The 111,871-nt window shown below is 69.2% G+C and carries 104 protein-coding genes, 5 pseudogenes and 1 riboswitch (1 of these 110 running past the window's edge); of the genes and pseudogenes, 55 read left to right on the forward strand and 54 right to left on the reverse strand.

Features of this window, described 5'->3' with window-relative positions; all coding sequences use genetic code 11:
* Nucleotides 1–7 precede the first annotated feature (7 nt).
* A pseudogene (locus ACWFR4_RS08180) lies at nt 8–115 on the forward strand (tetratricopeptide repeat protein); the annotation flags it as partial.
* Between the two features lie 85 nt (nt 116–200).
* A complete protein-coding gene (locus ACWFR4_RS08185) occupies nt 201–437 on the forward strand; it encodes a hypothetical protein (RefSeq protein WP_453651856.1) in 237 nt (78 codons plus the stop codon).
* A gap of 1,473 nt (nt 438–1,910) precedes the next feature.
* Here ACWFR4_RS08185 and ACWFR4_RS08190 read toward each other — a convergent pair.
* Nucleotides 1,911–2,450 carry a DUF6932 family protein gene (locus ACWFR4_RS08190; RefSeq protein ID WP_453651544.1) on the reverse strand — a complete coding sequence of 180 codons (540 nt, stop codon included), beginning with the start codon at nt 2,448–2,450 and terminating at the stop codon, nt 1,911–1,913.
* 223 nt (nt 2,451–2,673) lie between these two features.
* Here ACWFR4_RS08190 and ACWFR4_RS08195 point away from each other — a divergent pair, with 223 nt between their 5' ends.
* Entirely contained in the window at nt 2,674–3,750 is a 1,077-nt protein-coding gene (locus ACWFR4_RS08195; protein WP_453651546.1) for an HNH endonuclease, read from the forward strand.
* Nucleotides 3,747–4,079 carry a hypothetical protein gene (locus tag ACWFR4_RS08200; RefSeq protein ID WP_453651548.1) on the forward strand — a complete coding sequence of 111 codons (333 nt, stop codon included), beginning with the start codon at nt 3,747–3,749 and terminating at the stop codon, nt 4,077–4,079. Before ACWFR4_RS08195 ends, ACWFR4_RS08200 begins: the two co-directional genes overlap by 4 nt.
* Before the next feature lie 836 nt (nt 4,080–4,915).
* Here ACWFR4_RS08200 and ACWFR4_RS08205 read toward each other — a convergent pair.
* The 4 genes from ACWFR4_RS08205 to ACWFR4_RS08220 all read right to left on the reverse strand — a co-directional run bounded on the left by ACWFR4_RS08205 (nt 4,916) and on the right by ACWFR4_RS08220 (nt 9,622).
* A complete protein-coding gene (locus tag ACWFR4_RS08205; RefSeq protein WP_453651550.1) occupies nt 4,916–5,560 on the reverse strand; it encodes a DUF6308 family protein in 645 nt (214 codons plus the stop codon).
* A gap of 144 nt (nt 5,561–5,704) precedes the next feature.
* The gene (locus ACWFR4_RS08210; protein WP_453651552.1) at nt 5,705–6,613 is read right to left on the reverse strand and encodes a DUF3883 domain-containing protein; all 909 of its coding nucleotides are present in this window, start codon (nt 6,611–6,613) and stop codon (nt 5,705–5,707) included.
* Nucleotides 6,594–8,423, reverse strand: a complete 1,830-nt coding sequence (locus tag ACWFR4_RS08215; RefSeq protein ID WP_453651554.1) for a DEAD/DEAH box helicase — start codon at nt 8,421–8,423, stop codon at nt 6,594–6,596. The genes ACWFR4_RS08210 and ACWFR4_RS08215 overlap by 20 nt, the downstream gene beginning before the upstream one ends.
* Entirely contained in the window at nt 8,420–9,622 is a 1,203-nt protein-coding gene (locus tag ACWFR4_RS08220) for a hypothetical protein (protein WP_453651556.1), read from the reverse strand. Before ACWFR4_RS08220 ends, ACWFR4_RS08215 begins: the two co-directional genes overlap by 4 nt.
* A 2,564-nt stretch (nt 9,623–12,186) precedes the next feature.
* On the opposite strand from ACWFR4_RS08220, the gene ACWFR4_RS08225 reads away from it, so the two are divergent.
* Complete coding sequence (locus ACWFR4_RS08225; protein ID WP_453651558.1) at nt 12,187–12,825, forward strand: hypothetical protein; 639 nt, start codon at nt 12,187–12,189, stop codon at nt 12,823–12,825.
* 7 nt (nt 12,826–12,832) lie between these two features.
* On the opposite strand, the gene ACWFR4_RS08230 is transcribed toward ACWFR4_RS08225, so the two are convergent.
* Nucleotides 12,833–13,249 carry a hypothetical protein gene (locus ACWFR4_RS08230; RefSeq protein WP_453651560.1) on the reverse strand — a complete coding sequence of 139 codons (417 nt, stop codon included), beginning with the start codon at nt 13,247–13,249 and terminating at the stop codon, nt 12,833–12,835.
* Nucleotides 13,250–13,362: 113 nt separating this feature from the next.
* Nucleotides 13,363–13,857 (reverse strand): annotated as a pseudogene (locus tag ACWFR4_RS08235) (tyrosine-type recombinase/integrase); the annotation flags it as partial.
* Nucleotides 13,858–14,112: 255 nt separating this feature from the next.
* Between ACWFR4_RS08235 and ACWFR4_RS08240 the strand changes: the two are divergent.
* Both ACWFR4_RS08240 and ACWFR4_RS08245 read left to right on the forward strand, forming a co-directional pair.
* Nucleotides 14,113–15,192, forward strand: a complete 1,080-nt coding sequence (locus ACWFR4_RS08240; RefSeq protein ID WP_453651562.1) for a beta strand repeat-containing protein — start codon at nt 14,113–14,115, stop codon at nt 15,190–15,192.
* Between the two features lie 227 nt (nt 15,193–15,419).
* Nucleotides 15,420–16,507, forward strand: a pseudogene (locus tag ACWFR4_RS08245) (IS1380 family transposase); the annotation flags it as partial.
* A gap of 202 nt (nt 16,508–16,709) precedes the next feature.
* Here ACWFR4_RS08245 and ACWFR4_RS08250 read toward each other — a convergent pair.
* Entirely contained in the window at nt 16,710–16,874 is a 165-nt protein-coding gene (locus tag ACWFR4_RS08250; protein ID WP_453455390.1) for a GntR family transcriptional regulator, read from the reverse strand.
* Between the two features lie 265 nt (nt 16,875–17,139).
* On the opposite strand from ACWFR4_RS08250, the gene ACWFR4_RS08255 reads away from it, so the two are divergent.
* Nucleotides 17,140–17,922, forward strand: a complete 783-nt coding sequence (locus ACWFR4_RS08255) for an AfsR/SARP family transcriptional regulator (RefSeq protein WP_453651564.1) — start codon at nt 17,140–17,142, stop codon at nt 17,920–17,922.
* Nucleotides 17,923–18,024: 102 nt separating this feature from the next.
* Here ACWFR4_RS08255 and ACWFR4_RS08260 read toward each other — a convergent pair whose 3' ends face one another.
* From ACWFR4_RS08260 to ACWFR4_RS08270, 3 genes are read right to left on the reverse strand one after another with little or no spacing between them, the layout of a single operon-like run.
* Entirely contained in the window at nt 18,025–18,150 is a 126-nt protein-coding gene (locus ACWFR4_RS08260) for a hypothetical protein (RefSeq protein ID WP_453651566.1), read from the reverse strand.
* A gap of 55 nt (nt 18,151–18,205) precedes the next feature.
* Nucleotides 18,206–19,408 carry a damage-control phosphatase ARMT1 family protein gene (locus tag ACWFR4_RS08265; protein ID WP_453651568.1) on the reverse strand — a complete coding sequence of 401 codons (1,203 nt, stop codon included), beginning with the start codon at nt 19,406–19,408 and terminating at the stop codon, nt 18,206–18,208.
* Complete coding sequence (locus ACWFR4_RS08270; protein WP_453651570.1) at nt 19,395–20,015, reverse strand: TetR/AcrR family transcriptional regulator; 621 nt, start codon at nt 20,013–20,015, stop codon at nt 19,395–19,397. Before ACWFR4_RS08270 ends, ACWFR4_RS08265 begins: the two co-directional genes overlap by 14 nt.
* 201 nt (nt 20,016–20,216) lie before the next feature.
* On the opposite strand from ACWFR4_RS08270, the gene ACWFR4_RS08275 reads away from it, so the two are divergent.
* Together ACWFR4_RS08275 and ACWFR4_RS08280 are read left to right on the forward strand one after the other, a co-directional pair.
* Entirely contained in the window at nt 20,217–21,146 is a 930-nt protein-coding gene (locus tag ACWFR4_RS08275) for a class I SAM-dependent methyltransferase (RefSeq protein WP_453651572.1), read from the forward strand.
* Between the two features lie 42 nt (nt 21,147–21,188).
* Nucleotides 21,189–21,554, forward strand: coding sequence for a PH domain-containing protein (locus ACWFR4_RS08280; RefSeq protein ID WP_116509971.1), 366 nt, complete (start codon nt 21,189–21,191; stop codon nt 21,552–21,554).
* Between the two features lie 88 nt (nt 21,555–21,642).
* On the opposite strand, the gene ku is transcribed toward ACWFR4_RS08280, so the two are convergent.
* Nucleotides 21,643–22,782, reverse strand: coding sequence for a non-homologous end joining protein Ku (gene ku / locus ACWFR4_RS08285; RefSeq protein ID WP_453651574.1), 1,140 nt, complete (start codon nt 22,780–22,782; stop codon nt 21,643–21,645).
* A gap of 201 nt (nt 22,783–22,983) precedes the next feature.
* Here ku and ligD point away from each other — a divergent pair, with 201 nt between their 5' ends.
* The 3 genes from ligD (at nt 22,984) to ACWFR4_RS08300 (ending at nt 25,605) form a co-directional block, all read left to right on the forward strand.
* On the forward strand, nt 22,984–23,868 hold the full coding sequence (ligD, locus tag ACWFR4_RS08290; protein ID WP_453651576.1) for a non-homologous end-joining DNA ligase: 885 nt from the start codon (nt 22,984–22,986) through the stop codon (nt 23,866–23,868).
* Between the two features lie 90 nt (nt 23,869–23,958).
* On the forward strand, nt 23,959–24,861 hold the full coding sequence (locus tag ACWFR4_RS08295; RefSeq protein ID WP_453455370.1) for an ATP-dependent DNA ligase: 903 nt from the start codon (nt 23,959–23,961) through the stop codon (nt 24,859–24,861).
* Nucleotides 24,862–24,918: 57 nt separating this feature from the next.
* Nucleotides 24,919–25,605 (forward strand): DNA alkylation repair protein, encoded by a 687-nt coding sequence (locus ACWFR4_RS08300; protein WP_453455368.1) that lies wholly within the window; start codon nt 24,919–24,921, stop codon nt 25,603–25,605.
* A gap of 13 nt (nt 25,606–25,618) precedes the next feature.
* On the opposite strand, the gene ACWFR4_RS08305 is transcribed toward ACWFR4_RS08300, so the two are convergent.
* Nucleotides 25,619–26,422, reverse strand: a complete 804-nt coding sequence (locus tag ACWFR4_RS08305; RefSeq protein WP_453455365.1) for a nuclease-related domain-containing protein — start codon at nt 26,420–26,422, stop codon at nt 25,619–25,621.
* Between the two features lie 211 nt (nt 26,423–26,633).
* Here ACWFR4_RS08305 and ACWFR4_RS08310 point away from each other — a divergent pair, with 211 nt between their 5' ends.
* The 6 genes from ACWFR4_RS08310 to ACWFR4_RS08335 all read left to right on the forward strand — a co-directional run bounded on the left by ACWFR4_RS08310 (nt 26,634) and on the right by ACWFR4_RS08335 (nt 33,110).
* Complete coding sequence (locus ACWFR4_RS08310; protein ID WP_453651578.1) at nt 26,634–26,900, forward strand: hypothetical protein; 267 nt, start codon at nt 26,634–26,636, stop codon at nt 26,898–26,900.
* 102 nt (nt 26,901–27,002) lie between these two features.
* Nucleotides 27,003–27,788 (forward strand): hypothetical protein, encoded by a 786-nt coding sequence (locus ACWFR4_RS08315; RefSeq protein ID WP_453651580.1) that lies wholly within the window; start codon nt 27,003–27,005, stop codon nt 27,786–27,788.
* A 376-nt stretch (nt 27,789–28,164) separates the two neighbouring features.
* The gene (locus tag ACWFR4_RS08320) at nt 28,165–29,457 is read left to right on the forward strand and encodes an ATP-binding protein (RefSeq protein ID WP_453651582.1); all 1,293 of its coding nucleotides are present in this window, start codon (nt 28,165–28,167) and stop codon (nt 29,455–29,457) included.
* Between the two features lie 159 nt (nt 29,458–29,616).
* The gene (locus ACWFR4_RS08325; RefSeq protein ID WP_453455356.1) at nt 29,617–31,020 is read left to right on the forward strand and encodes an FtsW/RodA/SpoVE family cell cycle protein; all 1,404 of its coding nucleotides are present in this window, start codon (nt 29,617–29,619) and stop codon (nt 31,018–31,020) included.
* Entirely contained in the window at nt 31,017–32,483 is a 1,467-nt protein-coding gene (locus ACWFR4_RS08330) for a peptidoglycan D,D-transpeptidase FtsI family protein (protein ID WP_453651584.1), read from the forward strand. Before ACWFR4_RS08325 ends, ACWFR4_RS08330 begins: the two co-directional genes overlap by 4 nt.
* An 84-nt stretch (nt 32,484–32,567) precedes the next feature.
* Complete coding sequence (locus ACWFR4_RS08335) at nt 32,568–33,110, forward strand: DUF3291 domain-containing protein (RefSeq protein WP_453651586.1); 543 nt, start codon at nt 32,568–32,570, stop codon at nt 33,108–33,110.
* On the opposite strand, the gene ACWFR4_RS08340 is transcribed toward ACWFR4_RS08335, so the two are convergent.
* Both ACWFR4_RS08340 and ACWFR4_RS08345 read right to left on the reverse strand, forming a co-directional pair.
* Complete coding sequence (locus ACWFR4_RS08340; RefSeq protein ID WP_453651588.1) at nt 33,091–33,963, reverse strand: hypothetical protein; 873 nt, start codon at nt 33,961–33,963, stop codon at nt 33,091–33,093. The genes ACWFR4_RS08335 and ACWFR4_RS08340 overlap by 20 nt on opposite strands.
* Before the next feature lie 69 nt (nt 33,964–34,032).
* Complete coding sequence (locus ACWFR4_RS08345) at nt 34,033–35,142, reverse strand: ferritin-like domain-containing protein (RefSeq protein WP_453455345.1); 1,110 nt, start codon at nt 35,140–35,142, stop codon at nt 34,033–34,035.
* Between the two features lie 149 nt (nt 35,143–35,291).
* Here ACWFR4_RS08345 and ACWFR4_RS08350 point away from each other — a divergent pair, with 149 nt between their 5' ends.
* From ACWFR4_RS08350 to ACWFR4_RS08365, 4 genes are all read left to right on the forward strand, one after another.
* The gene (locus ACWFR4_RS08350; protein WP_453455343.1) at nt 35,292–36,230 is read left to right on the forward strand and encodes an AurF N-oxygenase family protein; all 939 of its coding nucleotides are present in this window, start codon (nt 35,292–35,294) and stop codon (nt 36,228–36,230) included.
* 72 nt (nt 36,231–36,302) lie between these two features.
* A complete protein-coding gene (locus ACWFR4_RS08355; protein WP_453455340.1) occupies nt 36,303–37,028 on the forward strand; it encodes a TetR/AcrR family transcriptional regulator in 726 nt (241 codons plus the stop codon).
* Between the two features lie 10 nt (nt 37,029–37,038).
* Complete coding sequence (locus ACWFR4_RS08360; RefSeq protein WP_453455339.1) at nt 37,039–37,305, forward strand: hypothetical protein; 267 nt, start codon at nt 37,039–37,041, stop codon at nt 37,303–37,305.
* A 148-nt stretch (nt 37,306–37,453) separates the two neighbouring features.
* Complete coding sequence (locus ACWFR4_RS08365; RefSeq protein ID WP_453651590.1) at nt 37,454–38,605, forward strand: NlpC/P60 family protein; 1,152 nt, start codon at nt 37,454–37,456, stop codon at nt 38,603–38,605.
* A gap of 159 nt (nt 38,606–38,764) precedes the next feature.
* Here the strand turns inward: ACWFR4_RS08365 and ACWFR4_RS08370 are convergent.
* A pseudogene (locus ACWFR4_RS08370) lies at nt 38,765–39,039 on the reverse strand (tyrosine-type recombinase/integrase); the annotation flags it as partial.
* Nucleotides 39,040–39,914: 875 nt separating this feature from the next.
* On the opposite strand from ACWFR4_RS08370, the gene ACWFR4_RS08375 reads away from it, so the two are divergent.
* A complete protein-coding gene (locus ACWFR4_RS08375; protein WP_453651592.1) occupies nt 39,915–40,499 on the forward strand; it encodes a hypothetical protein in 585 nt (194 codons plus the stop codon).
* A 249-nt stretch (nt 40,500–40,748) separates the two neighbouring features.
* On the opposite strand, the gene ACWFR4_RS08380 is transcribed toward ACWFR4_RS08375, so the two are convergent.
* The 5 genes from ACWFR4_RS08380 to ACWFR4_RS08400 form a co-directional block, all read right to left on the reverse strand.
* Complete coding sequence (locus ACWFR4_RS08380) at nt 40,749–42,002, reverse strand: styrene monooxygenase/indole monooxygenase family protein (RefSeq protein ID WP_453455330.1); 1,254 nt, start codon at nt 42,000–42,002, stop codon at nt 40,749–40,751.
* Nucleotides 42,003–42,035: 33 nt separating this feature from the next.
* Nucleotides 42,036–42,635, reverse strand: coding sequence for a GTP-binding protein (locus tag ACWFR4_RS08385; protein WP_453455427.1), 600 nt, complete (start codon nt 42,633–42,635; stop codon nt 42,036–42,038).
* 64 nt (nt 42,636–42,699) lie between these two features.
* The gene (locus ACWFR4_RS08390; RefSeq protein WP_240654277.1) at nt 42,700–43,125 is read right to left on the reverse strand and encodes a DUF742 domain-containing protein; all 426 of its coding nucleotides are present in this window, start codon (nt 43,123–43,125) and stop codon (nt 42,700–42,702) included.
* Nucleotides 43,122–43,625, reverse strand: coding sequence for a roadblock/LC7 domain-containing protein (locus ACWFR4_RS08395; protein ID WP_116510014.1), 504 nt, complete (start codon nt 43,623–43,625; stop codon nt 43,122–43,124). Before ACWFR4_RS08395 ends, ACWFR4_RS08390 begins: the two co-directional genes overlap by 4 nt.
* Entirely contained in the window at nt 43,622–46,480 is a 2,859-nt protein-coding gene (locus tag ACWFR4_RS08400) for a nitrate- and nitrite sensing domain-containing protein (protein ID WP_453651593.1), read from the reverse strand. Before ACWFR4_RS08400 ends, ACWFR4_RS08395 begins: the two co-directional genes overlap by 4 nt.
* A 365-nt stretch (nt 46,481–46,845) precedes the next feature.
* On the opposite strand from ACWFR4_RS08400, the gene ACWFR4_RS08405 reads away from it, so the two are divergent.
* Nucleotides 46,846–47,634: a protein phosphatase 2C domain-containing protein gene (locus ACWFR4_RS08405; protein WP_453651595.1), complete on the forward strand. Its 789-nt coding sequence runs from the start codon at nt 46,846–46,848 to the stop codon at nt 47,632–47,634.
* Nucleotides 47,635–47,837: 203 nt separating this feature from the next.
* Here ACWFR4_RS08405 and ACWFR4_RS08410 read toward each other — a convergent pair whose 3' ends face one another.
* Nucleotides 47,838–48,341: a MarR family winged helix-turn-helix transcriptional regulator gene (locus ACWFR4_RS08410; RefSeq protein WP_453455322.1), complete on the reverse strand. Its 504-nt coding sequence runs from the start codon at nt 48,339–48,341 to the stop codon at nt 47,838–47,840.
* A gap of 218 nt (nt 48,342–48,559) precedes the next feature.
* Here ACWFR4_RS08410 and ACWFR4_RS08415 point away from each other — a divergent pair, with 218 nt between their 5' ends.
* Nucleotides 48,560–49,393: a lysozyme gene (locus ACWFR4_RS08415; protein ID WP_453455319.1), complete on the forward strand. Its 834-nt coding sequence runs from the start codon at nt 48,560–48,562 to the stop codon at nt 49,391–49,393.
* Nucleotides 49,394–49,520: 127 nt separating this feature from the next.
* On the opposite strand, the gene ACWFR4_RS08420 is transcribed toward ACWFR4_RS08415, so the two are convergent.
* The 3 genes from ACWFR4_RS08420 to ACWFR4_RS08430 all read right to left on the reverse strand — a co-directional run bounded on the left by ACWFR4_RS08420 (nt 49,521) and on the right by ACWFR4_RS08430 (nt 53,289).
* Entirely contained in the window at nt 49,521–49,793 is a 273-nt protein-coding gene (locus tag ACWFR4_RS08420) for a hypothetical protein (protein WP_453455317.1), read from the reverse strand.
* A 37-nt stretch (nt 49,794–49,830) separates the two neighbouring features.
* Nucleotides 49,831–52,254: an endopeptidase La gene (gene lon, locus ACWFR4_RS08425; RefSeq protein ID WP_453455314.1), complete on the reverse strand. Its 2,424-nt coding sequence runs from the start codon at nt 52,252–52,254 to the stop codon at nt 49,831–49,833.
* 174 nt (nt 52,255–52,428) lie between these two features.
* Nucleotides 52,429–53,289, reverse strand: coding sequence for a rhomboid-like protein (locus ACWFR4_RS08430; protein WP_453651597.1), 861 nt, complete (start codon nt 53,287–53,289; stop codon nt 52,429–52,431).
* A gap of 149 nt (nt 53,290–53,438) precedes the next feature.
* On the opposite strand from ACWFR4_RS08430, the gene ACWFR4_RS08435 reads away from it, so the two are divergent.
* From ACWFR4_RS08435 to ACWFR4_RS08455, 5 genes and pseudogenes are all read left to right on the forward strand, one after another.
* Nucleotides 53,439–54,140: a spermidine synthase gene (locus ACWFR4_RS08435; RefSeq protein ID WP_453455309.1), complete on the forward strand. Its 702-nt coding sequence runs from the start codon at nt 53,439–53,441 to the stop codon at nt 54,138–54,140.
* A gap of 93 nt (nt 54,141–54,233) precedes the next feature.
* Nucleotides 54,234–54,971 (forward strand): response regulator transcription factor, encoded by a 738-nt coding sequence (locus ACWFR4_RS08440; protein ID WP_116510033.1) that lies wholly within the window; start codon nt 54,234–54,236, stop codon nt 54,969–54,971.
* Nucleotides 54,972–54,987: 16 nt separating this feature from the next.
* Nucleotides 54,988–56,158 (forward strand): annotated as a pseudogene (locus ACWFR4_RS08445) (HAMP domain-containing sensor histidine kinase).
* A 261-nt stretch (nt 56,159–56,419) separates the two neighbouring features.
* Nucleotides 56,420–60,232, forward strand: a complete 3,813-nt coding sequence (locus ACWFR4_RS08450; protein ID WP_453651599.1) for a multifunctional oxoglutarate decarboxylase/oxoglutarate dehydrogenase thiamine pyrophosphate-binding subunit/dihydrolipoyllysine-residue succinyltransferase subunit — start codon at nt 56,420–56,422, stop codon at nt 60,230–60,232.
* 85 nt (nt 60,233–60,317) lie between these two features.
* Nucleotides 60,318–60,500: a DUF6104 family protein gene (locus ACWFR4_RS08455; RefSeq protein ID WP_453455304.1), complete on the forward strand. Its 183-nt coding sequence runs from the start codon at nt 60,318–60,320 to the stop codon at nt 60,498–60,500.
* 24 nt (nt 60,501–60,524) lie between these two features.
* On the opposite strand, the gene ACWFR4_RS08460 is transcribed toward ACWFR4_RS08455, so the two are convergent.
* The gene (locus ACWFR4_RS08460; protein ID WP_453455302.1) at nt 60,525–61,373 is read right to left on the reverse strand and encodes a hypothetical protein; all 849 of its coding nucleotides are present in this window, start codon (nt 61,371–61,373) and stop codon (nt 60,525–60,527) included.
* Between the two features lie 178 nt (nt 61,374–61,551).
* Between ACWFR4_RS08460 and ACWFR4_RS08465 the strand changes: the two genes are divergently transcribed.
* Nucleotides 61,552–62,445 carry a DUF4097 family beta strand repeat-containing protein gene (locus tag ACWFR4_RS08465; protein WP_453455300.1) on the forward strand — a complete coding sequence of 298 codons (894 nt, stop codon included), beginning with the start codon at nt 61,552–61,554 and terminating at the stop codon, nt 62,443–62,445.
* Between the two features lies 1 nt (nt 62,446).
* Complete coding sequence (locus ACWFR4_RS08470; RefSeq protein WP_453455297.1) at nt 62,447–63,487, forward strand: helix-turn-helix transcriptional regulator; 1,041 nt, start codon at nt 62,447–62,449, stop codon at nt 63,485–63,487.
* Nucleotides 63,488–63,576: 89 nt separating this feature from the next.
* Here the strand turns inward: ACWFR4_RS08470 and ACWFR4_RS08475 are convergent, their stop codons facing one another.
* Together ACWFR4_RS08475 and ACWFR4_RS08480 are read right to left on the reverse strand one after the other, a co-directional pair.
* Nucleotides 63,577–64,539, reverse strand: a complete 963-nt coding sequence (locus ACWFR4_RS08475) for a zinc-binding dehydrogenase (RefSeq protein WP_100595910.1) — start codon at nt 64,537–64,539, stop codon at nt 63,577–63,579.
* 123 nt (nt 64,540–64,662) lie between these two features.
* Nucleotides 64,663–65,907, reverse strand: coding sequence for an NAD(P)-dependent malic enzyme (locus ACWFR4_RS08480; RefSeq protein WP_453455295.1), 1,245 nt, complete (start codon nt 65,905–65,907; stop codon nt 64,663–64,665).
* A gap of 581 nt (nt 65,908–66,488) precedes the next feature.
* Here ACWFR4_RS08480 and ACWFR4_RS08485 point away from each other — a divergent pair.
* From ACWFR4_RS08485 to ACWFR4_RS08495, 3 genes are read left to right on the forward strand one after another with little or no spacing between them, the layout of a single operon-like run.
* Entirely contained in the window at nt 66,489–67,451 is a 963-nt protein-coding gene (locus ACWFR4_RS08485; protein WP_453455293.1) for an ABC transporter substrate-binding protein, read from the forward strand.
* A gap of 42 nt (nt 67,452–67,493) precedes the next feature.
* Nucleotides 67,494–68,441 carry an amino acid ABC transporter permease gene (locus tag ACWFR4_RS08490; RefSeq protein WP_382998299.1) on the forward strand — a complete coding sequence of 316 codons (948 nt, stop codon included), beginning with the start codon at nt 67,494–67,496 and terminating at the stop codon, nt 68,439–68,441.
* Nucleotides 68,438–69,199: an amino acid ABC transporter ATP-binding protein gene (locus tag ACWFR4_RS08495; RefSeq protein WP_453455290.1), complete on the forward strand. Its 762-nt coding sequence runs from the start codon at nt 68,438–68,440 to the stop codon at nt 69,197–69,199. The genes ACWFR4_RS08490 and ACWFR4_RS08495 overlap by 4 nt, the downstream gene beginning before the upstream one ends.
* A gap of 78 nt (nt 69,200–69,277) precedes the next feature.
* Here the strand turns inward: ACWFR4_RS08495 and ACWFR4_RS08500 are convergent, their stop codons facing one another.
* Entirely contained in the window at nt 69,278–70,051 is a 774-nt protein-coding gene (locus ACWFR4_RS08500) for a class I SAM-dependent methyltransferase (protein WP_116510054.1), read from the reverse strand.
* A 91-nt stretch (nt 70,052–70,142) separates the two neighbouring features.
* Here ACWFR4_RS08500 and ACWFR4_RS08505 point away from each other — a divergent pair, with 91 nt between their 5' ends.
* Nucleotides 70,143–70,772: a CGNR zinc finger domain-containing protein gene (locus tag ACWFR4_RS08505; protein WP_372565308.1), complete on the forward strand. Its 630-nt coding sequence runs from the start codon at nt 70,143–70,145 to the stop codon at nt 70,770–70,772.
* Here the strand turns inward: ACWFR4_RS08505 and sodX are convergent.
* Nucleotides 70,676–71,119, reverse strand: coding sequence for a nickel-type superoxide dismutase maturation protease (sodX, locus tag ACWFR4_RS08510; RefSeq protein WP_453455288.1), 444 nt, complete (start codon nt 71,117–71,119; stop codon nt 70,676–70,678). The genes ACWFR4_RS08505 and sodX overlap by 97 nt on opposite strands.
* 165 nt (nt 71,120–71,284) lie before the next feature.
* Here sodX and sodN point away from each other — a divergent pair, with 165 nt between their 5' ends.
* Nucleotides 71,285–71,680 (forward strand): superoxide dismutase, Ni, encoded by a 396-nt coding sequence (gene sodN, locus ACWFR4_RS08515; RefSeq protein WP_453455285.1) that lies wholly within the window; start codon nt 71,285–71,287, stop codon nt 71,678–71,680.
* Between the two features lie 91 nt (nt 71,681–71,771).
* Nucleotides 71,772–72,608, forward strand: a complete 837-nt coding sequence (locus ACWFR4_RS08520; RefSeq protein WP_453455283.1) for a hypothetical protein — start codon at nt 71,772–71,774, stop codon at nt 72,606–72,608.
* Here the strand turns inward: ACWFR4_RS08520 and ACWFR4_RS08525 are convergent.
* The 8 genes from ACWFR4_RS08525 to ACWFR4_RS08560 form a co-directional block, all read right to left on the reverse strand.
* Entirely contained in the window at nt 72,588–73,073 is a 486-nt protein-coding gene (locus ACWFR4_RS08525; protein ID WP_453455280.1) for an N-acetyltransferase family protein, read from the reverse strand. The genes ACWFR4_RS08520 and ACWFR4_RS08525 overlap by 21 nt on opposite strands.
* Complete coding sequence (locus tag ACWFR4_RS08530; RefSeq protein ID WP_453651601.1) at nt 73,070–73,609, reverse strand: hypothetical protein; 540 nt, start codon at nt 73,607–73,609, stop codon at nt 73,070–73,072. Before ACWFR4_RS08530 ends, ACWFR4_RS08525 begins: the two co-directional genes overlap by 4 nt.
* Nucleotides 73,610–73,634: 25 nt before the next feature.
* On the reverse strand, nt 73,635–75,080 hold the full coding sequence (locus ACWFR4_RS08535; RefSeq protein WP_453651603.1) for an MFS transporter: 1,446 nt from the start codon (nt 75,078–75,080) through the stop codon (nt 73,635–73,637).
* 85 nt (nt 75,081–75,165) lie between these two features.
* On the reverse strand, nt 75,166–76,080 hold the full coding sequence (locus tag ACWFR4_RS08540) for a hypothetical protein (protein ID WP_453651605.1): 915 nt from the start codon (nt 76,078–76,080) through the stop codon (nt 75,166–75,168).
* Between the two features lie 126 nt (nt 76,081–76,206).
* Entirely contained in the window at nt 76,207–76,545 is a 339-nt protein-coding gene (locus tag ACWFR4_RS08545; RefSeq protein ID WP_453455270.1) for a DUF952 domain-containing protein, read from the reverse strand.
* Nucleotides 76,546–76,606: 61 nt separating this feature from the next.
* Complete coding sequence (locus tag ACWFR4_RS08550) at nt 76,607–77,833, reverse strand: RNA polymerase sigma factor (RefSeq protein WP_453455267.1); 1,227 nt, start codon at nt 77,831–77,833, stop codon at nt 76,607–76,609.
* Nucleotides 77,827–78,243 carry a YciI family protein gene (locus tag ACWFR4_RS08555; RefSeq protein ID WP_453455265.1) on the reverse strand — a complete coding sequence of 139 codons (417 nt, stop codon included), beginning with the start codon at nt 78,241–78,243 and terminating at the stop codon, nt 77,827–77,829. The genes ACWFR4_RS08550 and ACWFR4_RS08555 overlap by 7 nt, the downstream gene beginning before the upstream one ends.
* A gap of 101 nt (nt 78,244–78,344) precedes the next feature.
* A complete protein-coding gene (locus ACWFR4_RS08560; protein ID WP_453455263.1) occupies nt 78,345–78,944 on the reverse strand; it encodes a dihydrofolate reductase family protein in 600 nt (199 codons plus the stop codon).
* Between the two features lie 233 nt (nt 78,945–79,177).
* On the opposite strand from ACWFR4_RS08560, the gene ACWFR4_RS08565 reads away from it, so the two are divergent.
* Complete coding sequence (locus tag ACWFR4_RS08565; RefSeq protein ID WP_453651607.1) at nt 79,178–79,768, forward strand: TetR/AcrR family transcriptional regulator; 591 nt, start codon at nt 79,178–79,180, stop codon at nt 79,766–79,768.
* A gap of 28 nt (nt 79,769–79,796) precedes the next feature.
* Here ACWFR4_RS08565 and ACWFR4_RS08570 read toward each other — a convergent pair whose 3' ends face one another.
* The 3 genes from ACWFR4_RS08570 to ACWFR4_RS08580 all read right to left on the reverse strand — a co-directional run bounded on the left by ACWFR4_RS08570 (nt 79,797) and on the right by ACWFR4_RS08580 (nt 83,118).
* Nucleotides 79,797–80,408 carry a GNAT family N-acetyltransferase gene (locus ACWFR4_RS08570; protein WP_453651609.1) on the reverse strand — a complete coding sequence of 204 codons (612 nt, stop codon included), beginning with the start codon at nt 80,406–80,408 and terminating at the stop codon, nt 79,797–79,799.
* Between the two features lie 188 nt (nt 80,409–80,596).
* Nucleotides 80,597–81,685: a family 2 encapsulin nanocompartment cargo protein polyprenyl transferase gene (locus ACWFR4_RS08575; protein WP_453651858.1), complete on the reverse strand. Its 1,089-nt coding sequence runs from the start codon at nt 81,683–81,685 to the stop codon at nt 80,597–80,599.
* A gap of 26 nt (nt 81,686–81,711) precedes the next feature.
* Nucleotides 81,712–83,118 (reverse strand): family 2B encapsulin nanocompartment shell protein, encoded by a 1,407-nt coding sequence (locus tag ACWFR4_RS08580; RefSeq protein ID WP_453455254.1) that lies wholly within the window; start codon nt 83,116–83,118, stop codon nt 81,712–81,714.
* A gap of 211 nt (nt 83,119–83,329) precedes the next feature.
* Between ACWFR4_RS08580 and ACWFR4_RS08585 the strand changes: the two genes are divergently transcribed.
* From ACWFR4_RS08585 to ACWFR4_RS08595, 3 genes are all read left to right on the forward strand, one after another.
* Nucleotides 83,330–83,563 (forward strand): hypothetical protein, encoded by a 234-nt coding sequence (locus ACWFR4_RS08585; protein ID WP_453455251.1) that lies wholly within the window; start codon nt 83,330–83,332, stop codon nt 83,561–83,563.
* 200 nt (nt 83,564–83,763) lie between these two features.
* Nucleotides 83,764–84,354 carry an N-acetylmuramoyl-L-alanine amidase gene (locus ACWFR4_RS08590; protein WP_453651611.1) on the forward strand — a complete coding sequence of 197 codons (591 nt, stop codon included), beginning with the start codon at nt 83,764–83,766 and terminating at the stop codon, nt 84,352–84,354.
* Between the two features lie 55 nt (nt 84,355–84,409).
* Nucleotides 84,410–85,336: a 1-aminocyclopropane-1-carboxylate deaminase/D-cysteine desulfhydrase gene (locus ACWFR4_RS08595; RefSeq protein WP_453651613.1), complete on the forward strand. Its 927-nt coding sequence runs from the start codon at nt 84,410–84,412 to the stop codon at nt 85,334–85,336.
* 7 nt (nt 85,337–85,343) lie between these two features.
* Here ACWFR4_RS08595 and ACWFR4_RS08600 read toward each other — a convergent pair whose 3' ends face one another.
* Complete coding sequence (locus ACWFR4_RS08600) at nt 85,344–86,942, reverse strand: Na+/H+ antiporter (protein WP_453455245.1); 1,599 nt, start codon at nt 86,940–86,942, stop codon at nt 85,344–85,346.
* Nucleotides 86,943–86,995: 53 nt separating this feature from the next.
* Between ACWFR4_RS08600 and ACWFR4_RS08605 the strand changes: the two genes are divergently transcribed.
* The 3 genes from ACWFR4_RS08605 to ACWFR4_RS08615 all read left to right on the forward strand — a co-directional run bounded on the left by ACWFR4_RS08605 (nt 86,996) and on the right by ACWFR4_RS08615 (nt 88,969).
* The gene (locus tag ACWFR4_RS08605; RefSeq protein ID WP_453455242.1) at nt 86,996–87,256 is read left to right on the forward strand and encodes a UBP-type zinc finger domain-containing protein; all 261 of its coding nucleotides are present in this window, start codon (nt 86,996–86,998) and stop codon (nt 87,254–87,256) included.
* Between the two features lie 256 nt (nt 87,257–87,512).
* Nucleotides 87,513–87,926, forward strand: coding sequence for an ATP-binding protein (locus ACWFR4_RS08610; RefSeq protein WP_100595936.1), 414 nt, complete (start codon nt 87,513–87,515; stop codon nt 87,924–87,926).
* Nucleotides 87,923–88,969 (forward strand): RNA polymerase sigma factor SigF, encoded by a 1,047-nt coding sequence (locus tag ACWFR4_RS08615; RefSeq protein WP_453455240.1) that lies wholly within the window; start codon nt 87,923–87,925, stop codon nt 88,967–88,969. Before ACWFR4_RS08610 ends, ACWFR4_RS08615 begins: the two co-directional genes overlap by 4 nt.
* Before the next feature lie 35 nt (nt 88,970–89,004).
* Here ACWFR4_RS08615 and ACWFR4_RS08620 read toward each other — a convergent pair whose 3' ends face one another.
* On the reverse strand, nt 89,005–89,472 hold the full coding sequence (locus tag ACWFR4_RS08620; RefSeq protein WP_453651615.1) for a hypothetical protein: 468 nt from the start codon (nt 89,470–89,472) through the stop codon (nt 89,005–89,007).
* 126 nt (nt 89,473–89,598) lie between these two features.
* On the opposite strand from ACWFR4_RS08620, the gene ACWFR4_RS08625 reads away from it, so the two are divergent.
* The gene (locus ACWFR4_RS08625) at nt 89,599–90,567 is read left to right on the forward strand and encodes a diacylglycerol/lipid kinase family protein (RefSeq protein ID WP_453455235.1); all 969 of its coding nucleotides are present in this window, start codon (nt 89,599–89,601) and stop codon (nt 90,565–90,567) included.
* 319 nt (nt 90,568–90,886) lie between these two features.
* On the forward strand, nt 90,887–91,144 hold the full coding sequence (locus ACWFR4_RS08630) for a WhiB family transcriptional regulator (RefSeq protein ID WP_016639615.1): 258 nt from the start codon (nt 90,887–90,889) through the stop codon (nt 91,142–91,144).
* A gap of 222 nt (nt 91,145–91,366) precedes the next feature.
* Here the strand turns inward: ACWFR4_RS08630 and ACWFR4_RS08635 are convergent, their stop codons facing one another.
* From ACWFR4_RS08635 to ACWFR4_RS08645, 3 genes are all read right to left on the reverse strand, one after another.
* Nucleotides 91,367–92,833, reverse strand: a complete 1,467-nt coding sequence (locus ACWFR4_RS08635; protein WP_453467872.1) for a sensor histidine kinase — start codon at nt 92,831–92,833, stop codon at nt 91,367–91,369.
* 254 nt (nt 92,834–93,087) lie between these two features.
* Entirely contained in the window at nt 93,088–93,729 is a 642-nt protein-coding gene (locus ACWFR4_RS08640; protein ID WP_453651617.1) for a TetR/AcrR family transcriptional regulator, read from the reverse strand.
* A 74-nt stretch (nt 93,730–93,803) separates the two neighbouring features.
* The gene (locus tag ACWFR4_RS08645) at nt 93,804–94,874 is read right to left on the reverse strand and encodes an SIS domain-containing protein (RefSeq protein ID WP_453467868.1); all 1,071 of its coding nucleotides are present in this window, start codon (nt 94,872–94,874) and stop codon (nt 93,804–93,806) included.
* A gap of 273 nt (nt 94,875–95,147) precedes the next feature.
* On the opposite strand from ACWFR4_RS08645, the gene nagB reads away from it, so the two are divergent.
* A complete protein-coding gene (gene nagB, locus ACWFR4_RS08650; protein WP_382603228.1) occupies nt 95,148–95,933 on the forward strand; it encodes a glucosamine-6-phosphate deaminase in 786 nt (261 codons plus the stop codon).
* 97 nt (nt 95,934–96,030) lie between these two features.
* Here nagB and ACWFR4_RS08655 read toward each other — a convergent pair whose 3' ends face one another.
* The 4 genes from ACWFR4_RS08655 to ACWFR4_RS08670 form a co-directional block, all read right to left on the reverse strand.
* A complete protein-coding gene (locus ACWFR4_RS08655) occupies nt 96,031–97,524 on the reverse strand; it encodes a glycoside hydrolase family 3 protein (protein WP_453651618.1) in 1,494 nt (497 codons plus the stop codon).
* A 9-nt stretch (nt 97,525–97,533) separates the two neighbouring features.
* Nucleotides 97,534–98,373, reverse strand: a complete 840-nt coding sequence (locus ACWFR4_RS08660) for a carbohydrate ABC transporter permease (RefSeq protein ID WP_405478625.1) — start codon at nt 98,371–98,373, stop codon at nt 97,534–97,536.
* Entirely contained in the window at nt 98,370–99,356 is a 987-nt protein-coding gene (locus ACWFR4_RS08665) for a carbohydrate ABC transporter permease (protein WP_453467864.1), read from the reverse strand. The genes ACWFR4_RS08660 and ACWFR4_RS08665 overlap by 4 nt, the downstream gene beginning before the upstream one ends.
* A gap of 99 nt (nt 99,357–99,455) precedes the next feature.
* On the reverse strand, nt 99,456–100,736 hold the full coding sequence (locus ACWFR4_RS08670; protein ID WP_266560274.1) for an extracellular solute-binding protein: 1,281 nt from the start codon (nt 100,734–100,736) through the stop codon (nt 99,456–99,458).
* A 303-nt stretch (nt 100,737–101,039) separates the two neighbouring features.
* Between ACWFR4_RS08670 and ACWFR4_RS08675 the strand changes: the two genes are divergently transcribed.
* The 3 genes from ACWFR4_RS08675 (at nt 101,040) to mctP (ending at nt 103,884) form a co-directional block, all read left to right on the forward strand.
* On the forward strand, nt 101,040–101,828 hold the full coding sequence (locus ACWFR4_RS08675; RefSeq protein WP_116510148.1) for a GntR family transcriptional regulator: 789 nt from the start codon (nt 101,040–101,042) through the stop codon (nt 101,826–101,828).
* Nucleotides 101,829–102,001: 173 nt separating this feature from the next.
* Entirely contained in the window at nt 102,002–102,256 is a 255-nt protein-coding gene (locus ACWFR4_RS08680) for a DUF3311 domain-containing protein (protein WP_116510150.1), read from the forward strand.
* Entirely contained in the window at nt 102,253–103,884 is a 1,632-nt protein-coding gene (gene mctP, locus ACWFR4_RS08685) for a monocarboxylate uptake permease MctP (protein ID WP_453467860.1), read from the forward strand. The genes ACWFR4_RS08680 and mctP overlap by 4 nt, the downstream gene beginning before the upstream one ends.
* A 68-nt stretch (nt 103,885–103,952) precedes the next feature.
* Here the strand turns inward: mctP and ACWFR4_RS08690 are convergent, their stop codons facing one another.
* Nucleotides 103,953–104,696: a hypothetical protein gene (locus tag ACWFR4_RS08690; protein ID WP_453651621.1), complete on the reverse strand. Its 744-nt coding sequence runs from the start codon at nt 104,694–104,696 to the stop codon at nt 103,953–103,955.
* A gap of 89 nt (nt 104,697–104,785) precedes the next feature.
* Nucleotides 104,786–104,902: riboswitch (cobalamin riboswitch) on the forward strand.
* Between the two features lie 117 nt (nt 104,903–105,019).
* Here ACWFR4_RS08690 and ACWFR4_RS08695 point away from each other — a divergent pair.
* Both ACWFR4_RS08695 and ACWFR4_RS08700 read left to right on the forward strand, forming a co-directional pair.
* Nucleotides 105,020–107,416 carry a ribonucleoside-diphosphate reductase subunit alpha gene (locus tag ACWFR4_RS08695; RefSeq protein ID WP_453463197.1) on the forward strand — a complete coding sequence of 799 codons (2,397 nt, stop codon included), beginning with the start codon at nt 105,020–105,022 and terminating at the stop codon, nt 107,414–107,416.
* Nucleotides 107,416–108,429, forward strand: a complete 1,014-nt coding sequence (locus ACWFR4_RS08700; protein WP_453463194.1) for a ribonucleotide-diphosphate reductase subunit beta — start codon at nt 107,416–107,418, stop codon at nt 108,427–108,429. The genes ACWFR4_RS08695 and ACWFR4_RS08700 overlap by 1 nt, the downstream gene beginning before the upstream one ends.
* 86 nt (nt 108,430–108,515) lie before the next feature.
* Here the strand turns inward: ACWFR4_RS08700 and ACWFR4_RS08705 are convergent, their stop codons facing one another.
* Nucleotides 108,516–108,692 carry a hypothetical protein gene (locus tag ACWFR4_RS08705; protein WP_453463191.1) on the reverse strand — a complete coding sequence of 59 codons (177 nt, stop codon included), beginning with the start codon at nt 108,690–108,692 and terminating at the stop codon, nt 108,516–108,518.
* 94 nt (nt 108,693–108,786) lie between these two features.
* Between ACWFR4_RS08705 and ACWFR4_RS08710 the strand changes: the two genes are divergently transcribed.
* A complete protein-coding gene (locus ACWFR4_RS08710) occupies nt 108,787–109,749 on the forward strand; it encodes a GlxA family transcriptional regulator (protein WP_453463188.1) in 963 nt (320 codons plus the stop codon).
* 42 nt (nt 109,750–109,791) lie between these two features.
* On the opposite strand, the gene ACWFR4_RS08715 is transcribed toward ACWFR4_RS08710, so the two are convergent.
* Nucleotides 109,792–111,171, reverse strand: a complete 1,380-nt coding sequence (locus ACWFR4_RS08715) for a bifunctional albaflavenone monooxygenase/terpene synthase (protein WP_453463186.1) — start codon at nt 111,169–111,171, stop codon at nt 109,792–109,794.
* Nucleotides 111,168–111,871, reverse strand: the 3' portion of a protein-coding gene (locus tag ACWFR4_RS08720; RefSeq protein WP_453651623.1) for a terpene synthase family protein. Its footprint extends 397 nt past the window's final position; the window shows 704 of its 1,101 coding nt (coding positions 398–1,101); its start codon lies beyond the right edge, outside the window; the stop codon is at nt 111,168–111,170. The genes ACWFR4_RS08715 and ACWFR4_RS08720 overlap by 4 nt, the downstream gene beginning before the upstream one ends.

The following is a 111,871-nucleotide window of genomic DNA, read 5'->3' on the forward strand; positions in this document are numbered from 1 at the left end:
CGACACCCTGACCACCGCCAGCAACCTGGCGGTGGATCTGGCTGCACTGGGGGAGACGGAGCAGGCCTGCACCCTGGGTGAGGAAACCCTGGCCCGGCGCCGGCGGGTGCTGGGCCAGGACCACCCCGACACCCTGACCACCGCCAGCAACCTGGCGGTGGATCTGGCTGCGCTACGGGGAGACGGAGCAGGCCCGCGCCCTGGGCGAGGACACCCTGGCCCGGCGCCGGCGGGTGCTGGGCCAGGACCACCCCCACACCCTGAGCACCGCCAACAACCTCGCTCACCTACCCCAACACAGCCCAGCAACCGCAGCGACCGCCCCGATTTCCCCCACCCCCAGACCCACCTACATGACCGCCCTTGCCCTTCCGCATAGAGATAGGGATCAGAAGGTGGCCGTGGCACTCTCGCGCCAGAGCGAGAGAACCCCATAGGGACTCAACACCAATCCCGGCGCTCTCGCTCGAGAGGCCACGGTCTCAGTAGTGGTCTCAATTGCCGCTCAGTCCGCGGCCGTCCGCAGACATCCGTTGAAGTCGGGCAAGCCCTCTGACCAGGCCTCCAACTCATCCGGCGGACACCAGCGGACGCCACCGGACCAAGATCCGACAACTTGTAATGCGTCCCGGTACTCGCGCGATAGAACTTTCCCTACTTCATCAAGCACCCGGCTGCGCTCCGCTCCGTCGGGCGGGCTTCCCGGCTCCGCTCGGGGCTGCCGCTCCTGCCTTCGGCCCGCTCCGCCCCGCTGCGCCGACGCCCGCCCACACATGGATAGGGCCGAGGCCAATCGGCGATCACCGCATGAAGCGGACCCAGGCCAGGGCATGCCTCCGGCGGGGGCGCTCAGACTCTGGGATGGAGGGGGCGCCGTACGCGAGCGCCGGCACATCGTGGCTGGCGCAGGGGGCTCCCCTACTCGCCTGCACCCTCCTGGAGGTGCAGATCAAGCAAGGCGTAGCTGCGGTGCTCCCGCCCACCTGGTGAGCGAGCTGTGAGAACGTGCACGTCGGCCACTACCTGGCGCTCTGCGTACGTTGCCAGGAGCGCAGTGACATCCTCCTTTGGGGTCCGGATGACCACCACGCCGCTCCCGCCTACTTCAATCTCAACTACTCCCCGCACCTTGCTGCCGCCGACCACCGTTCCCTCGAGACGGGTATCGGCGTCTTCCACCTGTGCAGCCCGTAGCGCCTTGCGGCAGCGTTCAGCGCTCTCCGAGCTGAAAGAAGTCCGCCGTGCAGTGGCCTTCGTCTCCCAGCTAAGAGTGACATCCGTCCCCGAGGAAGCAAGCACATCCGACAATTCGGATAGATGCTTTATCACCCGACGCCCCAATGGCAGCGCAGCATCCAGGACCGCCTCTTCCGCGCCAACCCCAGAACTTGCTCGGTCAGCCACATCAAAGATTCTGTTGATCGCCCTGTCCAGGAGTGCGTCGGTCCCGATGCCTGGAAGCTCGGCTTGCCCCGCATCTGCAGCCCCCTCAAGGACCATGCCATAAGACGATGCGAAGACAGGCCCAGAAAAGAGCTTGGTTACTCGCTGAATCTCCCTGGGCACGGGCCCTGCGTCTCGCGTGGGACGCAAGTCATCGATCGCGTTGGCAACGGACTGGACAGCGGTTTGCAAGGCGCGTAGCCAGTCACCCAAGACAGCCGACTCAACTCGGTTGGCACGCACGGTCTCGCCATCCAAGGCAAAACGGAGGACGGGGCGGCCAGGACGGTCAATCGCTTCCGTGCCGGCCTCGGTATGAAGCGACCGCGCAAGCCGCCTGAGCTGGGCCGATCGCAGCTCAGGCATTGTGCGAGGTACTGGCTTCTCCAACGACTCCGAGCGTCTGGCCGCCAGCCAAGCGCGCATGGCCTTCTTGTCCGTAGCGTCAGGCAAGCTGTGAGGAGTGCTCATAGTGCTACCTCCACGTAGCCCCTACGCTGGCCGTGACCAGCGCGGCAACGCTGCCAGATTTCGTCGTAGAGACCAAGCGTCTGGAAGACTTCACTGTCTCCCGCCGCCATGGCACCAACCGTACCCAGGTCCCGGAAGTCAACAGTGGCAGGCAGACTCAGCAAGTAGGCGTCGATGCGCATGCCGTGCTTCACACACCACTCCCGATCGCTGAGGTTGGCAAGGTCTGCAATGTCGTCAGGCTCGGTGACTCCCCCGTAGGCGTCCGCGTCAATCAGGTAAGCCAGATCGATGTCGCTAGGGTCCAGTTTGCCGCTTACAAAGCTTCCTGCGAGCCAAATACGTGTCACGGAACCAACCAGGCACTCAACCATTGCCCTGTGTGACTGAAGCTCGTCCCAGAGACCTGGTCGAGTGCTCGACGCCTCCAAGGCTGCTGCCCTCACCAGCGAGTACTCAACCTCCTCCCAGGTCATGGGGTAACGGCCAGGAGGCGGACACTGCGTGTCCGAGGCAAACGGCGGTAGGGGCGGCATACGGCTCCAAGGACCAAGCGGAGTAGTCCCGACACTCTATGTGACCCTAGCCTCACGCACGGACTGATCCAATTGTTCGCGGGCCGACACCCAACGCCGACGGGCCACAGCGCAGCTAGCCCTGTCACTTCGGAGCTGCAGACCTTGAACTCCACGGTGGATCCAGCCACTTGGCGCCTGGAAGCCTTGCGCTGCTGTCAGTGGTCCGTCATAGCCTTCGGCCATGAATCAAGGGGCGATCTCGCGAGACTCCGTGCTGAGGGCCATCGCTGAGCACGATGAGCTGGGCAGGGATGCTTTCCTGGGGCGCTACGGCTTCGGCAAGGCGCAGTCTTACGTGCTCGTGCACGAGGGGCGAGAGTATGACTCCAAGGCGATTGTCGGCGTAGCTCACAAGTGGCACCAGGGGGAGCCACTCGCAGCGAACCAGTTCAGCGGAGGCAAGGACCACGCAGCCGCGTGGTTGAAGCGCCTAGGTTTTCACGTCAAGGCAGTCAAGAACCCTGACTGGGCTCGGGACGAGGTCATCCTTGCCTGTCACCTCGTGATGGCAAACGGCTGGCGAGGGCTTGATGCCAACGACAGGCAGGTTGTGGAGCTGTCCGACTTGCTCCAGCTGTTGCCCCTTCATGCCGAGGCGGACCGCAACGAGAAGTTTCGCAATCCTAACGGCGTGGCACGTAAGACATTCGATATCGCTACCCGACACCCTGACTACCAGGGGAAGGCAACGAAGGGCGGCGCCACTGACGTCCTGGTCCTGTACGAGTTCCTTGCGCGCCCCGAAGCAATGACCAAGACAGCACAGCTCATCCGGCTCGGCATCGCTAGCGGTGAGCTGCAAACCCCGCCGCCCTCGGACGGCGATGAGGACGATGACGAATATGGCGCCCCCGAGGGTCGTCTACTCATGCGTCGGCACAGGGCCAGGGAACGCAACAAGGGCCTCCGCAAGAGGAAGATCGAGTCCGTGTTGCGACGAGGTCACAGCCTGGCATGCGAGGCATGCGGGTTCGACTTTGAGGCGGTATACGGGGACCGCGGTGCCGGATACATCGAGTGCCACCACGTCATTCCGCTGCACATGGCCGGCGAAGGAAGGACCAGGCTTAGCGACTTGGCCCTCATCTGCGCCAACTGCCACCGAATGATCCATCGTCGGGCCCCGTGGCCGACCCCAGATGAATTGAAGGCTGCGATCGACCGTCGCCAATCCACTCAAGGCCACACCCCCGCTGCCATTGTTCAACAGCGCCGCGAGAGCACAGAGCATGCCGCCGCCACGGAGACACAGCAATGACAGCACCGGTAGACCCTGTGCTGCTCTTCGACGAGAGCGGGCGCATGTTCATTCTTCATGATCCGGCCCTTGCCAATGCTTTGATCGAGTCCGAGGAGGAGTTCCTCGAAGGTTACGACGGGCAGGGGCGCCCGGTCCGCGCGTGCGGAGAGCCAGGAAATGTGAGTCTGGCTCTGATCGCGGCGGGACCTCAGGGCGACAAGGTTCGAGCACGCGTTGAGCGCTACTACGCAGTCTTCGCCACTCGGCACCCCACACGTGTCCCTCCCCGGGAGGCCGATCTGGTGGCCTTCATCCTCGCTGTGGCAGAAGACTGGGTTGAGGAGTAGATGCTCGGGCTGGCCCTCTTCAGCAGGGCCGGGGCCCTGCATAACCACCGTGGTCGCGGACGGAGAGACCGTGCCATACGCGTGCCAGATCCTGCCGGGAACCACGGGGAACAGCAAGGACTGACCATAGGTGCGCGCCGGGTTCCGACACCGCGCCACCGCAGTCCAGTGCAGCAACTGCTGCCCAAAGAAACCCAATCTCCCCGAGCTGAGAGGCTAGGCGCGGGTTGGACGCTCAACTCCTGCGCAAGCAATCACCGAACGTCGATCTAGCGACATCCACACCGCGAAGACCCACGGCACATCGTCGACTTGAGCCGCGAGCACTAAAGCGTTGCCCCGGCTCTCAAGGTGGTCCACCGCCTCGTCTAGACCAGGTGTGCGTTGTCCGATCTTGCGCGTCAGCCTCAAGCGCCGCCGGAAGGTATGAGGAGAGGGGTGCCGCAGAGCATGCACTGCCACTCACCCAGTATGGGGCGCCTGCCTCGACCGCGAGCCGGCAAGCTCGCACCGCCTCCGAGTCGCCAGTGAGAAGCTGAACAAGGTCGTCGCGCATCACGGCTTCCCCTCTGGCCCGCTGCAGTACAGCAGCGAAGTACAGCAGCCCCATCGGCCACCTAAGGATCTAGGGAGCCCTGAACGGCTACGGACGCGCTGGTTCGGACGCTGGTGGCCATGCTGCGTAGAGCTACGGATCAGAAGATGACTGATATCCGCGGCTGAAATCAGCGGTGGTGGACCCCAGAGGCCTCGAGCGTCCGGCGGTGGTGGTGAGGACGTGGGGTGGGGAGCACCAAAACCAGCCCAAGCGAACTTACAAGGCAGTGACCTTCTGCTCACCCCGCCAAAGTCTTGCCATGGAGCCACGCGGCTACGTCTAGAACTCGCAGCACGCTGATGTCCTCGCCGATCTCTGCCAAGTCCCGAACATCTTCGAGATAGGACACCAGTGCCCCTTGGTCGCTGCGCAGCTCGGTGCGCACGTCAGACCAGAACGTCAAGTCCTTCGTTGGGCGTTCGAACACCTTCTTGACCACTGAGTCGTAGACAGGCAGGAGATGCGGGCGCTTGCGGGCGAGCAACTTGCCAGCACCGACTGCGCCGATTCCGTCGACCTCGCGCAGGCGTATCCATAGCGTCCATGCCGGGCTATCTTCAGCCACGTGTGCCGCCGCCGCATTGGCCAACTCGGTATCCGAGGGGATTTCTGACAACAAGCCGTTGAAGTAGCGGGGCTTAACCGGCTCGAGGACATGCAAGATTGCTCGCGCAGGAACGTCAACACTGAGCGTGGCAACTGCAACGAAGTCCTCAGCCGTGAACGCGTTGACCACCTCTTGACGGTCCCCGCCGCCTCCGAGTCTCTCGAACCTTGCGCCCGTGTACGCCGGCGTTCCTTCAGGAAGAGTGGCCCAGTAGCGCCGCAGCAGGTCAGCGACGTACTCACGCTCCCGGAGAGCAGCCGGTACCTTCAGGTTCATGGGCTCTCCCAAGGCGAACTGCCACTCCCCTACTGAGACATGGCGCGACATTAATCGTGGCACGTAGGAGCGATGACCCGGCGAAACGTCGAGAGAGGGCCGACTACCAAGCGGACGTGAGCCGCCGCCCCTTGCGCAGTCGAGTCATAGCGCAGAGTTGAGCCACTGGGGCGTACCCGAGCCTTCGGTACCCACGTCTAGCACTCCGCCGGTTGCGCACGGTCGCAGCCAACGCCCTATGCCCACAATGCCGGGTGACACCGCTGCGCTCGGCACTTCAAGGCGCGTGGACTCCCACCGGCCATGCACGCTGCCATCGACAGGGACAGAACCAGTTATCCACTCCCGATTGACAGTCCCCACACCTGCGATTCGACCTGCAGCGTCCAACAAGACTGCCACGAGCTGCCACGCATGGTCCGTGCACATAACCTCGTACTCATTGCGCGACAGATAAATGGCAAGCCGCCCGCGCCTGTTGGTGCTCTTCACCTCTATATGCAGGGCGCTTCCCCCGCCCTGCACGGAGATGTCGTAACCGAAGCCGTCCGACGCCTCTGACACCTGCAGCACACGCGCATCTAGCGCGTCGACCAGCAACTCAACGAGTCGTTGCTCTCCGGCTGCGCCAAGTTCCGCGCGTGCATGGGTGTCGACTTTCCCCCATACAGCCTTGATCACTCGTACTGCGTCGAGCGCACTCACCCCCAGGGCCTCCGCTGTGGAAGCAACGTCTAGAGGTAGGTCCTGCGGCGCACGAATAGTCCGGTCTGCATCACGCAGCCACGCCGGTTCCACACTTGCTACCGCAGCCCGCAGGACGGCGAGGCCAGCGAGCCTGTCAGACATGGGCACTGGCTTGCTCTCAGCGCCGAGCAGGATGCTTTCCCTCCGCAGCCAGTCCAGCGCGGCCCCGTACTGGGTAGGGGTCAGGTCGCGTAGCCCAGGATGCGAGAGAAACATGCGCCAGACCTGCTCCACGGACGACCTCTGCAAGTGGACGAGCCAGCGAAGGGCGCCGACGAGAAGTGGCTTAGGAGGCAGGGAAGCCATGCAAGTGGCCCATCAGCGCCTGCAAATCCTTCTGGTCCAATGTCTCCCCAATGCTGGGCTCTTCTTCCAGGTCAGCAAGTTCACGGACTGCAGGGTCGTCTAGAACCAATCCCATGAACTGCAGCTTGGCAGCGAGACGGCCATCGACGGCCTCGTCGATGGTTCCCTCAGACACAAGGACGGTGATATTCGTTTCGGTATCCCGACCAAGCCCCAAACGGTGAATGCGATCCAGGCTCTGGAGATATCTGCCTGCCGCAAAATCGCGGTCAACGTAAACAGCATCATGACAAGTCTGGTGGAGACTGACACCTTCACCAAGCGTAGCCGGATTGGACAGGAGAACATGACAGTCCGGATCGCTTCGGAACTTCTCAATTTGCTGCACCCTATCCCGGGTACCTCCGTGGACTACCGCCGGCGAGTACCTCTGGAGAAGGGCCTCCATAGTAGTCAGATTTCGAACGAATGTAGACCAAACGAGAGTCTTACGCCCCTGAGCCGCATTATTGTCTACGATTTTTAGCACTTCTTGAAACTTCGGGGACATCTCATAGCTTGGAAGATCTCTCATAAGCTCAGTGAGCGCCGCACGTTCCGGGATCTCCAACGGGGGCACACGGTAGACGAGAGGGTCGTACTTGGTCGTCCCTACCGCCAGGAGAGCGGGACTCGTGGCAGCCATCAGTAGGTACATGAGAACCCTGCCAAGCCCCTCAAGGTCGTCACGCGACGCCTCAGCCCGAGCAGACATCTGGCCAATGAGAGCGGAGTAGATTTCCCCGTGGAGATCTGGCATCTTCAGTCGGCGCACGCGGGAAGTAACGGGTGGCAGGCCAAGTTCCTTCTTAGTTGTGCGAGTGAAGAGCGGTCGAAGGACCCGACTCGCCTTAGCCAGATCGCCTCCTCCTACCTCCCTTCGGACGATCTGCCGACCGTGTCCAGGCCAAACGAAGCCAAGCAAGTTTTCCAAGTCACGGGCACCGTTGGGGGCTGGAGTGCCTGTCAGAATCATCCTGCGGCGAGCATGGGGACCCAGCACCATGCAAGCAGCCCCGTACGCACCGGCAGACCCCAGTTTCATTCGATGAGCTTCATCGAGAACTAGAACGGCCGACTGGCTATCGAGCCATTCGACGAGCAGGTTCGCCATTCCGGGCAGTCTCTCGTAGTTGATCAGAATCGCGTCAGCGACCGGATCTACGTGACCATCATCAGCCACGACCATACGAAGGGCTTCATTCCCGTATGCAGCGGAGTTCTCGAACTGCCAGCTCTCGTAGGCACTCTTGGGACAAACCACCAAAAGCCTCTGGGCTCGCCCTCCATGGCGTTCCGCTTGGAAAACAGCCAGCGCTACCCGCGTCTTACCTGCTCCCGGAACGCTGAAGTTTGCCCCATGGCGTAGGGTCAACAACCTGCCGACATCACGTGCCTGAAATGACGTCAGGTCAGCTCGCCATGCAAGCCCCAATCGATCCAGGACTTCATCTCGGCTGAGAGACTCTGTGGCACCGTGCTCCAGCTCCGCCTGGGCGAAAGCGATATCCTGGCTCACCTCGCTGACCATTGCGGCGAGTGAGGCGCCCCAACAGACGTCGGGCGCAGTCCATCTGGCCAGGACAGCGATATTGAGAAGCAGGTCGTCCAACGCGACCTCTACAACCAACTCACTCTTCACCCGCGCACTGGGAAACCACGCAGCGGCGGCCTGCAAGTCGCTACCATGCTGCTGCGAGGCTTTCATAACCACGGTAGATCCACGACGAAGGTCTAGTTGAAGACTCGGGGAACCAGCAGCATCACTCATGCCTGGACAGCCTTAATCAACCACTTGAGCCCATCCCCGACTTCGCAATCTCCGCGGCGAGCATGCTGTGCAAGCTTCTCCAACTCCGCACGCAGTCTCAGGAGATTTTCATCCAACGCGTCACTATCAAACCCCCCAGTGGAACGTGCAGCAGTCAACGCCGCAACAGACCGCTCGATTGCATCAGTTGCTTCGCTTACCTGGTCGGCAGGGGCGAGCTCTAGCGCATTCTTCTTAGCACTTCCCTCAGCTATCTTGATGCTGTCTCGCATAAGGATTCCGGCCGTCTTGACAAGCTCACCGGCCTTTGCAACTTCTTCGCGAGTGAAGTGGTCCGGAGCAGCTGTAACCGTACGCGCCTTGAGGACCTTGTCAGCAAATTCCCGCGCTTCGGTGGCTGCAGGTGCCGCCCCCGGGACAACTACTCCGCTGAGGCCAGGGATGCTCACGGAAGCGGACACAGCCGACGCCGGCTTGATCGACTCCGGGAGTCTGGGCGCTAGGTAAGCCTTGTAGAAACCTCCTCCTTCTCCGGAGATGTTGCGCATCTGAACCTTGTTGAGGTCGAGGAGCAGGCCTACGAGACGGGCTTCACGAAGCTGTGCCGCTCCGTCAGGGTCATTCTTATCAAGCTGAGTGAAGTGGCGCCACAGTTCTTCCAATTGCCCCTGATCACGCTCAAAGTCCACTAGCTTCATGCCGACAGCTGTACCGTCGGGAGTAGATACCTCGCTACGCTTGATCGCTTCCTTGACAAAGGCGAGAATCCATCGAGACCTTCTGTATGTGGGATCCTCTTTAATGCGGAATGACTTGCAAATATCCTCAACATTCTTCCCTCGTGCGACCTGTTCATCGACCGCCAGGAGGAAATTAATGAACGAATAGTCGCGTTTATGCTCCTTTCGCAACTGCAGAGCCAGCTCTAGGGAGCCGACGTCGTCCCAGCTCCAGTCATCGGGGAGCACTCCCACGCGAATGTGCTCTTTCCTGAGCTTGCTCATGGCTGCTCTGCGGGTGTTGCCGTTGACCAGAATTCCCGTTGGCGTAATCAGCCCGGGCTCATTCTGTCCGTGTTCCTTGATGTCGTCAGCGAGGGCGCGGAACGCAGGGTCCTCCTTCAGGGGGGCGAAAGGGTCACCCATAAGGAGCTGTTCCAGGTAGTCCTGACTCGCTTCAGACCAGGGGTCGTTGTCCAACCCCTTACTCCTGGACGGATCGACCGTGCGCTGCGCTCTGATGCGATGGGTCTCGGGATTGTAGTAAAGCTGTTTAACTGGCATTTGGATGACATCGAAACTACGTGGCTTCCCCCGCCACTCAACCGTGACCGAATCTCGCGATGACTCTTTGCGCACCTCGGCAAGGCGGGCTCGGATCATCTCACGGTTGGCATCAGAAAAAGGGGGTGTCGCGAAAGCCACTTATTCCTCCGTCTTCTTGCATGAATTGCGCCTACATAAAGGATCCACCTAGGGGTTTGCACCTCAACCATCGAGGGGCCCCTCAAGAAATCAAAAACCTCAACCCAGAGCCCGACAGGAAGTTTCGGTAATCAACCCAAATCCTGTCCGTAACGCGCGCGCCTTCCTTTTTTCTTAGCGCGACGCCATGTGGACCCTGGTACCGAACCTCTCGGGACCATTCCACGCCCGTATCTCACCGTCACCCCCTCCGTGCCGGGTCATAGGATCGCCGATCCTGCGTGATCAACACAGGCATGAGTACACCCCTTGAAGAACGCCAACTCACCTAGTTGCGCGATCGGTTCGAGTCCGTGACACAGCGTACCCAGGCGTCAACGCCCTCCGCGAGGCTCTCGACGCGATCGCATTCTGGCCAAAGCTGCCCAGGCCTCGGCTGCTGCATCAATACATGGCAGACCACGAGGACGATGGCGCCTGGAGCGAGCACGGATTCAGCCAGGCCAGCACGCCCCGGGACGAGTCCCTGTCCCTCCGACCGGCGTTGGAAGCTCGTCACCTGGGCATACGCCAAGACCCTAGGGTCCGTTAGTGGCTGGAGCAGAGCTTCCCGAAGCCGGAGCCGCTTCGCGCAAGACGTGGCCTATTCGTGGACTGGCGTGGCTAGTTACTCGGCATCTAGGCTCCTGAGCTGCTGAAACGTGTGAGACGCACGCGCCCTCGGGAGCCATGTGCAAGCCAAGCTGCGCCGCTACTGCTGTGACCAGGAAGGTTTGCCGGGTTGCTCTTGCTGGTTGGACACGGATTTCCAACCAACGGTCGGGGGTGGCAGCACCGGTCAAGGTCCGCGGGCTGACTGAGGTGGAGGGGCAAGAGCTGCAGCAGATCGTGCGGCAGGGCAGTACGAGATCAGGTCGCAGAGCCCGGACCGGCTCCGCACTCGGCCGGCCGACGAGCACCGATTCCGGAACCCGCGCGGTGCTAGAGCAGCGGGGGTAACTCCCGTATTTTGCGGGCCACACGGGCAGGGGGGCACATGCCAAAGTGCACAGGCCGAGGATGCACGAATGAGGCACGCCAGACACCCTATGTAGAGGGTGTCTACTGTCGGCCATGCGTTCGCGCATTACGAGAGCCGCGTGAGTCTGACGCGTACGTCGCAGAGGCGCGTAAAGAAGCAAGCGCGGCCAGACAGCGGATAGCTGAGCGGCTCGCCGAGCAGGATGCGGTGCGCCGAGCTCGGCAGGGTCGGGCATTGAAACCCCCAGGGCCACTGCCTGAGGTGTCGCCCGGTTGGTGGGAGATCAACGACCGGTGGTGAGACCAGGGGCCACGACTTGAAGACGTGTTCTCCAGCTTCTGATCCGACGCACCCACTCACGGCACGAAGTCGGTCTGTTCGGCTTGCCGACCAGCGGTGACTGGAGGTTCTTCGCACGAGCTCTGCGAGCGGCGGCCATCTACGAGTAGTCCGGGCCGTGTCGAATGCGAGTCGAAGTCGGGTGGTAAGCCGTCGCCGGTGCGGGTGATTGCCCAGGTCAGGGCCCAGCCACAGGCGTACGGGCAAAGCGCTTTCTAAGCACCTGGTCGGCGGCCTCTTCGTCGACCGGTGAGGCAAGACAGCAGTTGACGGAGAGCCCAGGCTGCTCCCGATGGTCTCCGTCGTCCGTGCGTGGGTTGGCTAGACGAATGCCGATGACGGCAGCCTGAGGCCTTCATCGCCTCGCTCTGGGTCTCCGGTGTCCGGCTGCGACAAGCGCTGGCCCCGGCTTGCAGCAACTCTGAGAGCTGTCCTCAGAGCTCCCGCGAGGTCCGTCGCCACGGCGCGCAAGTCGCCCGATGCCACCTTCTCCGCGACGAGTACGTCTGATGCCTTTGGTAACACCCCAGCGCGCCGGACAGCTGGTCGAGCTCGAAAGGTTCCCTCCGAGTGAGTGGCGAGTGAGTTCCCCTCGTTGTGGATCATGCAGCGCCATCAGTGCAGGTCAAGGGGGAAATTCCCACCCGCTTAGTCGTGCCCTCCGGAGCCGTGTGCGCAGGTTCGAATCCTGCCGGGGGCACCTTGTATGAGGTGCCCAAAGACCCCGCCACCAGCGCTTTCGCTGAGGACGGGGTCTTCGTGTATCTACGGGCGTGTGCAGCTCTGCGCCGCCCAAAGCCGCCATATGTCGGGGTCCGTGGACGACCTGTGGACGGGATCTTGGAGCGTTTCCGCAGGTGGGATCAGCTATCCGCGCTTCCCGACATTCTGGACCCCACGGCCTCCCGTCACAGGAACCGGGCATGTCAGAGGCGTGCGCTTGGATGAGCGAGTGACCGTTCAAGACGTTGCTCGGCAGATGCCCGAGATATCCGTGCTCCGCGAGCACTGCCGTTCCTTGTCTGTGCTGGACGCCATCCTGAGCCCTGAGTGGGAGGACCGGTACTACTCCTTCAACGACCGATGGTCCGAGACGGAGTCGCTGGCCTCCATGCGGAACGGGTCGGGCGACGAGTTCTCGATCGTCTTCTCCCCCGCCAGCGCCTACGTTCGCGGGTTCGCGCACGAATCACCGATGAGCCCCTACGCAGAAGACGGGCCCTGGCCGGGGGTGCTCGACGAGGTTCCCGACGTCTTTCGACCGTGCGTCGAGGAGCCGGCGTTCTGCGACGAGGACGGGATGCCCGTCGTCACAGCGTGCATGTGGCGAGAGACAGACCATGCCTCTTGGAAGACAGGAACGATCGACTACCCCGACGAGCAGCCGGACGACCCTGACGGCGCGGGGTACCTTTTCCAACTGCTCGTGGACCGCTCACCGGAAGCGTTCCAGCGGTGGGCCGAGGACTACTACGAACTTCCGGTCGCATTGGAGGCCGTGTCCCATGTCTTCGCTTCCCGTCCTCTGAGCGACTCAGTCGTCAACGCGTTGAACCCAGAGGTCACCGTGGCCGATCTCGCCGAGGATCTCGCGGAGATCGGCTACCCACTGAACTAGTGCCGCATCAGGCACCGTTCGCCCTGGTGAGGAACCTAGCCAGCACAGCCACGCCGATGGGCAACGCAACAAGGTAGCCGACGAGGGCAGCGACGCCCGGATCAGCCAGCGCAGGAAAGGCCCAGTTCACTGCTGCAGCCACGAGCAGTCTCACCGCTGCCAGCGCAAGGAGAGCGGCGACAACAGCAAGCCGACGCGGCGGGCCCGCCCCGCTATACAACTCAGCCGCAGGCCCGATCGCGATGAAGCCCGTCACGAAGAGGACGGCATCAGTGTCGGGCAGCCACCCGAACGGCCATCCCACCAGAGCGATCAACCCGGAGACAGCAAGGCCGCCCAGTTCCAGCGCGACGGTGGACACTACCGGGTGGTCCCACGAGGGGCGTCGGATCGAGCGGCTCCCACTGTCCTTTTCATCGGCCACGTCGTCAGAGTAGCCATCGGCAGGGCGAACGTTGCCTGGTGCGGCACTAGATCCGATGAGAAGTGACGAGGCCCCTGGACTGTTGCCAGGGGCCTCAGTTGACGAAATCGGTGTCACTCGTACTCGCGCAGCAGGTCCTCGATGCGCCGGTTGGCCACCTCGTGACGACCGTCGAGACACTTCGCGTAGCGGGTGAGCAGGACCTCCACGCTGTTACCGGCACGCTCGGCCACCTCGGTGGGATCGACGCCGGCGTTGAGCCACGTGGAGAGCGCGGAGTGCCGGAGATCGTACGGCCGACTGGCGAGCGGCGAGGCTGCCACCGCGGTGGGGAGCCCGAGGAAGCGAGCTTCCTGCCAGACGCGGTAGTACGTCGAGGAGGGCACGACGGCCCCCTTCTCGCTGAAGAAGAGCCGCCCGTCGGTGGCCGTGCCGAAGGTGTCCAGGTGCTCGCGGAGCACGACGATGAGTTGAGGCGGGATCGGTACGCGCCGGACGTCGTCGGTGGGGCGGTTCTTGAGCCCGCGGTCGTCGTGGGTCTCCCCTGTGTCGGTCCACTGCCTACCGACCGAGGGTCGGGTCCGGTGAAGAAGCGCGGAGCCCCAACCGGCGACCTCAGCCATTGAAGATCTCTAGTGGTTCCAAGTCTTTTAGACGAGCCGAGAGACGCGTTGACCGGAATGCCGAGCGCGGAAGAACACGGAAGCAGCGAAACACTCGGCTGCTGGCGCGCTGAGCGAGAAGCTGCTATCAGTTCCACCTGTCACGTCAGCGTCACGCCGAAGTCACATCGTGATGATGGTCGCCCGTTCACGATGGCATTCGAGCGGGGGTCACAAGTGCAGCGCCGAAAGGATAATTCCATGACCAGGAAAATTGCACTCAGCGTCGCAGCGACAGTCGCGTTCATCGGAGGAATGACAGCTACGGCTGTCGCGCCGGCTTCCGCCGCCCCGGACGCGGCAGGTCAGACCGCTCTGGGGGGCACCAGAACGCTCGCAGTCGGGGACGGTTCGGGCAACGTCATTGGGGACAGCTCGGGCAACGTCACCGGCAACAACGCAGGCAACACCAGCGGCAACCTGTCGGGCAACATCATCGGGACCGGCTCGGGCAACGTCACCGGCAACAACGCGGGCAACACCAGCGGCAACCTGTCGGGCAACGTCATCGGGAACGCCTCGGGCAACGTCACCGGCAACAACGCGGGCAACACCAGCGGCAACCTGTCGGGCAACGTCATCGGGAACGCCTCGGGCAACATCGGCGGCAACAACTCGGGCAATGTACTCGGGGACAGCTCGGGCAACATTATCGGGGGCAGTTCTGGCAACGTCACCGGGGAAAGCTCGGGCAATACGATCGGGAATGCCTCGGGTAACGTCACAGGGAACAACGCAGGAAATACTCGCGGCAACCTGTCGAGCAATACGATCGGGAACGCCTCGGGCAACGTGACCGGGAGCAATTCGGGCAATGTGCTCGGCGACCTTTCGCGTAACACGATCGGCAGCAACTCCGGTAACATCAGCGGGAGCAATTCGGGCAATGTGCTCGGGAGCCTTTCGGGCAACACGATCGGCAGCAACTCGGGCAACACGGTCGGCAACCTGTCGCGCAACACGATCGGGAATGCCTCGGGCAACACGCTCGGCAACAACTCGGGCAACACGGTCGGCAACCTGTCGCGCAACACGATCGGGAATGCCTCGGGCAACACGCAAGGCAACAACTCGGGCAACACCCGTGGAGACCTTTCGAGCAACACGATCGGCAACAACTCGGGCAACGTGACCGGGAGCAATTCGGGCAATGTGCTCGGGAACCTTTCGCGTAACACGCTCGGCAGCAACTCGGGCAACGTCAGCGGCAGCAACTCGGGCAACGTCAGCGGGACCGGGTCGGGCAACGTCAGCGGCAGCAACTCGGGCAACGTGACGTAGTTCTCTCTCTCCGGGCAGAACCTCCTCACCACCGCAGGCGCCTACACCGGCTTCTGCGGTGGGGCACGTGGGCCGAGGCATCGCTCGTCGACCCGGCCACCGGCACAGCAGAGTGGACGAAGCGATTCAGCAGGGACAAGCAGAGATCGCCGTTTCCACTTCCTCGCTCGTCCTCAGCGGAGAGGCGAAGGGAGTGCTCGCGCTCGACGAGAAGTCCGGTGAGCGTCGCGGTCGCCTCACTGCGAGCGGCCCGCGGCTTCAGCCCGGGAAGTCATCTGGATGCGGGCCGCCGAGACCGGCGAGGGGGCATACCTGCTGTTCGGGTCGGCGGACGAGAGCTTCCCGGCATGGTTCTGGACCTCGACGCCACGCTGGTCGCCTGCCACTCGGAAAAGGAACAGGCCGCCCCGACCTACAAGGGCGGCTTCGGCTTCCATCCGCTGCTGTGTTTCCTCGCGAACACCGGCGAGGCCGTATCGGGACGACTGCGGCCCGGTAACTCCGGAGCCGACACTGCCGCCGATCACATTGCGGTGTTCGACCAGGCGCTCGCGCAGACCCCCGACGCTCACCGGCACGGCACCGACATCCTCGTCCGCGCCGACAGTGCCGGATCCGCGAAAGCCTTCCTCGCCCACGTCCGCGACGTGAGGAAACAAGGAATCCGTACCTTCTTCTCGGTCGGATACGCGGTCACCGAGCCGGTCCGCCGCGCTGTCCGGGCCATGCCCGACCGCCTCTGGCATCCCGTCCTGGACGAGGACGGCACCCTGCGTGATGGCGCCGAGGTCGCCGAGCTGACCGGCATGGTCGATCTGGCCGGCTACCCGGCCCACTCGCATCATCGTGCGCCGCGAGCGGCCGCACCCCGGAGCCCAACTGTCCCTGTTCGACCAGGATGAGGGGCCTGCGTCACCAGGTATTCGTCACCGATGCCCCTTACTCCAGTGGTGGCTCCGCCCAGTTCCTGGAGGTCCGCCACCGCGGGCATGCCACCGTCGAGGACCACATCCGGTGCGGCAAGACCACCGGCTTCGGCCGCTTCCCCTCCCGCCACTTCGGCGTCAACACCGTCTGGCTCGAACTCAGCCTCACGGCGATCGACCTGCTGGCCTGAGCCCGCGTCCTGCTGCTGGACGGCGAACTGGCCGCCGCCGAGCCGAAGAAGCTCCGCTACCGGCTGCTGCACGTCGCCGCACGCCTCACCCGCGGCGGCCGCCGCCTGCGCTTGCGAATATCGGCGGCCTGGCCCTGGAGACACGAACTGACCACGGCCTTCCATCGCCTCGCCGCGTTGCCCCGTCCCGCCGGCTGACCGGCGAACCCTGGCCCATCACGACCCGAAGGACCTTGGAGAACCCGACCACCGCGCCGGGACTCCGCCATGTCCGAGCACCGAGATCGCGTCGGCCACCCGACAGTGGCCCCTCAGCGACGCCTCATCGCCTCATCGCCTCAACCGAAACGGCGAGGCTAGGCCAGCTGCATTGTCCAATGCCTCCGAGGCAATCGGGAGTTCAGGAAGGAGAGCCGACGAACCAGCCAATCCCGTGTCGCGCCTCGCCGTGGCCGGCGGTCTCCAGCTCACGCACGGCGCGCCGAACCGTGCCACGCGATACCCCGTACTTCTCGGCAAGGGCCGCTTCGCTCTGCGGATCACCGGCTCGCGCAGGGGAAGTCATTCGGTGACGGCACGGTCGTGTCGCGCAGCCTTCATCGGTTCCACCCCGTCAGACTCCGTCCCGGCATGCTTGCGGTGCCCGTAAGGGGTCGGCGACCCGCACTCAAAGGGCTCTCCATGGGCCACTTTGGGCGAATTAGACAATCCTCGGTGGGCGGAGCAGCATGGATTTGTTGGGAGGTGTGGAGATCGCGGATCCTTGGGGACTGGCGGCGCCGCCAGTCTGCGGGCGCCTGGGGCAACGGATCCCGAGCGATCACACAGCAATGAGCCCAGATGATGTCGCTGCCTTTTCCATGTCCGTGAACAGCCAGCCATCCGTACACATAGCTCTCCTTGGCGGTTTCGACCTCGTGGTCAACGATGTCTCGGTGGCAGTCCCGGTAGGCTCGAAGCGACTCTTGGCGTTCATCGCGCTCAATTACCATTACCGTGTCTCCGTCCCCCGGTCTTTGATCGCCGGAAGCCTTTGGCCCGAAATATCCGAGCAGAAGGCGCACACGAACCTTCGGGCGGCGCTGACACGTCTGCACAGCTTGGGCCGGAAGGCGCTGGAAATCTCTCCCAGCGAGGTGCGCCTCGCGCGAGAGGTCACTGTCGACCTGCACCATGCCCGGTCGCTCGCCCAACGCATACTCGACCCCTGCGTTCCGTCCGAGGACCTCGGTCTCAATGCGGCGACCGTCGACCAGCTCTCCGCCGATCTGCTGCCCGGGTGGTACGACGAGTGGGTCGTGCTGGAGGCGGAGAAATGGCGCCAGCTCCGACTCCATGCCCTCGAGGAACTGGCGGGAGATTTCATTGACGCCGAGCAGTTCGCCGGGGCGGTGACTGCCGCTCATACGGCCGTGCAGGCAGATCCATTGCGGGAGAGCAGCCAGGTCTCCTTGATCCGCGCCCACCTGGCGGAGGGCAACCTGGCTGAGGCGCTGGACCACTTCGAACGCTACGCGTGGCGCCTCCGCAATGAGTTGGGGCTCCGCCCCACACAGCGGCTGCGCCAACTCGTGGCCGGACTGCGGCAATCACCCCCCGGAGGGGGACAGTAGAGGCGAAAGTGGACAGCAAGGGCCGCGAGGACGTCCGCGAACTCGCCACTCTCCCGGGTGGCGAGTTCGCTTTGCCGCAGCGGGTCGGTGCAGAGACCACTACTACCCGGATGCCTGGTTGTTCTGGTTGACGCCGGTGTTGCCGGTGTTGCCGGTGGCCTGGTTGTTCTGGTTGCCGGCCGCGTTGCAGGTGGCGGCAAACGGCGCCTCCGGCGGCATCTCATTCATCCTCGGCAACAGCCCACCCGAGCATGCTCGGAAAGGGATTCCCTGCTTCATCACTTCATCGAGGCTCGCCCCGCACCTGGATCACGGCATGCGTTCCCTTTGTTCGCCAGGATTCAGGTTCCGAATCGTTCAGTGTGTCCTCCGTTTGTTTGTCCAGGCCCACGATTACGTCTGATTTGAGGGTGCGTAGGGCTGCTACGGGGGTTGGGAAGTACGAGGTGCACGTGGGGAACGGGGTTGTGGGGGGCCGGAGTTGGTCGCCTACCAGGCGGCGGTAGTTCAGGTCGCCCTTCAGGATCGTGAGAGTGGCTGTCTCGAATGACTTCTTCAGGTCGTCCGGCATTGCGGCGTACGGCAGCGGGGCGCAGGAGAAAGGGTGCGTGCGGAGTTGCAGGTGGCCTGTTGAGGTTGCGTGCCATAGGCGTTCGCCCGCATTGCCCGCCTCGCCCGGGGCTTGCTTCAGGTGGCGCAGGGCATCGATTACGTCCATGGGCGTCGCGTCGGAGACGTAGTACGGGTGTGGCTTTACGTGAAGGACGACTTGTTCCGCGTGTGCGTGGCGTAGGAAGTGGTCGATGAGGAGGAGGTCGGGGACCAGTTCGCGGCCCGCGTTGTCCGCCAGCACGTGGACCGTGTTCCCGGCCCCCGGCGGCAGCAGCGACCACAGATGTTCCGAGTCGTCCGCCAGGAGGGGGGTGGTGGGGGTGTCGGTGGCGTTCGCGGTGAGTTGGAAGCCGAGGTCCGCTCTGTTGCCCCATAGGGAGCCGTGGAGCAGGGCCCGGGCTCGGGTTTCCGGCGCTTCCTGCGCGAGGCGGTCCAGGGCCGTCAGTTCCGCCTGTGCCTCCGGACTCCGCAGCTCCGCCTGCTTGAAGGGGCGGAACGGGTCGATGCCCTGCCACGGTCCGGTGGCGTCGAAGTAGCCGACCGCGTCCAGGAGTCTGCGGTAGAAGTAGCTCTCCGCCCACAGGAACGGCGCGTCGAACCACGACCCGCCCACATGCTCGCCGCTCCCCCACTCCTCCCACTGTTGGCGGTCCCGGGCGTCCGCCGGCAGCGGTTCCATCACGCCGGCCGGATCCGTGCTCTCCCTCAGGAGCGCGTCCAGTGCACGCTGCCGCTCCGGGTCGTACGGGAACGCGTCCCGCACCCGCTGGATGAGCGCAGGGTGCCGTTCGCTCAGCACGCTGTACGGGAATGATCCGGGGATGTCACTCCGGATTACGTCGTCAACATCGTCAACATCTTCAACGTTCTCCATGGCCGATTGATCCTCCGGTCGTCGGGCCCAGCAGCATCGTCACCAGTCTTTCCGTCTGTTCCCCCGGATCGCGCGCCGTGTCTCCCCATGTCGTCATCAACAGGTGGTGGACCGTCCCGACCAGGGCCAGCGCCGTCGCCGTCGTGTCCGTGGCCGGGGAGAGGCGGCCCCGTTCGACTTCCGCGTCCAAGTAGTCCGCGATCGACTGCTGGATCGCGTCGAAGCCAGGGGCGCCCGCCTCCAGAGCCTCACGGATACGGAGCGACGCCGCCGGAGTCGAGACCGCCAGGCCCGCCGTCGTGGGGTTCAGGGACGTCAGGAGCGCGTAGCCGATCGTCTTCAGGTTGGCCGCCACCGTGGACTCGCCCGCGCGGCCCGGGAGATCCTCCGCCAGGCGCGCCGTGCCGGCGAAGCGGGCCAGGACCAGTTCCGCGACGAGTTCGTCCAGACCCGCGAAGTGCTTGTGCAGCATGCCTTTCGCGCAGCCGGCCTCGGTCGTGATCGCCCTGCTCGTCAGGCCCGACGGGCCCTCCCGCGCCAGGATCCGCTCCGCCGCGTCGAAGAGCCGCTCTCTTACGTCGGGGATCGCCACTCCGCGCGGGGACATGCTGCCTCTTCCCATCAGGTTCGCCATCGAGTCCAGGTCCGGCCATCAGCAGGCCCGGCCATCAGGTCCGGTTTCGGTACGACCGTATGCCGACCGCCCCGGAGCCCGCCCTTGTCATCAGTATGGGCACCCGCCCATACTGAGTATGGGCGGGTGCCCATTCTAGGCCCGGCCCGTCCGTCGCAACGAGGGGGTACCGCTGTGCCGCACATCGTGAACGTCGATCAGTCCCAGGCCTGGAACGGGTACGAAGGTGAGCACTGGGCCCGCAACCAGGACCGCTGGGACGCCGTGAACGCAGGGTTCAACCAGCCTCTCCTCGACGCCGCCGCAGTCCGCCCCGGCGAGCGGGTCCTCGACGTCGGCTGCGGCGCCGGGGCCACCACCCGTCTCGCCGCCCGGCGCGCGGGCCCGGACGGGCGGGCGCTGGGGGTCGATCTGTCGGGGCCCATGCTGGTCCGGGCCGAGGAGACTGCTCGGCAGGAAGGGGCGGTCTACGTCAGCTTCGAGCGGGGCGACGCCCAGATCCACCCCTTCCCCGCCGGGGCCTTCGACGTCGCCATCAGCCGGTTCGGGGTGATGTTCTTCGCCGACCCCGTCGCCGCCTTCGCCAACATCCGGCGCGCCCTCCGGCCGGGCGGGAGGCTGGCGTTCATCTGTGCCGCCGAGCCCGAGCGCAACGACTGGCTCCGGGCCGTCGCCGGGCTGCGCGGCATCCTGCCCGTCGGCGACTTCGGGGCTCCGGGCGAGCGGAACACTTCGCGCAGCCCGGGGATGTTCTCCCTGGCCGATCCCGACGCCACGCGCGGCGTGCTGTCCGGCGCCGGGTTCGCGGGCGTCGAGGTACGGCGCGTGGAGGGGTACGGGCTGTGGGGGCGGGACGCCGGTGACGCCGCCGCGTTCCTGCTCGGCTCCGGTCCCGGAAGGCACCTGACCGGACAAGTCGACGGCGAGGTAAGGGAGTTGGCGCACCGCACTCTCACGAACACCCTGCACGCGTACGAGCACGCCGGCGACGGAGATGCGGACGGTAACAGCGAGGTGCGGATGAAGAGCGTCGGATTCCTCGTCACCGCACACAATCCGGAAGAGGTCACCTGCCCCCTGGCCAAGACCTCACCTACAGTGTGAAGATTCTGCGCCTACGCAGGAGTTCACCATCTGGGGGGCCTCATGGCACTGTTCGGAAACGCGCACACCGTCGACCCCGTCGGCGCGCAGCAGGAGTACGCCAAGCTGTTCGGTCAGGGCGAGCAGGTGCAGGCCGCGTACCTGCTCATCCGCGACACCATCCTCTTCACCGACCGGCGCCTGATCCTCGTCGACAAGCAGGGAATCACCGGCAAGAAGGTGGAGTACCACTCCATCCCCTACCGCAGCATCACGCACTTCTCCGTCGAGACCGCCGGTCACTTCGACCTCGACGGTGAGCTCAAGATCTGGATCTCCGGCACGGCGGCGCCCGTCCAGAAGACGTTCAGCAAGGGCGTCGACATCTACGAGGTGCAGGCGATCCTGACGCAGTTCGTGGCCCGCTAGGCACAGCCGACGCAACAGTGGCCTGACGGCGGCACCTTCGTACGTATGCGTATCCGTGTACGAAGGTGCCGGCCCACCGCCCTCCCCCCTAAGACGCCCGCCTGCGCGACGCCGTCTTCTTCGCCGGTGACTTCTTGGCGGTCGTCTTCTTGGCCGTGGCCTTCGAGGCGTCCGCCTTCGAGCCGCCCGCCTTCGACGTACCAGCCCTGGACGACGTACCGGCCCTGGAAGCACTCGCCTTCGACGTGCTCGCCTTGTCCGCGGCCGTCGCCCGCGACGAGGCGGCCGACTTCCTGGCCGTGCTCTTCCTCGCCGTGCCGCTCCCGGACGCCGCCGGCTTCGCCTTCGTCGACGTCGACTTCTTCCCGCCGACCTCCTTCGGGGCCGTACGGGACTTCAGCGGGGTCACCGGGCTCACCTTCGCCTCCCGCTCCGGTGCGGCCGCGTCACCCCGGGCTTCCTTGGCCGCCTTGACGCTGCTCTTCAGGGCCGCCATCAGGTCGATGACCTTGCCGCCGCCCTCGGGGGCAGCGGGCGCCTCCACCACGCCCTCGCCGGACGCCTTGGCCTCGATCATCTCCTCGACCGCGGAACGGTAGTCGTCGTGCAGCGACTCCATGTCGACCTCGCCGAGGGTGTCCATCAGCGCGTCCGCCAGGTCGAGTTCGGCCTCGCGCACGGTCACCTGGGTCTCGGGCGCCACCTCCTCCGGGGCGCGCACCTCGTCGGGCCACAGCAGACCGTGCATCGCGATCGCGTCGTCGACGACGCGCAGCATGCCGAGCCGCTCCCGCCCCCGGAGGGCGAACTTGGCGATGGCGACCTTCTTGTTCCGCTTGAGCGCCTCGCGCAGCAGGGTGTACGGCTTCGCCGCGGGGACGCCGTTCGCGGAGAGGTAGTAGGCGGCGTCCATCTGGAGGGGGTCGATCCGGTCGGCGGGGACGAAGGCCACGATCTCGATGGTCCGCGCGGTCGGGATCGGCAGGGAGGCCAGATCCTCCTCCGTGATGGGGATGATCGCGCCGTCCGCCGCCTCGTACCCCTTGCCGATCTCCGCAGACGTGACCTCCTTCTCCTCCAGCTCGCAGAACTTGCGGTAGCGGATGCGGCCGCCGTCCTCCAGATGGATCTGCCGGAAGGAGATCGAGTGGCTCTCAGTGGCATTGACCAGCTTGATCGGGATGCTGACCAGGCCGAACGAGATGGCGCCGTTCCATATGGATCGCACGGTGTCCCTCTCTGCGTAGTGCTCTGCCGTATTGCCCTGCGTAGTGCTCTGCCGTGTGCCCTGCGTCATGCCCTGCCGCGTGGCCCTGCTCTGTGCTCTGCCGGAGACGAGCCCGTCGGCCACCCCTCCGTCGCCGCAGCCGAAGCCACCGCCGCAGCCCTTTCGGATAGCTCGTCACGATTTCCGTGGGATTCTCATCGTATGACGCCCATCACAGAGGTGGAGGGGCGGAGGCTCACGCTCAGCAACCTCGACAAAGTGCTGTACCCGGCGACCGGGTTCACCAAGGGCGAGCTGCTGCACTACTACGCGACCGTCGCCGGGCCCCTGCTCGCGCACCTGCACGACCGGCCCGTGTCCTTCCTGCGATACCCGGACGGGCCCGAGGGCCAGCGGTTCTTCACCAAGAACGTGCCACCGGGCACGCCGGCGTGGGTACGGACGGCGGACGTGCCGCATTCGAGGAGCGCCCCGTCCCGCCAGGTCCTCGTACAGGATCTGGCGTCACTCATGTGGGCGGCCAATCTGGTGACGGAGTTCCATACGCCGCAGTGGCAGGCGGACGCGCCCGGACAGGCCGACCGGCTGATCCTGGACCTGGATCCCGGGGAACCGGCGGACGTGGTGGAGTGCTGCGCGGTCGCGCTCTGGCTTCAGGAGCGGCTGAGCGCGGACGGGCTTCACTCGTACGTGAAGACCTCCGGTTCCAAGGGGCTGCACATGCTCGTGCCGCTGGAACCGACGCCGTCCGATCGGGTGAGCGCATACGCGAAGACCCTCGCGGTGGAGGCGGAGGCGGAACATCCGGAGCTGGTCGTCCACCGCATGACCCGCAGCCTGCGCCCCGGCAAGGTATTCGTCGACTTCAGCCAGAACGCCGCCGCGAAGACGACGGCGACCCCCTACACGCTGCGTGCCCGCCCGGAGCCGACCGTGTCGGCGCCGGTGACGTGGGAGGAGGTCGAGGCCTGCACCGACACGCGGGAGCTGACGTTCCTGGCCGACGACATCGCCCCCCGCCTCGAACGCTACGGGGACCTGCTCGGCCCCCTGATCGACCTGAACCGCGCGGGACGGGTGCCGTGAGCGGCGGCGCCGGGGCCGTCCCGGTGACAGCCCGACGCGCAGGGCGAGCCTCTCCCCACCCGGCAGGCCGGCCGGACAGACCCTGGCGGAATGGACGAAAACGCACCGGCAGTAGCCCTGCGACCGCCCGTCGACGTCATGCGTCCCCAGGCTGTGGACGAAATCCCCGAACAAACAGGCACGCCGGAGAGTCTCCAGTACTCCCTCAAACTCGACGGATTCCGCGCCCTCGCCTTCATCCTCGAAGGCGGCCGGGTCTTCCTGCAGTCACGCTCACAAAGGGACCTGGCCCGGGAGTTTCCCGAAATTGCCGCATATCTCGGAGAGCATCTGCCCGCCGGAACCGTGCTGGACGGCGAACTGTGCGCCTACCGCGACGGGCGTCTGAGCTTCACCGATCTCCTCCGGTCCCACGCCGATCGCGAGCGATCGGGCATCCCGGTGTCCTACGTGGCGTTCGACATCCTCGCCGTCCCAGGCCGCGATGTCAGAGCCCTGCCGCTGAAAAAGCGCTGGGAGCTGCTCGGTGCCGCACTGCACAACGTCGGCCCACCCCTTCAGCGCGTACTGGCGACGCTCGACGAGGAAACCGCCCGTATCTGGTTCCGCGACATAAGAGCTGCCGGCGTCGAAGGAATTGTGGCGAAGGAACTGCGCTCGACCTATCGGGCAGGAGCGACCAAGGCATGGAGAAAGATCAGACATGCGGACACGACGGACGGGGAACTCCTCGGCGTTTTCGGCCCGTTGGACAGACCGCAGGCCCTTCTCGTACAACTCCCGGATGATCGAACCGTGAAGACGTCGCCCCGCTTGACCCCGACGCAGTCACGGCAGGTCGGCGAGCTGGTACACGGCCGCTTGGGACAGCTGACGCACCACCCGGAACACGGGCCGGTGCGCATGCTCACCGACCCCCTCCTCATCGAACTGCGCCAAGCGGCCGGACGCCACGAGACCGTCCGTTTCGTACGTGTGCGGTCCGACGGATGAGATGTCGTTCCGTCGTCATAGGGTGAAATCTCGCGCGGGACGGACGGGAGGGCCGAGGTGGCCGAGACGACGCCGACCGGGACGACGGTCGCCGAGGTGATGGCCGAGCTGGCCGGGCTCGAGGACCCGAAGGCACGCGCCGTGAACGAGAAGCACGGTGACGATCACGGTGTGAACCTCAGCAAGCTGCGCGCGCTCGCGAAGCGGCTGAAGACGCAGCAGGGCCTCGCGCGCGGGCTCTGGGAGACGGATGACACCGCGGCACGACTCCTCGCCCTCCTCATCTGCCGCCCGAAAGCGTTCGAGCGGGACGAGCTGGACGCCATGGTGCGCGAGGCGCGCACGCCCAAGGTGCACGACTGGCTCGTGAACTACGTGGTGAAGAAGAACCCGCACGCCGAAGAGCTGCGACTGGCCTGGTCGGCCGACGAGGATCCGGTGGTCGCGAGTGCCGGCTGGGCGCTGACCGCGGAACGCGTGGCGAAGAAGCCGGAGGGCCTCGACCTTTCGGCGCTCCTCGACATCATCGAGGCGGAGATGAAGGACGCCCCGGACCGTCTGCAGTGGGCGATGAACCACTGCCTGGCCCAGATCGGGATCGACCACGCCGACCACCGCACCCGGGCGATGGACATCGGCGAGCGGCTCCAGGTACTCAAGGACTACCCGACGTCCCCCGGCTGCACGTCTCCGTTCGCGCCCGTCTGGATCACCGAGATCGTGCGCCGCCGGCAAGCCCGGTAGAACGGCCCGCAGGTCACACCCGCAGCCACGTGTGGCGGTCGCGGGCCATCGCGTGCAGGGCCTCGACATCGGCCGGTTTCAGGACGCCGCCCGTGCGCGCGAGCGACTGGAGTTCCGTGTCCAGGACGATGCGTACGTCCCGTGGGGGTGCCGCCACCTCGACGGTCGTGGCGCCCGCCACGGCCAGGACCGGGCGGACCTCCGCGGTCAGGGCGAAGGACGCGCGGGACGCGTTCGCGCGGACGCGGCGCAGGAGCGGGTGCGGCTCCGAGCGGCCGGTCATCACCATCGGGTCGGCGACGCGGACGCGCTGCTTGCGGGCCGGAAGCGTGTGCAGGGCATAGAGACCGCCGGGTCCGATGAGGAGGTGGTGGATGCGGGCGCCGCCGGGCAGCGGCACGGAGTGCAGCGCTCGCCAGCCCGCCCGCTCGAACGCGTCGAGCGCTCCGCCGACGGACTGCTCGGCCTCCAGGGCCCGGCGCCGCGGGTCCCCGCGCAGCCGCCGCGGCGGGCCCGGGTCGCGGTCGACGGCGATCTGAAGGGCCTCGCCGGGCCGGTTCGGCGCGAGGTCGTCGTCCGGGTGGAGGGCGAGCCTGGCGAGTTCGACCGGGGTGGGCACCGGGGGCGGGCCGACCGTGACCTGGCCGGTCAGGAAGGGCCCGAGGACGTCGAGCACGGCGTCCCGGCGGGCCTCGCTGATCAGATTGACGCGGCCGGCCTCACGGTCGTACCAGGCGACGTTCCTGCCGTCGTCGCCGCAGACATAGAGCCGCTCCCGACCGTGCCGCCAGGTCGGTATGACGCGCAGACCGCTCATGCACCATCACCCCACGACCATGGGAACAGCCCCGGAGCCGCAGGGCAATATGCCGTCGGGCCCCTCGGTGACACCACCGCCCGAAGAGCTTCGCCCCGCTGTTACACAGCTGCCGAATTGCCGTGATGAGGGTTCTTTACGGTGAAGACGTCAGCGTTTACGCCACCTGGTGGAGCGCACCGCACCGGGAGTAGAGCAGGGGAGACGTTCCGTGAGCACCACCCGTCGAGCAGGCCTGCTGGCCCGCGGCACGTTCGTCGCCGCCGTTCTCGGCGGCGCGCTCCTGGTCCCGACGGCCGCGTTCGCGCACGCCCAGCCCGACCGGCACGCGACCCCCGCGCCGGAAAGCTCACCGGAGCAGACCCACGCCACACCCGACTCGAACCCGCTGTTCCTGGCGGCGGGCGGCGGAATGGCGGCGGCGGGCGCGGGGGGACTCGCCTTCTCGATGTACCGGCGCGGACGCACCGACGACTGAGGGTTCGAGGTGCGCACGGTCCCGTGGGTCAATAGAAAGGACTTCCTCACCCATAAGGTGTCAGTGGGGTGACCGACCGGCACGCGGACAGGCAGGAGTGCAGTGAATTCCAGGCGCACCTGTACCGCGGCCGCCGCCGTGTCGGCGTCGGTACTGCTGCTCGCGGGGTGCGGCGACTCGGGTGAGCTGCGCAGCGCGGGTCCGACGTCCACGGCGGTGGGGCCGGCCCGGCTGTGGCCCACACTGCCGCCGGCGTCCGCCGCGGCCGACGACTACGGCTCGGGCCACACCGAGGTCGTGAAGGGCATCACCGCCAAGGGTGACGACATTCACCGCGTGAACCCGGTCGAGGTGGTCCGCGTCCAGGCGGCGGCCGCCGCGGCATCGCCGAGCCCGTCCCCGAGCCCGGACAAGGTCGTAGGGCTGGACGACTGCGGCACGGAGGCCAGTACCAAGTGCCCGGTACTGAAGGCGTACTACCGGGACCTGACCGGCGACGGCAAGGACGAACTGGTCGTGGGGATCCGCCTGCCGAAAGGCCAACTCGCGGTGCGCTGCTACATGTTCGAGGACCACAGACTGACGCAGATCATGGGTACGTCGGACGCGGTCGTGAGCGTGGAGATCGCGGGCCGCGACGTAATCCTGCGGGCGGTGGCGGACCTGCCGGGCTACGAGTACCGCACGGCGTGGTCCTGGGACCCGCACCAGCGCGCGATGCTCCCCACCCGAGACGAAATCCTCCGCACAGGCCCACCCGCAACCCCAACCCAGACCGCGACCCAGCCCCCCAAGCCCAGCCCTACCTCCCCCACCTCACCCACCCCCACCCCCACCACCTCCCCTCCGGAATCCCCGACAACAACCCCATCGGCCCCGACGCGATGACGACACACTCGGGCCCGGGACCACGGCACCCCACAACCGGCCCGCACCAGCCCACGTACACGGGCCGACGGACACCGGCCCCCACGCCGCCGCACCCGCGACCGAGCGGGAGGGGCCGGGCCGGTATGTCCGCCCGGAGCCGGCACACACTACTGACGCGCACGAAATCCGACGCCGAACCATCCAAGCGAGGACGGACATACCGGACCGGCCCCGCACCCACCCACACACACAGGGCGCAGAGCAGCACCGCCCCCGGACCTGGCACCGACCCCGGCACCGGCACCGGCACCGGCACCGCACCCACCCACACACCCCGGCGCGAGAACACCGGCCCAGAACACCCGCGCCCCCGGCAGCCCGCCAAGAGCCGCCCATGACCCCCACCACCTCCCGCGCCACGAGCCACGCCAGGCCCAACCCCCGACTCCCCGCCTGGACCGCCACCCTCACCTGGAAGGCCGCGGTCTTCATCACGGTGATGTGCTGCGCACTCGCCGCACTCCTGGGCGCCCTGGTCCACGTATCGGTCGCCAATCAGACCGCCGGCCAGGCCCGTGACCGCGCACTGGGCCGGCTCGACGAGGCCACCGAGGCGTACGAGGCCGGAGCGAGGCTGGGCCCGCTCGCGGGGGTCGATCCCCCCGGCCTGCCCGACTCGCTGCGCAGGCTCGCCGCGGGCGGAGATCGCGGCACCATGGTGAGCAGCCAGGCGAAGGCACCCACGATGTGGGCGGCGGGTCCGATCGACGGGAACCGCGTACTGGCCGTGGAGGTCGACTACTCGCAGGGCGCCCGCACGATCGACGGCCTGGACCGGGCGATCGTCGGCTCGTCCGTGCTGGCGATCGGCGCGACGCTGCTGGTGGGAGCGTTCGCGGTGACCCGCGTGACGCGACGCCTGCACGCGACGGCGAGGGTGGCCCGGCGGATCAGCGGCGGGGACCTGGACGCGCGCGTGGGCGATCCGAGGACGAGAAATCCGGCCAGGCACCAGGACGAGGTGGCCGCGGTCGCGGGCGCGCTGGACAGCATGGCGTCGTCGTTGCAGCGCAAGCTGCTCAGCGAGCAACGGTTCACGGCGGACGTGGCGCACGAACTGCGGACACCGCTGACGGGCCTGCACGCGGCGGCCGAACTCCTCCCGCCGGGCCGCCCGACGGAGCTCGTACGGGACCGGGTCGCCGCACTGCGGACCCTCACCGAGGACCTGCTGGAGATCTCGCGCCTGGACGCGCGCAGCGAGCGCGTGGACCTGGACGACAACTGGCTCGGCCCGCTCACCGAGCGGGTGGTGCGTGGGTCCGGCACGGAGACGGAGGTGGTCGTGGTGCGCGACGTCTGCGTACTGACGGACCGCCGGCGCCTGGAGCGGGTGCTGGGCAACCTCGTGGCGAACGCGCACCGGCACGGCAGCCCGCCGGTGGTCCTCACGGTGGACGGCCCGGTGATCACGGTGCGGGATCACGGGGAGGGCTACCCGGACTACCTGGTGGAGGGCGGTCCGCAGCGGTTCAGGACGGAGGGCGGCGCGAAGGGCCACGGCCTCGGCCTGACGATCGCGCTGGGCCAGGCGAAGGTGCTCGGCGCCTCGCTCAGGTTCACGAACGCGGCGGACGGCGGAGCGCTGGCGACGCTGAGGTTGCCGTACGACGACCACCAGCCCTGACGCACCACACCCACACGGAACCCCCGCACAGAACCCCGCACAGAACCCCGTACAGAATCCCTCCGGAAACCCCCGCCCGAAACCCCCGCCGGACACACACCCAGTCAGATTAAAGCGACATAGCGGCATTTCCCGGCTATCGCTTGTTACGTTCCCGCCATGACGGGATCGACGGGATCGACGGGACCCACGGGCCCGGCAGGCGCGAGAGCCGGCGCCAGCCCTCCCCCTGTCCCCGCTGTCCGCCTCCCGCGGCGCCGTGGCACCGAACTCGTCCTGATCGTTCTGGCCGTCCTGCTCAGCGTCTACGGATACTGCGCCGTAGGACTCGCCAAGAACGGCTCCGTACCACCCGGCGCCGCCGGATACGGCGCCGGGCTCGGCGTGCTCGCGCTCGTGGCGCACGGCGCGATCCGCCTGCGCGCCCCGTACGCGGACCCGCTCCTGCTGCCCATCGGTGTGCTGCTCAACGGCCTCGGCCTGGTCCTGATCTACCGGCTCGACCTGGAGACGCCCGACGACCAGGCTGCGCCGATCCAGCTCATCTGGTCCACGCTCGGCGTGGCCCTGTTCATCGCGGCCGTGGTGTTGGTGCGCGACCACCGGGTGCTCCAGCGGTACGCGTATCTGTCGGCCGTCGCCGCGCTGCTCCTGATGGTCCTGCCGATCTTCTTCCCGGCGGTGAACGGCGCCCGCATCTGGCTCAGGATCGGCGGATTCTCCATCCAGCCGGGCGAGTTCGCGAAGGTGCTGCTCGCGATCTTCTTCGCCAGCTATCTCGCGGCGAACCGCAACGCGCTCTCGTACACGGGAAAGAAGATCTGGCGCTTCCAGCTCCCCACCATGCGGGTCTTCGCGCCGATCCTGGTGTTCTGGCTGATCAGCGTGGGCGTCCTGGTCCTGGAACGTGACCTGGGGACCTCGCTGCTGTTCTTCGGCCTCTTCATCGTGATGCTGTACGTGGCGACGGGCCGCGGCAGCTGGATCGCGATCGGGCTCCTCCTCGCGGCGGGCGGCGCGGTCTTCGTCGGCGCGCTCGAACCGCATGTGAACAGCCGCGTCCATGACTGGCTGCACCCGTTCGCCTCGATCGACGCGGGCGAGGGTCCCGGCCAGCTCGCGCAGTCGCTGTTCGCGTTCGCGGCGGGCGGCATGCTCGGCGAGGGGCTCGGGGCGGGGCACTCGATCCTCATCGGGTTCGCCGCCAAGTCGGACTTCATCCTGGCGACCGCGGGCGAGGAGCTGGGGCTCGTCGGTCTGACGGCGATCTTCCTGCTGTACGCGCTGCTCGTGGAGCGCGGCTACCGTGCCGGGCTGGCGCTGCGCGACCCGTTCGGCCGGCTCCTCGCGATCGGCATCGCATCGATCGTCGCGCTCCAGGTGTTCGTGATCGCGGGCGGGGTGATGGGCCTGATCCCGCTGACCGGCATGGCGATGCCGTTCCTCGCGCAGGGCGGCTCGTCCGTCGTCACGAACTGGATCATCGTGGCGCTGCTCGTACGGATCAGTGACTCCGCGCGTGGCCAACTCCTGCCGGACGACGCGCTGGAGGCGCATCGGTGACCCGCTACATCCGCCGCGCCTCGATCTTCTGTCTGGTGCTGCTCGTCGCACTGCTGGTCAACTCGGCCCGCGTAATGATCTTCGAGGCGGACTCCCTCGACGACAACCCGGCCAACCGCCGCAACACCATCGCGCGCTACGACCAGCCGCGCGGCAACATCCTCGTCGACGGCAAGACCGTCACCGGCTCGAGGGACACCGGCGAGCAGCTCCGTTACGAACGGACGTACAGGGACGGTCCGTTGTACGCGCCGGTGACCGGGTACGCGTCCCAGGTGTACGGCACCTCACTGCTGGAGAACGCCGAGGACGGCATCCTCTCCGGCACGGACCCGATGCTCGCCCCGCTCCCCCTGTTCAACGACCTGACGCGCTCGCAGCAGCCGGGCGGCAAGGTGGCGACCACGATCAACGCGGCGGCGCAGAAGGCGGCGTACTCCGGGCTGGCCAGGCGCCGGGGCGCGGTCGCGGCGCTCGATCCGGCGACCGGGGAGATCCTCGCCCTGGTGAGCAGCCCCTCGTACGATCCTGGGGCGATCGCGGGGACGGATTCGGCGACGACGTCGGCGTGGAAGCGCCTGAACAGTTCGCCGAGTCAGCCGATGCTCAACCGGGCGATCCGTCAGACGTATCCACCCGGCTCGACCTTCAAGATCGTCACCGCGGCGGCGGCCCTCGACTCGCGCGTCGTGACGGATGTGGACGAGCCGACGGAAACACCGAGCCCCTGGCGTCTGCCCGACACGTCGACCTTGCTGCGGAACGAGGCGCGTGGCTGCGAGGACGCGTCGCTCGCGGACGCGATCCGGGTCTCCTGCAACACGGTGATGGCAAAACTCGGTGTGCAGGTGGGGCTGAAGGGGATGGTGTCGGCGGCCAGGAGGTTCGGCTTCAACGATGCGGGGGTGAGGATCCCGTCGAGCGTCTCGCGGAGCAACTTCGACACGGACATGGACCGTTCGCAGCTGGCGCTCTCGTCCATCGGCCAGTTCAACACGGCGGCGACGCCGCTGCAGATGGCGATGGTCTCGGCCGCCGTCGCCAACGGCGGGGTCCTGATGGCGCCGCATCTGGTGGAGAGGACGACGGACGAGCACGGCAACACCGTGGCGCAGACCGGTTCGAAGACGTACCGCCAGGCGATGAACCCGGCCACGGCGGTGCAGCTCCAGGAGATGATGCAGGACGCCGTGGAGTTCGGCACGGGCACGAACGCGCAGATCCCCGACGTGACCGTCGGCGGCAAGACCGGCACGGCGCAGCACGGCGTGGGCAACAAGGGCACCCCGTACGCGTGGTTCATCTCCTGGGCGCGGTCCCCGGAGGCGGGCAATGCGGAGGTCGCGGTCGCGGTCGTCGTCGAGGACGCGTCGGCGAACCGTACGGACATCAGCGGCGGCGGGAGCGCGGCGCCGATCGCGCGGGATGTGATGGAAGCGGTACTGAAATCGGCGCATCGGTAAGGGGATCGGCCCGCAAGTGGCCCCTGATACCAACAGGTGAAATGGCCCTCTACGGCGCCGCGCCCCCTGCCTATCGTGCAGTCCATGACTGACTACGGGACTGCGAAGACGACGGAAAACGGGACTCGCCACGAACTCGCCCAGGTGAACATCGGCCGCCTGACCGCCCCGCTCGACTCGGAGCAGCTGCGGGACTTCGCGGAGGGACTCGATCCGGTGAACGCCGTCGCCGACGCGTCGGACGGGTTCGTGTGGCGTCTGAAGGACGACAGCGGGGACGCGACGAGCTTCCGGATCTTCGACGACGCGTGGCTGCTCGTGAACATGTCGGTGTGGCGGGGCACGAACGCGCTGACGGCGTTCATCTATCAGGGCCTGCACCGTGAACTGCTCGCGCGCCGCCGGGAGTTCTTCGAGCGTCTCGACGAGGCGGTGACCGCTCTGTGGTGGGTGCCGGCCGGACACCGGCCCACCCTCGAGGAGGCGGAGGAACGCCTGGTCCATCTGCGGACGCACGGCCCGACGCCGTACGCGTTCAATCTGCGTACGGCGTTCCCGGCGGGCGGCGCCGGCCCCGAGCCGGAGCCGGAGCCGGAGCCGGAGTCCGTCAGCCGATCGGCTTCCTGATCTCCGAGCGGATCTTCGCCGCGGTCGCGGCCGCCGCGTCGAGGTCCACGTCGGAGGGGTCCTGAAGAGCGATCTCGGGGGTGATCTCGGCGACGGTGGCGCCGGTGTTCCCGTCGGCCCACGCGCACATCGGAATGGTCGCCCGCTGCTTGGTGAGCACCTGGCAGGTGATGGTGACGTCGGAGCCGGCCGGCTTGAAGTCCTTGGCGGGTACGGCGACTTCGGCGCCGTCGCTCTTGGCGGCGCCCTGCATCATGTTCTTGCGGGCCAGGTCGGTGTTCTTGAACCGGCCGTACATGCCGGAGATCACCACACCCGCGTTCTTCTTGGCGGGGTCGGTCCCGGCGTACTGGCCGACGGCCGCCTTGGTGTCACGCGCGTCCCAGGCGCCGTCCGCCTCGTCCTCGATCTGCTTGCCCTGGGTGTCGGACAGATCCTGGGTGAGGGTGTACCTCCCGTCGAGGACGGTCTTCGGGATGGTCAGCTTGTACTCGGCCTTCGGGAAGCTCTTGTCGACCTCCGAACCGAGCATGGCGACCGCGACGATCCCGATGACGACGACGGCGAGCGCGCCGCCGACGATGCCGAGGATCATCCCGACCCGCCGCTTCTTGGGCGGCGGGCCCATGGGGGCACCGCCCCATCCGGGGTAGGGGGCACCGCCCGGGTAGGGCTGCTGGGCGTACGGGCCGGGCTGGCCCGGCTGGCCGTACGGACCGGGCTGCTGCGGCGGGCCGTACGGACCGGGCTGGCCGGGCTGCTGCGGCGGGCCGTAGGGGCCCGGCTGACCGTAGGGTGCGGCCGGGGGCTGCTGGCCGTACGGGTTGGGCTGGGGCGGCTGAGGCGTGGACACGTCAGCAAACTACTGCATGCGGGTGACATGCCCGCACGCCCCGGACACCACGAGCACCCCGGGCATGCCCTAGGGCAGTTGCGCGCCCTCCCCGATCGTCGACTCCACCTCCGCGACGCGCTCCAGCTCCTCCGCCGCGAAGCGTTCCGCGTCGAGCTTCTCGGCGATCTCCTCGTCCTCGGCCATCAGCTGGTCGAGGTTCGAGTTGCCCATCTCGAAGACGCCCATGTCGACGTACGCCTGCTGGAGGCGCTTGCCCCACAGGCCGATGTCCTTGACGCAGGGCACGATCCGGGAGAAGAGCAGCTGGCGGAAGAGGGCCAGGAACTCGGACTGCTCGCTGTACTCCTCGGCCTCCGCCTTGGAGATGCCGAAGTTCTCCAGGACCTCGACGCCGCGCAGCCGGTCGCGCATCAGGTAGCAGCCCTCGATGACGAACTCCTCGCGCTCACGCAGTTCGGCGTCGGTGAGCTGCTGGTAGTAGTCGCGCAGGGCCATCCGCCCGAAGGCCACATGGCGGGCCTCGTCCTGCATCACGTACGCGAGGATCTGCTGGGGCAGCGGCTTGTCCGTGGTGTCGCGGATCATGCCGAACGCGGCGAGCGCCAGGCCCTCGATGAGGACCTGCATACCGAGGTAGGGCATGTCCCAGCGGGAGTCGCGCAGGGTGTCGCCGAGGAGCGACTGGAGGTTGTCGTTGATCGGGTAGAGCATCCCGATCTTCTCGTGCAGGAAGCGGCCGAAGATCTCCGCGTGCCGGGCCTCGTCCATGGTCTGGGTCGCCGAGTAGAACTTGGCGTCCATGTCGGGCACGGACTCGACGATGCGGGCGGCGCACACCATCGCGCCCTGCTCACCGTGCAGGAACTGGCTGAACTGCCAGGACGCGTAGTGCTTGCGCAGCTCGCCCTTGTCCCGGTCCGTCATCTTCGCCCAGTGCCGGGTGCCGTAGAGCGTGAGCGCCTCGTCGGGGGTGCCGAGCGGGTTGTGGGGGTCGACCTCGAGATCCCAGTCGATGCGCTTGGCGCCGTCCCACTGCTTGTCCTTGCCCTTCTGGTAGAGCGCGAGGAGGCGGTCCCTGCCCTCGTCGTACTCCCAGCTGAATCTTGCCGAACCGGCAGCCGGTATTTGCCAGCCGAGCTCCCTGGGCGCCCTGGTATACAGCTCATGCGTCGACATACAGGCAGGCTCACACGCTCGTGGACACCGGGTCAACAAGTCGCGCACAAGGGATTGACGGCCTTGCTGACAGGCAGTCTCATAAGACGTGACCGCCGGTAACTCCTGTGCCGCGGCGCCCGTTTCCCGTACGACGAGGTGGGACAGCCATGACGACCGTGACGGAAGCCGACGCGTTCGAGGGTCTGCGCGACGCGCTCGGGCTGCTCAAGGACCGCGAGCAGGTGGCCGAGCGCTTGCTCGACTCCTCCGCCAAGCACTCCTTCGACCCGGACAAGGAGCTCGACTGGGACGCCCCCGACGTCGAGGGCATGTGGTATTGGCCCCCGGAGCTCTGCTCGCTCTACGACACCCCCATGTGGAAGCGGATGCCGCAGGAGCAGCGCATCGAGCTCTCCAAGTACGAGGCCGCCTCCATGGCGTCCATGGGCGTCTGGTTCGAGATCATCCTGATGCAGCTCCTCGTGCGGCACATCTACGACAAGTCGTTGACCAGCAGCCATGTGCGCTACGCCCTCACGGAGATCGCCGACGAGTGCCGGCACTCCATGATGTTCGCCCGCATGATCAAGCGGAGCGTCGGCGAGAGTTTCCCCATGCCGCGTGTCCACCACAACCTGGGACGCGTGCTCAAGACGATCTCCACGACGCCGGGATCCTTCGCGGCCACGCTGCTCGGCGAGGAGATCATCGACTGGATGCAGCGGATGACGTTCCCGGACGAGCGCGTCCAGCCGCTGGTGCGCGGCGTCACCCGCATCCACGTCATCGAGGAGGCTCGTCACGTGCGCTACGCCCGTGAGGAGCTGCGCCGCCAGATGGTGACGTGCGGCCCGGCCGAGGCGGCGTACACCCGGATCGTGTGCGGCGAAGCGGCCCGCGTGATCTACACGGCCTTCCACAACCCGGCGGCCTACGAGCGGGCGGGGCTCGACCCGAAGGAGGCGCTGGCGCAGGTCAAGGCCAGCGGCCACCGCCGCGAGATCATGCAGACCGGCGCCAAGCGCCTGACCGACTTCCTGGACGACATCGGGGTCATGCGGGGCGTCGGACGCAGGCTGTGGAAGTCGTCCGGGCTGCTCGCCTAGGACTGCGCCCGGGACCGTGCGGAGCGCTTCCGTACCGGACCTCCGCACGAAAAGCCGGTTACGCTGCGGGACATGACCTCGGCACCCGGCACCCGCGCGTACCGACGGCTCAGCGTCGAGGAGCGTCGCAGTCAGCTCCTCGTCGCCGCGCTGTCCCTCTTCGCGCACCGGGCACCCGAGGAGGTGTCCCTCGACGACGTGGCGGAGGCGGCCGGTGTCTCACGGCCGCTCGTCTACCGCTACTTCCCCGGCGGCAAGCAGCAGTTGTACGAGGCAGCGCTGCGCTCCGCGGCCGACGAGCTGGAGAAGTGCTTCGCGGAGCCGCAGGAAGGGCCGCTGAGCGGCCGGCTCACGCGGGCGCTCGACCGCTACCTCGGGTTCGTGGACCAGCACGACATGGGATTCGCCGCCCTGCTGCAGGGCGGCAGCGTCGTGGAGACCTCGCGCACGACGTCGATCGTGGACGGCGTGCGCAGGGCGGCGGCCGAGCACATCCTGAGCCATCTCGCCGTGGCGGACCCGGGTCCCCGGTTGCGGATGACCGTACGTATGTGGATCACGGCGGTGGAGGCGGCCTCGCTGATCTGGCTCGACGAGGACAAGAAGCCGCCACTGGACGAGCTGCGCGACGGGCTCGTCGACCAGTTCATGGCGGTCCTCACCGCGACGGCGGGCCGCGACCCGCAGACCGCCGAGGCGGTGCGGCACGCGCTGGCCCTGGAGACGCAGGACGGGCCCGTGGGCCGGCTGGCGCGCCTGGTGCTCCCCGTGGTGAGCGACGCGGCACACCTGTTGTGACACTGGTGCCGTGAAGAGCGAAGAGACGCCGTTCGTCGGCGGGCCGATGGACGGGCAGGTGCTGCCCGTGCTGCTCGGGCCCACGGGGCATCCGCCGAAGGTGTACCGCATCCCCGTGCCGGGCCCCGACGGCTCCGCGGGCACGGTGCTCATCTACCGCCGGGTGCCGATGGTCCCCGGCAAGATCCGGTTCACCCGTCGCTGGAAGTACGAGTACGACCCCTCGGGGCGCGACGACAGCGGGCTCCGGTGGCCCTGGTCCAAGCCGCGTCCGTAGCAGTCGACTTCGTAGATCACCATCGTGGAGTCCCCCGACCGGGTGAGGTCTTTGGGCCGAACCGCCCAGCAGGAGGCGCGCGGGCAGGCCGACGTGTTGATGCTCACGGTGCGGGACGGACGGGCTGCCCCGCACCGGAGGTGATGATGTGTCAGGAAGCCTTCTGCGGTGGGTCTGTGCCGCGACGGTGGCCTCAACGCTCGCGGCGCCGGGACCCGCGACCGCCGCAACCACGCCGAACCCCGGCCCCCTTCCGGCGGCCGGCAGCAAGTCCGTCGCCACACTTCTGACAGATCTTCAGCGTCTGTACCGGGAGGCCGAGAAGGCCACCGAGACGTACAACGCGACCGCGGAGAAGCTCAAGAAGCGCCGGAAGACGGCCGGTGACCTGGCCCGCAAGCTGGCCAGGGCCCGCACCTCGCTCCACGACAGCCGCGACGCGGCAGGCCGCCTCGCCCGCGAGCAGTACCAGGGCAGCAGCAACATCTCCCCCTATCTGCGCCTGCTCCTCGCCCGCGACCCGCAGCACGCCCTCGACCAGGGCCATGTGATCCGGCGCGTGGCCCAGGAGCGCATCGCGACCGTGGACCGGCTCGTCGGCGGCGAGAAGCGCGCCGACGACCTGGCGGCCCAGGCACGCAAGGCGCTCGCCGAGCAGACCCGGCTCTCGGAGCGGCAGAAGAAGGACCGGGACGCGGTCCGGGCCCGCCTCAAGGGCGTCGAGAAGCTGCTCGCCTCGCTCACCCCGGACCAGCTCGCCGAGCTGACCCGCCTGGAGGACGCGGGGATGGCGAAGGCGCAGAAGACGTTCATGGCGTCGGGCGCGCTCAGCTCGCAGCGGGCGCCGTCGCGGGCCGGGGACACGGCACTCGCGTACGCGGTGAACCAGATCGGGAAGCCGTACGTGTGGGGCGCGGAAGGGCCCGCGGCGTTCGACTGCTCGGGGCTCACGTCGAAGGCGTGGGAGCACGCGGGCGAGAGCATCCCCCGCACGTCACAGGAGCAGTGGGCGCGACTGCCTCGCGTCCCGCTGAACGAGCTGCGGCCCGGGGACCTCGTCGTGTACTTCCCCGAGGCCACGCACGTGGCGATGTACCTGGGCGACGGCATGGTGGTGCAGGCGCCACGGCCGGGCGCGAGGGTCAAGGTGTCGCCGATCGCGGCCAACCCGCTGCTCGGCGCCGTCCGCCCCGATCAGGGCGACACGTCGATGAAGGACTACACCCCGCCGGAGCTGCCCCAGGGCGCGACGGGCGGTGACGACACCGGAAACGGCGCCGCGGGGGCGCCCACCGGCTGACCGGTGCGCGCCCCGCCGCGGATCAGCCGGAGACGGAGGCCAGGCAGGCGTTCGTCTTCTCGGGCTCAGAGAAACCACACCACGGCCCGGTGGGCGCTCTACCAGCGGTTTCGCCCCAACTAGCGGATCCATGGCGGGCCGTGGGCCGTCTGTGGGCCGTCATAGCGATCGTTGGCCTCTGTCGTGGACGGTCGCGATGGCAGTCCGCGTCCGCGCCTGGCGGCTTGGCATGAGGTGGGCGTAGTCCTCAGGGTGAGGGCCGCATCGCTGTGCCCGAGGTACTCACTCACGGCCTTGATGTTCTCGCCGCTGTCGAGGAGCGCGGACGCGTAGAAGTGCCTCAGCGCGTGCATGCCGTGCTCGCGCGCCGCCGGATGCGCATCGTCCTTCCTCGCCGGCGCGGGAAGGACTCCGGCCGCGACGAGAGCGGGCTTTACCGTCGCCCGGCACCTCTCCGGCGACGCGTCCTGCACCGCGAGCTTCGTCCCTCCTGAGCTCTGCCCGACAACCTGCTCTCCGCCCCGGTCCCGGCGGACCTCAAGACCCCGCCGGGACCGTTCTCCGATCAGCTGATGTCGCTCGGCTCAGGAGTCCGGCTCGGGTCCGGCTGGGTCGGCAATGCCCTGAGGCGCGGGCCGGGTTGTGGCAGTGCCTCTCGCAACTGCCGGTTCCCCAGGGTGAGCTGATTGACGACGCGGACGAGGTGCTCGACGTCGGCCCGAAGCTGGGTAGATTACTTCGCGTCTTCCTGGCGAAGCTCCTTCAGCTTGACGATCTGCTTTCGCAGGCGAACTATGGCCCGTTGCCCTCCGTGATGCGAATTCGCCATGTCTCATTGCCTCTCCGGTCGCATATGTGGAATCGCTATTGCGGACGGCAGAGCCGGTCGGCCGGCCGATCGAACTGGTAAAGCAGAGGTATAATCGCCGCATAAGAAGATCTCGGATGACAGGGAGGTCGCGTCCACGACGCGATCAAGAGCCGGAGCGCATGTCACTCCACGTCTGAACCGTGCCTACGAGGACGTGTGACGAACTGCCGTCTGGCCGTAGGCCGCGGATGCCCGGCATCGGGGCTGTGCCCTTGGGAAACGGTATTCCGTTGTGCAAACCGGCGGCTCAGCACCCACCAAGCCGCCGGTTTTTCGCTTGTCAAGTCACGTCTTGTCGCGACGTGCCGGGAGGCTTCCAGCCTGATCTATTGGAAGCAGGTCCCGCCGGGGCGGCGGCGGACACAGCGAGCCGTGAATATCCCAGATTTCGATGCGGGGCGAATACAGAAACCCCGCAATACCGAATAGAGAATTCCGATGACCAAGCGTTCCTGGAATCGCCGTCTTGTGGTGGTCACGGCTTCCCTGGTGCTGGCCGGCGGCGGCCTGGCACTGCCGATGACCGCCATGGCTGCACCGGTAGCCCTGCAGCATGGCCCGGTCGCCTTGGATGACGACCCTGACGGCGGCAACGAAAGAGGTACCTCCAACGACGGTGGGTTCGGCATCCAGATCCCGGTCGACCCACCCGCCGACAACACCCAGGCCCAGAGCGACGCGCGCCACAGGGAAGGCCCTGACAGCGTCAACGAAAGGGGCGGTAGTCACCGGAGTTCCGACTACAACCGCGGCCATGACCGTGGCAGCTACAGCGACGCGCGCCACAACGAAGACCCCGACGGCGTCAACGAAGGTACTTCCAACGACGATGGGTTCGGCATCCAGATCCCGGTCGACCCACCCGCCGACAACACCCAGGCCCAGAGCGACGCGCGCCACAACGAAGACCCCGACAGCGTCAACGAAGGTACTTCCAACGACGGCGGGTTCGGCATCCAGATCCCGGTCGACCCGCCCGCCGGCAACACCGAGGTCCAGACCCGCATCATGGCCCCCTTCTGATGCCGGGGCACCAGCTCGGTCAGGGGCCCGGTGAAGGGCGTGGCGCGCGAGGACCGTGGACCTCTCCGCCCGACGGATGGGCCCGGTCCTGGGCTGCGCTCCTTCTCCGGCGCTCCAGGCTCTCCGGATCGCCGTAACAGGCTCGACTCCGACTACCTGACGCCTGGGCCGTCCGTGGGCCGTGAAGCAACGGCCCACGACGGCCGGCAACGACCAATAACGATGACATCGTTACTGGTCAAAGCCCTATCAGGCCCCGGAGACGGAGGCCAGGTAGGCGTTCGTCTTCTCGGGCTCGTAGAAGAAGTTCTCGAAGTCGGCCGGGTTGTTGAAGCCGTTCGCGAAGCGGTCGGCGACCGGCTGGAGCTGGCCGGCGGCGCCGATCAGGTTGAGGACGTGCTCCGGCGGGACGCCCAGCATCGCGTTGGTCCACTTCACGACGTGCTGCGCGGTGTCCCAGTAGCGGTCGAAGGTGGACTGCATCCACTCCTCGTCGAACGGCTTGTCGCCGTGCTCGACGATGGAGTCGAGGTACGAGGCGGCGCACTTGGACGCCGAGTTCGAACCCTGGCCCGTGATCGGGTCGTTGGCGACGACGACGTCGGCGACACCGAGGACCGAGCCGCCGCCGGGCAGCCGCCCGATCGGGTTGCGGACGGTCGGCGCGTAACGGCCCGCGAGGGTCGCGTTGGCGTCGGTCAGCTCGACCTTCGTGGCGCGCGCGTACTCCCAGGGCGTGAACTTCTCCATCAGCTCCAGGGTGAGGGCCAGGTGCTCCGAGGGGTCCTTGACGCCCTTGAAGGCGTCCAGCGGACCACCGGGGATGCCCTCCCAGAACAGGATGTCCGCGCGGCCCGAGGTGGTGAGGGTCGGCATCACGAACAGCTCGCCGACGCCGGGCACCAGGTTGCAGCGCACCGCGTCGAAGTCCGGGTGCTCGGGGCGGGGGCCCATGCCGTGCACGTACGCGACGGCCAGCGCGCGCTGCGGCTCGGCGTACGGGGAGCGTGAGGCGTCGCGGCCGAACATCGAGACCAGCTCGCCCTTGCCGGCGGAGACGAGCACCAGGTCGTAGGTACGGGCGAAGTAGTCGAGGTCGGAGACCGCGGCGCCGTGGATGACGAGCTGCCCGCCGCGCTGCGCGAACGTCTCCATCCAGCCGGCCATCTTCACGCGCTGGTCGACGGACTGCGCGTAGCCGTCGAGCTTGCCCACCCAGTCGATGGCGCGCTGGGAGGGGCCCGGGTCGAAGGAGCCGGGGGCGGCGACGGAGACGCCGAGGCCCTCGATCTTCGGGGCCTGGGACTCCCAGAAGTTCACCTGGAGGTCGCGCTCGTGCTGGAGCGCCGTGTCGAACATGCACTGCGTGGACATGACCCGGCCGGACCGGATCTCGTCCGCGGTGCGGTTGGACATCAGGGTGACCTCGTACCCGTTCGACTGGAGGCCGAGGGCGAGCTGGAGACCGGACTGGCCGGCTCCGACGACGAGTATCTTCCGCATGCGGGTGCCTCTTCTACTGCTGAGGGGTGGTGGCTATTCGGGGGTGGCGTCGAGCGCGTGGCCGACGAGGGCCAGGAGGGTCTCGACGACCGAGATGCGCTGCCGCGCGTCCATGATGAGGACAGGGATGTGCGGCGGCACCGTCAGCGCCTCGCGCACATCGGCGGCGTCGAACTCGTCCGACCCGTCGAAGTGGTTGACGGCGACGACGTACGGGAGCCCGCAGCTCTCGAAGTAGTCGAGGGCCGGGAAGCAGTCGGGCAGCCGCCGGGTGTCGGCGAGTACGACCGCCCCGATCGCGCCGCGCACCAGGTCGTCCCACATGAACCAGAAGCGCTGCTGCCCCGGCGTGCCGAAGAGGTAGAGCACCAGGTCGTCGTCGAGCGTGATCCGCCCGAAGTCCATGGCGACCGTGGTCGTGGTCTTGTCGGGGGTGGCGGTGAGGTCGTCGGTGTCCTCGCTCGCCTGGGTCATCAGTGCCTCCGTCTGGAGGGGCTGGATCTCCGAGACGGCGGTGACGAGTGTGGTCTTGCCGACGCCGAAGCCGCCGGCCACCACTATCTTCGTGGCGATCGGGGCGCGGGTGCGGTCCGTCTGCCAGGCCTGGAGCTCCTCCTGGGGCTCGAAGGCGATGGCAGCACGGCCGGACGGCGGCTGGGCAGGTACGAAGGCGGGCGTGACGCCCTCGGTGACGCCTTCAGAGACGACGGAGTCCACTCAGCACCCTTTCAAGCAGTGCGCGGTCCGGCTGGCCCGGGCCGTGGCCGGTTCCGTAAACGCGGATCTTTCCCTGGTCGGCGAGGTCGCTGAGCAGTACGCGGACCACACCGAGGGGCATCTTCAGGAGCGCGGCGATCTCGGCGACCGTGCGCATACGGCGGCACAGCTCCACGATCGCCCGCATCTCCGGCATGATCCGCGTCGAGAGTGTGCCCTGGCCTATCTCGAGGCGTTCCTCGGGCGCTTCGAGCGCGGCGACGAACGTCTCGACGAGCAGCACATGGCCGAAGCGGGTGCGGCCGCCGGTGAGCGAGTAGGGGCGCACCCGGGCCGGCTTGCGGTCGCCGCCCCGGGTGGGAAGTTTCGGGCCGCCGGTACTGAGATTCGTGATGCTGCTGCTCACTTGGCGTTCTCCATCGACTGGCGCAGTTCACTGCGGAGTTCGGGCGTGAGGACGTGCCCGGCACGGCCGACGAAGAGCGCCATGTGATAGGCGACGACGCTCATGTCGCAGTCCGGGGTGGCGTGCACGCCGAGCAGTGAGCCGTCGCTGATGGACATGACGAAGAGGCTGCCTTCCTCCATCGCGACCATGGTCTGCTTGACGCTGCCGCCGTCCATCAGCTTGGCGGCGCCGATGGTGAGGCTGCCGACGCCGGACACGATCGTGGCCAGGTCGGCGCTGGAACCCTTGGGTCCGCCGCTGTGGTCGGCAGGGCGCTCACTGTTCCTGCCGGGGTCGGAGGAGAGCAGGAGCAGCCCGTCGGAGGAGACGACCGCGACCGAGAGGAGCCCTGGCACCTCCTCCACCAGATTGGTCAGCAGCCAGTGCAGGTTGCGGGCTTCGGTGCTGAGTCCGAATCCAGGGGTGGACGCACTCGGCGTGCGACTGGGCGCAGTCAACTGCTTGCCTCCTCGACTGTGTCCCCCTTGGGTTCTGCGGTCGGATCCGTTCCGCCGATCTCGGCCTCGACGTCCCGCCGGCCTTTGCTGGCCCCCTGGTGGAATCCGCCGAGGCGGCGGCGCAGGGCGTCGGCGTCGACGGATCCGGTGCGCGGCGCCGCGGCGGGCGCGGGGGCCGAGATCTTGGGGGTCCTCTTGGGCAGGCCCTTGTCCGTGACGCGCTCCCACTCGGGGGTGCGGGCCGCGGGGATCACGGGCTCGCCCGCCGCCTCGGGGGCGGGAGGCGTGTCGGCCTTGGGCCGGGTGGGCAGGCCCGGGGTGCCGCTGGTCTCCGCGGTGCCCGTCTCGTCGGCGACCCGCTCGTGCGCGGGCTCGTCGTCGAGGTGCAAGGGCTGCGGCGCGGGCTCGGGGGCCGCCGCCGGTCCGGGTTCCGGGGCGACGGCGCGTACCGGCTCCGGGTCGACGGCCGGGATCGGCGCGGTCAGGGTCATGGTCGTCTCGGCGGGCGACTCGACCGGGACCGTGGGCTCCGGTTCGGGATGCGCCACGGGCTCCCGCGGCGCTTCGGCGTCCGTCCCCGCTTCCCGTACGGCGTGCTCGGCCGCGGCGATCAGCGGGTCGTGGCCGTCCTTGGAACGGCTGCTCAGGACATTGGAGTTGGCCTCGGCCTCGGAGCCCGGCAGGTGCACGGCGGGCGCAGCGCCCGCCACCGGGACCCGCGGGGGCGCGGCTGCCGCGCGGGCCGCCGCGAGGAGCGCCCTGGGCAGCACGATGACGACGGCGATCCCGCCCTGCTTCTGCTCGCGCAGCTGGACCCGCACGCCGTGGCGCGCGGCGAGGCGGGCCACGACGTACAGGCCGAGGCCGAGGCCGTCACCGTCCTCGGGGTCGAACATCTCGTCGTCCGCGAAGGCCGCGAGGCGGGCGTTGAGCTCCTTCATCCGCTCGTCGGTCATGCCGATGCCCTCGTCCTGGACGGAGAGCATGACCTCGCCGCTCTCCAGGAGCCAGCCGGACACCTCGACGGAGGCGTCGGGCGGCGAGAACGAGGTGGCGTTCTCCAGGACTTCGGCGACGAGGTGGCTGAGGTCGTCGGCGGCGAACCCGGCGAGGTGCGCGTGCGGCGGGAGCGCGGAGATCCGGACCCGTTCGTAGCGCTCGATCTCGCTGACCGCGGCGCGCACGACGTCGACCAGCGGGACGGCGCCGGGGTTTCCGTGGCCGTGCTCGGCGCCGGCGAGGACGAGGAGGTTCTCGCTGTGCCGCCGCATGACGGTGGCGAAGTGGTCGAGCTTGAAGAGGGTCGCGAGGCGCTCGGGGTCCTGCTCGCGCTCCTCCAGGTTCTCGATGACGCCGAGCTGGCGCTCCACGAGGCCGAGGGTGCGCAGGGCGAGGTTCACGAACGTGCCGTGGATGCTGTGCCGGACCCGGTCCAGGTGACCGGCGGCCGAGGCGAGTTCGGCGCGCAGCTTCTCGCGCTCGTCGGCCATGGTCGCGCGCTGGCCGATCAGATGCTTGCGGTCGGCCTCGAGCGTGGTGAGGCGCTCATGGAGGCCGAGTGCGTGCGCGTGCAGTGCGTTGACGGACCGTACGACCTGGGCGAACTCGTCGTTGCGGCCGGTGAACTTGACCGGCTCCTCGCTCGCCGGATCCGCGGCGAGGCGCGCCGAGCCGAGGCGGAGCACCGCGAGCGGCCTGGTCAGCGAGCGGGCCATCGCCATCGAGACGCCGACGGCGACGAGCAGGCACAGCCCGGCCAGCGCGATACGGACCTCGAGCGCGGTGACGTCGTCGTCGCGCAGCAGGGCGAGGTCCTTGGTGCGCCGGTCGTAGAGGGACGACTCGGCGCCGCGCATCAGGTCGATACGGGCCGAGAGCGCGGCGTCGATGCTCTTGGGGTTGGCGGCGAGGTCTCCGGCGGACAGCGTGGGCTCGTCCGTGAGGGCGGCCAGGTACTTGTCGGCCTTGGTGACGTCGGGCCCGGTGACCGTCGCGTCGTAGGAGGCGACGGAAGCGGCCGGGCCGGCGTCCTCGAAGTCGGCGAGCGCGGCCTGTTCGCGTACGTGGGCCTGCTGGGCGGCAGCGCTCAGGGCGTCGCGCTGCTTGCCGTCGGCGGAGTCCTGGGAGACGACCGTCTTCGGGAGTCCGGTGACCGGGTCGATGACCGTGGACGTCTGGTCGGTGCGGGGCACGGCGAACGCGGCGAGCAGGAGCCCGCGCGCGGCGGAGGCCTGCTCGACGGCCCGGTCGAGGTCGGCGAAGGCGTGCGCCCCGGAGCCCGCGCGGGGCGGGGTGCTCTCGGCGAGCTGCTCGGCGGTGCCGTGCAGCTCGTTGATCGCGCCGGAGTACGCCCTGTGCGCCTCGAGGGCGCTTCCCTTGCCGGTGAGAGCGGCCCGGCGGACGGCCGCGATGCCGGCGAGGTCGCGTTGCAGGGGGGCCGGGGCGTCGGTGCGGAGCTCTTCGAGCTGCCGGTCGACGCGGGCGCTGCGGCTCTCGGAGAGCCCCTGTCCCTTGGGCCGCCCGGCGGCGATGAAGGCGGTGACCTCGTCGCGCTCGTCGGCCAGGGAGTGGGAGAGCGTGACGGTCTGCTGGGTCCGCGCCGCGAGGTCGACGAGCTCCTGCGAGTCGCCGACCTGCCCGGACGCGGTCATGAGGGCGGGTGCGGCAGAACCGGCGATCGCCGCGGCGACGACCGCTACGGCGATGATGAGCCGGTTGCGCACCCGCGCGGTGCGTCGTCCTCCGGGGTCGGCGGGGGTGCCCGCCGGGGCGTGCGCGGCGGATCCTGCGGGACCCGTCGTGCGCCCCTCGTCCGCTTCGGAGGCCGCTTGCTTGCCCTTGCGTCGAGGCCGCATCTTCCGCACCGGTGCTCGCATTCCTGACTCGTCTACCCATGGGCCCGGGTGACGATCTGTCAACACGCGCGCCCCCTGGTATGGCTCCAGACCATTCCAGTGCCGGTGAGCAGTGGTCGCGCATCACCTAGCCAGCCACCCGAAGGAGTGAACATCGAGCGGGAGTTGGGGAGCAAGTCCCGGTGGCATGGGCACGGAGCCCGAACGGGGCGCCGGTTGGACGTCTCTCACAGGCTTTGGCAAGATGCCCCGCCACTCCCCGGCGGAGTCGATCATTCCGGGCGAAACCAGGCGTCTGACCTGCCGATGTGGCTCAACTCCCGGCTCAACGGGCCTCTTGTGAAGGCCTCGTGCAGACTGGCCGGATGCGCATCGAACTCGCGACGGAGCCCGGAAACCCCGACCGGCCCAACGAGGACTTCGCCTCGGCGGCCGTACCCGCCTCCGGACAGGGGGGAACGCTCGTGGTCCTGGACGGGGTCACGCCACCCCGGGGCGAGACCGGCTGTCTGCATTCCGTCCCCTGGTTCACGGCCCGCCTCGGCGGCGCCTTGGGTGAACTGTCCGTTTCACGGCGAGATATGACGTTGGCCGCCGTCCTCGCCGAGGCAATCCGCCGCACCACTGACACCCATCGGCAAACCTGTGACCTTTCTCACCCGCGCACGCCTCAGGCAACCGTGGTCCTGGCGCGGTGGGACGCGGAGCGGGTCGAGTATCTGGTGCTGTCCGACTCGGTGTTGCTGGTCGAGGACATGTCCGGATCGGTCACGGCGCTGGTGGACGACCGGCTCGACCGCGTGCCGCGCTCCTCCCTCGTCTCGGACGAGGTGGCCGACGCGACCGTACGCAACAAGGAGGGCGGCTTCTTCACGGCCGCCGCCGATCCCTCGGTCGCCGCCCGAGCGGTCACGGGCGAACTCCCCCGCACCCGGGCGCGCACGCTCGTGGCGCTGACCGACGGAGTCACGCGCTGGGTCGAGAAGTTCCGCGAGGGCGACTGGGCGGACCTGTTCGCGCTCGTACGCAAGGAGGGCGCCGAGGCGGTGGTCGCGCGCGTACGGGCCCTGGAGGACGCGGACGAGCGGGACCGGGTCTTCCTGCGGCGCAGCAAGACCCACGACGACGCGACGGCGGTGTACGTGGAGCTGTAGGGCCTAGGGCCTTTCGTTCGGATCAGGCCGGATCAGGGAGCGAGGCTTGGTGCCGTGCATCGCAAGGCGGAGGAAGGAGCCCACGCGATGGGGGTCCCCCTGCTCGAGCGCAGCCGAGCGCTCGGGGGAGTAGGCGACTGACGACGACGCCGCGAGGTGCGGTGCCGGGCCCCGCGAGTCCGGCCTGATCCGAACGAAAGGCCCTAGCTCTCGGCGCCCGCGTTCAACTGGTGGAGCAGCCGCGCCAGTTCCGCCACCTCGCTGCGGTCCCAGCCCGCGAGCTGGCGTACGTACGTGGCGCGGCGGGCGTCGCGCACCTGCCGGAAGTTGGCGCGGCCCTCGTCGGTGAGGTGGACGAGCCAGGCGCGGCCGTCGGCGGGGTCGGGCTCGCGCGCGACGAGACCGAGGTCCTCCAGGGCGCGCAGCTGCCGGCTCATGGTGGCCTTGCCGACGCCGACGTACGCGGCCAGTTCGGTGGCCCGCTGCCGGCCGCACTCCTCCAGGCGCGCGAGGAGTCCGTAGGCGGCGGGTTCGAGGTCCGGGTGGACGGCGCGCGCCATCTCGCCGGAGGACGCGCGGGCTCGCCTGAGGAAGACCGTCAACTCCCTTTCCAGGGACAAGAATTCGTGGTCCACACCACTCTCCGTCGCGTCGAATTCGGCGCCCGGCCGCTCACCGTTCCCGTCCTCGTGCACGTCAGCACCCATGCCAGGGTTTCCCGTTTCTGAAAGTTTCCGCCATTCGCGGCCATTGCCGCAGCTCCGCCAGTATTTCGCAGGAGTAGACCAACGGCAGCATCCGGGCCCCCTTCCCTCCCGGCGGTCTACGTGCGTAGCTTCATTAGTGACATGTCCACACCAGTGACATGTCGAAAGGTCCCCCCACCGAGCTCACAGAAGCTCAACGAGGCCTTCGGAGGCACGCAATGCCCGTGCACAGATCCGGAACCGTCCGCCGCCCGCGCCTCAAGCGCTTCCCGGCGGCCGGAGTCATCCTCGCAGCGCTCTCGCTGCTGTTCACCCTGCCCACCGCGGCCCAGGCCGCCGACGTCCCCGCCCGTGGCTCCGCCACGATGGGCATGGGCGTCGCCGAGCACGACGGTCAAGGCGGTCTGCCCACCGGCGACAAGGCCGTCCAGACCGAGGGCGTGGACACCAGCAGCCACAACGGCAACGTGGCCTGGTCGACGCTCTGGAACAGCGGCGTGAAGTGGGCCTACGTCAAGGCCACGGAAGGCACGTACTACACGAACCCGTACTTCGCCCAGCAGTACAACGGCTCCTACGACGTCGGCATGATCCGCGGCGCGTACCACTTCGCGACCCCGGACACGACGACCGGCGCCGCCCAGGCCAACTACTTCGTGGACCACGGGGGCGGCTGGTCCCGGGACGGCAGGACCCTGCCGGGCGCGCTCGACATCGAGTGGAACCCGTACGGCGCGTCCTGCTACGGCAAGACCGCGGCCGGGATGGTCAGCTGGATCCGTGACTTCCTGAACCAGTACAAGGCCCGCACCGGCCGCGACGCCGTGATCTACACGGCGACGAGCTGGTGGACCGAGTGCACCGGCAACTCCAGCGCCTTCGGGGCGACCAACCCGCTCTGGATCGCGCGCTACAACACCGACCCGGGCGCGCTCCCGGCCGGCTGGGGCTTCTACACGATGTGGCAGTACACGTCGTCCGGCCCGACGGTCGGTGACCACAGCAAGTTCAACGGCGCCTACGACAGGCTCCAGGCGCTGGCCAACGGCTGAGCCTGCGAGCGAGCGAAGAGCGGCCGGGCTCCCCCCAGGGGGCCGGCCGCTCGTGCGGGGCAGGTCGGCAACCGCCCGCCGGGCGGTCCCGCTTCACGAGGTTCGTGTAGCCGGTCGTGCCGTCCGGTCACAGCACCCGCCGACCCGTGTCGGCGGCCGCGTAGACCTGGTCGCCGGGGTTGCAGGACACGCGCTGGGCACCACCCTTGCCGTCGGGGGCGACCCGGTACAGCTTCGGCAGCGTCGCGTTGCCACAGCTGGTGGCGGGCGGCAGCGTGGTGACGGTGACCGCGTCGTCCGAGGCCGTCAGCGAGTACGCGGCCGGCTGACGGTCTGGTGGGCCGGTCGGTCGACCATGCGGAAGGCCCGGGCCCCATGAGGGGACCCGGGCCTTCGTCATCCGGCCCCGGTGGGCGAAGCCCACCGAAGGACAGTCGTCACGCCGCGACCGTAACCTCCAGGGCGGCCGGCGCCAGTGCCAGTTCGAGCACCTGCCGCACATCCGTCACCGGGTGCACGTCCAGCTTCTCCAGGACCTCGGCGGGGACGTCGTCCAGGTCCGCCTCGTTCCGCTTCGGGATGACGACCGTGGTGATGCCGGCCCGGTGCGCGGCGAGCAGCTTCTGCTTGACGCCACCGATCGGCAGCACACGCCCGGTCAGCGACACCTCACCGGTCATCGCCACGTCCGTACGGACCTGGCGCCCGCTGAGCAGCGACGCGAGAGCGGTCGTCATGGTGACACCCGCGCTCGGACCGTCCTTCGGCACCGCGCCCGCCGGGAAGTGGATGTGCACGCCCCGGTCCTTCAGGTCGGCGACGGGCAGCTCCAGTTCGGCGCCGTGCGAACGCAGGAAGGAGAGCGCGATCTGCGCCGACTCCTTCATCACGTCACCGAGCTGACCGGTCAGGGTCAGGCCGGCCGCGCCGGTCTCCGGGTCGGCGAGGGACGCCTCCACGTAGAGGACGTCGCCGCCCGCTCCGGTGACCGCGAGCCCGGTGGCCACGCCCGGCACCGCCGTACGGCGCTCGGCCGGGTCCTGCGCCGCCTCGGGCACGTGGTGCGGACGCCCGATGAGGCTCCGCAGGTCGGTGTCCTCGACGGTGAACGGCAGCTCGCGCTCGCCCAGTTCGTGCTGGGCCGCGACCTTCCTCAGCAGCCGTGCGACGGACCGCTCCAGGTTGCGCACGCCGGCTTCCCGCGTGTACTCCCCGGCGAGCTTGCGCAGCGCGCTCTCGCCGAGGGTGACCTCGTCCTTGTCCAGACCGGCCCGCTCCAGCTGGCGCGGGAGCAGGTGGTCGCGGGCGATGACGACCTTCTCGTCCTCGGTGTAGCCGTCGAGACGGACCAGTTCCATACGGTCGAGCAGGGCCTCCGGGATGGCCTCCAGGACGTTGGCCGTCGCGAGGAACACGACGTCGCTGAGGTCGAGTTCGACCTCCAGGTAGTGGTCGCGGAACGTGTGGTTCTGCGCAGGGTCGAGGACTTCGAGCAGGGCGGCCGCCGGGTCACCCCGGAAGTCGGACCCCACCTTGTCGATCTCGTCGAGCAGCACGACCGGGTTCATCGACCCGGCCTCCTTGATCGCGCGGACGATCCGGCCCGGCAGAGCACCCACGTACGTACGCCGGTGTCCGCGGATCTCCGCCTCGTCCCGTACGCCGCCGAGGGCGACGCGGACGAACTTGCGGCCCATGGCGTGCGCCACGGACTCGCCGAGCGAGGTCTTGCCGACGCCGGGCGGGCCGACGAGCGCGAGCACCGCGCCGCCCCTGCGTCCGCCGACGACGCCGAGCCCGCGCTCGGAACGCCGCTTGCGCACGGCCAGGTACTCGGTGATGCGCTCCTTCACGTCCTCGAGGCCCGAGTGCTCGGCGTCAAGAACGCGCTGGGCGCCCTGGATGTCGTACTCGTCCTCGGTGCGCTCACTCCACGGCAGTTCGAGGACGGTGTCGAGCCAGGTGCGGATCCACGAGCCCTCGGGGGACTGGTCGCTGGACCGCTCCAGCTTCTCGACCTCCTTGAGCGCGGCCTCACGGACCTTCTCGGGAAGGTCGGCGGCCTCGACCCGCGTGCGGTAGTCGTCGGACTCCTCGGCAGCGTCCTTGCCGCTCTCGCCGTTCAGCTCGCGCAGCTCCTTGCGTACGGCGTCCAGCTGGCGCCGCAGCAGGAACTCGCGCTGCTGCTTGTCGACGCCCTCCTGCACGTCCTTGGCGATGGACTCGGCCACGTCCTGCTCGGCGAGGTGCTCGCGCAGCTGCTCGGTGGCCAGCTTGAGCCGGGCGACCGGGTCGGCCGTCTCCAGGAGCTCCACCTTCTGCGGGGTGCTCAGGAAGGGCGAGTAGCCGGAGTTGTCGGCGAGCGCGGAGACGTCGTCGATCTGCTGGACGCGGTCCACGACCTGCCAGGCGCCGCGCTTCTTCAGCCAGTTCGTGGCGAGTGCCTTGTATTCGGTGACCAGCTCGGTCACGGAGCCGGGCAGCGGCTCCGGCACGGTCTCCTCGACCGCGAGGCCCTCCACCCACAGGGCGGCGCCGGGGCCGGTCGTGCCCGCGCCGATCCGTACGCGGCTGCGGCCGCGGATCAGGGCGCCGGGGTCGCCGTCGGCGAGCCGGCCCACCTGCTCGACGGTGCCGAGTACGCCGGTGTTCGCGTACGTGCCGTCGATCCGGGGAACAAGAAGCACCTTCGGCTTGCTGCCGCCCACAGATCCGCTGGAACGGGCCACCGCCTGGGCGGCCTCCACCGCGGCGCGTACGTCGTTGTCGTTGAGGTCGAGGGGCACCACCATTCCGGGCAGCACGACCTCGTCGTCGAGCGGCAGCACGGGCAGGGTGAGCGGTGTGGACGTCGATGCCATGATCTCCCCTTAAGCAGTCAAGTTGAGCTATGGAGACTCAATGCACGTGAGCCTCCGAATGTTCCCCCGGCACTGTTCGCTCTCGGCGATCAGTGGATAGGCATGGGAAAGCCGCAGCTCAGAGGGAGTGTGTGACGTGTGTGACCATGGGCCGGCCGGGGGATGGGTGACGCGTCAGGCTGTGGACGGTCCCGGCGCGCGGCGCCACCGGCGCACCAGCGGCCAGGTCCCGACGCCGATGGCCAGCGCCATGAGGTGACCCCAGTTCGTCATCGGGTCCGCGAACTCGATGAGGTCCTCGACCAGCATTGCGCCGACGACGGCGAGCACGGTCCAGCGCAGCCAGGGCGTGAGGAGACCGGCGAGCGCCCCGATACTCGCGGCCACACCGAAGCTGATCCCGTAGTCGAGGCGGTGCAGCGAGCTCTCGGGCAGCCGCCCGGCCATCACGGAGAGCCCGACGGGCACCTCGGTGGCGAGCGTCGCCACGGTGTGGCCGAGGACGAAGACACCGGCGGTGCGCCGGCCGCCGATCCGGCGCTCCAGCGCCGTGAGAACGACCAGGAAGCCGATCGCGAACGGGGACGTGATCCCGCCGGCGATCCACAGCGCACTGGCCACCAGCACGAACACGGGCGTGTGCGCGAGGTGCGCCACGTCGGTGCTGGAACCCCGCAGCGCGGACGCGACGACGCCGGGATCGGCGAACATCACGAAGAGGGACGTGCCGACGAGCACGGCGGCGTAGGCGAAGGTGAACGGCGTCCCCGTGGGCGTCGGCAGCAACCGCCAGGGGCGCATCCGGCGCCGGGGGCCGGCGGTCTCGGGCGGGGCGTGCTCGCCGGTCACGGATCCGGGAGCGGCTGGCGCCATGTCACAGGCCGCCGACTGAGCCGGAACGGCGTCGAGCAGGGGCCGCGAAGCCGCAGGCAGCGTCCCCGAAGAAGACGTCCTCGAAGAAACAGTCCTCGAAGTAACGTCCGCCCCGTCTGCCTCGACCGTCACGCCACGCTCCACCTGCGGCACCCTTCCCATTCCGGCCCGGCCCACACTTCGCGACCCGCACCGCGCTGTCCATGACCGACGTCACGTGGGACACGATCCCCAGGACCCGCGCACGAGCGCCCCCAACTCCGGTTCCAGGGACGGCCGGGCGTCACACCGGTTGCGGCAGGATGGACGCCATGTCCACCTCGTACCCCATCCCGTACGACACCGACCACACCGCCCCCGTCGTCCTCGACCGGCGCGAGGGGCCGTTCGGAGAGGTCGTACTGCGGCGCCACGGCGCGCTGCTCCAGATCATCGCCAACGGATGCTTCCTGATGGACACGTCCGACGGCCGCTCCGAGCGCCTCCTGGTCGACGCGGCGCTGGACGCTCTCGACGACCGCCCGGCGCCCGGAATTCTCATCGGCGGGCTCGGTGTCGGATTCTCCCTCACACACGCGGCTGCGAATTCCCGCTGGGGCCGCATCACCGTCGTCGAGCGCGAGCCGGCGATCGTCGACTGGCATCGCGAGGGCCCACTGTCCGAACTGTCACGGTTCGCGCTCGCCGATCCGCGCACGGAGATTGTGGAGGCGGACCTTGTCTCGTACGTCCAGGAATCGACCGAGACGTACGACGCACTGTGCCTCGATATCGACAACGGACCCGACTGGACGGTGACGGAGGGTAATGACAATCTCTACTCACCGGTAGGTCTCGCGGCCTGTCGGGCGCGGCTCGCTCCCGGTGGCGTGCTCGCCGTGTGGTCCGCACAGCCCTCCGCAAATTTTGAAGGAACCTTGCGGAATGCCGGATTCCGGTCGGTCCGCACCGAAGAGATCCCGGTTGTCCGGGGCGTTCCGGACGTCGTACATCTCGGGGTCAGGCCTGCGTAGCCGACTCGCGGTAACTCCCCGTACGCTGACTGCCGAAACCCAGATCATTCAAGCGTCAAGCGCACACGGATGTGCGCATTCAGGGGCGGGGCGATGGAGCAGACACACACCTCCCACAACGGCAGCACGGCGACGCCGGGTGCCCAACGACGGGTCCTGGTGGTCGAGGACGACCCCACGATCGTCGACGCCATCGCCGCGCGGCTGCGTGCCGAGGGATTCCTAGTGCAAACGGCACAGGACGGTCCGGCGGCGGTCGACACGGCCGAGGCATGGCAACCGGACCTGCTGATCCTCGACATCATGCTGCCCGGCTTCGACGGGCTCGAGGTCTGCCGCCGTGTGCAGGCGCAGCGGCCGGTGCCGGTGATGATGCTCACGGCGCGCGACGACGAGACGGACATGCTCGTCGGGCTCGGCGTGGGTGCCGACGACTACATGACGAAGCCCTTCTCGATGCGGGAGCTCGCGGCGCGCGTGCACGTCCTGCTGCGGAGGGTCGAGCGCGCGGCGCTCGCGGCGGCCACGCCCAGGAGCGGCATCCTGCGGCTCGGCGAGCTGGAGATCGACCACGCACAGCGCCGGGTGCGGGTGCGCTCCGAGGACGTCCATCTGACGCCCACGGAGTTCGACCTCCTGGTCTGCCTGGCCAACACGCCCCGCGCCGTCCTCTCGCGTGAGCAGCTGCTCGCCGAGGTGTGGGACTGGGCGGACGCGTCGGGCACCCGGACCGTCGACAGCCACATCAAGGCGCTGCGCCGGAAGATCGGCGCCGAGCGGATCCGCACCGTCCACGGTGTGGGCTACGCGCTGGAGACGCCGACGCCATGACCGGCAGCGGCGGCGCATCCGACGTACGGGGCGCGGACGGGTACGAGCCCGGGCCGCCGGGCCGCCCGCCCGGCGCTCCCCCGGCCGCCCGGCCCCTCGCGGGCCACTGGGTGCAGGGCGGTCTGCGGCCGTTCTCCATCAAGACCAAGCTCGGCACGCTGGTCGTCGTCTCGGTGTTCATCACGACCGGACTGCTGATGGTCGCCGTCCGCACCCAGACCGAGCTCCGTTTCATCACGGTCTTCTCGGTCATCGCGACGCTCCTCATCACCCAGTTCGTGGCGCACTCGCTGACCGCGCCGCTCGACGAGATGAACACCGTCGCCCGCTCCATCTCGCACGGCGACTACACACGCCGGGTCCGTGGCGCCGACCGGCGCGACGAGCTGGGCGACCTGGCCGCGACCATCAACCGCATGGCCGACGACCTGGAGGCCCAGGACCAGCAGCGCAAGGAGCTCGTGGCGAACGTCTCGCACGAGCTGCGCACCCCGATCGCAGGCCTGCGCGCCGTCCTGGAGAACGTCGTGGACGGGGTCTCGGCCGCCGACCCCGAGACCATGCGCACCGCCCTGAAACAGACCGAGCGCCTGGGCCGACTGGTCGAGACGCTGCTCGACCTCTCGCGGCTCGACAACGGCGTGGTCCCGCTCAAGGCGCGCCGCTTCGAGGTGTGGCCCTATCTGTCGGGCGTCCTGAAGGAGGCCAACATGGTCGCCTCACAGCGCGCCGGCATCGCCTCGGGCTCCGGCACCCACACGCGTACGGACGTACATCTGCACCTGGACGTGTCCCCGCCCGAGCTGACCGCGCACGCGGACCCCGAGCGGATCCACCAGGTCGTGGCCAACCTCATCGACAACGCCGTGAAACACAGCCCGCCGCACGGCCGGGTGACCGTGCTCGCACGGCGCGGCCTCTATCCGGAGTCGCTCGATCTGGAGGTCCTAGACGAGGGCCCCGGCATCCCCCGCTCCGAGTGGCACCGCGTATTCGAGCGCTTCAACCGGGGCGGCCATGTGAAGGGCGCCGCGCACGGCCCCGGCAGCGACGGCGGCACCGGTCTCGGCCTCGCCATCGCCCGGTGGGCCGTGGACCTGCACGGCGGCCGGATCGGCGTGGCCGAATCGGCTCGCGGATGCCGGATCCAGGTCACTCTTCCGGGCCTGCCCCGAGCTCAAAGTTGACGTAGGGTTCGAACCGGAAGCACAAGATCGCCGTGCCATTCGTCACGGGGTGCGGGCCGATGGGCCGCACTCGTACAAGGACGTACCCAAGGTGAACCGGAACCCCGCTTGTTTCCCGCCATTTCCAGCGCCGAAACACGGCTTCCGGTGTGACTTACGCGACGGATGACCCGCCCGGTCTGCAAGTCCCGGTGTTGGAGGCGTAGCCTTTATTCCCGCTGTCCATCACCTTGTGAGAAGCGGAAGAGGGCGGTTACCGCCGTGTCGCCACAGTCCCCCAGTAACTCGAGCACCTCGACCGACCAAGAGGGGCAGGGCAAGAGCCCTGCAGCCGCTTTCGGTCCCAATGAGTGGCTCGTCGACGAGATCTATCAGCAGTACCTCCAGGACCCGAATTCGGTTGACCGAGCCTGGTGGGACTTCTTCGCCGACTACAAGCCGGGTGCCCCGGCCCAGCCGACGACCGGAGCCCCCGCACAGGGTTCCGGTCCCGGCACCGCCGGTACCGCAGCCGCGGGGGCTGCGGGCACTGCCGCGGCGCCCGCCGCTCCGGCGGCCGCAGCTCCGGCTCCGGCTCCGGCTCCGGCCAAGGCGGCTCCGGCCGCCCCGGTGGCCAAGCCCGCCGCCGCGGCGCCCGCAAAGCCGGCCGCCGCTGTCGTGAAGGCCCCTGCTCCCGCCAAGGCGCAGCCCGCGACCGGGGCCGCCGGCGGCCCCGAGTTCGTGACGCTGCGCGGCCCGAGCGCCGCCGTCGCGAAGAACATGAACGCCTCCATCGAGGTCCCCACGGCGACGTCCGTGCGCGCGGTCCCGGTGAAGCTGCTGTTCGACAACCGCATCGTCATCAACAACCACCTGAAGCGCGCCCGGGGCGGGAAGATCTCCTTCACCCACCTCATCGGCTACGCGATGGTGCAGGCCATCAAGGCCATGCCGTCGATGAACTACTCCTTCGCGGAGAAGGACGGCAAGCCGACGCTGGTCAAGCCGGAGCACGTGAACTTCGGCCTCGCCATCGACCTGGTGAAGCCCAACGGCGACCGCCAGCTGGTCGTCGCGGGCATCAAGAAGGCCGAGACGCTGAACTTCTTCGAGTTCTGGCAGGCCTACGAGGACATCGTCCGCCGCGCCCGCGACGGCAAGCTCGGCATGGACGACTTCACCGGTGTCACGGTCTCGCTGACCAACCCCGGCGGCCTCGGCACCGTCCACTCCGTGCCGCGTCTGATGCCCGGACAGTCGGTCATCATGGGCGTCGGCTCGATGGACTACCCCGCGGAGTTCCAGGGCACGTCCCAGGACACCCTGAACAAGCTCGGCATCTCGAAGGTCATGACGCTCACGTCGACCTACGACCACCGGGTCATCCAGGGCGCCGCCTCCGGCGAGTTCCTGCGCGTCGTCGCGAACCTCCTCCTCGGCGAGGGCGAGTTCTACGACGAGATCTTCAAGGCGCTGCGCATCCCCTACGAGCCGGTCCGCTGGTTCAAGGACATCGACGCCTCGCACGACGACGACGTCACGAAGGCCGCCCGCGTCTTCGAGCTGATCCACTCCTTCCGGGTCCGCGGCCACGTCATGGCCGACACCGACCCGCTGGAGTACCGCCAGCGCAAGCACCCCGACCTGGACATCGCCGAGCACGGCCTCACCCTGTGGGACCTGGAGCGCGAGTTCGCGGTCGGCGGCTTCGCCGGCAAGTCGATGATGAAGCTGCGCGACATCCTCGGCGTCCTGCGTGACTCGTACTGCCGCACCACCGGCATCGAGTACATGCACATCCAGGACCCGAAGCAGCGCAAGTGGCTCCAGGACCGCGTCGAGCGCCCGCACACCAAGCCGGAGCGCGAGGAGCAGCTGCGCATCCTGCGCCGGCTGAACGCGGCCGAGGCGTTCGAGACGTTCCTGCAGACGAAGTACGTCGGCCAGAAGCGCTTCTCCCTGGAGGGCGGCGAGTCCGTCATCCCGCTGCTCGACGCGGTCATCGACTCCGCCGCCGAGTCGCGCCTCGACGAGGTCGTCATCGGCATGGCCCACCGCGGCCGCTTGAACGTCCTGGCGAACATCGTCGGCAAGTCGTACGCGCAGATCTTCCGCGAGTTCGAGGGCAACCTCGACCCGAAGTCGATGCACGGCTCCGGCGACGTGAAGTACCACCTGGGCGCCCAGGGCACCTTCACCGGCCTGGACGGCGAGCAGATCAAGGTCTCGCTGGCCGCGAACCCGTCCCACCTGGAGACGGTCGACCCGGTCATCGAGGGCATCGTCCGCGCCAAGCAGGACATCATCAACAAGGGCGGCACGGACTTCACGGTCCTGCCGGTCGCCCTGCACGGTGACGCGGCCTTCGCGGGCCAGGGTGTGGTCGCCGAGACGCTCAACATGTCGCAGCTGCGCGGCTACCGCACGGGCGGCACGGTCCACATCGTCATCAACAACCAGGTCGGCTTCACCGCCGCCCCGGAGTCGTCGCGCTCCTCCATGTACGCCACGGACGTGGCCCGCATGATCGAGGCGCCGATCTTCCACGTGAACGGCGACGACCCCGAGGCCGTCGTCCGCGTTGCCCGACTGGCCTTCGAGTTCCGCCAGGCGTTCAACAAGGACGTCGTCATCGACCTGATCTGCTACCGCCGCCGCGGTCACAACGAGTCGGACAACCCGGCGTTCACGCAGCCGCTGATGTACGACCTGATCGACAAGAAGCGCTCGGTGCGCAAGCTCTACACCGAGTCCCTCATCGGCCGTGGCGACATCACGCTCGAAGAGGCCGAGCAGGCGCTGCAGGACTTCCAGGGCCAGCTGGAGAAGGTGTTCGCCGAGGTCCGCGAGGCCACGGCGCTTCCGGCCCAGGCCCCCGCGATCGACCCGCAGGCCGAGTTCCCGGTCGCCGTCAGCACCGCGATCTCCCAGGAGACCGTGAAGCGGATCGCCGAGTCGCAGGTCAACATCCCCGACCGCGTCACCGTCCACCCGCGTCTGCTGCCGCAGCTGCAGCGCCGCGCGGCGATGATCGAGGACGGCACGATCGACTGGGGCATGGGCGAGACGCTCGCCATCGGCTCCCTGCTCCTCGAGGGCACCCCGGTGCGCCTCTCGGGCCAGGACTCGCGCCGCGGCACGTTCGGCCAGCGCCACGCGGTCCTGATCGACCGTGAGACGGGCGAGGACTTCACCCCGCTGCTGTACCTCTCGGACGACCAGGCGCGTTACAACGTCTACGACTCCCTGCTCTCCGAGTACGCGGTCATGGGCTTCGAGTACGGCTACTCGCTGGCCCGTCCCGAGTCGCTCGTGATGTGGGAGGCGCAGTTCGGCGACTTCGTCAACGGCGCGCAGACGGTGGTGGACGAGTACATCTCGGCCGCCGAGCAGAAGTGGGGCCAGACCTCCGGCGTCACGCTGCTCCTGCCGCACGGCTACGAGGGCCAGGGCCCGGACCACTCGTCCGCCCGCCCGGAGCGCTTCCTCCAGCTGTGCGCGCAGAACAACATGACGGTCGCCATGCCGACGCTCCCGTCGAACTACTTCCACCTCCTGCGGTGGCAGGTGCACAACCCGCACCACAAGCCGCTGGTGGTCTTCACACCGAAGTCGATGCTGCGCCTCAAGGCCGCCGCGTCGAAGGCGGAGGAGTTCACGACGGGCGGCTTCCGTCCCGTCATCGGCGACAGCTCGGTGGACCCGGCCGCGGTCCGCAAGGTCGTCTTCTGCGCGGGCAAGGTCTACTACGACATCGAGGCCGAGCGTCAGAAGCGCGGCGTGACGGACACGGCGGTCATCCGCATCGAGCGCCTGTACCCGCTGCCGGGTGCCGAGCTCCAGGCGGAGATCTCCAAGTACCCGAACGCGGAGAAGTACCTGTGGGCCCAGGAGGAGCCGGCGAACCAGGGCGCATGGCCCTTCATCGCCCTCAACCTGATCGACCACCTGGACCTGGCGGTCGGCGCCGACGTCCCGCACGGTGAGCGCCTGCGCCGCATCTCGCGGCCGCACGGCTCGTCCCCGGCGGTCGGCTCGGCGAAGCGTCACCAGGCGGAGCAGGAGCAGCTGGTGCACGAGGTCTTCGAGGCCTGAGCAGCCTGACCTCGTACGTACGATTGTGGGGCCCGGAACGTCGTTCCGGGCCCCACGTCCGTATCACCCCAGGAGCGACTGGCCCATGTACTTCACCGACCGCGGCATCGAGGAACTGGAGAAGCGGCGCGGCGAGGAGGAGGTCACCCTCGAGTGGCTCGCCGAGCAGCTGCGCACGTTCGTCGACCTGAACCCGGATTTCGAGGTGCCGGTCGAGCGGCTGGCGACATGGCTGGCACGGCTCGACGACGAGGATGACGACGAGTAGCAGGTCCCGTCCCGGGAGCAGGCCTCAGTCCCAGGCGCGCAGCCGGTCGTAGGCGAGGCCGAGCGCGCCGTGTACGACGAGGAGCGCGCCCGCGACCGCCCAGCCGGTGCCGCGCCGGCGCAGGCCCCACACGGTGAGCGGGATGCCCACGGCGAGCTGGCCCGCCGCCGCTGTGCGCGCCTTGGGGCCGCGCAGCCAGGGTCCGATGGCGCTGCGTTCGACGACGTCGAGTTCCGCGCGGACGGCGTCGCGCCAGCCGGACCACTCGATGTGTTCGGCGCCGGGCTGCACCCGCGCGACCTCGCGCAGCCGGTCGGCGGGCTCGCCGGGGGTCAGGCCTGTAGGGAGAACCAGCCCCGCGCGCGTGAGGACGGCGAGCAGGCCGAGCAGACGGGCACGGGCGTCCGCCCCGCTGTCGGACCGTGTGAGTTCCTCCAGGGACTGCATGTCCAGGACCGGGTCGAGGCCGAGGCGCGCGGCGAACGTGCGCATCGCTTCGTCCTCGCCGACGGGTGTGCCGTTCGCCAGCCATACGTAGCCGACGGGGCGGCGGAACCCCGAGGCGAGGGTGTAGCCGCTGTGTTCGGCGTCCCACCACAGGGCGAGCACCGGCCAGGGGACGCTGACGGCGAGGGCCGCGGCCCAGCCCGCGAGGACACTGTCGACCCGTTCGCCGCCGTGCAGCCAGGGCTTGCCCTCGGGGACCAGGACGCTCCAGTCGGGTCCCGCCTGGGCGAGGAGCACGCGTTCGCGCAGGAGCTGGGCGGCGGGCCCGACCGTGGCGGGGTCGGCGCGGCACAGCAGCATCGCTCCCGCGGCCCTGGCCTGCGGGGCGGGGATGCCGGCGGAGTCGGCGGTGGCGTCGGGCGGCATGCACACAACGCTAGGTCAGTTTGTGCGGTTTGGCCCATGAATACCCTGTGCGGGGTGGCCCGTGCGACGGAATCCAGTCGCGACTGTCTTGACTTTCCGTATCCGCGATATATCGTGTCTCGCAAGGGTGCGATACAACGCGTCCGCTCCCGATCCGTCCCGCCGAGGAGGTCGCACCATGCCCGAGTGGTCCGTGGCAGAGCCCCACAAGCTCGCCTTCGACGAGCCCGTGACGACGCTCCACGTACGCATCGTCAACGGAACGGTGAACGTCGTGGGCACCGACGAAGGTTCCGCCCGCCTGGAGGTGTCCGGGATCGAGGGCCCACCGCTGCAGGTGACCCTGACGGACGGCGTGCTGACCGTCGCGTACGACGATCTGCCCTGGAAGGGCTTCCTCAAGTGGCTCGACCCCAAGGGCTGGCGCCGCAGCGCGGTCGTGTCCCTGACGGTCCCGGCCCGTACCGGAGTCGAGGTCGGCGTCGTCGGCGCCGGCGCGGTCGTGTCCGGGATACAGGGGCGTACGGAGGTCAAGGGCGTCACCGGCGACACGACACTGGTCGGCGTCGCGGGCGATGTGCGTACGGACACCGTCTCCGGGAATGTCGAGGCCCAGGCTGTGACAGGGGATCTGCGCTTCAACTCCGTCTCCGGGGACCTGACCGTCGTCGAGGGCGCCGGCCCCTCCGTGCGGGCCGACTCGGTGAGCGGCTCGATGATCGTGGACCTCGACCCGGCCGACCGGGCGACAGATGTGAACCTGACGAGCGTCTCGGGCGAGATCGCGATCCGCCTCCCGCACCCCGCCGACGCGGAGGTCGAGGCGAACACGGCGAGCGGATCCGTGTCGAACGCCTTCGAGGATCTGCGGGTCGGCGGCCACTGGGGCGCCAAGAGCATCACGGGCAGACTCGGCACGGGCCGCGGAAAGCTGAAGGCGACGACGGTCTCCGGATCGATCGCGCTCCTGCGGCGACCTCCGGCGGAGGACGACGCCCATACCCCCGCCGCCGACTCCCCCACCGCCCCTGACGCCGCCGCCGGCGGCCCGGCCGACAAGAAGGTGCTCTGACATGCCCCCCGTCTTCGCCCACGGCCGCCTGCGCCTGTACCTCCTGAAGCTGCTCGACGAGGCCCCGCGCCACGGGTACGAGGTGATCAGGCTCCTGGAGGAGCGCTTCCAGGGCCTGTACGCGCCCTCGGCGGGCACGGTGTACCCGCGCCTGGCGAAGCTGGAGGCCGAAGGCCTGGTCACGCACACCACGGAGGGCGGCAGAAAGGTCTACTCGATCACCGACGCGGGCCGCGCCGAGCTGGCCGACCGCAGCGGTGAACTGGCCGACCTGGAGCTGGAGATCCGCGAGTCCGTCGCGGAGCTCGCCGCCGAGATCCGGGACGACGTGCGGGGCGCGGCGGGCGATCTGCGCCGCGAGATGCGGGCGGCCGCCTCGGAGGCGAGGAACGGGTCGGGGACGACCACGGGCAAGAGCGAGCGGCCGGGCCCGTTCGGTGACCTCCAGGACTTCGGGGACAAGGAGGCGTGGCGCGCGGCCAAGGAGGAGCTGCGCCGCGCCCGGCAGGAGTGGAAGGAGCAGGCGCGGCGCGCGAAGGACGAGAGCCGCCGGGCCCGCGAGGAGGCCCAGCGGGCGCGCCGGCAGGCCAAGGAGGCGCAGGAGCAGGCTCGCGAGCAGGCGCAGGAGCAGGTCGAGCGTCTGGCGAAGCGGGTGCAGGACCAGGTCCAGGACCACTTCGCGCAGGGCGACTGGCCCACGGGGGTCCGGGAGGGCCTGACCGAACTGGCCAAGGAGTTCGGCGACTTCGGCAAGTACTTCGGCAAGGAGACGGGCGGCGCGGCCCGTTCGGACGCCGCCGGGCCCGAGGTGCGGGTCACCCATGACGACATCCCCGCGGAGTATCTGCCGTCGTGGAGCCACGAGGACTCGACCGGCGACCCGGCCCGTGATCTGGACCGCCTCCTCGACCGCTTCCGCGACGACATCCGCGACACGGCCAGGGACCACGGGGTGACGGAGGATCAATTCCGCGAGGCCCGGCGCTGGTTGTCGGAGGCGGCGGCGCACATCGGGGCGTCCCTGCGGACACCCAAGGGCTGACCCGCACGACGGCCGGGGGCGGGGAGGGTCGAGGGGCGCTGCCCCTCGACCCTCACAGGTCCGACAAGGTCAGACAAGGTGCGGCTGGGTCAGACCGTCAGCACGATCTTGCCGAACTGACCGCCGGCCTCCATCCGCTCGAAGCCCTCGCGGGCGCGGTCCAGCGGGAGAGTCTCGTCGATCACGGGGCGCACGCCGGTGGCCGCGCAGAACGACAGCAGGTCCTCCAGCTCGTCCTTCGAGCCCATCGTCGAGCCGACGATCTTCAGCTCCAGGAAGAAGACGCGGGTCAGCTCAGCGTGCGAGGGACGGTCGCCGCTGGTGGCGCCGGAGATGACGACCGTGCCGCCGGGCTTGAGCGACTTGATGGAGTGCGACCAGGTGGCCGCGCCGACCGTCTCGATGACGGCGTCCACGCGCTGCGGCAGCCGCGCACCCGACTCCACGGCCTCGACGGCGCCGAGCTCCAGGGCGCGCTTGCGCTTGGCCTCGTCGCGGCTGGTCGCGAAGACCTTGAGACCGGCCGCCTTGCCGAGGACGATCGCGGCCGTGGCGACCCCGCCGCCGGCGCCCTGCACGAGCACGGAGTCACCGGGCCGCACACCGGCGTTGGTGAACAGCATCCGGTACGCCGTCAGCCACGCGGTCGGCAGGCAGGCCGCCTCCTCGAAGCTGAGCTCCTTGGGCTTGGGCAGTACGTTCCACTCGGGCACGGTCACCTGCTCGGCGAAGGTGCCCTGGTACTTCTCGGTGAGGATGGACCGGCCCTCCCGGGGCCCGACCCCGTAACCGGCCTGGCCGATGACGGAGTGCAGGACGACCTCGTTGCCGTCCTGGTCGATCCCGGCGGCGTCGCAGCCGAGGATCATCGGGAGCTTGTCCTCACCGAGCCCGACCCCGCGCAGGGACCACAGGTCATGGTGGTTGAGGGAGGCGGCCTTGACGTTCACGGTCGTCCAGCCGGGGCGGGCCTCGGGGGCCGGGCGATCCCCCAACTCAAGGCCGTTCAGCGGCTGGTCACGGTCGATTCGGGCGGCGTAGGCAGCGAACATGACCTTGACCCTAGGTCCGCCGGGTGCCGTGCGGAACACCGTAGGGCTGTGACACGCGCCGCGCCCCGTGTCCCACGGAGTCGATCCGTGGCGCACGGGGCGCGGTCGGGGCCTGCGGCGTGGTCAGCGTCGGGCGACGCCCTCGGCGCGCGCGGCGGCGGCGACGGCCGCGGTCACCGCGGGAGCGACCCGCTCGTCGAACGGCGAGGGGATGACGTACCCGGCGTCCAGGTCGTCACCGACCACGTCGGCGAGCGCGTCCGCAGCCGCGATCTTCATGCCCTCGGTGATCCGCGACGCCCGCACCTGGAGCGCACCGGCGAAGATGCCGGGGAAGGCGAGGACGTTGTTGATCTGGTTCGGGTAGTCGGAGCGCCCGGTCGCGACGACCGCCGCGTACTTGTGGGCCACGTCCGGGTGAACCTCGGGGTTCGGGTTGGCCATCGCGAAGACGAAGGCGCCGGGCGCCATCGAGGCGACCGCGGGCTCCGGGACCGTACCGCCGGAGACGCCGATGAAGACGTCCGCGCCGGCGAGCGCGGTCTCGAGCGAACCCGTGATGTTGGCCTTGTTGGTGAGCTCGGCCAGCTCGCGCTTGACGTCCGTGAGGTCCTCGCGGTCCCGGCTGACGATGCCCTTGCGGTCCGCGACCGCCACGTCGCCGAGCCCCGCCTCGAGGAGGAACTTGGCGATGGCGACACCGGCCGCACCGGCGCCCGAGATCACGGCGCGCAGCTCGCCGAGCGTGCGCCCGCTGAGCTTGGCCGCGTTCTTCAGCGCCGCCAGCGTGACCACGGCGGTGCCGTGCTGGTCGTCGTGGAAGACCGGGATGTCGAGCCGCTCCTGGAGCCTGCGCTCGATCTCGAAGCAGCGCGGCGCCGAGATATCCTCGAGGTTCACACCGCCGAACGAGGGAGCGAGGCGGACGACGGTCTCGATGATCTCGTCCGTGTCGGTCGTGCCGAGCGCGATCGGCACCGCGTCGACGCCGCCGAACTGCTTGAACAGGATCGCTTTGCCCTCCATCACCGGGAGGGACGCCTCGGGACCGATGTCCCCGAGGCCGAGCACCGCGGTGCCGTCGGTGACGACGGCAACGACGGACGACTTCCACGTGTAGTCGTGGACGAGCTCGGGATTCTCCGCGATCGCGGAGCAGACCTTCGCGACGCCCGGCGTGTACGCCAGGGACAGGTCGTCCTTGTTACGCACCGGCACGGTGGCCTGCACGGCCATCTTGCCGCCGCGGTGCAGTGCGAAGGCCGGATCGAAGGGCTCTTCGGCGCTTTCGTTGCCGGTATGCGCCGGGCCCGCACTGGCCTGGCCGGAACCGGCGTCGCTGCGAGGATTGACGATCTCCGCTGCCACTTGTATGACCCCTTAAGTCTTAATCATCAGTTGAGGGTGGGTCCGCTCCTGGTTGAGGAACGGGCGGGCACCGCGTATGACCCAGATGTCGGGTGTCTTGCACTCGTACGGGTCGGTACGCGATGGGCGCGCCGCACGCGCGCCCTGAGCCCCGGATGAGGGGTGTAAAGAACCTTCTTACCTGACGGACGCCACCCCGGACGAGTCCATTTGTGATCGATCACAGCGCGGTGACATGACTCATAGCCAAGGATCCGGATATTAGGGGCCGGACCTCAAGTCGAGCTCAAAGCCGATGGGGCGTCGCCCACATGGTGAGACGCGAACCGTGGGGCCGCAGATCTTCCGGCCTGACGGCGCTGTCGCCGCAGATATTCGCTCACCCGTTGGGGCGATGTACCGACCTGTCGGGGTCCGGGAGCGGTACGGGGGTAACCCGTTATCCGATTTTGACATAACAAGGGCCCTGAATGGCCCGATCCGAATGGCAAGATGCCGTAATCACACGAGGTCGCGACACTCGAAGGTGTGTGCCGGATCTCTGCATCGGCTACTCCCTCACCCTGCCGGAGGAACCAGAAATGACCGCAAGCACCACCCGTCGTTCGACCGCTGCGAAGTCCGCGAAGTCCCGGATTGCCGTGGTCGGCGCGATCGCGGTCGCCGGCACTCTGCTGCTGTCCGGCTGCGGTGACCAGACCAAGGACAAGAGCGCGCCCGCCGACTCCACCAAGGGCGCCCCGCTCGCGAACAAGCTCCCCAAGGAGATCCGCGACAAGGGCGTCATCACGGTCGGTTCCGACATCGCGTACGCGCCGGTCGAGTTCAAGGACAAGTCCGGCAACACGGCGGGCATCGACCCCGACCTCGCGGCCGCCATGGGCAAGCAGCTCGGCGTGAAGTTCGAGTTCCAGAACGGCACGTTCGACACCCTCATCACGGGTCTGCGCTCCAAGCGCTACGACATCGCGATGTCTGCCATGACGGACACCAAGGACCGGCAGAACGGTGTCGACTCCGACACCGGCAAGAAGGTCGGCGAGGGCGTCGACTTCGTGGACTACTTCGACGCGGGCGTCTCGATCTACACGCCGAAGGGCAAGACCCAGGGCATCAAGACCTGGGACGACCTGTGCGGCAAGAAGATCGTCGTCCAGCGCGGCACGGTCTCGCACGACCTGGCCAAGGCGCAGGCCAAGAAGTGCCCGGCCGGCAAGAAGCTCGCCATCGAGTCGTTCGACGACGACCAGCAGGCCCAGACCCGGCTGCGCGCGGGCGGCGCGGACGCCGGCTCCTCCGACTTCCCGGTCGCCGCGTACGCGGTGAAGACCTCGGGCGGCGGCAAGGACTTCGAGATCGTCGGTGACCAGGTCGAGGCCGCCCCGTACGGCATCGCCGTCGCCAAGGGCAACACCCAGCTGCGGGACGCCCTGAGTGCGGCGCTCGACGCCGTCATCAAGAACGGCGAGTACGAGAAGATCATCGCCAAGTGGGGCGTCGAGGCCGGCGCGGTCAAGGAAGCCACCGTCAACGGCGGCAAGTGACCGCGTCCCTTTCGTCACCCAGCCGTTTGAAAGGCAACACCCGTGTCTGTTGACATCGACAAGACGGACGGGCCCGAGGACGTCCCGCCGCCGCCCAAGGCGGGCCCCGAGGCCATCAAGGCGATCCCGGTCCGGCACTACGGCCGCTATGTGGCCGCCGTCGTCGCGATCGCCGCGCTCGCGGCGATCATCTACGCGTTCGCCCAGGGCAAGATCAACTGGGGTGCGATCCCGGACTACTTCTTCGACGACCGCATCCTCAGGGGCGTCGGCCAGACCCTGCTGCTGACCGTGATCTCCATGGTCATCGGTGTGGCCGGCGGCATCCTGCTCGCCGTGATGCGCCTCTCGCGCAACCCGGTGACGTCGTCGATCGCCTGGTTCTACATCTGGTTCTTCCGCGGTACGCCGGTCCTGGTCCAGCTGTTCGTCTGGTTCAACCTGGGCCTGGTCTTCGAGTACATCAACCTCGGCCCGATCTACAAGGACTACTGGTCCTCGTTCATGACGCCGTTCCTGACGGCGCTGCTCGGACTCGGCCTGAACGAGGCCGCGTACATGGCGGAGATCTGCCGCGCCGGCCTGCTCTCGGTCGACGAGGGCCAAACCGAGGCCTCGCACGCCCTCGGCATGAGCCACTCCAAGACCCTGCGCCGGATCGTGATCCCGCAGGCGATGCGAGTGATCGTGCCGCCCACGGGCAACGAGGTCATCAACATGCTGAAGACGACCTCGCTGGTGTCGGCGGTGCAGTTCTACGAACTCTTCCGCTACGCCCAGGACATCGGCCAGACCTCCGGCGCGCCGGTGGAGATGTACTTCCTGGCCGCTGCCTGGTACCTGGTGATGACGTCGGTCCTGAGCGTCGGCCAGTACTACCTGGAGCGCTACTACGCCCGCGGTTCCAGCCGCTCGCTTCCTCCGACGCCGTTCCAGAAGATCAAGGCGAACCTGCTGTCGCTCTCGAACCGTAAGGGGGTCACGGCATGACCGCCATGGTGAAGTCCGAAGGCGTCCACAAGTCCTTCGGCCACGTCGAGGTCCTCAAGGGCATCGACCTCGAGGTCAAGGAGGGCGAGGTCTTCTGCCTCATCGGCCCCTCCGGCTCCGGCAAGTCGACCTTCCTGCGGTGCATCAACCACCTGGAGAAGATCAACGCCGGCCGGCTCTACGTCGACGGCGAACTGGTCGGCTACCGGCAGAAGGGCGACAAGCTCTACGAGCTGAAGGACAGCGAGGTCGCGCTCAAGCGCCGGGACATCGGCATGGTGTTCCAGCGCTTCAACCTCTTCCCGCACCTGACGGCTCTCGAGAACGTCATGGAGGCGCCGGTCCAGGTCAAGCGCCAGTCCCGGGCGCAGGCGCGGCAGCGGGCGGGCGAGCTCCTGGAGCGCGTGGGTCTCGCCGACAAGGCGGGGAACTACCCCTCGCAGCTCTCCGGCGGCCAGCAGCAGCGCGTGGCGATCGCCCGTGCGCTGGCGATGGACCCGAAGCTGATGCTCTTCGACGAGCCGACATCGGCCCTCGACCCCGAGCTCGTCGGCGACGTCCTCGACGTGATGCGTGACCTCGCCGAGTCCGGCATGACGATGATCGTCGTGACGCACGAGATGGGCTTCGCGCGCGAGGTCGGCGACAGCCTCGTCTTCATGGACGGCGGCGTGGTCGTCGAGTCGGGCCACCCGCGCGACGTCCTGACGAACCCGCAGCACGAGCGCACGCAGTCCTTCCTGTCGAAGGTGCTGTAGCTCCGCGTACGCGGAAGGAGGGGGCGGTACGGACACCATGTCCGCACCGCCCCCTCCTGTATGCGCGGATGCGCAGGGCTACTTGACCGCGAGCACCAGTGCGTCCGAGGGCGAGCGCCACACCGGGCGGGCCTCGGCGAACCCGGCGGCGCGCAGGGTGCGGGCGTGCCAGTCGGCCGACGGGGTCTCGCCGTCGGCGTGCTCCCCGTAGATCTCGAAGCGCTTCGCGGTGGGTCCGGCGAGTACCGGGTCCTTGGCGGCGAGGGCCCACCACTCGGCCCAGTCGAGCGCGCCGGAGGCCTTGGCGCGGTCCATCTGCGCGTGGCGGTGGGCGCGCTCGGCGGCGTTGATCCGGGGCGTGGTGTCGTCGATCATGTGGTCGGCGTTCATGAAGACACCGCCGTCGCGGACGAGGCCGGCGATCTGTCCGTAGAGGGTGGCGAGCGGTTCGTTGTGCAGCCAGTGCAGGGCGGTGGCGGTGAGGACCGCGTCGTACGAGGTGTGCGGCAGCCGCGCGGCCCAGTGCGGGTCCTTGAGGTCGGCGGTCACGAAGGTGACGCGGTCGTCGCCCGCGAAGGTGCCCTCGGCGATGGCGAGCAGCGCGGGGTCGAGGTCGACGCCGACACTGGTGGCTCCGGGGAACCTCTTCAGGAGCCGGTCCGTAATACTTCCCGTACCGCACGCGAGGTCGAGCACGCGCGGCGTGGGCCCGGCGAAGGCCTCCACCATGTCGAGCATGACCCGCAGCCGCTCCTCGCGGTCGGGCATGTACCACTCCTGCTGCCGGTCCCAGCTGTCCTGCCAGGCGCGCCAGTCGGCGGTGACTCCGGCGGTTTCCGTAGATCCCGTCATCGAGAACCCTCCCGTACGTAATACCCTCGAAGCAAGAGCAGCTATTACTCCCGTCACTGACGAAGATAGACCGCCCCGGTAAGGACTACAAGTGGAACTGGCCTATTACTCGGACTACGCCGTACGTCTGGTCAACAGCGAGGAGCCGGGGCGAGGCAAGGACTCCCTGACCACGGTCGAAGCCGTGCGCGACCTGTTCGGCGCGAACCAGTCGGCGGCCCGGCGCGCCACGGACGCCGACCTGACCCGCTTCCGCGGCGTACGGGCGCGCCTGCGCTCGGTGTTCGAGGCGGCGGACGGCGGCGACGAGACGCTCGCGGTCGACCTGCTGAACTCGCTCCTCCTGGAGTTCCCGGTGAGCCCGCAGATCTCCGGGCACGACCACCGGGACGACGACGACCGCCCGTTGTGGCACATGCACCTCGCGGACCACCCGTCGAACGCGACAGCGGGATACGCGGCCATCGCCGCGATGGGCCTCGCCTTCCACCTCACGGAGTACGGCGTGGACCGCCTCGGCCTGTGCGAGGCGTCGCCGTGCCGCAACGCCTACCTGGACACGTCGACGAACCGCTCCCGGCGCTACTGCTCGGACCGCTGCGCGACCCGCGCCAACGTCGCCGCCTACCGCGCCCGCAAGCGCGCCGAGGCGGACCGGTCGGACAGCACGGGGCGCAGCGCCGAGAAGGCCCACGAGGCCACGGCCACCACGGACCGCTGACGCTCGCCCTCCACCCACGGCTTGCGGCGGCGCAGGCGCCCGCGCACCTTGGCGAGCACGAGGTCGTCGGGCACCGCCCCGTACACCTCGCTGTCGCCGCCGGCGTCGGGGTTGTCGCCGAGCACCCACCAACCCCCTTCCCGCCGCCCGGAGATCCGCTTCACCACGAGCAGATCCTGCTGGAAGGGGTGGCGCAGGATGACCACGTCCCCCGGCCGTACCCGGGTGCCGTGCTGCACGAGCATCCAGTCGCCGGGATACAGCGTGGGCACCATGGACGGCCCGTCCACCTCGATGATTTGAAACGGCACCCTGGCCTCCCGCGTCTCCTTTGCCGTCTCAGGCATCAGACATCCTCCCCGGTTCCGCCCGCCGGACCTCCGGTCCCATCCTCCATCAGTCCCGGTCCGGCCCTGGACTTTTGCCCTAAGCCCATGGGGGCACCCGAGAAAACCCCTCTGCCACGGAGTAATGTCCCACCTGAGAAGACGATCACGAGGAAGGACAGCTACATGCTTTCCCGCCTGTTTGCCCCCAAGGTGAAGGCCAGCGCGCACTGCGACCTGCCCTGCGGCGTGTACGACCCGGCCCAGGCCCGCATCGAGGCGGAGTCGGTCAAGGCCGTCCAGGACAAGATGGCCGCCAACGACGACGCACAGTTCCAGACGCGCGCCATCATCATCAAGGAGCAGCGCGCCGAGCTCGCCAAGCACCACGTGTCGGTGCTGTGGAGCGACTACTTCAAGCCCCCGCACTTCGAGAAGTACCCGGAGCTCAGCCAGCTGGTCAACGACACCCTGAAGGCCCTCTCGGCCGCCAAGGCGTCGAGCGACCCGGCGACGGGCCAGAAGGCTCTGGACTACATCGCCCAGATCGACAAGATCTTCTGGGAGACGAAGAAGGCCTGACGCCTTCGCGTCACCTGTCCGACAGCACCCGGCGTCCGCGCGGAGCCGGGTGCTGTCGGCGTCTTCGGCCCGCTCGGGTAACGTCGCCCGGATGGACCACTCGCGTCGCCCCCGCATCCTCTACGTCACCGATCTCGCGTACCCGGCCCGTGGCCGCCGCTACTGCGACGAGGACATAGCCCTCTCGGCGCGGCTGCGCGAGGACTTCGACGTGGCGCTGTGCCATCCGCTGGACGCCGCCGCGCTGATGGACGGCTTCGACGCGGTCGTCGTGCGTAACAGCGGGCCCGTGCTGCACTATCAGGCCGCCTACGACGCGTTCCGTGAGCAGGCGCTCGCGCGCGGGGTACGGGTCTACAACGCGCTGTCCGGGAAGGCCGACATGGCGGGTAAGGGGTATCTGCTCGACCTGACCACCGCCGGGTATCCCGTCATCCCGACCGTCGCCCGCGCCGCCGATCTCCCTCTGCTGCCCGAGGCGGACGAGTACGTGGTCAAGCCGCTGCTCGGCGCCGACTCCATCGGTCTCGCGTTCGTCGGCCGCGAGGCGCTGCCCGGCCTGGAGTTCGACGGCGTCCTCGTCCAGCCGCGGATCCGCTTCCGGTACGAGGTGTCGTTCTACTTCGTCGACCGCACGCTCCAGTACGCCCTGTACGCGCCCCGGCCGGACGAGCGGTGGGTCCTCGAACCGTACGAACCCACCGACGCGGACCGGGAGTTCGCGCAGAAGTTCGTCGACTGGAACACCATCGGTCACGGCATCCAGCGCGTGGACGCGTGCCGCACGCCGGAGGGCGAGCTGCTCCTGGTCGAGCTGGAGGACCTCAATCCGTATCTGTCCCTGGATCTGGTCGACGCGGGCACACGGGACGCGTTCGTGGCGGCGATGGCGGACTCGCTGCGGGGGCTACTGGCCGACGGGGTCTGAGGAGGACGGCCGGCTGAAGCGGAGCTTGTCCTTCTCGCGGGCGCCCAGGCGCCGGTAGAAGCGGATCGCCCCGTCGTTCCAGACCGGCGTCTGCCACTGGATCTCGGCGATCCCGAGTGCTCGGGCCTCCGCCGCCACGGCGTCCATGAGGAGCGGTCCGAGGCCGAGTCCGCGGTGGCCGGGGCGGAGGTACAGACAGTCCATGTGGAGGTACTCGCACCCGTCCCAGGTGGAGATCGCGGGCTCGCAGGTCGCGTAGCCGACGAGCGTGCCGTCGGCGGGCTCCGCGACCAGGCAGCGCAGGCGGGGCGTGGCGGTGGTGAACAGGAGCGTGTGCAGGCGGTCGGCGAGGCCGGGCGCCGGGGGGTCCGCCTTCTCGTATGCGGCGTGCTCCGCGGCGAGCCGGGCCACTTGGGGCAGGTCGCCGGGTCGGGCGTGCCGCACGCTCACCTGTGCGTCGGTCACCGGGCGTCCTCCTTCGTGACGTCCGCGGACCAGTCGGCGAGGCGGTCCGCGAGGGGGCCTGGGCCGTCGAGGACGTGGCGGGTGAACGCGGTGCGCTCATGGGCGAGTACGGCCGCCTCCCGGACGCAGGGGGCGAGGCCGGTGCGGCCGGGCCGTAGCAGTTCCGGGTGGCCCGCGGGTCCGGTGAAGACCGCGAGGTCGGACATGTGGCCCTCGATCCAGGTGTGGACGAGGACGTAGTCGCCGTCTCCCCCGGCGTGCAGCAGGACCATGGCGAGGCCCAACGAGCCCCGGACGGCGCCGAGCGTCAGGTGGGCGCCGACGAGCGGCATGACCGCGGCGACGTCCCGCTCCGTCACCGCGCGCCCCGGCGCCTCGATGGCGTACGTCTTGACGAGGTGACCGCCGTGCTCACCGCTGCCCAACGGGCGTACGGCGCGCGCGTGGTGGCCGTCGGCGAGGGCGAGGAGCGCGTCCTGGTCGACGGCCACCGGGAGGGCCGGTGCTGCGGCTGTGTTCTCCGTGTGGTCGGACATGGCCCCATCATGCAGGGCCGAGGGCTCAGGCGTCCGCCCTGTCACGCGGTCGCCGGGGCGCGAGGAACAGCGCGGCGAGCGCCGAACCCGCGGCCACCAGGAGGGAGTTGACGAGTACGGCCGTGGAGACTCCGGACAGCACCGCGTCCGGACCGATCGCCCCGCCCATGCGGGCCGTGGCGATCGCGCTCATCACCGGGATGCCCAGGGTGATACCGACCTGCTGGGTCATGGTCGCGAGGCCGGTGGCGAGGCCCTGCTCCTCGTCGGGCAGCCCGGACGTGGCCGTCACCATGAAGCCGACGATCACCAGCATGTTGCCGACGCCCCCGACGAACGTGGCCGCGAGGAGCAGCCAGATCCAGGCCCCCGACGTGCCGAGCGCCACCAGGGCGAGCGTCGCGACGGCCTGGACGGCGCCGCCGACGACGATCGTGGTCCGGTTGCCGAGGCGTCCGACGGCGCGGCCGCCGAGCGTGCCGCCGATCACGGTGCCGAGCCCGAGGACGCCGAAGGCGAGCCCGGTCGCGAGCGGCGAGTAGCCGAGGACTTCCTGGAGGTAGAGCGTGAGCAGGAAGACGAGGGACGTCTCGGTGACGAAGGCGATGAGCCCGGCCGCGTTGCCCCAGATCACGGTGCGTCGCTTGAGGACGTGGAGCGGGACGAGGGGCGCGGCGGCCCGCTTCTCGACGAACCGGAAGGCGACGAGGAGCGCGGCTCCGGAAAGGAGCGCGGCCAGGGTCGCGGGGGCGCCCCAGCCGGTCTCGCCGGCCTGCGTGAGCCCGTAGACGAGGAGCAGGAGTCCGCCGGTGACGGTCGCGGCGCCCGGTACGTCGAGGCGCGGGCGGCGGTCCGGGCGCGAGTCGGTGATGACGGACGGGGCGAGGGCGAGGACGAGGGCGGCGACGGGGACGTTGACGAAGAAGGCCCAGCGCCAGGAGAGCAGGTCGGTGAGGAGCCCGCCGAGGATGGCACCCGCGGTGAACCCGGCGGACATCAGGGCGCCGTTGAGGCCGAGGGCGCGTTCGCGCAGCGGCCCCTCCTTGAAGGCGGTGGTCAGGAGGGCGAGTCCGGCCGGGGTGACGGCCGCGGTCGCGAGTCCCTGCAACACCCGCGCCACGAGCAGGACTTCGGGCGAGGTGGCGAGGCCGCCCAGGAAGGACGAGGCGCCGAGGACCGCCATGCCGGCGAGGAACAGCCGCTTGCGGCCCACGAGGTCGGCCACGCGGCCGAAGAGGAGCGTGAACCCGGCGGCGGCGAGCGCGAACGCCGTGGCGATCCACTGGAGACGGGAGAGCGAGAAGCCGAGCCCCTCGCCGACGACGGGCAGCGCGACGTTCAGGATCGAGAAGTCCACGGCGATCATGAACTGGGCGCCGAGGAGGAGGGTGAGGACGAGCTTCTGGCGGGCCGTCATACGCGGGGAGGGTGCGACGGCCGGGGCGGGGGCGGTCTGCGTGGGCGCCGACATGGGGCACTCCTTAAATGGTTCTACGTTCCCGTTAAGGCATGCCAAACGTAGCAGAGCGGAGAGCCTAAAGGGAACTGCAGTACCGTTACGTGGTGGTGAGTACCTCGCGCATGTTGTCCCGCACCGTCTCCTGGCCCCGCCGCACCGACTCGTACGCGGACCTGTGGCGCGCGAGGTCGGCCCGCTGCTCCTCGGACAGCACGGACCACCACACCCCGGCCGTGTTGTGCTCGCGCTTGCACTCGATGTCGGCGACGGCCGTGTTCAGCTCCGGTCGCGAATGCGAGGTGTTGCCACCGTCGTCGCGCTTCCACGCCTTGTCACGGAAGGCGTCGTCGGGGGTGGCGTACCGCTTGAGCCCCTTGTCCACGACGCACTGCGACCAGGCCTTGAGCACGCGCCGCATCCGCTTGTCCTTCATAGCCGCCGTCTCCAGGACGACCTCCCGCCGCGAGACGTACGCCCACGTGCGGCGCAGGTCTCGCACACCGCGGTAGAGGCGCTTGTCCGCGCGGCCCAGGCAGCCCTCCTCTGGAACACGCCTGCCGAGGATCGTCGGCCTCCCGCCCGTCCGGTGCCCCCGGTAGACGTACGACTCGTCGACCGTCATACGACGGCCCCCGGGCTCGACATCGACGTCCCGCTCCGGGTCCCAGCCGTACCCCCAGCGCCGCGCCTTCCCCAGATCGAACTCCCCCGCGGGATCCCGGTTCACGGCCACGATGGCCAACGCGCCGGGATTCGGGCTCTTCGGGTCGCGCGGGAAGTCGGCGAAGCCGAAGTCGCGCATGCACCGCTGTGCGAGGAGGGTCCGGGCGCGCTGGAGCGTGCCGTACGCCTCGTCGTCCTCGGCGGTGAACTGGTAGCGGTGCAGAGGCAGTTCGGGCAGGTCCTTCGCCTCGCGGACGATCGGGACTCCGTCCGCCGTCCGCCGCCCGCCGGACGGCGCACCGTCGCACCCCGCCAGCAGGACCACCGCCATCGCCGCCGCGACCCCCACGGGGCCGCCCCCTCGCCGTACGCGCACCGAACCCCCTCGGCCGGCTCGCGCCGGCCCGTCCCCGTCGGGGGCGAGCCGCCCCCGGATCCGAACGTCCGTCCGACTGAAGGGCGAACCGAAGGGACCTTAGCGGACCGGCCCGCCGCCCCAGACCCGCACCTCGGTGACGGCCTCGACCGGCAACGGCCCGTAGATGTGCGGGAATTCGTCGGCACCCGGCTCCGGCGCCTCGAACCTGACCGGCGCGGACACCCGCTCGCTGTCGATGACCAGCACCACCAGCTCGTCGGGCCCGTCGTACCCGCCGTACAGGAAGTCGGCGACCCCCCGCAGCTGGTGCGCCAGCGAGCAGTGGATGAAGCCCTCCTCGGCGAGGGTCTTGCCGCGCGTGGACATCTCGTAGGCGCCGGACGCGCGGGCCGCGTCCCACAGGGAGCGCTCGGTGATGTGCAGGAGTTCGGTCATGCCCACCAACCTACGAGCTGATCGCTCGGGCCTGTGTCGCCCCTCTGCCGACGCGGCCGCCTCAGCCGAGCCGGGCCGCCCGCAGCTGGAGGTAGCGCTGCTCCGGGCGGCTGAGCGTGCCGCCCGCCGCCTCCTGATAGGCCGCCCGCGCGGCGTCGCGGTCCCCGGCCAGCTCCAGGAGGTGGCCCCGGACGGCGGCGAGCCGGTGGTGCCCGCCGAGGGCGTCCACCAGCTTGTCCGTCTCCGTCAGGCCCGCCTCGGGGCCGTGCACCATGGCGACGGCGACGGCCCGGCCGAGCGCGGCCATCGCCTCCCCCTCGGGCACGACCCGCACGAGCAGGTCGTAGAGGGCGAGAATCTGCGGCCAGTCGGTCTCCGCGGCGTCGGCCGCCTCGTCGTGCAACGCGGCGATGGCCGCCTGGAGTTGATACGGGCCGACCGGTCCGCGCGGGAGGACGAGGGCGACCAGCGCGACGCCTTCGTCGATCTCGGCGCGATCCCACAGGGTGCGGTCCTGTTCGTCGAGTCGGACCAGTTCGCCCGCCGCGTCGGTGCGGGCGGCGCGGCGGGCGTCGGTCAGCAGCATGAGGGCGAGCAGCCCCGCGACCTCGCCGTCGCCGGGCAGCAGCTCCCGCACGGCCCGGGTCAGCCGGATCGCCTCGCGGGCCAGGTCGGCGCGCTGCAACTGGGGCCCGGACGTGGCCGTATACCCCTCGTTGAAGATCAGGTAGAGGATCTGGAGCACGGCGGGCAGCCGCTCGCGCCAGTCCTCGGGCAGGCGGAACCGTACGCCTCGTACGCGCTGCTTGGCGCGGCTGATGCGCTGCGCCATCGTCGGCTCGGGGACCAGGTGGGCGCGGGCGATCTCGGCGGTCGTGAGGCCACCGACGGCGCGCAGGGTGAGGGCGACCTGGGCGGCGGGGGTCAGCTCCGGGTGGCAGCACAGGTAGAGCAGGGTGAGGGTGTCGTCCTCGGAGGGCGCGCGGCTCTCGCCGGGCGGCGGGGCCGTGAACGCGTCGCGCGGGGTGAGCGCGGCGTCCGCCTCCTCGCGCCTGCGCCGCGCGTCGTCACTGCGCAGGGTGTCGACGAGGCGGCGGGACGCGACCTTGATGAGCCAGCCGCGCGGGTTGTCGGGCACCCCGGCGTCGGGCCACTGGCGTGCGGCGGCGAGCAGGGCCTCCTGCACGGCGTCCTCGGCGGCGTCGAAGTGTCCGTAGCGGCGGACCAGCGCGCCGAGGACCTGCGGCGCCTGGCGGCGCAGCAGGTCCTCGGTCGGCGTGGTCAGCAAAGGTCGCCACCACTGTCCAGGATGGGGCGGATCACGACGGGGCGGACGGGTGCGCCCGCGGGGGCGGGACACTCGGCCACGCGCTTGGCGATCTCGGTGACGCGGTCGAGGTTCTCGCACTCGAGGATCCAGAAACCGGCGAGCAGTTCCTTCGTCTCCCCGTAGGGGCCGTCACTGATGACGGGTCGCCCCTCCGCGTCCGGCGTGACGAACCGGGTCTTCGCGGGCTCCGCCAGACCTTCGCCGGCGAGCATCTCGCCGGTCTCGGCGAGGTCGTCGTTGATCTTCTGCATGTGGGCGAACATCGTCTGGATGTCCTTCTCGCCCCAGGCCGGATTGCCCTCGGACGCCTTGCCCGCCATGGCTTCGTAGTCGAGCTGGGTGCCCGTCACCATCATCAGGTACTTCATGGCTGTGCGCTCCTTCGGCCAAGCCGCCCGCCGGGCGCGGGCGGCTTCACTGGAGACGTCGGAGCGGCAGCAGCGTTCTCGACACCGCCCGGAGAAAAATTCTAGCCGGGGAGCCCCTGCCTCTTCCTGCTGTACGTCCGCACGATCACGCCGTTGCCGAACGTCCGGTTCTCCTCCAGGGCGAACTCGCCGATCGCGAACCCGGATCCGAACATCGGCATACCCGAGCCGAACACCAGCGGGTACGTCTTGATCACCAGCTCGTCCACCTCGTCGGCGAGCACACCGGCGAGCGTCGCGCCGCCGCACAGCCAGATGCCGAACTCGCTGTCCTCCGCCTTCAGTTCGCGGACCTTGCCGACGACGTCATCGGCGACGATCTCCACGTTCGGGTCGGGGGACTTCTCGATCGAGCGCGCCGCGACGTACTCGCGCAGGTGCCCGTACGGGCTGGTCAGGCCTGCGTCGAGGCCGACCTGGTAGCTGGCCCGGCCCTGGATGACGGTGTCGAAGCGCCTGTTGGCCAGGTGCTCGAGACCGAGGATCCGCCGTCCCTCAGCCGAGATGGTCTCGGGGTACTCGGCCTTGAGGAACTCGAGGAACCCTTTGTCCACGAAGGGCATGAAGGCGTTCGCGTCTCCGTCGGGACCGCCGATGAATCCGTCGATCGACACGGCGACGAAGTACGTGAGCTTTCGCAAGTGGGTCTCTTTCCGCAGGTGACAGGGGGGTTCGGGTGGGCCGCTGTACGGGCTTCCGTGCCGGTCGCTCCACTCGAGGCCGCGACTCGAAGCCGTGACTCCGAAGCCGTGCCCCGAAGCCGTGACCCCGCTCGAACAACTGCAGTTATAGTGCTTCATCTGTAGTGGTTGCAAGAGGATTCAGGAATCCGGTTCGGCGGGCTTCCGGATCTCCGGTCAGAAGGAGCACACAGATGGCACGGAACGCGGAGCGCAGGGTGGCCCTGGTGAACGCCGCGGTGGAGGTGCTCGCGGCCGAGGGCGCGCGCGGCCTGACCTTCCGCGCGGTGGACGCGGCGGCGGCCGTCCCCACGGGCACGTCGTCGAACTACTTCACCAGCCGGGACGACCTGCTGCACCAGATCGACGCATGGCTGCACGAGCGGCTGGCCCCGGACCCGGCGGTGGTCGCGGAACTCCTTCGGCGGCCGCGGGACCGCGAGCTGGTCGCCGCGTTCATGCACGATCTGCTGGGCCGCGCCCAGCGCGACCGCACGGGCTATCTGGCCATGATGGAGATGCGTCTCGAGGCGGGGCGCAGACCCGAACTGCGGACGTCCCTCATGAAGTCGCTCCGCGGCGACCTGGACTTCGGGATCTCGTTCCACACCGAGTCCGGGCTCCCCGGCGGCGCGGAGACGGTGACCGTGCTCTACCTCGCCGCGCTGGGGCTCATCCTGGAACACCTGACGATGCCGGGGATGCTGGACGGCGCCGTGCCCGGCGTGAGCGTCCCCGAGGGGCTCATGGACCGGATCGTCCGCACGATCGTGCCGCAGGAGTAGCCGCCGCCACCCTGATGGCTGCCGGGGCTCAACTCACCTGCGGGTCCCGCCACATGGGCCACATCGTCGGCCCGTCCGGCAGCGCGATCCCGCTGCCGGTGCACGCGAAGCCGAGCCGCTCGTACAGCACACGGCTACGGTCGCTGCTCGCCTCCAGATACGACGCCACGCCCTCGCGGTCGCAGCGGTCGAGGACGGGCTCCATCAGCGCGGTGCCGAGGCCCTGGCCCTGTCGCGCCGGGTCCACGGCGATCATCCACAGGTATTCGTGCGCGCGGTCGCGCGGGTGGATCCCGGCGGTCAACCGGCCAATCTCCTCGACCCGTTCGTTGTCCGGGTCCACGGCGGCGCGCAGCTGCGCAGGGCCGTCGTCGCCCTCGTCCGGGCCGCCCGTCCCGTGCGGCCGGGAGGGCACCGACAGCCAGAGCGCGGCCGCGGCGCCGTCCTCGGTGATGTCGACATATCCCTCGCTCAGCGAGATGTCGGTGAACGCCGCCATGAGTCCGGCGTGCCTGCGGCGCCGGTGCGCAAGGCCGGGGAAGACCCAGCCGCTCACCGGGTCGTCCATGAACGCCTCGTCGAGCAGGCGCACAAGGTCCGCCCGATCGCCCTCCGTGGCCCTCCTGATCGCCACGCCCATGGCCCCGCCCCCTCACGTCGCGGCCCGCCTCAACGGGCCGTGTCCCTGCGCCGGTCGGCCGCCTCGCGCCGGCCCGCTGCAGCCTAGGCGATCGGTTCCGCACGCGTGTACGGGCCCCGCGCTCCTCCCGGAGTGCGGGGCCCGTCGTCATCTCAACTCCCTTCCCCTCCCCTGCTGATGGATTACCCCTAGTGACTACGCCGCGTCACGAACTCCGCCAGCGACAGCAGTCCGTCCGCGGCCTCCGGTGCCGGGACCGCCCTGGACAGCTGGTGCACGGCCCGGGACATCCGGTCCGCCGCGTGCAGCTGCGCCCAGTCGCGCCCCCCGGCGCGCTCGACGACCAGCGCCATGGCCTCCAGCTCCCCCTCCTTCGGCGGGCCGTCCTCCGGTCCCACCACCCCGTAGAGCGCGGCCAGTTCACCGGCTTCGGGCGTACCCGAGGCCAGCGCCGCCACCACCGGCAGCGACTTCTTGCGCACCGCGAGATCGGCGCCCGCCGCCTTGCCCGTACGGGCCGGATCCCCCCAGATCCCTATGACGTCGTCGATCAGCTGGAACGCGAGCCCGGCCTGTCTGCCGAACCCGTCGAGGGCAGCGACCTCCTCCTCTCCGGCCCCCGCGTACAGCCCCCCGACCGCGCAGGCGCAGCCGAGCAGCGCGCCCGTCTTCGCCTCCGCCATGACGAGGCACTCGTCCAGCGTGACCTGGTCCGGTTCACGCCTCTCCAGGGCGACATCGGCGACCTGGCCCTCGCACAGCTCCATCACACAGGCCGCGATCCGGACCGCCGCCGGCCGGGCCGCCGGGTGCGGGTCCTCGGCGAGCAGCCGCTGCGCGAGCGCCTGGAGCGCGTCGCCCGCCAGGATCGCGTCGGCGTCCCCGAAGACGGTCCACGCGGTCGGCCGGTGCCTGCGCGTGGTGTCCCGGTCCATGACGTCGTCGTGCAGGAGCGTGAAGTTGTGGACGAGTTCCACGGCCGCCGCCGCCCGTACCGCGAGCTCCGGAGCGCCCCCCAGCGCCCGTACCGCGGCGAGGACGAGCGCCGGCCTGATGGCCTTGCCCGCGTGCCCCGCGGCCGCGGTGCCGTCCGCCTGCTCCCACCCGAAGTGGTAGCGCGCGATGCGGCGCAGCGACGCGGGCAGGGTCTCCACGGCCCCGCGCAGCTCCGGGTCGACCTGCGCCCTGGCCTGCGCCAGGATCACCGCCGCTTCCTGGCCGACCGCGGCCACCTCTGCGTCCCGTCCGCCCGGTCCCCCTTGCTGCTGCGGCGCTATGGACTGCTTCGTCTGCGTCTTGAGCTTCAACGCCACCTGCCGATCTCGACGTTCTCCAGGACGCCGAGCGCGTCCGGCACGAGCACCGCCGCCGAGTAGTACGTCGTCACCAGGTACGAGATGATCGCCTGCTCGCTGATGCCCATGAACCGCACCGACAGGCTCGGCTCGATCTCGTCCGGGATACCCGCCTGCTGGAGGCCGATGACGCCCTGCTCCTCCTCGCCGGTACGCATGCAGATGATCGACGTCGTGCGCGCGTCGGACACGGGGATCTTGTTGCTCGGGAAGATCGGCACCCCGCGCCAGGTCGGGATGCGGTTGCCTCCCATGTCGATGGACTCCGGAACGAGCCCCCGCTTGTTGCACTCGCGCCCGAACGCCGCGATGGCACGCGGGTGGGCGAGGAACAGCTTCGATCCCCGGCGGCGGCTGAGCAGCTCGTCCATGTCGTCCGGGCTGGGCACGCCGTCGTGCGGCTGGAGCCGCTGCTCGTACTCGCAGTTGTTGAGCAGGCCGAACTCCCGGTTGTTGATGAGCTCGTGCTCCTGGCGCTCCTTCAACGCCTCGACAGTGAGCCGGAGCTGATGCTCCGTCTGGTTCATCGGCTGGTTGTACAGGTCCGCCACGCGCGAGTGGATGCGCAGGACGGTCTGGGCGACGCTCAGCTCGTACTCGCGGGGCGCCGCGTCGTAGTCGACGTACGTACCCGGGAGCACCGCCTCGCCGACGTGGCCGGCGGAGACGTCGATCTGCTTCTCGCCGAACTTGTTCGCCCGCTGCGCCGGGATGGACCGCAGCGCTCCCAGGTGCCCGGCGAGGCTCTCGGAGCGCTCCGAGACCTGCTCCAGGTCCTGGCGGGGCAGCGCGAGCACGGTGCACGCGGTCACGGCGCGCGCCGTGTACTCCCAGATGGCCTCCGGGTCGAGCAGCGCCTGCTCGCCGAAGTACGCCCCGTCGGCCAGGACCCCGAGGACCGCGTCGTCCCCGTAGGGGCCGGTGCCGACCTTCTCGACCTTGCCGTGGGCCAGCAGGAAGACCTCGTCCGCGGGGCTGCCGAACGAGGCGAGCAGCTCACCCGGCGCGTACTCCCGCTGCCGGCACCGCACCGCGAGCTCCTCGAGCACCTCCTGGTCCCCGTAGTCCCGCAGCACCGGCAGTTCGCCGAGCTCCGCGGGGATGACCCGCACCTGGTCTCCGGTCTTCACGAACGTCACGCGTCCGTCGCCGACCGAGTAGCTGAGCCGCCGGTTCACCCGGTACGTGCCGCCCTGCACGTTCACCCAGGGCAGCATCCGCAGCAGCCACCGGGAGCTGATCTCCTGCATCTGTGGCGCGGACTTGGTGGTGGTGGCCAGATTCCGCGCGGCGGATGTGCCGAGACTCTGCTGCGGCCCGGCCTGCTCCGTGCGGACTTCTTCGCCTACCGACATGGGCTATGCCTCCCGATCAAGAACTGACCTGCGGCGACAAGACTTCCAGCACGCATTGTGGCCGCGCCATTACACAAACGAGCGGGGTTGGGTGAGAGTGGACGGGGCACGATGCCCGTTTTTCCGGGTAGGGAACTTCAGGACGGCGGAACTTCAAGATCCCGGCGGGCGTTCAACCGGTACACCGAGGCACTGATGACGGGAGACAGCAATGACAGGCTTCCTGGACCGCGCCAAGGAGCAGGCGCAGCGAGGACTCACGCAGGGCAAGCAGAAGCTGGACGAGGTGCAGGCGCAGCGGGCGGGCGGCGACCTCCTGAAGAAGCTGGGCGCGACCTACTACGCGGAGCGGAAGGGCACCGGCACCCCCGAGGCGACCCAGGCCGCGCTCGGAGCCCTGGAGCACCACATCGCGGAACACGGGGACGGCTTCCTGCGGAGCTGAGGCCGCCGCACCGCCTCCCATCCGACCGCACGTAGGCACGTACGCGTGTACGCCTGCGCTCCCCCTGACCGGAACAGCCCGCGATGACCGGAACGGCTCGCACGCGATGCGAACAAGTAGTTCCGGTGGGCCGGTTCGGGTACAAGCGGCGTACGAGACGGACGCGCCCCGCTTCCGTCGCGCCCCGCGAAGGAGGCGGCATGGCCCCACCCATGTCCGCGAGCAGCTTCCTGGACGCCCTCAGGCGCGAAGGCCTGACGGTGGTCGAGGTCGGCGACTGGAGACACCACAACCGCAACCACAAGGGACCCTGGGGCCCGGTGAACGGCGTGATGATCCACCACACCGTGACGTCGGGCAGCAAGCAGACCGTCGACCTCTGCCGGAAGGGGCGCGCGGACCTGCCGGGGCCGCTGTGCCACGGCCTCATCACGAAGGACGGCCGCGTCCACCTCGTCGGCTACGGCCGGGCCAACCACGCGGGTCTCGGCGACGACGACGTGCTGCGGGCGGTCATCGCGGAGAAGGCGCTGCCCCACGACAACGAGGCGAACACGGACGGCAACCGCCACTTCTACGGCTTCGAATGCGAGAACCTCGGCGACGGCGAGGACCCCTGGCCCACCGCGCAGCTGGAGGCCATCGAGAGGGCGGCGGCCGCGGTGTGCCGCCATCACGGCTGGACGGAGCGCTCGGTGATCGGCCACCTGGAGTGGCAGCCGGGCAAGGTCGACCCGCGCGGCTTCACGATGGCCTCCATGCGAGGGCGCATCCGCGACCGGCTCAAGTAGCCGCCCTCCGCACACGGCCGCGCGGCCCGCGCCCTCCCGCTTGCACAATGAGCAGGTGACCCCGCACCTCCCGTGCCCGCCCCTGCACCCCCGGCTGCCCTCGCCGGTGGAGCCGGTCGCCGACGACCGGTTCCACCGTCACGGCGTGCGGCTCCTGCTCAAGCGCGACGACCTCATCCACCCCGACCTGCCCGGCAACAAGTGGCGCAAGCTGGCCCCGAACCTGGCAGCGGCGACCGCCGCGGGCCATGGCACGCTGCTCACGTTCGGCGGCGCCTACTCGAACCACCTGCGCGCCACGGCCGCCGCGGGCCGCCTCCTGGGCCTGCGGACCATCGGTGTCGTCCGGGGCCAGGAGCTCGCGGGGCAGCCCCTGAATGCCTCTCTCGCGCGCTGCGCGGACGACGGTATGCGCCTGCACTTCGTCGACCGGACGACGTACCGGGAGAAGCGGGATCCGGCCACGCTCGCGCGCATCCTGCGCGAGGTGGCGCCGCCCGACGGTGGCAGGGACACGCCCTACGTCGTCCCGGAGGGCGGCAGCAACGCCGAGGCCGTCCGCGGCTGCGCGGAGCTCGGGCAGGAACTGCAAGGCGCCGCCGGCGTGGTGGGCGTCGCCTGCGGCACGGGCGGCACGCTCGCCGGACTCGCCGCCGGGCTCGGCGAGGGGCAGCGAGCGCTCGGCATACCCGTCCTGAAGGGCGGATTCCTCGGCGACGAGATACGCACCCTCCAGGAAGCGGCGTTCGGCGGTCCGCGGGGCGACTGGTCCCTGGACGAGCGCTTCCACTGCGGCGGCTACGGCCGCACCACCCCCGCCCTCCTCGCCTTCGCCGAGGACTTCGAGCAGCGTCACGGCCTGCCCGTCGAGCGCCTCTATGTGGCCAAACTCCTGTACGGGCTGCTCACTCTCACCGGGGAGGGCGCGTTCGCGCCGGGCACCCGGCTCATGGCCGTCGTCACGGGAACGCCCTCTCCGTAGCGGCCGGTCAGTCGCCGACCTCCCGGTAGGCCGCCGCCTCCTCCAGGTCGAGCTTGCGCAGCAGCGTGCGCATCATCTCGTCGTCGATCCGCCGCTCGTCCCGCATCCGTACGAAGACCTCGCGCTCGGCCGCGATGGCCTCCCGCGTGAGCCTGCGATAGGTGTCGTCGGCGGACTCCCCCGTCACCGGATTGGCGTGGCCGAGCCGCTCCCACACGGAGTTGCGGCGGCGCTCCAGGACGGTCCGCAGCCGGTCCTCCAGAGGCTCCGGCAGACAGTTGCGCTCGTCCTCCATCAGCTCGTCCACGCGCTCCTCGGCGGCCTGCGAGGCGGCGTTCTGCGCCTGCGCCTCGGCGAGCGTCTCGGCCTGCGTGTCGCGTCCCGGAAGCTTCAGGATCCTGATCAGCCAGGGCAGCGAGAGCCCCTGCACGACGAGGGTTCCGATCACGGTCGTGAACGTCAGGAACAGGACCAGGTTGCGAGCGGGGAAAGGGCTCCCGTCGTCGGCGAACAGCGGGATCGAGAAGGCGATCGCGAGCGACACGACACCGCGCATCCCGGCCCAGCTCACCACGAGCGGCCGCCGCCAGTCGGTGTCCCGTTCCCGCTCCCTGATCCGCGCCGACAGCCACCAGGGCAGATAGGTCGCCGGATACGACCACACGAACCGCATCACCACGACGAGCACGAAGACCGCGACGGCGTACCCGAGGGCCTCCCCGACGCTGTACTCGCCGAGGTCCTTGAGGACGAAGGGCAGCTGGAGTCCGATGAGCGCGAAGACCGCCGACTCCAGGATGAAGGCGACCACCTTCCACACTGCCGCCTCCTGGAGCCGTGTCTCGAAGTCGACCTGCCAGGAGCGATGCCCCAGGTAGAGGGCGACCGTGACCACGGCGAGCACTCCGGAGGCGCCGACCTGCTCGGCGGCCGCGTAGGCGACGAACGGGATGAGCAGGGAGAGCGTGTTCTGGAGGATCGCCTCCTTCAGGTGCGTCCGCAGCCAGTGCAGCGGCACCATCAGGACGAGGCCGACGGCGACGCCGCCGACCGACGCCACCAGGAACTCCCTGATCCCGCCCGCCCAGCTCGCGCCCTCCCCGACCGCGGCGGCGAGCGCCACCTTGTAGGCGGTGATCGCGGTGGCGTCGTTCACCAGGGACTCGCCCTGGAGGATCGTCGTGATCCGCGCGGGCAGCCCCACCTTGCGCGCGATGGCCGTCGCGGCGACCGCGTCCGGCGGGGCGATCACCGCACCCAGGACCAGCGCGGCCGTCAGCGGCAGATCGGGGATCAGCTCGTACGCGAGCCAGCCGACGGCGACGGTCGCGAACAGCACGTACCCGACGGAGAGCAGCGCGACCGGCCTGACATTGGCCCGCAGGTCGAGGTACGAGCTCTCCAGGGCCGCGGTGTGCAGCAGCGGCGGCAGGATGAGCGGCAGCACGATGTGCGGGTCGAGCGTGTAGTGCGGCACTCCGGGCAGGTACGACGCCACGAGTCCGACCGCGACGAGCAGCAGCGGCGCGGGGACCGGGGTCCGGCGCGCGGCCCCCGCGACCGCCGCGCTCGCCGCGATCAGTGCCACCAGGGGCAATACGTCCATCAGCCCGTCCCTCCGCCGTCCGCCACGCCGCCGCCCGTCGTAACCTGGCCATCATGAACGAGTGCCCGCACGTCGACGCGCTGCCTCAGCCCGAACCCGCGCCCCTGAGCGACACCTGCCTGGAGTGCCTCGCGGCCGGCAGCCACCCGGTGCAGCTGCGGCTCTGTCTGGAATGCGGGCATGTGGGCTGCTGCGACTCCTCGCCCATGAAGCACGCGACGCAGCACTTCAAGGAGTCGGGCCACGCGGTGATCCGGACGTTCGAGCCCGGCGAGAGCTGGCGCTGGTGCTTCGTGGACAGCCTGCTCGTCTGAGGACCGCGCCGGTTTGCGGTTCGACCGTGCGAGGCCTGGGTACGTCAACCCGGCGCCCGCTCTTTCCAATTGAGTCCGCACACCCTCTAGCCACTGTCCGTACTCATAGGCTTACTATGAGTGACACCAACGGGCCGGGGGTCCCTGGGACAGAAGACTTGGGCGCGCGGTAGCGTCACCGCTGAACACATAGCGCGTCACCCGGGGGACGTACCCTCCGGAGCCCGAAAGTGCTTGTACCACCATGGAGGTGAGGGTGTCCCAGATCGCAGGCGAGCCCGGGAATCAGGACTTCGTAGAAGTCCGGCTGCCGGCTGCGGGTGCCTACCTGTCGGTGCTGCGGACGGCCACGGCCGGCCTCGCGGCGCGTTTGGACTTCACCCTCGACGAGATCGAGGACCTCCGCATCGCGGTCGACGAGGCGTGCGCGATCCTGCTCCAGCAGGCCGTGCCCGGCTCGGTGCTCAGCTGCGTCTTCCGGCTCGTCGACGACTCGCTGGAGGTGACGGTCTCGGCGCCCACCACCGACGGCCGAGCCCCGGAGCGCGACACCTTCGCCTGGACTGTGCTGTCGGCCCTCGCGGGCAAGGTGGACTCCACGGTCGCCGACGACAACACCGTCTCGATCAGCCTCTACAAACAGCGCGGCGCGGGTCCCGGGCCGGCGTGACGAACGGGGACGGGCCGGTGCGGGACGAGAAGCACGGCACACAGGACCTCCCGGCCGACGGCGGGGACGGGATGCGGCGGCTTGCCGACGGCATCCCCGAACAGCAGGCCCGGCCGCACCCGGAGGACCCAACGGACCTCGAACGGCCGGGTTCGCAGGCGGTGGCCGATGCGTCGGAGCAGGCAGAGCCGGCCGGCGGGGAGAAGATCTCCGCAGGACCGGACGCGCGACGGGCGGGATGGATGAGCGAGCACGAGCGACACGGTGACCAGCAGCGCACGCACGATCCTCGGGACCGCAGCGGCGCACGGCTGATGTTCATCGAGCTGCGCACCCTGAAGGACGGCAGCCCGGAGTACGCGGACCTGCGCAATCAGCTGGTCCGCATGCATCTGCCGCTCGTCGAGCACCTGGCCCGCCGCTTCCGCAACCGCGGCGAACCGCTCGACGACCTGACCCAGGTCGCCACGATCGGCCTGATCAAGTCGGTGGACCGCTTCGACCCGGAGCGCGGCGTGGAGTTCTCCACGTACGCGACGCCGACGGTCGTCGGTGAGATCAAGCGGCACTTCCGCGACAAGGGCTGGGCGGTGCGCGTCCCGCGGCGTCTTCAGGAGCTGCGTCTCGCGCTGACGACGGCGACGGCCGAGCTGTCCCAGCTGCACGGCCGCTCCCCCACGGTCCACGAGCTCGCCGAGAAGCTGGCGATCTCGGAGGAGGAGGTCCTGGAAGGCCTGGAGTCGGCCAACGCGTACTCCACGCTGTCCCTGGACGTCCCGGACACGGACGACGAGTCGCCTGCCGTGGCGGACACACTGGGATCCGAGGACGAGGCGCTGGAGGGCGTCGAGTACCGCGAGTCCCTCAAGCCGCTCCTGGAGGACCTGCCGCCGCGCGAGAAGCGGATCCTGCTTCTTCGCTTCTTCGGGAACATGACGCAGTCGCAGATCGCGCAGGAGGTCGGCATCTCCCAGATGCACGTCTCGCGCCTGCTGGCCCGCACCCTGGCCCAGCTGCGCGAGAAGCTCCTCGTCGAGGAGTGAGCCCCGAGGAGTGAGACCCGAGACGTACGGGCCGGCTACTTCTGGCCCGGTACGTCGCCCGCGGCGCCCGGGGTCGTGATGCCGAGCGCCCGGGTCGTGGCCGGGTTCACCAGGAGCACCAGCGCCGTCACCGCGACGACGGCGAGCGCGATCCCGCCCGGGATCATCACGCTTTCGGCCTGGAGCAGCGTGTAGGCGACCGGCAGCGCCATGATCTGCGTGATGATCGCGGGCCCCCGGCTCCAGCTGCGCCGCTTCAGCAGCCCGCGCGCCGCGATCAGCGGCAGCAGCGCGAGGACGGCGAGCGTGACACCGCCGGTCACGGCCTGCTCGGGGTTGTCGGGGTGACCCGCGAGGCCCATGACGAGCATGGCGACGCCGCCGACGAGCAGGGCGGCCCCCTCGAGACCGGCCAGCGCGGCGGCCGCGGTCAGCCGCCCGGGGCGCGGGCCGTCGTCGATGGTCGCGGCGTCTTCTGGGCTGGGGTTCTGCTCTGAGGTCACCCAAGCAGGGTAGCCCTCGGCCCGTACCTCCCGGCCGCCCCGGGTGGGGCCCGCGGGACCCCGGTTTCTTACCCGACTCCTACCTCGGTCTGGGCCGAGTACCACCCGGTAGGTACCCTGCTTCGCATGCGTGCACTTCTTGTGGTCAATCCGGCGGCAACCACCACCAGTGCGCGCACGCGTGACGTACTGATCCACGCGCTCGCGAGCGAGATGAAGCTCGAGGCGATCACCACGGAGTACCGCGGGCACGCCAGGGACCTCGGCCGGCAGGCCGCGGAGAGCAAGGACATCGAACTGGTCGTGGCCCTCGGCGGCGACGGCACGGTCAACGAGGTCGTGAACGGCCTGCTGCACCACGGCCCCAACCCGGACCGCCACCCCCGCCTCGCCGTCGTCCCCGGCGGCTCCACCAATGTCTTCGCCCGCGCCCTCGGCCTGCCGAACGACGCGGTGGAGGCGACGGGCGCCCTGCTCGACGCTCTGCGCGAGGGCCGGGAGCGCACGGTGGGTCTCGGCCGCGCGGGCGGCACGCCGGGCACGGCGGACGAGGCGGCCCCGTCCCGGTGGTTCACGTTCTGTGCCGGTCTCGGGTTCGACGGAGGCGTCATCGGCCGGGTCGAACAGCAACGCGAACGCGGAAAGCGATCGACACACGCGCTCTATTTGCGCCAGGTCGTACGCCAGTTCCTCGGCGAGCACGACCGCCGGCACGGCGCGATCACACTGGACCGGCCGGGTGAGGACCCCGTCACCGATCTGGTCCTGTCCATAGTCTGCAATACCTCCCCATGGTCATATCTGGGGAACAGGCCGCTCTACGCGTCCCCTCAAGCGTCCTTCGACACCGGCCTTGACGTGCTGGGACTCAAGAAATTGTCCGCCCCTTCGGTGGCCCGTTACGGCACCCAGCTGCTCACCTCGTCACCCGACCGGGGGCCCCACGGGAAGAACGCCGTGACCCTGCACGACCTGACCGACTTCACCTTGCAATCGAAGGTCCCCCTGCCCCTCCAGATGGACGGTGACCACCTGGGGCTGCGAACGAGCGTGACGTTCACAGGCGTACGCCGTGCACTGCGTGTGATTGTGTGAGTGGAAGAGCCCAAAGTCCTTTATCTCGAACGTTTGGGCCAGGATCCACCCCATGGAAGTACGGCTGTGACCTAGCCGACACCGAGGAATCAAAAAAAACTTTCCTGAAGGGGTTGTATCCGCCGCCGAGGTTTGCGAATCTCTACATGGCGCTCGGGACGGCCCGCAACATCGGCCCCCACAGAGAGCCCGAACCCCCTCCTCAACACACAGGACATCGTCGCAGATGTGACGAAAGTCCCTTCCGTTGTCAGGGGATTCGTGAAAGCGTTCACATTCACAAGCAACCCGCACGTAATACCAAGGAGAGGTAGCAGCCATGGACTGGCGTCACAACGCCGTTTGCCGCGAGGAAGACCCCGAGCTCTTCTTCCCCATCGGCAACACCGGTCCTGCGCTGCTGCAGATCGAGGAAGCCAAGGCCGTCTGCCGCCGCTGCCCCGTCATGGAGCAGTGCTTGCAGTGGGCGCTCGAGTCCGGCCAGGACTCCGGCGTCTGGGGTGGCCTCAGCGAGGACGAGCGCCGCGCAATGAAGCGTCGCGCCGCCCGCAACCGTGCTCGCCAGGCCAGCGCCTGACGCCCACGCCCCCCACGAGCCTGAGCCCGGCGGCGCGTACAGCGAGTACGCAACTCCCGCCCCCGAGCCGCAGCGCGCAGTACCCCCGATGCTCCACCCAGGCTCCGCCCGGGATGTAGACCGGGCAACGCGAACAGTGAGCCCCGGACCCAACGGTCCGGGGCTCACTGGCGTTTGCGGCTGTGTCGGTTTGCCGGCGCGGCGCCCCCGGCGCCGGGCCGGCTACTTGTCGGCGGTCACCGGGATGTCGAGGACGACCCGTGTGCCGCCGCCGGGCGCCGGGACCATGTCGAACGATCCGCTCAACTCGCCCTCGACCAGTGTGCGTACGATCTGCAGGCCCAGGTTGCCTGCCCGCTTCGGGTCGAAGCCCTCGGGCAGGCCCACGCCGTCGTCGGTGACGGTGATCAGCAGGCGAGCGTCCTTGGTGGTGCCGCCGCGTACTGCGGAGACCTCGACCGTGCCGGTGTCGCCCTGACGGAATCCGTGTTCCAGGGCGTTCTGCAGGACCTCGGTGAGGACCATCGACAGCGGGGTGGCGACCTCGGCGTCCAGAATGCCGAAGCGGCCGGTGCGCCGACCCGTGACCACGCCCGGTGAGATCTCCGCGACCATGGCGAGCACCCGGTCGGCGATCTCGTCGAACTCCACGCGCTCGTCCAGGTTCTGGGAGAGCGTCTCGTGGACGATGGCGATGGACCCGACGCGGCGTACCGCTTCCTCCAGGGCCTCGCGGCCGCTGTCGGAGTCGATGCGGCGGGCCTGGAGGCGCAGCAGCGCGGCGACGGTCTGGAGGTTGTTCTTCACCCGGTGGTGGATCTCCCGGATGGTCGCGTCCTTGGTGATCAACTCCCGCTCTCTGCGGCGCAGTTCGGTGACGTCGCGCAGGAGGACGAGGGAACCGATGCGGGTGCCCTTGGGCTTGAGGGGGATCGCGCGGAGCTGGATCGACCCCTCCTCCCCCTCGATCTCGAACTCGCGCGGCGCCCAGCCGCTGGCCACCTTGGCGAGCGCCTCGTCCACCGGGCCGCGCGACGGGGCGAGTTCGGCCGTCGTCCGGCCGAGGTGGTGCCCGACCAGGTCGGCGGAGAAGCCGAGCCGGTGATACGCGGAGAGCGCGTTCGGCGACGCGTACTGGACGACGCCGTCCGCGTCGAGGCGGATGAGACCGTCGCCGACACGCGGGGAGGCGTCCATGTCGACCTGCTGCCCCGGGAACGGGAAGGACCCGGCCGCGATCATCTGGGCGAGGTCGGAGGCCGACTGGAGATAGGTCAGTTCGAGGCGGGAGGGGGTACGGACCGTGAGCAGGTTCGTGTTGCGGGCGATCACGCCGAGGACGCGCCCTTCCCTGCGTACGGGGATGGACTCGACCCGTACCGGGACCTCCTCGCGCCACTCGGGGTCGCCCTCGCGGACGATGCGGCCCTCGTCGAGGGCGGCGTCCAGGAGGGGGCGGCGGCCGCGCGGGACGAGATGGCCGACCATGTCGTCCTGGTACGAGGTGGGGCCGGTGTTGGGCCGCATCTGCGCCACGGAGACGTAGCGGGTGCCGTCGAGCGTGGGGACCCACAGCACGAGGTCGGCGAAGGAGAGGTCGGAGAGCAGCTGCCACTCCGAGACCAGCAGATGCAGCCACTCGAGGTCGGTGTCGCCGAGGGCCGTGTGCTGGCGTACGAGGTCGTTCATGGAGGGCACGGAGCCGAGGGTACCTGGCGCGTTCGGCCCCGAAGACACCCGCGGGCCGCGGCGCCTGGGAGGGACCCTCAGCCCTCCCGGCACCGCAGCCCGGAGTTGCAACAGCCGTCGGGTGTGCGGTCCCGTCGGCCGTGTGAGGACCCGCCGCAGTCAGGGCAGAGAGCGCCGGCTCCTCGGTCCGTCCTCCTGTGCGGGGAGGGCGGAGGCTTTACCATCCCATTGTGGACTAGACCATTCTGTCATGTCTACGCGTTGGACGATGTTTGTTGTTGTGTCTTCGTATCCGCTTTCACGGCCGCGGGCCAGGCCGCCATCGCCAGGCCGGCGAGTGACTCGAGATCGCTCCGGCTCGCACCGTCGCGGGCCTGCTGGGACATCCCCTGGAAGACCGCCCCCACATAGCGTGCCAGAGCCGCCGCGTCCGTGTCGGATGGAAGCTCCCCTTCCGCGATACCCGCCCGGATTCGGGTCTCGAAAGCGGCGATATCCGCCTGCCGCCGGCCGCGCAGGGCGTCCTCGATCCCGGGTGTGGTGCAGTTGGTCGCCGCGTGGACGACCAGGCAGCCGTGCGGCAGGCCGGGGCGCGTGAACGCGGCCGCGGCCTCGTGGAGCAGGCGGGCCAGCGCGGCGCGGGCCGTGGGTTCCTCGGCGCAGGCGCGCTCCCCGAACGAGGCGTGCGCGGCGCTGTAGAACCTGACGACCTCGTCGAACAGCGTCTTCTTGTCGCCGAAGGCCGCGTAGAGGCTGGGGGCGCCGATGTCCATGGCCCGGGTGAGGTCGGCGACCGTCGTCGCCTCGTAGCCGTGTTCCCAGAAGGCGCGCGTCGCCTTCTCCAGGGCGGCGTCCCGGTCGAAGGAGCGGGGCCGTCCGCGCTGCTTGGTCGCCATCCGCGAATTCTATAGCGGGCGCTAGAGAAGAGCGGGCGCCGCGGAGGAGCGGGCGCTGGAGAAGACGGTGGGAGTCAGTGCGTCTCCGTCACCTTCGCCAGCGCCCTCGGGGCGTCCGGGTCCTGGCCGCGGGCGATGGTGACCTCGTACGCGAGGAGCTGGAGCGGGATGATCTCCAGGACCGGCTGGACCTCCTCCGCGACGCCCTCGGTCGGTAGGACGAACCCGGCCGACGCCTGGTCCACCTGGGCCTTGGGTCCGATGACGACGAGGTCGGCGCCGCGGCCGCGCAGCCGGTCGAGCACAGGCTGGAGCATGCTGCCGCCCTTGCCGTCCGTGACGACGGCGATGACCGGCGAGATGTTGTCGACCATGGCGAGCGGGCCGTGCAGCAGGTCGGCGCCCGAGTAGGACAGGGCCGGGATGTAGCTGGTCTCCATGAGTTTGAGGGCGGCCTCCTTGGCGGTCGGATAGCCGTAGCCGCGCGAGGTGATCACCATGCGGTCCGCGAAGCGGTAGCGGGAGGCGAGGGTGCGCACCTCGTCCTGGCGGTCCAGGAGCTGCTGGGCGAGGCCGGGCAGCACTCTGGCCGGCGAGCCGTCGCCGCCGCGCAGGCCCTCGACGAAGAGGTAGAGCGCGAGCAGGGACGCGGTGTAGGTCTTCGTGGCCGGGAGCGCCTTCTCGGGGCCCGCCATGATGTCGATGTGGTGCTCGGAGACGGCGGCGAGCGGCGAGTCCGGGTTGTTGGTCACCGCGAGGGTGATCGCGCCGGCCGCGCGGGCCGCCTTCGTGGAGGCGACCAGGTCGGGCGAGCCGCCCGACTGACTGACGGTGACGGCCAGGACGTCGCGCAGGTCGGGCCGGGCGCCGTACGCCGTCGTGGTGGACATGGAGGCCAGGCCGCAGGGCATCCCGAGCTGGATCTCCAGCAGGTACTTCGCGTAGAGGGCGGCGTTGTCGGAGGTGCCGCGGGCGGTGAGCAGGACGAAGCGGGGTGCCTGCGCCACGACCAGCCGGGCCACCTCGTGGATGCGCGGAGCGCCGGCGTCCAGGAGGCGACGCAGCACCGCGGGCTGCTCGGCCATCTCGCGGGCCATGATCCGGCCCGGCTGCTCGCTCTTCGGGGCCGATGGGGTGGCGGTCATGCGGACTCCTCCGGAGGGGCGGTCGCGGGTGCGGCGGGCGGGGCCGGCCGGGGCTCCTCCTGTGCACGCTTCCTTCCACTCTGGCGGCTGACGCGGGCGCGCGCCTGGCCGAGTCGGTTCGGGCGCGACGGCTTCGAGGTGCCGTCGGCGCGGGGAGCGCCGAGCATGGTCGGACGGCGGGCGTACGCCCCGTGACCGGGCGGGCCACCTCTGCTAGATTGGTCTATACCACATGCGCAGCATCACACCCTCGACCAGATCGGCAGGCCCAGCGTGGAAGTTGTGATCGTCCCGGACGCCAAGGCAGGCGGCGAGCTCATCGCCGAGGCGATGGCCCAGCTGCTGCGCCGCAAGCCCGACGCCCTGCTCGGTGTGGCCACCGGCTCGACCCCGCTGCCCATCTACGAGGCGCTGGCGGCCAAGGTCGGCGGCGGCGAGGTCGACGCGTCGAAGGCCCGTATCGCCCAGCTCGACGAGTACGTGGGACTGCCGACCGGACACCCCGAGTCCTACCGGGCGACCGTGCTGCGCGAGGTCGTCGAGCCACTCGGCCTGAGCGAAGGCTCCTTCATGGGCCCGGACGGCAGCGCCGAGGACGTGCAGGCGGCCTGCGAGGCGTACGACAAGGCGCTCGCTGCCGCCGGCGGTGTGGACCTCCAGCTGCTCGGCATCGGCACCGACGGACACATCGGGTTCAACGAGCCGTGCTCGTCGATCGCCTCCCGTACGCGGATCAAGACGCTGACGCAGCAGACCATCGCGGACAACGCGCGCTTCTTCGACGGCGACCTCGGCCAGGTGCCGCGCCACGTCATCACGCAGGGCATCGGCACGATCCTGGAGGCGCGGCATCTGGTGCTGCTCGCCACCGGCGAGGGCAAGGCGGACGCCGTGGCGGCGACCGTCGAGGGGCCGGTGGCCTCCGTGGTGCCGGCGTCGGCGCTTCAGCTGCACCCGCACGCGACGGTTGTCGTCGACGAGGGGGCGGCGTCGAAGCTCAAGCTCTCCGAGTACTTCCGGCACACGTACGCGAACAAGCCCGCTTGGCAGGGGCTGTAGGGGCGACCTGAACCCACGCGCCGGCCGCCCCGTGTTGGGGTGGCCGGCGTTTTCGTGCGTCTGCGGGCCGTCGGTGGTTTGTGCCCAGGGCGGCAGGTCACTTACTGGTGATGGCCTCGGCGGCAGCCAGACCGCACACCCGGGCCGCGCCGTGTGTCGCCACGTGCAGGGCTCCCTGCGGCGGTGCCTGCGGTACCCCCATCTCGACCACGACCGTGTCGGGGCGGGCCGCGAGGAGCGTGTCCAGCGACTGAGCCATCCACGCGTGGCGGTGGGCGTCGCGGACCACGGCGACGATGCGGCGGTCCCCCGCCGCGGCCAGGGCGGCTGCGCCCGCGTCCGCGCCGGAGAAGCTGCCGGTCTCCGTGCCGGGCAGGAGCCGCTCCAGTTCGGCGGCGACACCCCACGGCGTCTCGTCGCCGACCGCGATGTTGGCGACGGGCGTGAAGGCGGCGACGTACGGCGCCTCGGCGACGGGGGCCGCGTGCTCACCGCGCGTGACGGTCACCGCCCGCCGCGCCGCGACCAGTCCGATCCCGGAGTCGGGCGCGCCCCCCGAGTGCTCGGCCGCGCCCGGCCCCGAGGTCCATCGGGCGAGCGAACGCACCCTGGCCGCGGCGTCGGCGAGCCGCTCCTCGGGCAGGTCGCCCGCGTGCACCGCGGCGACGAGGGCGTCGCGCAGCCGCAGGACCGTGTCGTCGTCGGCGAGCCCGCCGCCGACACAGATGGCGTCGGCGCCGGCCGCGATGGCGAGGACGCTGCCGCGCTCGATGCCGTACGTGGCGGAGATGGCCTGCATCTCCATGCCGTCGGTGACGATCAGCCCCTCGTAACCCAGTTCCTCGCGGAGCAGGCCGGTCAGGATGCGGCGCGAGAGGGTGGCGGGGCGGTCCGGGTCCAGGGCGGGGACGAGGATGTGGGCGCTCATCACCGCGCGCGTGCCGGCCGCGATCGCCGCGCGGAACGGCGCGAGTTCACGCTCGTGGAGCACGTCGAGGCCCACGTCGATGCGGGGCATGTCGTGGTGCGAGTCGACGGCGGTGTCGCCGTGGCCCGGGAAGTGCTTGGTGCAGGCGGCGACGCCCGCGGACTGGAGCCCGGTGACGTAGGCGGCGGTGTGGCGGGAGACGAGGCCGGTGTCGGCGCCGAAGGACCGTACGCCGATGACGGGGTTGGCCGGGTTGGAGTTGACGTCCGCGGACGGGGCCCAGTTGAGGTTGACGCCGCAGGCGGCGAGGCGGCGGCCGAGTTCGGCGGCGACGGACCGGGTGAGCTCCACGTCGTCCACCGCGCCCAGGGCGTGGTTGCCGGGGAACGAGGAGCCGGAGCGCACCTCCAGGCGGGTGACGTCACCGCCCTCCTCGTCGATGGCGACCAGGACGTCGTCGCGCTCGGCGCGCAACTGGGCGGTCAGGGCGGCGAGTTGCTCGGGCGAGACGATGTTGCGGCCGAACAGGCCGACGGAGGCGAGGCCTTCGCCGAGCCGGCGCAGCACCCAGTCGGGGGCGCTGGTGCCGGTGAAGCCGGGCTGGAGGACGGTGAGCGCGTCACGGGTGAGGGTGTCGGTGCCGCGTGCGGTGAGTGTCGTCATCTGGCGGTGTTATCCCTTCACGGCGCCGTCGGTGAGGCCGCTGACGGCCCTGCGCTGCAGGAAGACGAAGAGGATCAGGATCGGGATCGCGAAGAGCGAGGACGCGGCCATGGTCGCACCCCAGTCGTCGCCGAAGGCGGTCTGGAAACTGGAGAGCCACAGCGGCAGCGTCTGTGCCTCGGGCGACTTGTTGAGGACGAGGACCATCGGGAACTCGTTCCAGGCGGTGATGAAGCCGAACATCGAGGTCGACATCAGGCCGGGCGCGAGCAGCGGCAGGATCACCCTGCGGAAGGCCTGCATGCGGGTGCAGCCGTCGACCATCGCGGACTCCTCCAGCTCCCTGGGCACGGCGGCGACGAATCCGCGCAGCGTGAGGAGGGTGAAGGGCAGGATCATCACCATGTAGAAGAGGGTCAGCGGGACGAGGCTGTTCAGCATCGACGCGTCGCGCACGATCATGTAGATCGCGATGACCATGACTTCCCACGGCGCCATCTGGGCCAGCATGAAACCGATGATGAAACCGCGGCGGCCCTTGAACCGCATCCGCGCGAGGGCGAACGACGCGGCCAGGCCGATGACCAGCGAGAAGACGACGGCGAGCACGGTGACGGTGACCGAGTTGCGTACCAGCGTCCAGAAGTTGTCGGCGCCGAACGCCGTCCTGAAGTGCTCGAAGGTGATGTCGGTCGGGAACCAGACGGGGTTCTCGCTGATGATGTCGCCGGTCGGCTTGAGCGCCGTGGCGAACATCCAGTAGACGGGGAAGACGAAGCCGATGAACAGGATCACGGCCGTCACGTTGGGCCAGGCGCGGCGGAACGTCGACGAAGCAGAGCGCTTCACAGCTCGTCCTCCTCTTGCTTGAGCACGATCCGGAGGTAGTAGGCGGTCAGCACGAGCAGGATCAGGATCGTCAGGACGGCGATCGCCGCGCCCATGCCGAAGTGCTGGTTGCCGACGCCCTCGATGTACGCGTACACGGGCAGGATCTCGGTGAGCCGGTCGGGGCCGCCGCCGTTGATCGTGAAGACCTGGACGAACGCCTTGAAGACCCAGATGATCTCGAGGAACGTCGTCGCGTAGAGGAAGGGCCGCAGATACGGCAGGGTGACCGAGAGGAAGCTCTTCCAGGGGCCGGCGCCGTCGAGGGACGCGGCTTCGTAGAGCTCCTTGGGGATGGTGGTCGTCGCGGCGTAGAGGTTGATCGCGACGAACGGGATCGACATCCAGACGATCAGCACGGTGACGACGAAGAACGTCGACATCTGGCTGCCGGTCCAGCTGTAGTCGGCCATGGAGTGCCAGCCGAGCTTGTCGAGGACCCAGTTGACGACGCCGAAGCGTTCCGCGAACAGCCACTGGTAGACGGTGGTCGCGGCGACGACGGGCATCGCCCAGGCGAGCACGAGCCCGACGAGGAGCAGGACGCGCATGCGCTTGCCGAGCCGGGCGAGGAGCAGGCCGACGAGGGTGCCGATCAGCATGATCAGGACGGCGTTGACGAGGGTGAAGACGATGGAGCGTCCGGTCACCCGCCAGAAGTCCGAACTGGTCAGCACCTCTTGGTAGTTGTCGAAGCCGTTCCACTCGGTGACATGCTGGATCAGCTGCCCCATGTTGAGGTTCTGGAACGACAGGAGCCCGTCCTTGAGCAGCGGCCAGCCGAGGAGCAGCACGGTGGCCGCGACCGCGGGAAGCAGCAGCAGATAGGGCGCGAACGCCCCGGCCCGTGCGCGGGCCTGCTTTCTCGGTCCGCCGGATCCCCCGCCGTCCGCTTTCAGGACCTCCGCCGGACCGGAGGGCGGCCGTTCGGTCTGCACGGTCATGCTCGCCATCTCTTTTCTGGGCCTGCCGGGACACCGTGGACCCCGCGGGGGGCGGAGGGCCTGCCGGCACTCTCCGTCCCCGCGGGGCCTGTTGCTGCCTTACTGCTTCTGCGAGAGGCGCTTGTTGAACTCGGCCTCGACCTGCTTGGCGGCGGCGGCCGGGGACTTACCCTTCAGCACCGCGGTCATGTAGGTCTTGATCGGGTTGGGCGCGTTCTCGACCGGGGCCCACTCCGGGATCAGCGGGGTGGTGCCGCCGCCGGCCGCGGCGGGAGCGGCGGCCTCGGCGGCCGCGTTGCCCTTGAGGTTGGACTGCAGCGCCTCCTTGTTGGGGATCACGCCGCCTTCCTTGGCGAGCTGGCCCTCGAACTTGTCGGAGAGCGCGAGCTTCAGGAACTCCTTGGCGAGGTCCTGCTTCTTGCTGCCCGCTGCGACGGCGAGGTTGGAGCCGCCGAGGAAGACACCCTCGGGCTTGTCGGCCGTGACACCGGGGACGGTGAAGTAGCCGATCTCCTTCTCGATCTTCGGGTTGGCCTTGATGGCGAGGGCGGACTCCCAGCCCATGCCGATGAAGGAGCCGGTCTTGCCCTTGGCGAAGACCTCGGCCTGCTGCGGGGTGGCCTCGTCCTTGTCCTTGGGGGCCTTGGACAGGGCCTGGAACTTCTTGTACGTCTCCATGGCGGCGGCGACCTTGGGGTCACCCAGGTTGGAGACGTACTTGTCGCCGTCCTTCTTGACGAGTTCGGCGCCCTCACCGATGGTCAGGCCGACGAAGTGGTACCAGTTCTGGCCGGGCAGGTAGATCGGCTCGGCGTCCGTCTTCTTGCCGATGGCCTCGAGGTCCTTGTAGAACTCGTCGCGCGTCTTGGGGGTGTCCTTGATGCCGGCGTCGGCCCAGATCTTCTTGTTGTAGATGACGACGCGGTTCACGACGAACCACGGGGCGGCGTACTGCTTGCCGTCCGAGACCGCGGACTTGTTCATCGACTCGGCCCAGTCGGCGCCGACCGAGGACTTGAGGTCGGAGAGGTCGGCGAGGCCGCCGGTCTTGGCGTAGGCGGGGGTCTGCGTGTTGCCGACCTCGAAGACGTCGGGCGGGTTCTCCTCGGACAGGGCGGTGGTCAGCTTCTGCTGGATGCCGTTCCACTGCTGGATCTCGATCTTCAGCTTCGCGCCGGTCTTCTTCTCGAAGGCCGCCGTGACGTCCTTCTGCCAGGTGTCCGGCGTCGAGCCGTCCATGGCCCACACGGTCAGCGTCTGGCCCTTGTAGCCGTCGGCGCCGGCCTTCTTGTCCTTGCCGCCGTCATCACCACTGCCACAAGCCGCGATCGAAACCAACATGCCCGCGACACCGATAGCCGCAATGAGCCTGCGCTTCACGTCACCCTCCTCAGGGATGCCAGCAACCCCCCCGCCCACGACGACGGATACGACGAACACAACAAACTCGACGTGGTACTGCACGTGGGACTGGGACCTGGTCTTTAATGGTGTAGACCAGTACCCGGAGCTTGGCCTAGACCTTTAGGGGTGTCAAGGGTGTATAAGAAGGGCTGTCACGTCCGTTATCGGACCGACACCTGAGGGAGCACGGCACCCCCGGGGAGGGCCGTGCCACGATGTGAGCCGCGACAGACGGAGGAGCCGGTGACGGCAGCACCACAGGAGCCGGGAAGGCGGACCATGGGCACCCATGCGGGCAGCAGCGGAACCGATGCGGGCGGCGCCACGACGGCGGAGGCACCCGCAGCGGGCCGCACCGCGCGCGTGCCCAAGTACTACCGCCTGAAGCGGCACTTGCTGGACATGACCGAGACGCTGCCCCCGGGCACCCCGGTCCCGCCCGAGCGCACCCTCGCCGCCGAGTTCGACACCTCCCGCACGACCGTGCGCCAGGCTCTTCAGGAACTGGTCGTCGAGGGCCGGCTCGAGCGCATCCAGGGCAAGGGGACGTTCGTCGCCAAGCCCAAGGTCTCGCAGGCGCTGCAACTGACCTCGTACACCGAGGACATGCGCGCCCAGGGCCTGGAACCCACGTCACAGCTCCTGGACATCGGCTACGTCACCGCCGACGACACCCTCGCCGGGCTCCTCGACATCACGGCGGGCGGCCGCGTCCTGCGCATCGAGCGGCTCCGCCTCGCGAGCGGCGAGCCGATGGCCATCGAGACGACGCATCTGTCGGCCAAGCGCTTCCCCGCACTGCGCCGCTCCCTGGTCAAGTACACGTCCCTGTACACGGCGCTCGCCGAGGTCTACGGCGTGCGCCTGGCCGAGGCCGAGGAGACCATCGAGACGTCCCTTGCCACCCCGCGCGAGGCGGGCCTGCTCGGCACGGACGTGGGCCTGCCCATGCTGATGCTGTCGCGGCACTCCTTGGACGGCACGGGGCAGCCCGTCGAGTGGGTGCGCTCGGTGTACCGGGGCGACCGCTACAAGTTCGTGGCCCGCCTCAAGCGTCCGACGGACTGACGGACGCCGTACGCGGACCCGCTTGTGCCGACCGAAGAGTCGGCACATGAACGGCATGTCGGCCACGCATTGTCCGTTATCCGGACGGGGGTTCCATACGACGAGATCGTCGCCTAGATTTCCGCCACGTTAAGCATGAGATAAGCGGGATCAGCGAGGGGACGGACCGCCGTATGTCGGATGTGCCTGAAGTGAAACGGCCGGTGGTCACACCGGTGCGAGTGGTCATTGCCCTGTGCCTCGTCGCGCCGTTCGTGGCGATGCTCTGGGTCGGCTCCTACGCGAAGGTCGACCCGACCTTCATCGGTATTCCGTTCTTCTACTGGTACCAGATGCTGTGGGTGCTCATCTCCACGGCGCTGACGATGATCGCGTACAAGCTGTGGCAGCGTGACCAGCGCGCCCGGAAGACGGGTGGGCAGGCATGAACGGCGGAGTCAACGGCGTCGCACTCGGCGTCTTCATCTTCTTCTTCATCGCCGTCACGGTCATGGGCTTCCTGGCCGCGCGCTGGCGCAGGTCCGACAGCGAGCAGAGCCTCGACGAATGGGGCCTGGGCGGACGGTCGTTCGGAACCTGGGTCACCTGGTTCCTGCTCGGCGGCGACCTCTACACCGCGTACACCTTCGTGGCCGTCCCGGCGGCGATCTACGCGGCCGGCGCGTCCGGCTTCTTCGCCGTGCCCTACACGATCCTCGTCTACCCGCTGATCTTCACCTTCCTGCCGCGTCTGTGGTCGGTGTCGCACAAGCACGGCTATGTGACGACCTCCGACTTCGTGCGCGGCCGCTTCGGCTCCAAGGGCCTGTCCCTCGCCGTCGCCGTCACCGGCATCCTCGCCACGATGCCGTACATCGCGCTCCAACTCGTCGGCATCCAGGCCGTCCTGGACGTCATGGGCGTCGGCGGCGACGAGTCGACCAACTGGTTCATCAAGGACCTGCCGCTGCTCATCGCGTTCGCGGTGCTCGCCGCGTACACGTACTCGTCGGGTCTGCGGGCCCCCGCCCTGATCGCGTTCGTCAAGGACGGCCTGATCTACCTCGTCATCGCCGTCGCGATCATCTACATCCCGATCAAGCTGGGCGGCTTCGACGCCATCTTCCACGCGGCGAACGAGAAGTTCGCGACGCCCAACCCGGCGACGGGCAAGCCGGTCGGATCGCTCGCCCCGGCACCGGCCGGGCAGTGGACATACGCGACGCTGGCCCTCGGCTCGGCGCTGGCGCTCTTCATGTACCCGCACTCGATCACGGCGACGCTGTCCTCGCGCAGCCGCAACGTGATCCGCCGCAACACCACCATCCTGCCCCTGTACTCCCTGATGCTGGGCCTGCTCGCGCTGCTCGGCTTCATGGCGATCGCGGCCGGGATCAAGGTGCAGAACGGGCAGCTGGCGATCCCGCAGCTCTTCGAGGACATGTTCCCCGACTGGTTCACGGGCGTCGCGTTCGCGGCCATCGGCATCGGCGCGCTCGTGCCCGCCGCGATCATGTCCATCGCCGCGGCGAACCTGTTCACGCGCAACATCTACAAGGACTTCATCAAGCCGGACGCGACGCCCGAGCAGGAGACCAAGGTCTCCAAGCGGGTGTCGCTGCTCGTGAAGGTCGGCGCGCTCGCCTTCGTCCTCACCATGGACAAGACCGTCGCGATCAACTTCCAGCTCCTGGGCGGCATCTGGATCCTCCAGACCATGCCGGCCCTCGTCGGCGGCCTGTTCACTCGCTGGTTCCACCGCTGGGCGCTGCTCGCCGGCTGGGCGGTCGGCATGGTCTACGGCACGCTCGCCGCGTACGGGGTCGCGTCGCCGACCCAGAAGCACTTCGGCGGCAGCGCCAAGGAGATCCCGGGCATCGGCGAGATCGGCTACATCGGCCTCACGGCGTTCGTCATGAACGTGGTGGTCACTGTGGTCCTCACCTTCGTCCTGAAGGCGCTGAAGGCCCCTGAGGGCGTCGACGAGACGTCCGCGGCGGACTACACGGCGGACGCCGGCGACCCGGGCGTCCTGAAGAAGCTGCCGGAGGCGACGGCGGGAACCGGCGGGCACTGACCCGACTTCCCTCGAGTACGGCAACGGGCCGCCGGATCCCTCCGGCGGCCCGTTGGCGTACCCGGGGTTCACGAAGCTCCGTAGAGGTCCTTCCCGACCCGCCGCGCCGCCTCGGCGGCCGAGGAGAGCGTCAGGGCCCGGTCCGTGCCCGCCCCCACGATCACCAGGACGCCGCCGACCCGCAGTTCGACCACGTAGTGCGCACTCCCGTCGTACTCGTCGCCGCCCGTGGTCCTCGTGGTCTCCAGGACCGCCTCGTCGCCCAGGTCCGGCAGCGGCCGGACCTCGTGGTGCTCCTCGGCGAGCGCGCCGTCGGTGTCGACGGTGACGCGGCCACACGCCTCGTGGAGCTCGCGGCGCAGTTCGAGATAGCGCCCGGCCCGCCCGGCCGGCATCGAGACCAGGCGCTCGTAGACGAAGGGGTCGTCGTCGTCCACCGCCGCGGGGTCCGGACGGAACGTCCGCTCGGCGCTGGCGCCCCGCATGCGCCACAGTTCCCCGTGCGCGTCCCGGCCCGCGACGCAGGTGCTCCAGTCGCCTCCCCCGGAACCCTGGTCGAAGAGTCCCAGGTAGACCTCTAACGCCTTCGCGCCCTTGCCCACGGTCTCGGCCGGAAGGAGGGCGGCGCCCAACTCGGCGCCCGTGAAGACCTTCGCGGGATCCTCCGTACCGTCGACGCCGGACGCCGACGGCTGCTCGCTCCCGCCCTCGCCCCGCTGCCCGGACCCGCCGTCCCCGGCGATCCCGCCGTTCCCGCACCCGGCGACCAGCATCAGCAGTACCGCGGCACAGCCCGCTCCCCGCACCCGCACCCGCGCCTCCCCCTGCTAGGCCACCAGTTCGGCCGCAACCCTAGTCGACACAAGATGTGGGGCTGCCATCCAAGGCCGACACAAGATGTATGCTCATGCTCGCTGTCGCCGCAGGGGAATCCGGCGCAATTCCGGAACTGTCCCGCAACGGTGTACGTATGCACGCATACGCGAGTCCGAGGACCTGTCGACAGCCCGCCCGAGCCGTCCGGCCCGGGATGACGACGTCCGGGTCTCGTGGAGTGGGCCGGTGACGCGGGCCCCGCCATGCCCCCGTGCCCTCCTCCCCGTCAGGCCCAGAGCCGAGCGAGGGAGAGCCCCACGTGACCATCGCGCCCGCCGAACCGGCCTCAGAGCTGGCAGGGAACCCCGAACAGCACGACGCTCCGGGAACCGCGCTGCTGCGCACCCTGACCGAACTGACGGCCGACCTCCCGGACACCGACCCGGGCAAGGTCGCCGCCGCCGCGCTGCGCGGCAGGTCCGCGGTGGCGGACTCCGGCGTCACCGCCGAACTGCGCTCCCTCGCCACCGAAGCCGCCGCGGGCCTCATCTCCGACGACCCGGCGTACTCGCGGCTCGCCGCCAGGCTCCTGACGATCAGCATCGCCGACGAGGCCGCGTCGCAGGGCGTCACCTCGTTCTCCGAGTCCGTCGCGGTGGGCCACCGCGAGGGCCTGATCGCCGACCGCACGTACGACTTCGTGACGCTGCACGCCGAACGCCTCGACGCGCTCGTCACCGCCTCCGTCACCGAGGGCGCCGACGACCGCTTCGGCTACTTCGGACTGCGCACCCTGCACAGCCGCTATCTGCTGCGCCACCCGATCACCCGGCAGGTCGTCGAGACCCCGCAGCACTTCATGCTGCGCGTCGCGTGCGGCCTCGCCGAGGACGACTCGGTCCGCGCGCTCGACGAAGTCGCCTCCCTGTACCGCCTGATGAGCCGCCTCGACTATCTGCCGTCGTCGCCGACGCTCTTCAACTCCGGCACCCGCCACCCGCAGATGTCGTCCTGCTACCTCCTCGACTCGCCCCTCGACGAGCTGGACTCCATCTACGACCGCTACCACCAGGTCGCGCGGCTCTCCAAGCACGCGGGCGGCATCGGACTCTCGTACTCGCGGATCCGCTCGCGCGGTTCGCTGATCCGCGGCACGAACGGGCACTCCAACGGCATCGTGCCGTTCCTGAAGACCCTCGACGCGTCCGTCGCCGCGGTGAACCAGGGCGGCCGGCGCAAGGGCGCCGCGGCCGTCTACCTGGAGACATGGCACTCCGACATCGAGGAGTTCCTGGAGCTGCGGGACAACACCGGCGAGGACGCCCGGCGCACCCACAACCTCAACCTCGCGCACTGGATCCCCGACGAGTTCATGCGCCGCGTCGCCGATGACGGCACGTGGTCGCTCTTCTCGCCGTCCGACGTGCCCGACCTCGTCGACCTGTGGGGCGAGGAGTTCGACACCGCGTACCGCGCGGCGGAGGCCGCCGGGCTCGCGCAGAAGACGATGCCGGCCCGCGAGCTGTACGGCCGCATGATGCGCACGCTGGCGCAGACCGGCAACGGCTGGCTGACCTTCAAGGACGCCGCCAACCGCACCGCCAACCAGACGGCGGAGCGCGGCAACGTCGTCCACTCCTCGAACCTGTGCACCGAGATCCTGGAGGTCACGGACGACGGCGAGACCGCGGTCTGCAACCTGGGCTCGGTCAACCTCGGCGCCTTCGTGCGGCAGGGAGCCGACGGCGGGGAGATCGACTGGGAGCGCCTCGACGAGACCGTCCGCACGGCCGTCACGTTCCTCGACCGCGTCGTCGACATCAACTTCTACCCGAGCGAGCAGGCCGGCCGCTCCAACGCCAAGTGGCGCCCGGTGGGCCTCGGCGCGATGGGCCTCCAGGACGTCTTCTTCCAGCTGAAGCTGCCCTTCGACTCCCCCGAGGCGAAGGCCCTGTCCACGCGGATCGCCGAGCGCATCATGCTCGCCGCGTACGAGGCGTCCGCCGGCCTCGCCGAGCGCAACGGCCCGCTCCCCGCCTGGGAGAAGACGCGCACCGCGCGCGGTGTGCTGCACCCCGACCACTACGGCGTCGAGCTGACCTGGCCGGAGCGCTGGGCCGCGCTGCGCGAGCGCATCGCCGCCACGGGCATGCGCAACTCCCTGCTCCTCGCCATCGCGCCCACGGCCACGATCGCCTCCATCGCGGGCGTCTACGAGTGCATCGAGCCGCAGGTCTCCAACCTGTTCAAGCGCGAGACGCTGTCCGGCGAGTTCCTCCAGGTCAACTCCTATCTGGTCCAGGAGCTCAAGCGGCTCGGCGTGTGGGACGCGCAGACCCGCGAGGCGCTGCGCGAGTCCAGCGGCTCCGTGCAGGGCTTCGGCTGGATCCCGGCCGAGGTGCGCGAGCTGTACCGCACGGCGTGGGAGATCCCGCAGCGCGGCCTCATCGACATGGCGGCGGCCCGTACGCCGTTCCTCGACCAGGCGCAGTCACTGAACCTGTTCCTGGAGACGCCCACCATCGGCAAGCTCTCGTCGATGTACGCGTACGCCTGGAAGTCGGGTCTGAAGACGACGTACTACCTGCGCTCGCGCCCGGCGACGCGGATCGCCCGCGCGGCATCCGCCGCTCCCATTCCCGCACAGCAGGCCGCCGACCCCGAGGCCATCGCCTGCTCCCTCGAAAACCCCGAGTCCTGCGAGGCCTGCCAGTAATGACCAGCACGAACAAGAACCTGCTCGACCCGGGCTTCGAGCTGACCCTGCGTCCCATGCGCTACCCGGACTTCTACGAGCGCTACCGGGACGCGATCAAGAACACCTGGACCGTCGAGGAGGTCGATCTCCACTCGGACGTCGCCGACCTCGCGAAGCTGTCGCCGGGCGAGCAGCACATGATCGGCCGCCTTGTCGCGTTCTTCGCGACGGGTGACTCGATCGTCTCGAACAACCTGGTCCTGACGCTGTACAAGCACATCAACTCCCCCGAGGCGCGCCTGTACCTGTCGCGCCAGCTGTTCGAGGAGGCCGTGCACGTCCAGTTCTACCTGACCCTCCTGGACACCTACCTCCCCGACCCGGAGGACCGCGCGGCCGCGTTCGACGCGGTCGAGGAGATCCCCTCCATCCGCGAGAAGGCCGAGTTCTGCTTCAAGTGGATGGATTCGGTCGAGAAGCTGGACCGCCTGGAGACGAAGGCGGACCGCCGCCGCTTCCTCCTCAACCTGATCTGCTTCGCCGCGTGCATCGAGGGCCTGTTCTTCTACGGGGCGTTCGCCTACGTGTACTGGTTCCGCAGCCGCGGCCTGCTGCACGGCCTCGCGACCGGCACCAACTGGGTGTTCCGCGACGAGACGATGCACATGTCGTTCGCGTTCGAGGTCGTCGACACCGTCCGCAAGGAGGAGCCGGACCTGTTCGACGACCGGCTCCAGGAGCAGGTCGTCGCGATGCTGCGCGAGGCGGTCGAGGCCGAGCTCCAGTTCGCCCGCGACCTGTGCGGTGACGGCCTTCCCGGCATGAACACCGACTCGATGCGCCAGTACCTGGAGTGCGTCGCCGACCAGCGCCTCCAGCGCCTCGGCTTCGCGCCGGTCTACGGCTCGGAGAACCCTTTCTCCTTCATGGAGCTCCAGGGCGTCCAGGAACTGACGAACTTCTTCGAGCGCAGGCCGTCGGCGTACCAGGTCGCGGTCGAGGGCTCGGTCGGGTTCGACGAGGACTTCTAGGCCGGGACCTCTGGCCGAGATCTCAGGCCGGATCTCAGGCCGGATCTCAGGCCGAGATCTCAGGCCGAGATCTCAGGCCGGGACCTCTAGGCGACGGTCGTGAACTCGGCGCGGCGGGAGGGGCGTTCGGTGCCCCGCCCCGCCTGCCGGGCTTGCCGGAGCTGCCGGTCGATCCGGCGGTCGTGGGCGATCCCGTACAGGGACGGGGCGGCCAGGAGGGCGAAGACGAAGAGGACGGTGAGGTAGTTCATCGCTGTGTTCATGTCCTCCACTCTCGTCCCCCGCGGACGCATCCGGCAGTGGCAGGACTGTCACTGACCCTCGAATTACTGCCAAGCCTGCGGCACACTGGACGGCATGCTGAAGAACGTGGCCGCAGTGCTGCTCGACGGTGTGCATCCCTTCGAACTCGGCGTCATCTGCGAGGTGTTCGGCCTCGACCGCAGCGATGCCGGGCTGCCCGTGTACGACTTCGCGGCCGTGTCCGCCGAGGGGCCCGACCTGACCACCCATGTACCGGGCATGACGATCTCCACCCCGTTCGGCCTGGAGCGGCTCGAGGAGGCCGACCTCATCGCCGTCCCCGCGGCGGGCCGCATCCGCGAGGGCTACCCTCCCGAGCTGCTCGACGCGCTGCGCCGGGCCGTCGACCGGGGCGCGCGCGTCCTCAGCGTCTGCTCGGGGGTGTTCGTGCTCGGCGAGGCCGGACTGCTCGACGGCCGCAGGTGCGCGGTGCACTGGCGGTACGCGCACGAGCTCGCCGTCGCGTTCCCGCGCACCCGCGTCGACCCCGACGTCCTGTACGTCGACGAGGGGCCGGTCATCACCTCGGCGGGCACCGCCGCCGGCATCGACGCCTGTCTGCACATCGTCCGCACGGAGCACGGCTCCGAGGTCGCCAACGCCATCGCCCGCCGCATGGTGGTCCCGCCGCACCGCGACGGCGGGCAGGCCCAGTACGTGGACCGCCCGCTGCCCGTCACTCCCTGCGACACCGTGGGGGCCGTACTGGCGTGGATGGAGGCACATCTGGACGAGACGCTCACGGTCGAGGAGCTCGCGGCGCGCGCCCTCATGTCGCCGCGCACCTTCGCGCGCCGCTTCCAGCAGGAGACGGGCACGACGCCGTACCGCTGGCTGCTTCGCCAACGGGTGCTACTGGCCCAGGAGTTGCTGGAGCAGACGGACGAGACGGTGGAGTCGATCGCCGGGCGGGCCGGGTTCGGCAACGCTGCGGCGATGCGGCATCAGTTCATGAAGGCGCTGGGCACGACGCCCAACGCCTTCCGCCGCACGTTCCGCGTACGGTCCGCGGCCTAGGCGCGCGGGGCCGACCGGCCCCGCGCACCGGCGCGTTGACCGCTAGCCGCGCTCCTCCACCCGCAACAGCGCCCGCTTGGGCTGGAGCGTGATCCCGATGCGGGCCGTGCTGTCCGTCTCCGCGACCGGAACCAGCCGCCAGCGGGGCGTCACCGTGGCCAGGATGATGGCCAGTTCGGCCATGCTGAAGTGATCGCCCGGGCACTTCCGGTTGCCGACACTGAACGGCATCATCGCGCTCTGCCGGCTTTCCGCGGCGCGTTCCGGAAGCCAGCGGTCGGGGTCGAACTCCAGATGGTCACGGAAGGACCGCGGATCACGCTGCATCGCATACGGGCTGTAGACGATGTCCGCACCGGCCGGAATGTGATAGCCGCCGAGCTCGGTATCGACGGCGGCCTGCCGCGTCAAAATCCATACGGCGGGCCGTATACGCATCGCCTCCGTGATGACATTGCGCGTGTGGATTAGGCCCTTGAGGTCGGCGAATGCGACGGGGCGGCCATCCGCCACGCATTCAACCTCCTCGTGCAACCGGCTTTCCTGCTCGGGGTGTTCCGCGAGGAGCTGGAACGTCCACGTGAGGGTCGACGCGACATTCTCCGCGCCGGCCACGACGAGGGAGACGACCTGGTCGTGCACCTCCTGCTCGCCGACCGTTTCGCCATTCTCGTCCTCGGCGCCGAGCAATGCCGCGAGCAGGTCACCCGGATTGACGCCGGATGCGCGACGCTCGGCAATGATCTCGTCCACCAGCCGATGCAAATCGGCCAACGCCCGCTCGAAACGGCGATTGGCCGGAAGTGGCAGCCGGTAGAAGGGTCCGACGGACAGGACCATGCGCCGGTACAGGCCGCTGAAGACCGTGTGCAGCGAGGAGCTGAGCCGGTCGGCGCGCTCGTCGACCGAGTCGACGTGCAGGACGGAGCGGGCGACGATGCGGACCGCGGTGCGGAACACCTCGGCGCCGATGTCGACGGTGTCGCCGTGCTTCCAGCGCGCCGCCATGGCGCGCGCCTCCTCCTCCATCACGGTCGCGTGGTCGGCGATGCGGTCGGTCCGGAACGCGGGCTGGATGGTGCGCCGCTGGCGCCGGTGCATGGGGCCGTTGCTGGTCGCCACGCCCTTGCCGAGGAGGACTCCGAGGGTCTCCCACAGGGGGCCGCCGACCATGTAGTCGGGGCTTTTGAGGAGCGCGGCCACGAGGTCGGGGTCGCAGACCGCGTACGCCGTCTTCGGGCCGAGCCTGATGCGGACCAGGTCGCCGTGGCCGCGCAGTCCCGCGACGAAGGCGAGGGGGTCGCGCACGAGGTTCCAGGCGTGCCCGAGGAGGGGCGCGCCGCCGCCGGCGTACGGCGGTGTGCGCCGCTCACCGGGCTCCGCGACAGCCGGAACCGAGGATTCTGCCGATTCGACGGTCATTCGTCACCTGCCTGGTCGCTGATGTACGGAGGAGTGGCGCGGTCGTCCCAGCTGTCCACCTGATAGCGGCCCGACTCGTGGTGGAACCAGTACACGGAACTGAACCAGTTCCGCATATTGGAGACGCACGACCTGAGTGCCACCGCGAGGCTCTCGCCCGCTAAAGTCCCGTCGGCCGCCTCGTCCGCCATCCGCAGAACTTCGGGCTCGGCGACCAGGAATTCGGAAATGCATCCGCGGACCCTTAGGCGGACTTCTTCCACGGCCTCTTCGAGGGAAAGCCCCTCATGCTGGATGAGGCTTATCCCTAGGTTGTGGAGTTCATCGCCCGCGAGTTCCTTGGGTAGTGAGCAGAGGTCGTTGTACCAGGCTGCGAAATCCTGGCACGCGAGCGCGGCCCGCCGGTACGCGGGGCTTTCGAGCACCCATTTCGGGAGCTCGTACTGCGCGGTCGGCTCGAGGAGATCGAGCCATATCCAGTGCGCGAAGGTGTTCCTTCGGAGTTCGATGTACTCCTCGACCGTGGGCACCGTTCCCGAGGTCCGGTTCCGGAATTCCTGGTCGTACGCGTCGATCACCACGTGGAAGTGGCGGGCGAACCGGGCGTTCCAAGAACGGGTGAGGGAGCCGTTCAGCCGGACGATGCTGTCGGCGAACGCGGCCACCAGCGGGTCCTTGTGTTGCAGATGGAGCTGGGGTG

It is taken from the genome of Streptomyces sp. NPDC055140 (genome assembly GCF_053607285.1).

Excerpts from the sequence above, each read along its gene's own strand:
- ACWFR4_RS08430 (WP_453651597.1), bottom strand. The coding sequence starts at position 53,289 with ATGGGAAGGGTGCCGCAGGTGGAGCGTGGCGTGACGGTCGAGGCAGAC.
- ACWFR4_RS08625 (WP_453455235.1), top strand. The coding sequence starts at position 89,599 with ATGCGTGCACTTCTTGTGGTCAATCCGGCGGCAACCACCACCAGTGCG.
- ACWFR4_RS08415 (WP_453455319.1), top strand. The coding sequence starts at position 48,560 with ATGCCCGTGCACAGATCCGGAACCGTCCGCCGCCCGCGCCTCAAGCGC.
- ACWFR4_RS08565 (WP_453651607.1), top strand. The coding sequence starts at position 79,178 with ATGGCACGGAACGCGGAGCGCAGGGTGGCCCTGGTGAACGCCGCGGTG.
- ACWFR4_RS08295 (WP_453455370.1), top strand. The coding sequence starts at position 23,959 with ATGGACGAAAACGCACCGGCAGTAGCCCTGCGACCGCCCGTCGACGTC.
- ACWFR4_RS08705 (WP_453463191.1), bottom strand. The coding sequence starts at position 108,692 with ATGAACACAGCGATGAACTACCTCACCGTCCTCTTCGTCTTCGCCCTC.
- ACWFR4_RS08570 (WP_453651609.1), bottom strand. The coding sequence starts at position 80,408 with ATGGGCGTGGCGATCAGGAGGGCCACGGAGGGCGATCGGGCGGACCTT.
- ACWFR4_RS08580 (WP_453455254.1), bottom strand. The coding sequence starts at position 83,118 with ATGTCGGTAGGCGAAGAAGTCCGCACGGAGCAGGCCGGGCCGCAGCAG.
- ACWFR4_RS08460 (WP_453455302.1), bottom strand. The coding sequence starts at position 61,373 with ATGCCGCCCGACGCCACCGCCGACTCCGCCGGCATCCCCGCCCCGCAG.
- ACWFR4_RS08555 (WP_453455265.1), bottom strand. The coding sequence starts at position 78,243 with ATGAAGTACCTGATGATGGTGACGGGCACCCAGCTCGACTACGAAGCC.
- ACWFR4_RS08710 (WP_453463188.1), top strand. The coding sequence starts at position 108,787 with ATGCTGAAGAACGTGGCCGCAGTGCTGCTCGACGGTGTGCATCCCTTC.
- ACWFR4_RS08665 (WP_453467864.1), bottom strand. The coding sequence starts at position 99,356 with ATGACCGTGCAGACCGAACGGCCGCCCTCCGGTCCGGCGGAGGTCCTG.
- ACWFR4_RS08335 (WP_453651586.1), top strand. The coding sequence starts at position 32,568 with ATGACTGACTACGGGACTGCGAAGACGACGGAAAACGGGACTCGCCAC.
- ACWFR4_RS08635 (WP_453467872.1), bottom strand. The coding sequence starts at position 92,833 with ATGAACGACCTCGTACGCCAGCACACGGCCCTCGGCGACACCGACCTC.
- ACWFR4_RS08675 (WP_116510148.1), top strand. The coding sequence starts at position 101,040 with ATGGGCACCCATGCGGGCAGCAGCGGAACCGATGCGGGCGGCGCCACG.
- ACWFR4_RS08640 (WP_453651617.1), bottom strand. The coding sequence starts at position 93,729 with ATGGCGACCAAGCAGCGCGGACGGCCCCGCTCCTTCGACCGGGACGCC.
- ACWFR4_RS08530 (WP_453651601.1), bottom strand. The coding sequence starts at position 73,609 with ATGTCCGACCACACGGAGAACACAGCCGCAGCACCGGCCCTCCCGGTG.
- ACWFR4_RS08455 (WP_453455304.1), top strand. The coding sequence starts at position 60,318 with ATGTACTTCACCGACCGCGGCATCGAGGAACTGGAGAAGCGGCGCGGC.
- ACWFR4_RS08700 (WP_453463194.1), top strand. The coding sequence starts at position 107,416 with ATGACCAGCACGAACAAGAACCTGCTCGACCCGGGCTTCGAGCTGACC.
- ACWFR4_RS08535 (WP_453651603.1), bottom strand. The coding sequence starts at position 75,080 with ATGTCGGCGCCCACGCAGACCGCCCCCGCCCCGGCCGTCGCACCCTCC.
- ACWFR4_RS08190 (WP_453651544.1), bottom strand. The coding sequence starts at position 2,450 with ATGCCGCCCCTACCGCCGTTTGCCTCGGACACGCAGTGTCCGCCTCCT.
- ligD (WP_453651576.1), top strand. The coding sequence starts at position 22,984 with ATGACGCCCATCACAGAGGTGGAGGGGCGGAGGCTCACGCTCAGCAAC.
- ACWFR4_RS08355 (WP_453455340.1), top strand. The coding sequence starts at position 36,303 with ATGACCTCGGCACCCGGCACCCGCGCGTACCGACGGCTCAGCGTCGAG.
- ACWFR4_RS08320 (WP_453651582.1), top strand. The coding sequence starts at position 28,165 with ATGACCCCCACCACCTCCCGCGCCACGAGCCACGCCAGGCCCAACCCC.
- ACWFR4_RS08715 (WP_453463186.1), bottom strand. The coding sequence starts at position 111,171 with ATGACCGTCGAATCGGCAGAATCCTCGGTTCCGGCTGTCGCGGAGCCC.
- ACWFR4_RS08485 (WP_453455293.1), top strand. The coding sequence starts at position 66,489 with ATGACCGCAAGCACCACCCGTCGTTCGACCGCTGCGAAGTCCGCGAAG.
- ACWFR4_RS08630 (WP_016639615.1), top strand. The coding sequence starts at position 90,887 with ATGGACTGGCGTCACAACGCCGTTTGCCGCGAGGAAGACCCCGAGCTC.
- ACWFR4_RS08405 (WP_453651595.1), top strand. The coding sequence starts at position 46,846 with ATGCGCATCGAACTCGCGACGGAGCCCGGAAACCCCGACCGGCCCAAC.
- ACWFR4_RS08240 (WP_453651562.1), top strand. The coding sequence starts at position 14,113 with ATGACCAGGAAAATTGCACTCAGCGTCGCAGCGACAGTCGCGTTCATC.
- ACWFR4_RS08410 (WP_453455322.1), bottom strand. The coding sequence starts at position 48,341 with ATGGGTGCTGACGTGCACGAGGACGGGAACGGTGAGCGGCCGGGCGCC.
- ACWFR4_RS08605 (WP_453455242.1), top strand. The coding sequence starts at position 86,996 with ATGAACGAGTGCCCGCACGTCGACGCGCTGCCTCAGCCCGAACCCGCG.
- ACWFR4_RS08250 (WP_453455390.1), bottom strand. The coding sequence starts at position 16,874 with ATGACTTCCCCTGCGCGAGCCGGTGATCCGCAGAGCGAAGCGGCCCTT.
- mctP (WP_453467860.1), top strand. The coding sequence starts at position 102,253 with ATGAACGGCGGAGTCAACGGCGTCGCACTCGGCGTCTTCATCTTCTTC.
- ACWFR4_RS08265 (WP_453651568.1), bottom strand. The coding sequence starts at position 19,408 with ATGGAGAACGTTGAAGATGTTGACGATGTTGACGACGTAATCCGGAGT.
- ACWFR4_RS08475 (WP_100595910.1), bottom strand. The coding sequence starts at position 64,539 with ATGTTCGCTGCCTACGCCGCCCGAATCGACCGTGACCAGCCGCTGAAC.
- ACWFR4_RS08280 (WP_116509971.1), top strand. The coding sequence starts at position 21,189 with ATGGCACTGTTCGGAAACGCGCACACCGTCGACCCCGTCGGCGCGCAG.
- ACWFR4_RS08225 (WP_453651558.1), top strand. The coding sequence starts at position 12,187 with ATGCCCGAGATATCCGTGCTCCGCGAGCACTGCCGTTCCTTGTCTGTG.
- ACWFR4_RS08200 (WP_453651548.1), top strand. The coding sequence starts at position 3,747 with ATGACAGCACCGGTAGACCCTGTGCTGCTCTTCGACGAGAGCGGGCGC.
- ACWFR4_RS08545 (WP_453455270.1), bottom strand. The coding sequence starts at position 76,545 with ATGACCGAACTCCTGCACATCACCGAGCGCTCCCTGTGGGACGCGGCC.
- ACWFR4_RS08440 (WP_116510033.1), top strand. The coding sequence starts at position 54,234 with ATGGAGCAGACACACACCTCCCACAACGGCAGCACGGCGACGCCGGGT.
- ACWFR4_RS08210 (WP_453651552.1), bottom strand. The coding sequence starts at position 6,613 with ATGGCTTCCCTGCCTCCTAAGCCACTTCTCGTCGGCGCCCTTCGCTGG.
- ACWFR4_RS08585 (WP_453455251.1), top strand. The coding sequence starts at position 83,330 with ATGACAGGCTTCCTGGACCGCGCCAAGGAGCAGGCGCAGCGAGGACTC.
- ACWFR4_RS08680 (WP_116510150.1), top strand. The coding sequence starts at position 102,002 with ATGTCGGATGTGCCTGAAGTGAAACGGCCGGTGGTCACACCGGTGCGA.
- ACWFR4_RS08500 (WP_116510054.1), bottom strand. The coding sequence starts at position 70,051 with ATGACGGGATCTACGGAAACCGCCGGAGTCACCGCCGACTGGCGCGCC.
- ACWFR4_RS08600 (WP_453455245.1), bottom strand. The coding sequence starts at position 86,942 with ATGGACGTATTGCCCCTGGTGGCACTGATCGCGGCGAGCGCGGCGGTC.
- ACWFR4_RS08255 (WP_453651564.1), top strand. The coding sequence starts at position 17,140 with ATGAGCCCAGATGATGTCGCTGCCTTTTCCATGTCCGTGAACAGCCAG.
- ACWFR4_RS08465 (WP_453455300.1), top strand. The coding sequence starts at position 61,552 with ATGCCCGAGTGGTCCGTGGCAGAGCCCCACAAGCTCGCCTTCGACGAG.
- ACWFR4_RS08260 (WP_453651566.1), bottom strand. The coding sequence starts at position 18,150 with ATGAATGAGATGCCGCCGGAGGCGCCGTTTGCCGCCACCTGCAACGCG.
- ACWFR4_RS08345 (WP_453455345.1), bottom strand. The coding sequence starts at position 35,142 with ATGTCGACGCATGAGCTGTATACCAGGGCGCCCAGGGAGCTCGGCTGG.
- ACWFR4_RS08380 (WP_453455330.1), bottom strand. The coding sequence starts at position 42,002 with ATGCGGAAGATACTCGTCGTCGGAGCCGGCCAGTCCGGTCTCCAGCTC.
- ACWFR4_RS08645 (WP_453467868.1), bottom strand. The coding sequence starts at position 94,874 with ATGACCGCCACCCCATCGGCCCCGAAGAGCGAGCAGCCGGGCCGGATC.
- ACWFR4_RS08205 (WP_453651550.1), bottom strand. The coding sequence starts at position 5,560 with ATGAACCTGAAGGTACCGGCTGCTCTCCGGGAGCGTGAGTACGTCGCT.
- ACWFR4_RS08270 (WP_453651570.1), bottom strand. The coding sequence starts at position 20,015 with ATGTCCCCGCGCGGAGTGGCGATCCCCGACGTAAGAGAGCGGCTCTTC.
- ACWFR4_RS08420 (WP_453455317.1), bottom strand. The coding sequence starts at position 49,793 with ATGACGAAGGCCCGGGTCCCCTCATGGGGCCCGGGCCTTCCGCATGGT.
- ACWFR4_RS08215 (WP_453651554.1), bottom strand. The coding sequence starts at position 8,423 with ATGAGTGATGCTGCTGGTTCCCCGAGTCTTCAACTAGACCTTCGTCGT.
- ACWFR4_RS08325 (WP_453455356.1), top strand. The coding sequence starts at position 29,617 with ATGACGGGATCGACGGGATCGACGGGACCCACGGGCCCGGCAGGCGCG.
- sodX (WP_453455288.1), bottom strand. The coding sequence starts at position 71,119 with ATGCCTGAGACGGCAAAGGAGACGCGGGAGGCCAGGGTGCCGTTTCAA.
- ACWFR4_RS08590 (WP_453651611.1), top strand. The coding sequence starts at position 83,764 with ATGGCCCCACCCATGTCCGCGAGCAGCTTCCTGGACGCCCTCAGGCGC.
- ACWFR4_RS08435 (WP_453455309.1), top strand. The coding sequence starts at position 53,439 with ATGTCCACCTCGTACCCCATCCCGTACGACACCGACCACACCGCCCCC.
- sodN (WP_453455285.1), top strand. The coding sequence starts at position 71,285 with ATGCTTTCCCGCCTGTTTGCCCCCAAGGTGAAGGCCAGCGCGCACTGC.
- ACWFR4_RS08495 (WP_453455290.1), top strand. The coding sequence starts at position 68,438 with ATGACCGCCATGGTGAAGTCCGAAGGCGTCCACAAGTCCTTCGGCCAC.
- ACWFR4_RS08470 (WP_453455297.1), top strand. The coding sequence starts at position 62,447 with ATGCCCCCCGTCTTCGCCCACGGCCGCCTGCGCCTGTACCTCCTGAAG.
- ACWFR4_RS08520 (WP_453455283.1), top strand. The coding sequence starts at position 71,772 with ATGGACCACTCGCGTCGCCCCCGCATCCTCTACGTCACCGATCTCGCG.
- ACWFR4_RS08305 (WP_453455365.1), bottom strand. The coding sequence starts at position 26,422 with ATGAGCGGTCTGCGCGTCATACCGACCTGGCGGCACGGTCGGGAGCGG.
- ACWFR4_RS08375 (WP_453651592.1), top strand. The coding sequence starts at position 39,915 with ATGACCAAGCGTTCCTGGAATCGCCGTCTTGTGGTGGTCACGGCTTCC.
- ACWFR4_RS08400 (WP_453651593.1), bottom strand. The coding sequence starts at position 46,480 with ATGCGGCCTCGACGCAAGGGCAAGCAAGCGGCCTCCGAAGCGGACGAG.
- ACWFR4_RS08655 (WP_453651618.1), bottom strand. The coding sequence starts at position 97,524 with ATGACGACACTCACCGCACGCGGCACCGACACCCTCACCCGTGACGCG.
- ACWFR4_RS08195 (WP_453651546.1), top strand. The coding sequence starts at position 2,674 with ATGAATCAAGGGGCGATCTCGCGAGACTCCGTGCTGAGGGCCATCGCT.
- ACWFR4_RS08350 (WP_453455343.1), top strand. The coding sequence starts at position 35,292 with ATGACGACCGTGACGGAAGCCGACGCGTTCGAGGGTCTGCGCGACGCG.
- lon (WP_453455314.1), bottom strand. The coding sequence starts at position 52,254 with ATGGCATCGACGTCCACACCGCTCACCCTGCCCGTGCTGCCGCTCGAC.